This is a genomic window from Streptomyces sp. NPDC001606, from assembly GCF_053596835.1.
The window spans coordinates 165963-279814 of record NZ_JBSFHC010000004.1; the positions used below are offsets into that span (position 1 = coordinate 165963).

At 71.9% G+C, this 113852-nt stretch carries 104 protein-coding genes, 1 pseudogene and 2 riboswitches (2 of these 107 cut by a window edge); of the genes and pseudogenes, 59 read left to right on the plus strand and 46 right to left on the minus strand.

The genetic code is table 11. From position 1 onward, the window contains the following. From ACWCV9_RS10500 to ACWCV9_RS10510, 3 genes and pseudogenes are all read left to right on the plus strand, one after another. Window positions 1-421 (plus strand): annotated as a pseudogene (locus tag ACWCV9_RS10500) (peptidoglycan recognition protein family protein) (its annotated part extends 371 nt beyond the left edge of the window); the annotation flags it as partial. Window positions 422-913: 492 nt separating this feature from the next. Next, complete coding sequence (locus ACWCV9_RS10505) at window positions 914-1141, plus strand: DUF397 domain-containing protein (RefSeq protein WP_450785472.1); 228 nt, start codon at window positions 914-916, stop codon at window positions 1139-1141. A 127-nt stretch (window positions 1142-1268) separates the two neighbouring features. Then, a complete protein-coding gene (locus ACWCV9_RS10510; protein ID WP_450785474.1) occupies window positions 1269-1580 on the plus strand; it encodes a hypothetical protein in 312 nt (103 codons plus the stop codon). Here the strand turns inward: ACWCV9_RS10510 and ACWCV9_RS10515 are convergent. The 8 genes from ACWCV9_RS10515 to ACWCV9_RS10550 all read right to left on the minus strand — a co-directional run bounded on the left by ACWCV9_RS10515 (window position 1504) and on the right by ACWCV9_RS10550 (window position 12784). Then, window positions 1504-2082 carry a hypothetical protein gene (locus ACWCV9_RS10515; protein WP_450785475.1) on the minus strand — a complete coding sequence of 193 codons (579 nt, stop codon included), beginning with the start codon at window positions 2080-2082 and terminating at the stop codon, window positions 1504-1506. The two genes, ACWCV9_RS10510 and ACWCV9_RS10515, sit on opposite strands and share 77 nt — an antisense overlap. 49 nt (window positions 2083-2131) lie before the next feature. After that, window positions 2132-2986, minus strand: a complete 855-nt coding sequence (locus ACWCV9_RS10520; RefSeq protein WP_450785477.1) for a helix-turn-helix domain-containing protein — start codon at window positions 2984-2986, stop codon at window positions 2132-2134. A gap of 305 nt (window positions 2987-3291) precedes the next feature. Then, window positions 3292-3810 carry a DUF4240 domain-containing protein gene (locus ACWCV9_RS10525; protein ID WP_450785787.1) on the minus strand — a complete coding sequence of 173 codons (519 nt, stop codon included), beginning with the start codon at window positions 3808-3810 and terminating at the stop codon, window positions 3292-3294. A gap of 116 nt (window positions 3811-3926) precedes the next feature. Next, the gene (aceE, locus tag ACWCV9_RS10530) at window positions 3927-6629 is read right to left on the minus strand and encodes a pyruvate dehydrogenase (acetyl-transferring), homodimeric type (RefSeq protein ID WP_450785479.1); all 2703 of its coding nucleotides are present in this window, start codon (window positions 6627-6629) and stop codon (window positions 3927-3929) included. 250 nt (window positions 6630-6879) lie between these two features. Beyond that, entirely contained in the window at window positions 6880-7503 is a 624-nt protein-coding gene (locus ACWCV9_RS10535) for a GntR family transcriptional regulator (RefSeq protein WP_450785481.1), read from the minus strand. Between the two features lie 182 nt (window positions 7504-7685). Then, window positions 7686-9476 (minus strand): 2-oxoglutarate dehydrogenase, E2 component, dihydrolipoamide succinyltransferase, encoded by a 1791-nt coding sequence (gene sucB / locus ACWCV9_RS10540; protein WP_450785482.1) that lies wholly within the window; start codon window positions 9474-9476, stop codon window positions 7686-7688. Window positions 9477-9538: 62 nt separating this feature from the next. After that, a complete protein-coding gene (gene lpdA / locus ACWCV9_RS10545; protein ID WP_385844085.1) occupies window positions 9539-10927 on the minus strand; it encodes a dihydrolipoyl dehydrogenase in 1389 nt (462 codons plus the stop codon). Window positions 10928-11221: 294 nt separating this feature from the next. After that, window positions 11222-12784, minus strand: coding sequence for a leucyl aminopeptidase (locus tag ACWCV9_RS10550; protein ID WP_450785484.1), 1563 nt, complete (start codon window positions 12782-12784; stop codon window positions 11222-11224). Between the two features lie 351 nt (window positions 12785-13135). Here ACWCV9_RS10550 and ACWCV9_RS10555 point away from each other — a divergent pair, with 351 nt between their 5' ends. From ACWCV9_RS10555 to ACWCV9_RS10570, 4 genes are all read left to right on the plus strand, one after another. Next, window positions 13136-15181 (plus strand): hypothetical protein, encoded by a 2046-nt coding sequence (locus ACWCV9_RS10555; protein WP_450785486.1) that lies wholly within the window; start codon window positions 13136-13138, stop codon window positions 15179-15181. 80 nt (window positions 15182-15261) lie between these two features. After that, window positions 15262-16755 carry a GT4 family glycosyltransferase PelF gene (gene pelF / locus ACWCV9_RS10560; RefSeq protein ID WP_450785487.1) on the plus strand — a complete coding sequence of 498 codons (1494 nt, stop codon included), beginning with the start codon at window positions 15262-15264 and terminating at the stop codon, window positions 16753-16755. Beyond that, window positions 16752-18116 carry a hypothetical protein gene (locus tag ACWCV9_RS10565; RefSeq protein WP_450785488.1) on the plus strand — a complete coding sequence of 455 codons (1365 nt, stop codon included), beginning with the start codon at window positions 16752-16754 and terminating at the stop codon, window positions 18114-18116. The genes pelF and ACWCV9_RS10565 overlap by 4 nt, the downstream gene beginning before the upstream one ends. Continuing rightward, the gene (locus ACWCV9_RS10570) at window positions 18113-18763 is read left to right on the plus strand and encodes a spherulation-specific family 4 protein (protein ID WP_450785490.1); all 651 of its coding nucleotides are present in this window, start codon (window positions 18113-18115) and stop codon (window positions 18761-18763) included. The genes ACWCV9_RS10565 and ACWCV9_RS10570 overlap by 4 nt, the downstream gene beginning before the upstream one ends. Here the strand turns inward: ACWCV9_RS10570 and ACWCV9_RS10575 are convergent. Both ACWCV9_RS10575 and ACWCV9_RS10580 read right to left on the minus strand, forming a co-directional pair. Beyond that, window positions 18718-19326, minus strand: coding sequence for an RDD family protein (locus tag ACWCV9_RS10575; protein ID WP_450785492.1), 609 nt, complete (start codon window positions 19324-19326; stop codon window positions 18718-18720). The two genes, ACWCV9_RS10570 and ACWCV9_RS10575, sit on opposite strands and share 46 nt — an antisense overlap. Before the next feature lie 46 nt (window positions 19327-19372). After that, window positions 19373-20158, minus strand: a complete 786-nt coding sequence (locus ACWCV9_RS10580; RefSeq protein WP_450785493.1) for an adenosylcobinamide-GDP ribazoletransferase — start codon at window positions 20156-20158, stop codon at window positions 19373-19375. A gap of 60 nt (window positions 20159-20218) precedes the next feature. Between ACWCV9_RS10580 and ACWCV9_RS10585 the strand changes: the two genes are divergently transcribed. Next, a complete protein-coding gene (locus tag ACWCV9_RS10585) occupies window positions 20219-20983 on the plus strand; it encodes a hypothetical protein (protein ID WP_450785495.1) in 765 nt (254 codons plus the stop codon). On the opposite strand, the gene ACWCV9_RS10590 is transcribed toward ACWCV9_RS10585, so the two are convergent. From ACWCV9_RS10590 to cobT, 3 genes are all read right to left on the minus strand, one after another. Continuing rightward, window positions 20923-21735: a hypothetical protein gene (locus tag ACWCV9_RS10590; protein ID WP_450785497.1), complete on the minus strand. Its 813-nt coding sequence runs from the start codon at window positions 21733-21735 to the stop codon at window positions 20923-20925. The two genes, ACWCV9_RS10585 and ACWCV9_RS10590, sit on opposite strands and share 61 nt — an antisense overlap. Window positions 21736-21759: 24 nt before the next feature. Then, window positions 21760-23556: a phosphatidylglycerol lysyltransferase domain-containing protein gene (locus ACWCV9_RS10595; protein ID WP_450785499.1), complete on the minus strand. Its 1797-nt coding sequence runs from the start codon at window positions 23554-23556 to the stop codon at window positions 21760-21762. 110 nt (window positions 23557-23666) lie between these two features. Then, on the minus strand, window positions 23667-24785 hold the full coding sequence (gene cobT, locus ACWCV9_RS10600) for a nicotinate-nucleotide--dimethylbenzimidazole phosphoribosyltransferase (protein ID WP_450785501.1): 1119 nt from the start codon (window positions 24783-24785) through the stop codon (window positions 23667-23669). Between the two features lie 133 nt (window positions 24786-24918). Here cobT and ACWCV9_RS10605 point away from each other — a divergent pair, with 133 nt between their 5' ends. Then, window positions 24919-25917, plus strand: a complete 999-nt coding sequence (locus ACWCV9_RS10605) for a class I SAM-dependent methyltransferase (protein WP_450785503.1) — start codon at window positions 24919-24921, stop codon at window positions 25915-25917. 26 nt (window positions 25918-25943) lie between these two features. Here the strand turns inward: ACWCV9_RS10605 and ACWCV9_RS10610 are convergent, their stop codons facing one another. After that, on the minus strand, window positions 25944-27146 hold the full coding sequence (locus ACWCV9_RS10610) for a bifunctional adenosylcobinamide kinase/adenosylcobinamide-phosphate guanylyltransferase (protein WP_450785505.1): 1203 nt from the start codon (window positions 27144-27146) through the stop codon (window positions 25944-25946). Window positions 27147-27223: 77 nt separating this feature from the next. Here ACWCV9_RS10610 and ACWCV9_RS10615 point away from each other — a divergent pair, with 77 nt between their 5' ends. Continuing rightward, window positions 27224-27439 (plus strand): hypothetical protein, encoded by a 216-nt coding sequence (locus tag ACWCV9_RS10615; RefSeq protein ID WP_450785506.1) that lies wholly within the window; start codon window positions 27224-27226, stop codon window positions 27437-27439. Window positions 27440-27495: 56 nt separating this feature from the next. On the opposite strand, the gene ACWCV9_RS10620 is transcribed toward ACWCV9_RS10615, so the two are convergent. The 3 genes from ACWCV9_RS10620 to ACWCV9_RS10630 all read right to left on the minus strand — a co-directional run bounded on the left by ACWCV9_RS10620 (window position 27496) and on the right by ACWCV9_RS10630 (window position 30028). Then, window positions 27496-28560: a S1C family serine protease gene (locus tag ACWCV9_RS10620; RefSeq protein WP_450785508.1), complete on the minus strand. Its 1065-nt coding sequence runs from the start codon at window positions 28558-28560 to the stop codon at window positions 27496-27498. A gap of 56 nt (window positions 28561-28616) precedes the next feature. After that, window positions 28617-29321 carry a class I SAM-dependent methyltransferase gene (locus ACWCV9_RS10625; protein WP_450785788.1) on the minus strand — a complete coding sequence of 235 codons (705 nt, stop codon included), beginning with the start codon at window positions 29319-29321 and terminating at the stop codon, window positions 28617-28619. A gap of 80 nt (window positions 29322-29401) precedes the next feature. Beyond that, window positions 29402-30028: a DUF3043 domain-containing protein gene (locus tag ACWCV9_RS10630; protein WP_450785509.1), complete on the minus strand. Its 627-nt coding sequence runs from the start codon at window positions 30026-30028 to the stop codon at window positions 29402-29404. Window positions 30029-30331: 303 nt separating this feature from the next. On the opposite strand from ACWCV9_RS10630, the gene ACWCV9_RS10635 reads away from it, so the two are divergent. The 6 genes from ACWCV9_RS10635 to ACWCV9_RS10660 all read left to right on the plus strand — a co-directional run bounded on the left by ACWCV9_RS10635 (window position 30332) and on the right by ACWCV9_RS10660 (window position 38982). Next, window positions 30332-31123 (plus strand): PspA/IM30 family protein, encoded by a 792-nt coding sequence (locus ACWCV9_RS10635; protein ID WP_385844060.1) that lies wholly within the window; start codon window positions 30332-30334, stop codon window positions 31121-31123. Between the two features lie 22 nt (window positions 31124-31145). Beyond that, on the plus strand, window positions 31146-31424 hold the full coding sequence (gene pspAA, locus ACWCV9_RS10640) for a PspA-associated protein PspAA (protein WP_450785511.1): 279 nt from the start codon (window positions 31146-31148) through the stop codon (window positions 31422-31424). A gap of 63 nt (window positions 31425-31487) precedes the next feature. Beyond that, a complete protein-coding gene (locus tag ACWCV9_RS10645; RefSeq protein WP_450785512.1) occupies window positions 31488-32729 on the plus strand; it encodes a sensor histidine kinase in 1242 nt (413 codons plus the stop codon). Next, the gene (locus ACWCV9_RS10650) at window positions 32726-33406 is read left to right on the plus strand and encodes a response regulator (RefSeq protein ID WP_450785514.1); all 681 of its coding nucleotides are present in this window, start codon (window positions 32726-32728) and stop codon (window positions 33404-33406) included. Before ACWCV9_RS10645 ends, ACWCV9_RS10650 begins: the two co-directional genes overlap by 4 nt. Before the next feature lie 158 nt (window positions 33407-33564). Next, window positions 33565-36681: an efflux RND transporter permease subunit gene (locus tag ACWCV9_RS10655; protein ID WP_450785516.1), complete on the plus strand. Its 3117-nt coding sequence runs from the start codon at window positions 33565-33567 to the stop codon at window positions 36679-36681. Between the two features lie 87 nt (window positions 36682-36768). Beyond that, on the plus strand, window positions 36769-38982 hold the full coding sequence (locus tag ACWCV9_RS10660; protein ID WP_450785518.1) for a protein kinase domain-containing protein: 2214 nt from the start codon (window positions 36769-36771) through the stop codon (window positions 38980-38982). A gap of 36 nt (window positions 38983-39018) precedes the next feature. On the opposite strand, the gene nadA is transcribed toward ACWCV9_RS10660, so the two are convergent. Continuing rightward, window positions 39019-40203 carry a quinolinate synthase NadA gene (gene nadA / locus ACWCV9_RS10665; protein ID WP_450785519.1) on the minus strand — a complete coding sequence of 395 codons (1185 nt, stop codon included), beginning with the start codon at window positions 40201-40203 and terminating at the stop codon, window positions 39019-39021. Between the two features lie 264 nt (window positions 40204-40467). Between nadA and ACWCV9_RS10670 the strand changes: the two genes are divergently transcribed. Continuing rightward, window positions 40468-40824 (plus strand): iron-sulfur cluster assembly accessory protein, encoded by a 357-nt coding sequence (locus ACWCV9_RS10670; RefSeq protein ID WP_385844052.1) that lies wholly within the window; start codon window positions 40468-40470, stop codon window positions 40822-40824. A gap of 67 nt (window positions 40825-40891) precedes the next feature. Here the strand turns inward: ACWCV9_RS10670 and ACWCV9_RS10675 are convergent, their stop codons facing one another. Continuing rightward, window positions 40892-42385, minus strand: coding sequence for a hypothetical protein (locus ACWCV9_RS10675; protein WP_450785521.1), 1494 nt, complete (start codon window positions 42383-42385; stop codon window positions 40892-40894). A gap of 100 nt (window positions 42386-42485) precedes the next feature. Continuing rightward, entirely contained in the window at window positions 42486-42698 is a 213-nt protein-coding gene (locus ACWCV9_RS10680; protein WP_385844048.1) for a hypothetical protein, read from the minus strand. Window positions 42699-42827: 129 nt separating this feature from the next. On the opposite strand from ACWCV9_RS10680, the gene ACWCV9_RS10685 reads away from it, so the two are divergent. Next, window positions 42828-43802: a carbohydrate kinase family protein gene (locus ACWCV9_RS10685; RefSeq protein WP_385844047.1), complete on the plus strand. Its 975-nt coding sequence runs from the start codon at window positions 42828-42830 to the stop codon at window positions 43800-43802. Between the two features lie 19 nt (window positions 43803-43821). Here ACWCV9_RS10685 and ACWCV9_RS10690 read toward each other — a convergent pair whose 3' ends face one another. Further along, window positions 43822-45204: an aminotransferase class V-fold PLP-dependent enzyme gene (locus ACWCV9_RS10690; protein ID WP_450785523.1), complete on the minus strand. Its 1383-nt coding sequence runs from the start codon at window positions 45202-45204 to the stop codon at window positions 43822-43824. A 258-nt stretch (window positions 45205-45462) separates the two neighbouring features. Here ACWCV9_RS10690 and ctaC point away from each other — a divergent pair, with 258 nt between their 5' ends. The 4 genes from ctaC to ACWCV9_RS10710 all read left to right on the plus strand — a co-directional run bounded on the left by ctaC (window position 45463) and on the right by ACWCV9_RS10710 (window position 49959). Further along, entirely contained in the window at window positions 45463-46422 is a 960-nt protein-coding gene (gene ctaC / locus ACWCV9_RS10695; RefSeq protein ID WP_385844044.1) for an aa3-type cytochrome oxidase subunit II, read from the plus strand. Further along, entirely contained in the window at window positions 46419-48155 is a 1737-nt protein-coding gene (gene ctaD / locus ACWCV9_RS10700) for an aa3-type cytochrome oxidase subunit I (protein WP_385844043.1), read from the plus strand. The genes ctaC and ctaD overlap by 4 nt, the downstream gene beginning before the upstream one ends. Further along, a complete protein-coding gene (locus tag ACWCV9_RS10705; RefSeq protein ID WP_385844042.1) occupies window positions 48152-48550 on the plus strand; it encodes a cytochrome c oxidase subunit 4 in 399 nt (132 codons plus the stop codon). Before ctaD ends, ACWCV9_RS10705 begins: the two co-directional genes overlap by 4 nt. 146 nt (window positions 48551-48696) lie before the next feature. Then, window positions 48697-49959 (plus strand): Ig-like domain-containing protein, encoded by a 1263-nt coding sequence (locus ACWCV9_RS10710; protein ID WP_450785525.1) that lies wholly within the window; start codon window positions 48697-48699, stop codon window positions 49957-49959. An 83-nt stretch (window positions 49960-50042) separates the two neighbouring features. Here ACWCV9_RS10710 and ACWCV9_RS10715 read toward each other — a convergent pair whose 3' ends face one another. Next, entirely contained in the window at window positions 50043-50444 is a 402-nt protein-coding gene (locus tag ACWCV9_RS10715) for a response regulator (RefSeq protein WP_385844039.1), read from the minus strand. A gap of 166 nt (window positions 50445-50610) precedes the next feature. On the opposite strand from ACWCV9_RS10715, the gene ctaE reads away from it, so the two are divergent. From ctaE to idi, 6 genes are all read left to right on the plus strand, one after another. Beyond that, entirely contained in the window at window positions 50611-51231 is a 621-nt protein-coding gene (gene ctaE / locus ACWCV9_RS10720) for an aa3-type cytochrome oxidase subunit III (protein WP_450785528.1), read from the plus strand. 61 nt (window positions 51232-51292) lie between these two features. Next, window positions 51293-52108: a cytochrome bc1 complex diheme cytochrome c subunit gene (gene qcrC, locus ACWCV9_RS10725; RefSeq protein WP_450785529.1), complete on the plus strand. Its 816-nt coding sequence runs from the start codon at window positions 51293-51295 to the stop codon at window positions 52106-52108. Continuing rightward, entirely contained in the window at window positions 52105-53163 is a 1059-nt protein-coding gene (gene qcrA, locus ACWCV9_RS10730) for a cytochrome bc1 complex Rieske iron-sulfur subunit (RefSeq protein ID WP_385844035.1), read from the plus strand. The genes qcrC and qcrA overlap by 4 nt, the downstream gene beginning before the upstream one ends. Continuing rightward, on the plus strand, window positions 53160-54797 hold the full coding sequence (qcrB, locus tag ACWCV9_RS10735; protein ID WP_385844034.1) for a cytochrome bc1 complex cytochrome b subunit: 1638 nt from the start codon (window positions 53160-53162) through the stop codon (window positions 54795-54797). The genes qcrA and qcrB overlap by 4 nt, the downstream gene beginning before the upstream one ends. A gap of 324 nt (window positions 54798-55121) precedes the next feature. Then, window positions 55122-56246, plus strand: coding sequence for a cytochrome P450 (locus tag ACWCV9_RS10740; protein WP_450785531.1), 1125 nt, complete (start codon window positions 55122-55124; stop codon window positions 56244-56246). Next, the gene (gene idi / locus ACWCV9_RS10745) at window positions 56243-56812 is read left to right on the plus strand and encodes an isopentenyl-diphosphate Delta-isomerase (RefSeq protein WP_450785533.1); all 570 of its coding nucleotides are present in this window, start codon (window positions 56243-56245) and stop codon (window positions 56810-56812) included. The genes ACWCV9_RS10740 and idi overlap by 4 nt, the downstream gene beginning before the upstream one ends. A 79-nt stretch (window positions 56813-56891) precedes the next feature. On the opposite strand, the gene ACWCV9_RS10750 is transcribed toward idi, so the two are convergent. The 7 genes from ACWCV9_RS10750 to ACWCV9_RS10780 all read right to left on the minus strand — a co-directional run bounded on the left by ACWCV9_RS10750 (window position 56892) and on the right by ACWCV9_RS10780 (window position 63810). After that, on the minus strand, window positions 56892-57869 hold the full coding sequence (locus ACWCV9_RS10750; RefSeq protein WP_450785534.1) for an aminotransferase class I/II-fold pyridoxal phosphate-dependent enzyme: 978 nt from the start codon (window positions 57867-57869) through the stop codon (window positions 56892-56894). Next, a complete protein-coding gene (locus tag ACWCV9_RS10755) occupies window positions 57869-58108 on the minus strand; it encodes an acyl carrier protein (protein WP_450785536.1) in 240 nt (79 codons plus the stop codon). The genes ACWCV9_RS10750 and ACWCV9_RS10755 overlap by 1 nt, the downstream gene beginning before the upstream one ends. A gap of 26 nt (window positions 58109-58134) precedes the next feature. Beyond that, window positions 58135-59148 (minus strand): beta-ketoacyl-ACP synthase III, encoded by a 1014-nt coding sequence (locus ACWCV9_RS10760; protein WP_450785538.1) that lies wholly within the window; start codon window positions 59146-59148, stop codon window positions 58135-58137. Between the two features lie 13 nt (window positions 59149-59161). After that, entirely contained in the window at window positions 59162-60181 is a 1020-nt protein-coding gene (locus ACWCV9_RS10765) for a phytoene/squalene synthase family protein (protein ID WP_450785540.1), read from the minus strand. Between the two features lie 40 nt (window positions 60182-60221). After that, window positions 60222-62000, minus strand: coding sequence for a thiamine pyrophosphate-binding protein (locus tag ACWCV9_RS10770; protein ID WP_450785541.1), 1779 nt, complete (start codon window positions 61998-62000; stop codon window positions 60222-60224). Between the two features lie 54 nt (window positions 62001-62054). Next, window positions 62055-62735 carry a hypothetical protein gene (locus tag ACWCV9_RS10775; RefSeq protein ID WP_385844025.1) on the minus strand — a complete coding sequence of 227 codons (681 nt, stop codon included), beginning with the start codon at window positions 62733-62735 and terminating at the stop codon, window positions 62055-62057. 127 nt (window positions 62736-62862) lie between these two features. Next, the gene (locus ACWCV9_RS10780; RefSeq protein ID WP_385844024.1) at window positions 62863-63810 is read right to left on the minus strand and encodes a 3-oxoacyl-ACP synthase III family protein; all 948 of its coding nucleotides are present in this window, start codon (window positions 63808-63810) and stop codon (window positions 62863-62865) included. A 506-nt stretch (window positions 63811-64316) separates the two neighbouring features. On the opposite strand from ACWCV9_RS10780, the gene trpD reads away from it, so the two are divergent. The 3 genes from trpD to ACWCV9_RS10795 all read left to right on the plus strand — a co-directional run bounded on the left by trpD (window position 64317) and on the right by ACWCV9_RS10795 (window position 68386). Continuing rightward, a complete protein-coding gene (gene trpD / locus ACWCV9_RS10785; RefSeq protein ID WP_450785543.1) occupies window positions 64317-65381 on the plus strand; it encodes an anthranilate phosphoribosyltransferase in 1065 nt (354 codons plus the stop codon). A 572-nt stretch (window positions 65382-65953) separates the two neighbouring features. Then, window positions 65954-66628, plus strand: a complete 675-nt coding sequence (locus ACWCV9_RS10790; RefSeq protein ID WP_450785545.1) for an undecaprenyl diphosphate synthase family protein — start codon at window positions 65954-65956, stop codon at window positions 66626-66628. 102 nt (window positions 66629-66730) lie between these two features. Beyond that, window positions 66731-66847: riboswitch (SAM riboswitch) on the plus strand. Between the two features lie 177 nt (window positions 66848-67024). Then, window positions 67025-68386: an aminotransferase class V-fold PLP-dependent enzyme gene (locus ACWCV9_RS10795; RefSeq protein WP_450785547.1), complete on the plus strand. Its 1362-nt coding sequence runs from the start codon at window positions 67025-67027 to the stop codon at window positions 68384-68386. 36 nt (window positions 68387-68422) lie between these two features. Here the strand turns inward: ACWCV9_RS10795 and ACWCV9_RS10800 are convergent, their stop codons facing one another. Further along, a complete protein-coding gene (locus ACWCV9_RS10800; RefSeq protein ID WP_037931200.1) occupies window positions 68423-68704 on the minus strand; it encodes an Lrp/AsnC family transcriptional regulator in 282 nt (93 codons plus the stop codon). Then, the gene (locus ACWCV9_RS10805) at window positions 68701-69441 is read right to left on the minus strand and encodes a rhomboid family intramembrane serine protease (protein WP_450785550.1); all 741 of its coding nucleotides are present in this window, start codon (window positions 69439-69441) and stop codon (window positions 68701-68703) included. The genes ACWCV9_RS10800 and ACWCV9_RS10805 overlap by 4 nt, the downstream gene beginning before the upstream one ends. Window positions 69442-69595: 154 nt before the next feature. Between ACWCV9_RS10805 and ACWCV9_RS10810 the strand changes: the two genes are divergently transcribed. The 5 genes from ACWCV9_RS10810 to ACWCV9_RS10830 all read left to right on the plus strand — a co-directional run bounded on the left by ACWCV9_RS10810 (window position 69596) and on the right by ACWCV9_RS10830 (window position 75024). After that, on the plus strand, window positions 69596-69835 hold the full coding sequence (locus tag ACWCV9_RS10810; protein WP_009309707.1) for a hypothetical protein: 240 nt from the start codon (window positions 69596-69598) through the stop codon (window positions 69833-69835). A gap of 44 nt (window positions 69836-69879) precedes the next feature. Then, on the plus strand, window positions 69880-71223 hold the full coding sequence (locus ACWCV9_RS10815; RefSeq protein ID WP_450785551.1) for an NYN domain-containing protein: 1344 nt from the start codon (window positions 69880-69882) through the stop codon (window positions 71221-71223). A 212-nt stretch (window positions 71224-71435) separates the two neighbouring features. After that, window positions 71436-72476 (plus strand): NlpC/P60 family protein, encoded by a 1041-nt coding sequence (locus ACWCV9_RS10820; protein WP_450785553.1) that lies wholly within the window; start codon window positions 71436-71438, stop codon window positions 72474-72476. Window positions 72477-72735: 259 nt separating this feature from the next. Then, window positions 72736-73785 (plus strand): NlpC/P60 family protein, encoded by a 1050-nt coding sequence (locus tag ACWCV9_RS10825; protein ID WP_450785554.1) that lies wholly within the window; start codon window positions 72736-72738, stop codon window positions 73783-73785. A 48-nt stretch (window positions 73786-73833) separates the two neighbouring features. Beyond that, window positions 73834-75024 carry a hypothetical protein gene (locus ACWCV9_RS10830; RefSeq protein ID WP_450785555.1) on the plus strand — a complete coding sequence of 397 codons (1191 nt, stop codon included), beginning with the start codon at window positions 73834-73836 and terminating at the stop codon, window positions 75022-75024. A 42-nt stretch (window positions 75025-75066) separates the two neighbouring features. On the opposite strand, the gene ACWCV9_RS10835 is transcribed toward ACWCV9_RS10830, so the two are convergent. Further along, window positions 75067-76302 (minus strand): glycosyltransferase 87 family protein, encoded by a 1236-nt coding sequence (locus ACWCV9_RS10835; RefSeq protein WP_450785557.1) that lies wholly within the window; start codon window positions 76300-76302, stop codon window positions 75067-75069. Between the two features lie 106 nt (window positions 76303-76408). Here ACWCV9_RS10835 and ACWCV9_RS10840 point away from each other — a divergent pair, with 106 nt between their 5' ends. Together ACWCV9_RS10840 and ACWCV9_RS10845 are read left to right on the plus strand one after the other, a co-directional pair. Continuing rightward, on the plus strand, window positions 76409-77551 hold the full coding sequence (locus ACWCV9_RS10840; protein WP_450785558.1) for a glycosyltransferase family 4 protein: 1143 nt from the start codon (window positions 76409-76411) through the stop codon (window positions 77549-77551). 69 nt (window positions 77552-77620) lie between these two features. Beyond that, the gene (locus ACWCV9_RS10845) at window positions 77621-79258 is read left to right on the plus strand and encodes a GMC oxidoreductase (RefSeq protein ID WP_450785560.1); all 1638 of its coding nucleotides are present in this window, start codon (window positions 77621-77623) and stop codon (window positions 79256-79258) included. A gap of 13 nt (window positions 79259-79271) precedes the next feature. On the opposite strand, the gene ACWCV9_RS10850 is transcribed toward ACWCV9_RS10845, so the two are convergent. Next, complete coding sequence (locus ACWCV9_RS10850) at window positions 79272-81068, minus strand: AMP-dependent synthetase/ligase (RefSeq protein WP_450785562.1); 1797 nt, start codon at window positions 81066-81068, stop codon at window positions 79272-79274. Between the two features lie 297 nt (window positions 81069-81365). Here ACWCV9_RS10850 and ACWCV9_RS10855 point away from each other — a divergent pair, with 297 nt between their 5' ends. The 6 genes from ACWCV9_RS10855 to ACWCV9_RS10880 all read left to right on the plus strand — a co-directional run bounded on the left by ACWCV9_RS10855 (window position 81366) and on the right by ACWCV9_RS10880 (window position 86401). Then, window positions 81366-82163 (plus strand): metallophosphoesterase family protein, encoded by a 798-nt coding sequence (locus tag ACWCV9_RS10855; RefSeq protein WP_385844009.1) that lies wholly within the window; start codon window positions 81366-81368, stop codon window positions 82161-82163. A gap of 122 nt (window positions 82164-82285) precedes the next feature. Continuing rightward, entirely contained in the window at window positions 82286-82726 is a 441-nt protein-coding gene (locus ACWCV9_RS10860; protein WP_450785563.1) for an SRPBCC family protein, read from the plus strand. Window positions 82727-82779: 53 nt separating this feature from the next. Then, on the plus strand, window positions 82780-83952 hold the full coding sequence (locus ACWCV9_RS10865; protein ID WP_450785565.1) for an ArsA family ATPase: 1173 nt from the start codon (window positions 82780-82782) through the stop codon (window positions 83950-83952). A 57-nt stretch (window positions 83953-84009) separates the two neighbouring features. Further along, on the plus strand, window positions 84010-84498 hold the full coding sequence (locus ACWCV9_RS10870) for a DUF5304 domain-containing protein (RefSeq protein ID WP_450785566.1): 489 nt from the start codon (window positions 84010-84012) through the stop codon (window positions 84496-84498). Window positions 84499-84565: 67 nt separating this feature from the next. Continuing rightward, the gene (locus ACWCV9_RS10875; protein ID WP_385844003.1) at window positions 84566-85519 is read left to right on the plus strand and encodes an ROK family glucokinase; all 954 of its coding nucleotides are present in this window, start codon (window positions 84566-84568) and stop codon (window positions 85517-85519) included. A 135-nt stretch (window positions 85520-85654) separates the two neighbouring features. Beyond that, window positions 85655-86401 (plus strand): endonuclease/exonuclease/phosphatase family protein, encoded by a 747-nt coding sequence (locus ACWCV9_RS10880; RefSeq protein ID WP_450785567.1) that lies wholly within the window; start codon window positions 85655-85657, stop codon window positions 86399-86401. Window positions 86402-86407: 6 nt separating this feature from the next. Here ACWCV9_RS10880 and ACWCV9_RS10885 read toward each other — a convergent pair whose 3' ends face one another. Further along, window positions 86408-86986, minus strand: a complete 579-nt coding sequence (locus ACWCV9_RS10885) for a hypothetical protein (RefSeq protein WP_385844001.1) — start codon at window positions 86984-86986, stop codon at window positions 86408-86410. Further along, window positions 86979-87758 carry an alpha/beta hydrolase gene (locus tag ACWCV9_RS10890; protein ID WP_450785569.1) on the minus strand — a complete coding sequence of 260 codons (780 nt, stop codon included), beginning with the start codon at window positions 87756-87758 and terminating at the stop codon, window positions 86979-86981. The genes ACWCV9_RS10885 and ACWCV9_RS10890 overlap by 8 nt, the downstream gene beginning before the upstream one ends. 174 nt (window positions 87759-87932) lie before the next feature. Here ACWCV9_RS10890 and ACWCV9_RS10895 point away from each other — a divergent pair, with 174 nt between their 5' ends. The 4 genes from ACWCV9_RS10895 to ACWCV9_RS10910 all read left to right on the plus strand — a co-directional run bounded on the left by ACWCV9_RS10895 (window position 87933) and on the right by ACWCV9_RS10910 (window position 91740). Further along, the gene (locus tag ACWCV9_RS10895; RefSeq protein WP_385844109.1) at window positions 87933-88655 is read left to right on the plus strand and encodes a lysophospholipid acyltransferase family protein; all 723 of its coding nucleotides are present in this window, start codon (window positions 87933-87935) and stop codon (window positions 88653-88655) included. A 34-nt stretch (window positions 88656-88689) separates the two neighbouring features. After that, the gene (macS, locus tag ACWCV9_RS10900; protein WP_450785570.1) at window positions 88690-89907 is read left to right on the plus strand and encodes a MacS family sensor histidine kinase; all 1218 of its coding nucleotides are present in this window, start codon (window positions 88690-88692) and stop codon (window positions 89905-89907) included. After that, window positions 89904-90587, plus strand: coding sequence for a response regulator (locus ACWCV9_RS10905; RefSeq protein WP_385843997.1), 684 nt, complete (start codon window positions 89904-89906; stop codon window positions 90585-90587). Before macS ends, ACWCV9_RS10905 begins: the two co-directional genes overlap by 4 nt. A 124-nt stretch (window positions 90588-90711) precedes the next feature. After that, window positions 90712-91740: a 6-phosphofructokinase gene (locus ACWCV9_RS10910; RefSeq protein WP_450785572.1), complete on the plus strand. Its 1029-nt coding sequence runs from the start codon at window positions 90712-90714 to the stop codon at window positions 91738-91740. Window positions 91741-91805: 65 nt separating this feature from the next. Here the strand turns inward: ACWCV9_RS10910 and ACWCV9_RS10915 are convergent, their stop codons facing one another. Beyond that, window positions 91806-93671, minus strand: a complete 1866-nt coding sequence (locus tag ACWCV9_RS10915; RefSeq protein WP_450785573.1) for an anthranilate synthase family protein — start codon at window positions 93669-93671, stop codon at window positions 91806-91808. Window positions 93672-94009: 338 nt separating this feature from the next. Between ACWCV9_RS10915 and ACWCV9_RS10920 the strand changes: the two genes are divergently transcribed. Both ACWCV9_RS10920 and ACWCV9_RS10925 read left to right on the plus strand, forming a co-directional pair. After that, window positions 94010-95329, plus strand: coding sequence for a class II 3-deoxy-7-phosphoheptulonate synthase (locus ACWCV9_RS10920; protein WP_385844108.1), 1320 nt, complete (start codon window positions 94010-94012; stop codon window positions 95327-95329). 140 nt (window positions 95330-95469) lie between these two features. Then, window positions 95470-95694, plus strand: a complete 225-nt coding sequence (locus ACWCV9_RS10925) for a (2Fe-2S)-binding protein (protein ID WP_385843993.1) — start codon at window positions 95470-95472, stop codon at window positions 95692-95694. Between the two features lie 15 nt (window positions 95695-95709). Here ACWCV9_RS10925 and bfr read toward each other — a convergent pair whose 3' ends face one another. Then, window positions 95710-96189 (minus strand): bacterioferritin, encoded by a 480-nt coding sequence (gene bfr, locus ACWCV9_RS10930; protein WP_385843992.1) that lies wholly within the window; start codon window positions 96187-96189, stop codon window positions 95710-95712. A 176-nt stretch (window positions 96190-96365) separates the two neighbouring features. Here bfr and ACWCV9_RS10935 point away from each other — a divergent pair, with 176 nt between their 5' ends. Then, on the plus strand, window positions 96366-96998 hold the full coding sequence (locus ACWCV9_RS10935; protein ID WP_450785575.1) for a sulfite oxidase-like oxidoreductase: 633 nt from the start codon (window positions 96366-96368) through the stop codon (window positions 96996-96998). A gap of 18 nt (window positions 96999-97016) precedes the next feature. On the opposite strand, the gene ACWCV9_RS10940 is transcribed toward ACWCV9_RS10935, so the two are convergent. From ACWCV9_RS10940 to thiO, 5 genes are all read right to left on the minus strand, one after another. After that, on the minus strand, window positions 97017-97898 hold the full coding sequence (locus ACWCV9_RS10940) for a deoxyribonuclease IV (RefSeq protein WP_450785577.1): 882 nt from the start codon (window positions 97896-97898) through the stop codon (window positions 97017-97019). 57 nt (window positions 97899-97955) lie between these two features. Further along, window positions 97956-99887 carry a Stk1 family PASTA domain-containing Ser/Thr kinase gene (gene pknB / locus ACWCV9_RS10945; RefSeq protein WP_450785578.1) on the minus strand — a complete coding sequence of 644 codons (1932 nt, stop codon included), beginning with the start codon at window positions 99885-99887 and terminating at the stop codon, window positions 97956-97958. 226 nt (window positions 99888-100113) lie between these two features. Then, on the minus strand, window positions 100114-100908 hold the full coding sequence (locus tag ACWCV9_RS10950) for a thiazole synthase (protein WP_450785580.1): 795 nt from the start codon (window positions 100906-100908) through the stop codon (window positions 100114-100116). A 3-nt stretch (window positions 100909-100911) separates the two neighbouring features. Continuing rightward, window positions 100912-101112, minus strand: coding sequence for a sulfur carrier protein ThiS (gene thiS / locus ACWCV9_RS10955; RefSeq protein WP_385843984.1), 201 nt, complete (start codon window positions 101110-101112; stop codon window positions 100912-100914). Beyond that, window positions 101109-102269, minus strand: coding sequence for a glycine oxidase ThiO (thiO, locus tag ACWCV9_RS10960; RefSeq protein ID WP_450785581.1), 1161 nt, complete (start codon window positions 102267-102269; stop codon window positions 101109-101111). Before thiO ends, thiS begins: the two co-directional genes overlap by 4 nt. Beyond that, a riboswitch (TPP riboswitch) is annotated at window positions 102267-102378 on the minus strand. Its footprint overlaps the gene before it by 3 nt. 52 nt (window positions 102379-102430) lie before the next feature. Between thiO and ACWCV9_RS10965 the strand changes: the two genes are divergently transcribed. The 6 genes from ACWCV9_RS10965 (at window position 102431) to ACWCV9_RS10990 (ending at window position 107276) form a co-directional block, all read left to right on the plus strand. After that, the gene (locus tag ACWCV9_RS10965; protein WP_450785582.1) at window positions 102431-102781 is read left to right on the plus strand and encodes a hypothetical protein; all 351 of its coding nucleotides are present in this window, start codon (window positions 102431-102433) and stop codon (window positions 102779-102781) included. A 47-nt stretch (window positions 102782-102828) separates the two neighbouring features. Beyond that, the gene (locus tag ACWCV9_RS10970) at window positions 102829-104061 is read left to right on the plus strand and encodes an NAD(P)/FAD-dependent oxidoreductase (protein WP_450785584.1); all 1233 of its coding nucleotides are present in this window, start codon (window positions 102829-102831) and stop codon (window positions 104059-104061) included. 85 nt (window positions 104062-104146) lie between these two features. Continuing rightward, window positions 104147-104512 carry an Rv2175c family DNA-binding protein gene (locus tag ACWCV9_RS10975; protein WP_027758504.1) on the plus strand — a complete coding sequence of 122 codons (366 nt, stop codon included), beginning with the start codon at window positions 104147-104149 and terminating at the stop codon, window positions 104510-104512. A 91-nt stretch (window positions 104513-104603) separates the two neighbouring features. After that, window positions 104604-105251, plus strand: coding sequence for a thiamine phosphate synthase (gene thiE / locus ACWCV9_RS10980; protein ID WP_450785585.1), 648 nt, complete (start codon window positions 104604-104606; stop codon window positions 105249-105251). Window positions 105252-105393: 142 nt separating this feature from the next. Beyond that, window positions 105394-106317: a methylenetetrahydrofolate reductase [NAD(P)H] gene (gene metF, locus ACWCV9_RS10985; protein ID WP_450785587.1), complete on the plus strand. Its 924-nt coding sequence runs from the start codon at window positions 105394-105396 to the stop codon at window positions 106315-106317. Window positions 106318-106373: 56 nt separating this feature from the next. Beyond that, window positions 106374-107276: an SCO2102 family sporulation regulator gene (locus tag ACWCV9_RS10990; RefSeq protein ID WP_450785589.1), complete on the plus strand. Its 903-nt coding sequence runs from the start codon at window positions 106374-106376 to the stop codon at window positions 107274-107276. Window positions 107277-107291: 15 nt separating this feature from the next. Here the strand turns inward: ACWCV9_RS10990 and ACWCV9_RS10995 are convergent, their stop codons facing one another. The 4 genes from ACWCV9_RS10995 to ACWCV9_RS11010 form a co-directional block, all read right to left on the minus strand. Next, the gene (locus ACWCV9_RS10995; RefSeq protein ID WP_450785591.1) at window positions 107292-108803 is read right to left on the minus strand and encodes a phytoene desaturase family protein; all 1512 of its coding nucleotides are present in this window, start codon (window positions 108801-108803) and stop codon (window positions 107292-107294) included. Window positions 108804-109203: 400 nt separating this feature from the next. After that, the gene (locus tag ACWCV9_RS11000) at window positions 109204-109833 is read right to left on the minus strand and encodes a TetR/AcrR family transcriptional regulator (protein ID WP_450785593.1); all 630 of its coding nucleotides are present in this window, start codon (window positions 109831-109833) and stop codon (window positions 109204-109206) included. Between the two features lie 47 nt (window positions 109834-109880). Next, entirely contained in the window at window positions 109881-111965 is a 2085-nt protein-coding gene (locus ACWCV9_RS11005; RefSeq protein WP_450785595.1) for a YhgE/Pip family protein, read from the minus strand. Beyond that, window positions 111937-112797: an ATP-binding cassette domain-containing protein gene (locus ACWCV9_RS11010; protein WP_450785597.1), complete on the minus strand. Its 861-nt coding sequence runs from the start codon at window positions 112795-112797 to the stop codon at window positions 111937-111939. Before ACWCV9_RS11010 ends, ACWCV9_RS11005 begins: the two co-directional genes overlap by 29 nt. 168 nt (window positions 112798-112965) lie before the next feature. On the opposite strand from ACWCV9_RS11010, the gene ACWCV9_RS11015 reads away from it, so the two are divergent. Together ACWCV9_RS11015 and ACWCV9_RS11020 are read left to right on the plus strand one after the other, a co-directional pair. After that, the gene (locus ACWCV9_RS11015; RefSeq protein ID WP_450785599.1) at window positions 112966-113535 is read left to right on the plus strand and encodes an SAV_6107 family HEPN domain-containing protein; all 570 of its coding nucleotides are present in this window, start codon (window positions 112966-112968) and stop codon (window positions 113533-113535) included. A 124-nt stretch (window positions 113536-113659) separates the two neighbouring features. Next, a protein-coding gene (locus tag ACWCV9_RS11020; protein ID WP_450785601.1) for a methyltransferase crosses the window boundary here: on the plus strand, window positions 113660-113852 show its 5' end (the start). It continues 635 nt past the right edge of the window; the window shows 193 of its 828 coding nt (coding positions 1-193); the start codon lies at window positions 113660-113662; the stop codon falls past the right edge of the window.

A 113852-nucleotide genomic window follows, 5' to 3' on the forward strand; every position in this document is an offset into this window, starting at 1 on the left:
CGCCCGGCGCTGGGACGACATCGGCTACAACTTCCTCGTCGACCGCTGCGGCACCATCTACGAAGGGCGCGCCGGCGGCGTCGACCGGCCCGTCACCGGCGCCCACACCCAGGGCTTCAACCACCGCACCGCCGGTATCGCCGCCCTCGGCACCTTCACCGCCGGGGTCCCCGTGCCCCGGGCCATGACCGAGGCGATCGCCGCCCTCGCCGCCTGGAAGCTCGGCCCGGCCGGGGTCGACCCGCGTGAGCGCGTCCGGCTCGTCTCCAGCAACGGCGGCAGCCGCTATCCGGCCGGCACCGTCGCCACCCTGCCCGCCCTGGCCGGTCACGACGACGGCTATATGACCAGCTGTCCCGGCGCCGCCCTGACCGCCCGCCTGCCCGAGATCAGGGAGCGCGCCGCCCGGCTCCAGGGCCGCCCGCCCGCACCCGCGCCGACCGCCACGACGCCACCCGGCACCGCACCGACCACCGCGCCGCCACCGGCCGCAACGCCGTCCACCGGCACGCCCCAGGCCGCGCGCAGCCCGCTGAGCACTCCGCACCCCCCCCGTCGTGCCGCACAGCATCCGCCCGGCGGGCCAACGCCCGGCCCAGCATGCACACTTGGGGACGCGCCACCGCGAAGTCCCTTACGGCACAAGGAAATAGGGCCTGATTGCAACTTGGCGCAGCGGGTTCGGAGAGCCTACCCTTTCAGGGAAAAAGTGGGGCAGGAGTGTGTGACCGGCGGTCGGGTCGTGCCGCGCACCGGCCACTCCCGCCGTCCTCCTGCGGGCGTCCACGCGCGTGCGATACGGTGCGTGCGGACCGTCGCACGTGGGAAACACGGGGGGTTTCCGGCACGGGGGTGTCCAGCGCGGGGCCTCGCCCGATCGGTCTTCCGACCGCGGGGTGAGAGGTAGTCAGGGGTGAGCGAGGGTGGTCTGCTCGGGCTCGACTGGCACCGAAGCAGTGCGTGCGACCCGTATCAATGCGTGGAGGTCGCGGTGACGGACGGGGGAGTCCGAGTGCGTGAATCCCATCGTCCGCGTACCCATGTCGTCGCCTTCGGGGGGCCGGCCTGGCAGGCATTTCTGGGCGCGTTATGCGGTACAACCACTGAAGAGCCCCAATGGACCGGAATGGAACCCGTATGAGGGGTGACTTCCGGCCAGGGGACGGGGTGGACACGAGGGACGGGGGGTGGCTGTGATTCGATTGGGCCCAGCAGTGAGAGGGCATCCGCATCACCGCCAGAGTCCAATTCAGCTGTCTGGGGGCGAGATGGGGGAATCCGCTGAGACGCGGCTTGCCGTCGGTGACGCCGAACGGCAGCGCGGCAGACCCCTGTTACCGCTGATCGTCCTGCTCGTCCTCGGCTTCGTGCTCGCGGGCAGCACCGGGACACTGGCGGGCGTCCTCCTCTCCCTGCCGGTGACACCGGAGCTGCGGCCCTGGGTGTGGGGGGTGGTGGGCACGGTCACGGCGGCCGCCACCGGAGTCCTGCTGGACCGGGGGGCTACGGCTGCCGTACGTCGCTTTCCGCAGCTGGCGGGTCGGGCTGAGGAGGTACGGCGGTTCCGGGCGCCGGACTAGGCGCGGTGCCGCCGGACGGCTCCTGGGCACGGCCCGCGCGCCGGGCGCGTATTCGGCGGTAGCCGACGGCGAGCGCGCCGACGCCGCCGAGCCATAGCCAGCTCGCCCGGACCGCGTGCAGGGCCGGACCGGAGGCCGGGGCGAGCAGATGGCTCAGCGCGTGGATGTCGGCGGGCACGTCCCGCCATGCCAACACCGCGCCGATGACCACGAGCACCGCGAGAAACCTGAACAGGGCGCGGGTCGAGCCGAGGATCGAGTGCAGCAGGAACAGCGCCAGGTCGTTCAGGGTCGGCGGCCGGTCCGGGAGCACGTCCCGGGGCGAGGCCAGCTCGAAGGACGCCGGCGCCGGGGCCGGCTCCGCAGCCGGGGCCGGAGGGTCCGACGGGTCGGCGGAGCCGCCCTGGCCCTCCGGCGAAGCGGGTTCCGGCACAGCGGTGCCGGGGCGGGAGGCGCCGTCGCCTGTCCACCACCGCCGTATCCAGGTGAGCACACCCGCCACGGGCCCTCTCCGATCTCTGCCCGACTGTCTCCAGTCCGGTGGGAACCTGCTAGGACGGGTACTGGGCCAGCACCTCGTCGATGAACGCGATCGCCTCGGCGCCGCACAGAGCCTGCTCGCGGGATTCCTCGAACCTCGCCAGGTACTCCGCGACCGCCTGCTGGTCGTCCCGCGTCGTCAGCGCGCCGTTCGGGCCCTCCACGAACAGGACGTCGTCGTCGTTGCGGAAGACCAGCGCGATCGACCCCTGGCGCAGCACCGGGTGCGCCCCCCGGGTGAAGGGCACCACGCCCAGGTCCACATGGGCCGCGGCGGCGTCCGCCGTCAGCCGGGCCAGCTGCTCGCGCATGGTGTCCGCACCGCCGACCCAGCGACGCAGCGCCGCCTCGTCCACCAGGAACCGCAGCCGTGGCCCCATCGCCTCGCGCAGCAGCCGCTGCTGCCGCTCGGCCCGCAGCCGGACGATCGCGTCGATCCGCTGGGGCGGCAGGTCGCTGTGGGCCAGCAGGGCGCGCGTGTAGCCCTCGGTCTGGAGCAGGCCGGGGACGAGGGTCGGGTCGTAGGCGGAGAGTTCGTCCGCCGCGCTCTCCAGGCCGAGGTACACCTTGAACGGCGGGCTCACCACCTCCCGGAACGCGTGCCACCACGGCGGCCGCCGGCTCTCCCGGGTGGCCTGCTCCAGGTCGCGGCGGATCGTGTCGTCCGTGACGCCGTACAGATCGAGGAGCGCGCGCAGGTCCGTCACGGAGACCCCCACCGAGCCGCCCTCGATCCGGATGACCTTGGAGGGCGACCACGCGAGGCGTTCGGCCACCTCGGGCTGGCTGATGTGCGCGTCATTGCGGAAGCTGCGCAGCGCCAGACGCACCCTGCGCTTTTCCAGAGCCGGATCTTTCGATGTCATCTCCTCGCGGTCCCGATTCTTTGTCGAGGGTGACTTCGAGCCGCCATCCGGCAGCCGGACCGGTGGCAGACTGCCAGGTGGCAATCTGCTTCCGGGCCGCCTGCTACCTGGCTGCCCTGCGGATTGCGCTCAGCCTACCTCCGGCGCACGCCGAACCCGGAACACACCCGCTGCGCATACTTTCTGATGGTGTGTCCAGTGAGGCCAGAGGTGCCGAGGAAACGGTTGAAGCCCCAGCTCAGGGGGACTGTAGGGCGCTCGAGGGGCCGCCGATGGAACGTTTTCGGTCGAATTCCGCGAGGGAATCAGCCCTTGAAACGACCCCAAAGTTTGGGATAAAGGTCCGCGAGGACCGCCTCGTTCTCGAAGTCGATCGGGGTGCCCTCGGGCTCCGCAGGCGCCGGGGCGATCCCCAGCTCCGGGGCCACGGTGCCGGTGAGCTGCTCGTACGCCTCGTCCGCCGCGTACCCCAGCTCCTCGCCGTCGCCGTCGACCTCCTCGTCGAAGTCCTCCAGCAGCTCGGCCAGCTCGTCCGGTGCGTGCAGCGCCCCCTCGAACACTTCTCGCCCCTGGCCGATGAGCCAGCACCGGAAGAAGTCGAACGCGTCGTCGCTGCACCCGTCCAGCAGCACCCAGGCGGCGCCCCACAGATCCCAGCGGTAGGCGCGGTTGTACCGGGCCTCGAAGTGCCGGGCGAAGTCCAGGACCTGATCGGGATCCAGCTGGAGCAGCCGCTCCACCAGCAGGTCGGCCTGCTCCTCGGGGTCGCCCTCGGCGGCCGCACGGCTGCTGTCGACCAGCTCCCAGAACTCCGTCTCGTCCATCACGGCACCAGCATCCAGCCTCGGCCGCCCAGCCGCACGCGGAAAAAGCACAGCGGCGGGCAGCAGGACGTGTGCCCTGCTGCCCGCCGCGGCGGTACCCGGTGTGCTGCCGGGGCCTACAGACCGTACTTCTCGCGCGCTTCCTTCACGGCCGTCGCCTTGACCTCGCCGCGCCGGGCGAGCTGGGCCAGGGCCGCGGCGACGATCGACTCCGCGTCGACGCCGAAGTGGCGGCGGGCGGCCTCGCGGGTGTCGGAGAGGCCGAAGCCGTCCGCACCGAGCGAGGAGTAGTCCTGCTCCACCCACTGCGCGATCTGGTCGGGCACCTGGCGCATGTAGTCGGACACGGCCAGCACCGGACCCTCGGCGCCCTGGAGGGCCTGCCGGATGTACGGGACGCGCTCCTCGCCGCGCAGCAGCGCCGCGTCCGCCTCCAGCGCGTCCCGGCGCAGCTCGCCCCAGGAGGTCGCGGACCACACGTCGGCGGCCACGCCCCACTCCTCGGCCAGCAGCTGCTGCGCCTTGAGGGCCCAGTGGATCGCCGTACCGGAACCCAGCAGCTGGATGCGCGGCGCGTTGGCCGGCACGGTCACGCCCGCCGACTCCGCCGTGTTGAAGCGGTACAGACCCTTGACGATGCCCTCGTCGATGCCGAGGCCCTGCGGCTTCGCGGGCTGCGGCAGCGGCTCGTTGTAGACCGTCAGGTAGTAGAAGACGTTCTGGTCCTCGCCCGGCTTGGCCTCGCCGTACATCCGGCGCAGACCCTCACGGACGATCACCGCGATCTCGTAGGCGAACGCGGGGTCGTAGGAGAGCGCGGCCGGGTTGGTGGCGGCGATGACCGGGGAGTGGCCGTCGGCGTGCTGGAGGCCCTCACCGGTCAGGGTGGTACGGCCCGCCGTGGCACCGATGAGGAAGCCGCGGCCGAGCTGGTCGCCGAGCTGCCACATCTGGTCGGCGGTGCGCTGCCAGCCGAACATCGAGTAGAAGATGTAGAACGGGATCATCGCCTCGCCGTGCGTCGCGTACGACGTCGAAGCGGCGATGAAGTCGGCCATCGAACCGGCCTCGGTGATCCCCTCGTTGAGGATCTGGCCGTTCGTGGCCTCCTTGTAGTACATCAGCTGGTCCCGGTCGACCGGCTCGTACGTCTGGCCCTTCGGCGAGTAGATGCCGAGGGACGGGAAGAGCGACTCCATGCCGAAGGTGCGCGCCTCGTCGGGGACGATCGGCACCCAGCGCTTGCCCGTCTCCTTGTCGCGGACCAGGTCCTTGATCAGGCGGACGAAGGCCATGGTGGTGGCCACGTTCTGCGAGCCGGAGCCCTTGTCGAAGGAGGCGAAGGCCTTCTCCGCCGGGGCCGGCAGCGGGGCCAGCGCGTGCGTACGGCGGGCCGGGGCGGGACCGCCCAGGGCCGCGCGGCGCTCCTGGAGGTAGCGGACCTCGGCGGAGTCGGCACCCGGGTGGCCGTAGGGCACCACGCCGTCCACGAAGTCGCTGTCCTTGATCGGCAGCTCGAGCAGGTCGCGCATCGCCTTGAACTCGTCCACCGTCAGCTTCTTCATCTGGTGGTTGGCGTTCTTCGACGCGAAGCCCTCGCCCAGGGTGTGGCCCTTGACCGTCTGGGCCAGGATCACGGTCGGCGCGCCCTTGTGCTCGACAGCGGCCTTGTACGCGGCGTACACCTTGCGGGCCTCGTGACCACCGCGCGAGAGGTGGAAGCACTCGAGGATCTTGTCGTCGCTCAGCAGCTTCGCCATCTCCACCAGCGCCGGGTCGGCGCCGAAGAAGTCCTGGCGGATGTAGGCCGCGTCACGGGTCTGGTACGTCTGGATCTGCGCGTCCGGTACCTGGCGCAGCCGGCGTACCAGCGCGCCCGTGGTGTCCAGCGCGAACAGCTCGTCCCAGGCGGAGCCCCACAGCGTCTTGACGACGTTCCAGCCGGCGCCGCGGAACTGGGCCTCCAGCTCCTGCACGATCTTGAAGTTGGCGCGGACCGGGCCGTCCAGGCGCTGGAGGTTGCAGTTGATGACGAAGGTGAGGTTGTCCAGCTCCTCACGGGCGGCGAGCGCGAGGGCCGCCGTCGACTCCGGCTCGTCCATCTCGCCGTCGCCGAGGAACGCCCACACGTGCGAGGACGAGACGTCCTTGATGCCGCGGTTGGTGAGGTAGCGGTTGAAGCGCGCCTGGTAGATGGCGGAGAGCGGGCCGAGGCCCATCGACACCGTCGGGAACTCCCACAGCCAGGGCAGCCGGCGCGGGTGCGGGTAGGACGGCAGACCGTTGCCGCCGGCCTCCTGGCGGAAGTTGTCCAGGTGGGCCTCGGTCAGCCGGCCGTCCAGGAAGGCGCGGGCGTAGATGCCGGGGGAGGCGTGGCCCTGGATGTACAGCTGGTCGCCGGAGCCGTCGCCCTCCTTGCCCTTGAAGAAGTGGTTGAAGCCGGTCTCGTACAGCCAGGCGGCGGAGGCGAAGGTGGCGATGTGGCCGCCGACGCCGTACTTGCTGCCCCGGGTCACCATCGCGGCCGCGTTCCAGCGGTTCCAGGCGGTGATCCGGGCCTCCATCTCCGGGTCACCGGGCTGGGCCGGCTCCGCGGAGGTGGGGATGGTGTTGACGTAGTCCGTCTCCAGCAGCTTCGGCAGCGCGATGCCGCCCGCCTCGGCGCGCTCCAGCGTGCGGCGCATCAGGTACGCGGCGCGGTGCGGCCCGGCCTCCCTGGCGACGGCGTCGAGAGAGGCCTGCCATTCGGCGGTCTCCTCGGGGTCGCGGTCCGGGAGCTGGTCGAGCGCGCTCGGCTGGATGGCGTTGGGGTCGGTCATGTCGCCGCCTTCCTCAGTCGAAGGGGGTTCCCTCACAGGTAAGGGTTCGGGGGTGCCCTAGGTCTTTGGCAGGACAGGGCAGCGGACTTCGGTGGAAGTCCGTCGGCGACTGTAACTCCCTGATCGATGATCGATCAAAGGGTTGGGCCGGAAAACCTCTCGATTTGAAGAAAGTCGGCACCCGGTGCCTTCGGTGCTGGCACCGGGTGACGCGAAAATGCCTTGTTTTCGCAGGTGAGCGACGGTGTGCTCAGGCTCGCGGGGCGCAGCCGAGGACGTGCGCCTTCACCAGCTCGGCGATCCGCGGGTCCCGCCTGCGGAAGGCCTGCACCAGCTCCTCGTGCTCCTCCGCGTACGACTGCTGCACCGTGCCCAGCCAGCGGATGGACAGCGCCGTGAACACCTCGATGCCGAGCCCCTCCCAGGTGTGCAGCAGCACCGAGTTGTCCGCCGCGCGGACCAGCTCGCGGTGGAAGCCGACGGTGTGCCGGACCTGGGCCGTGCCGTCGGCGTCGCGGTCGGCCTCGTACAGGGCCGCGACATGCGGCTCCAGGGCCGAGCAGTCCTCGGCGAGGCGGTCGGCCGCCAACTCCGCCGCGATGGCCTCCAGGCCGGCCCGGACCGGGTAGCTCTCCTCCAGGTCGGCCGCCGTCAGGTTCCGTACCCGGACGCCCTTGTTCGGCGCGGACTCGATCAGGCGCAGCGACTCCAGCTCGCGCAGGGCCTCGCGCACCGGGGTCTGGCTGACTTCCAGCTCGGTGGCGATCCGGCGCTCCACGATCCGCTCACCCGGCTGCCAGCGCCCGCTGACGATCCCTTCCACGATGTGCTCGCGGATCTGTTCGCGCAGCGAGTGGACGACGGGCGCGGTCATGAGGGCTCCTTCGGGAGGGCTGACGATTAGACAATACGGCGCGTTCGCTCCGCGGGTAGGAGGGGTGGGGCCGCTTTCGCGCAGGTGAGACGAGCCTTACACGCACCGTGTGCCGGCAAACACGAAACGCCCCGCCCGGAGAAGCTCCGGACGGGGCGTCGTACAGGCACAGGGCCCGGGGACTACAGGCCGAGCTCGACCTCGAACTCGCCCGCCTCCAGGATGGCCTTGACCGCCGTCAGGTAGCGGGCCGCGTCGGCGCCGTCCACCAGACGGTGGTCGTAGGAGAGGGTCAGGTAGGTCATGTCGCGGACGCCGATGACCGTGCCCTCCTCGGTCTCGATGACCGCCGGGCGCTTGACCGTGGCACCGATGCCGAGGATCGCGACCTGGCCCGGCGGCACGATGATCGTGTCGAACAGCGCGCCACGCGAACCGGTGTTGGAGATGGTGAAGGTCGCGCCGGACAGCTCGTCCGGGGTGATCTTGTTGGCGCGGACCTTGCCGGCCAGCTCCGCCGTGGCCTTGGCGATGCCCGCGATGTTGAGGTCGCCGGCGTGCTTGATGACCGGGGTCATCAGGCCCTTCTCGGAGTCCACCGCGATACCGACGTGCTCGGTGTCGAAGTAGGTGATCGTGCCCTCGGCCTCGTTGATCTTGGCGTTGATGACCGGGTGGGCCTTCAGCGCCTGCGCGGCGGCCTTGACGAAGAACGGCATCGGGGAGAGCTTGACGCCCTCACGGGCCGCGAAGGAGTCCTTCGCCTTGGCGCGCAGCTTCATCAGGCGCGTGACGTCGACCTCGACGACCGAGGACAGCTGCGCCTGCTCGTGCAGCGCCTTGACCATGTTGTCGCCGATGACCTTGCGGATGCGCGGCATCTTGACGGTCTGGCCACGGAGCGGGGAGGCCTCCAGGGTGGGGGCCTTCTTGGCGGCGGCCGGGGCGGCAGCGGCGGGAGCCGGAGCAGCGGCGGCGGCCTTCGCGGCCTCGGCGGCGGCGAGGACGTCCTGCTTGCGGATACGGCCGCCGACGCCGGTGCCCTTGACGGCGCCCAGGTCGACGCCGTTCTCGGCGGCGAGCTTGCGCACCAGCGGGGTCACGTACGCGCCCTCGTCGGTCGCCTGGGCGGCCGGAGCGGGGGCGGCGGGCGCCGGGGTGACCGGAGCCGGCGCGGGCGCCGGAGCCGGGGCCGGGGCGGCGGGCTGGACCGGCGCCGGAGCGGCGGCGGCCGGAGCCGGAGCCGGGGCGGCGGGCGCGGGAGCCGGGGCGGCCGGAGCCGGAGCGGCGGCCGGGGCAGCAGCGGCCGGAGCCGGGGCGGCCGGGGCCGGAGCGGCGGCCGGGGCGGCACCCGCGGCACCGATGACGGCGAGCTTGGCGCCGACCTCGGCGGTCTCGTCCTCGCCGACCACGATCTCCAGCAGCACGCCGGAGGCGGGCGCCGGGATCTCGGTGTCGACCTTGTCCGTGGAGACCTCGAGCAGCGGCTCGTCGGCCTCGACGGAGTCGCCGACCTGCTTCAGCCAGCGGGTGACGGTGCCCTCGGTGACGGACTCACCGAGCGCGGGCAGGACCACGTCCGTGCCCTGGGCGCCACCGGCCGGGGCGGCCGGAGCGGCCGGGGCCTCGGGGGCCGGAGCGGCGGCGGGGGCCTCGGCCACGGGGGCGGCCGGAGCCTCGGCCGGAGCCGGAGCGGCCTCGGCGGCGGGGGCCGGGGCGGCGGCGGGGGCACCGGTGCCGTCGTCGATGATCGCCAGCTCGGCGCCCACCTCGACCGTCTCGTCCTCGGCGACCTTGATGGAGGCCAGGATGCCGGCGGCCGGGGCCGGGATCTCGGTGTCGACCTTGTCGGTCGAGACCTCGAGCAGCGGCTCGTCGGCCTCGACGCGCTCGCCCTCGGCCTTCAGCCAGCGGGTGACAGTGCCCTCGGTGACGCTCTCGCCGAGCGCCGGAAGGGTTACGGAAACCGCCATGGTTTCGGTTGCTCCTAACGAATTGCGGAAGTCTGTGTCGTCGCGCCCGATGTCGGAAGGCGTCAGTCGTGCATGTGCAGCGGCTTGCCGGCCAGCGCCAGGTGAGCCTCGCCGAGCGCCTCGTTCTGCGTCGGGTGGGCGTGGATGAGCTGGGCCACCTCGGCCGGCAGCGCCTCCCAGTTGTAGATCAGCTGCGCCTCGCCGACCTGCTCGCCCATGCGGTCGCCGACCATGTGGACGCCGACCACGGCACCGTCCTTGACCTGGACCAGCTTGATCTCGCCGGCCGTCTTCAGGATCCGGCTCTTGCCGTTGCCGCCGAGCGGGAACTTGATCGAGACGACCTTGTCCGCGCCGTAGACCTCCTTGGCCTTGGCCTCGGTGAGACCGACCGAGGCGACCTCCGGCTGGCAGTACGTGACCCGCGGGACACCGTCGTAGTCGATCGGGACGACCTTCAGGCCGGCCAGCCGCTCCGCCACCAGGATGCCCTCGGCGAAGCCGACGTGCGCGAGCTGGAGCGTGGGCACGAGGTCACCGACGGCCGAGATGGTCGGCACGTTGGTGCGCATGTACTCGTCGACGAGGACGTAGCCGCGGTCCATCGCGACGCCCTGCTCCTCGTAGCCGATACCGGCGGAGACCGGGCCGCGGCCGACGGCGACGAGCAGCAGCTCCGCCTCGAACTCCTTGCCGTCCGCCAGGGTGACCTTGACACCGTCCTGGGTGTACTCGGCCTTCTGGAAGAAGGTGCCCAGGTTGAACTTGATGCCGCGCTTGCGGAAGGCGCGCTCGAGAAGCTTCGAGGAGTTCTCGTCCTCGACCGGGACGAGGTGCTTCAGGCCCTCGATCACGGTGACGTCGGCACCGAAGGACTTCCACGCCGAGGCGAACTCGACGCCGATGACACCGCCGCCCAGGATGATCGCGGACTTCGGCACGCGGTCCAGGACGAGGGCGTGGTCGGAGGAGATGATGCGGTTGCCGTCGATCTCCAGGCCCGGCAGCGACTTCGGCACGGAGCCGGTCGCCAGCAGGATGTGGCGGCCCTGGATGCGCTGGCCGTTCACGTCCACGGAGGTGGGGGAGGACAGGCGGCCCTCACCTTCGATGTACGTCACCTTGCGGGAGGCGATGAGACCCTGGAGGCCCTTGTACAGGCCGGCGATCACATCGTCCTTGTACTTGTGGACGGCCGCCATGTCGATGCCCTCGAAGGTGGCCCGTACGCCGAACTGCTCGCTCTCGCGGGCCTGGTCGGCGATCTCGCCCGCGTGCAGCAGGGCCTTCGTGGGGATGCAACCGTTGTGCAGGCAGGTACCGCCGACCTTGCCCTTCTCGATCAGGGCGACGTCCAGGCCCAGCTGGGCCCCGCGCAGGGCCGCGGCGTAACCACCGCTACCACCGCCGAGGATCACTAGGTCGAAAACGGTGCTGGCGTCGTTCGCCACGTCACGTCCTCCATGCATGTGCGCCGTGCGCCGGTCTCCGATGACCGGCAGGCGGCTGGTGTCCGGCCGCTTGATGCTTCGGCCCTTCGGTGGGGGCCCTGTCCTGCCGGGCTCCATCTTTGCACTTGTCGGACGAGACCGAGACGCCGGGCCGGTGTGTGAGACGGGCCACTAGAGCGCCTCCGCGGGGGTGCTGGGGGCTGTGCGAGAGTCCCCGGCGCCCCTGCGGAGGCCGTGCGAACCGTACGAACCGCACGAACGGTACGGATCGTACGGCTCGCGGCGTACGGCGGCTCAGCCGAGCTCGCCCGCGGCGGTCAGTTCCGCCAGCCGGACCAGCGTGCGCACCGCCGTGCCCGTACCGCCCTTCGGCGTGTACCCGAACGGGCCCCCCTCGTTGAACGCCGGACCGGCGATGTCGAGGTGCGCCCACGGGATGCCCTCGCCCACGAACTCGCGCAGGAAGAGACCGGCGACCAGGCCGCCGCCCATCCGCTCGCCCATGTTCGACATGTCGGCCACCTGGGACTCCATGCCCTTGCGCAGGTGCTCCGGCAGCGGCATCGGCCAGGCCGGCTCGCCGACCTCCTCGGCGACCTCGTGCACCGTGGTGCGGAACGCCTCGTCGTTGGCCATGACACCGAACGTCCGGCTGCCCAGCGCGAGCATCATCGCGCCGGTCAGCGTCGCGACGTCCACGATCGCGTCCGGGCTCTCCTGCGAGGCCGCCCACAGCGCGTCGGCCAGCACCAGGCGCCCCTCGGCGTCGGTGTTGAGGACCTCGACCGTCTTGCCGCTGTACATGCGCAGCACGTCACCCGGGCGCAGGGCGGCACCGGACGGCATGTTCTCGGCCAGCGCCAGCCAGCCGGTGACCTTGACCTCCAGGCCGAGCCGCGCGGCGGCGACGACCGCGGCGAACACGGCGGCGGCACCGCTCATGTCGCACTTCATCGTCTCGTTGTGCCCGGCCGGCTTCAGCGAGATGCCGCCCGAGTCGTAGGTGATGCCCTTGCCGACGAAGGCCAGGTGCTTCTCCGCCCCGGCGGGCGCGTACGTCAGCTTCACCAGGCGGGGAGCCGCCGCCGAGCCGCCGCCGACCCCGAGGATGCCGCCGTAGCCGCCCTTGGCCAGCGCCTTCTCGTCGAGCACCTGCACCTTGATGCCGTGCTCCTTGGCCGCGGTCTGGGCGAGCCCGGCGAAGATCGCGGGGTTCAGCTCGTTCGGCGGCATGTTGATGAGGTCGCGGGCGCGGTTCAGCTCCTCGCAGACCGCGACGGCACGGGCGACGGCACCCTTGTGGGCGGCGTCCCGCGGCTTGCCGCCGAGCAGCGCGGCCTCGGCCAGCGGCGCCTTGCCGTTCTTGCCGTTCCTGCCGGCCTTGGCGTCCTTGCCGTTCTCCTTGTAGAGGTCGAAGGAGTACGCACCGAGCAGCACGCCCTCGCCGATCGCCTCGATGGCGTCGGGGCCGTCCACGGGCAGCGCGAAGGCGGCCTTCTTGGTGCCGGTGAGCGCCCGGGCGGCCACGCCGGCGGCCTTGCGCAGCGCCTCGGGGTCGTAGCCGGCCGCGCCGTCCTCGCCGTCCTCGGCCTCGGTGCCGGGCTCGGCGCCCAGGCCCACCGCCACCACGAGCGGTGCCTTGAAACCGGCCGGGGCGGGCAGCTTCGTCAGCTCGCCCTCGGCACCCGAGGCACCCAGGGTCTCCAGGACGCCGGCCAGCTTGCCGTCGTACGCCTTGTCCACTGCCTCGGCGCCGGGGGCGACGACGGGGCCCTGGGCGCCCTTGGCGACACCGATCACGATCGCGTCGGCCCGCAGGCCGGGCGCCGCTGCGGTGCTGAGAGTCAGAGCAGTCACGGTGGTGAATTCTCGCTTCCGATGTGAAGTTGCTGTGGCCGAAACGGGGTGGGTCGACCGGGCCCGACAGCCGACCCTAGGCCCAGGCCTGGGGACTGTCGGCACCGGGGCCTTCACCCTGTCGGCGAACACTTGGGACGAGACTACGCGCGTGGGGGCGTTCGATCATGCCTGCGGACGTTCACCCGGACGTGGCGTCGTGGCCGCTTCCGCCCCCTCCGCCCCCGTGACGTGAGCCACACTCATCGGGTTCCGACGGGTCCGTGACCCGCGGTTTCACCTGAATTCCACCGATCCCGCGCCGTACCGTCACGGCCCACGGACGGGGATCCTCCGGGGGGAGAACCAGTCATGACTCACCGTGCGCGCCGCTGGCAGGCGGCGACCGTCACCGCGACGGCCGCGGGAATGCTCGCGCTCGGCACCGCCGTGCCGGGCGCGGCGGCCGCGACCGAGCCGCGCGTCGACCTCAGGGTGCTGGTGGTCGACGACGGCGCCGGCCCGGTCGGCGCCATCACCGCACAGCTGCGGAGCGAGGGCGTGCCGTACACCCGGGTCGATCTGAACGACTCCGCGCGGCCGGCCCTCACCGGCACCTTCCTCAGCGACACCGTCGACGGCCGGCCACGCGCGAAGTTCCAGGGCGTCGTCCTGCCGAACGAGGCACCCTTCGGCGCGGGCTCGGCCGAGCAGACGGCCCTGGAGGCGTACGAGAGGACGTACGGCATCCCGCAGCTGGACGCCTCCACCTGGGCCCATCCCGAGGTCGGCCTCGACTACACGGACGCCGGCGGCTACGCCGGGCCGCTGGACGGCCGTACCGCCACCGTCACCGCGGCCGGCCGGCTGAGCCCCTTCGGCTATCTGCGGGGCTCCTTCTCCTTCGAGGACAACTCGCCCACCGTGGACGAGAGTTACGGCTTCGTCGCGCGGCCCCGCACCGGTTTCACCAGCTATGTCGACATCCCGGTGCCCGGCGGCACCGGCACCGGCAGCCTGCTCGGCGAGTACGCCCACGACGGCCGCCGCGAGCTGGTCGTGACCTTCGTCTACAACCAGTACCAGCAGCAGTTCCGGGTGCTGGTCCGCGGCATGGTCGAGTGGCTGACCCAAGGGGTGCACCTCGGGCAGGCCCGCAACTACTTCGCCGTCCACGTGGACGACGTCTTCGCACCGGACGCCCGCTGGGACACCCGGCGCAACTGCACCCCCGGCGACTTCGACTGCGGCGACGGCAGCACGGAGACCACCGCACCGATCCGGATGACGGCCGACGACGCCCGGTACGCCGCCTCCTGGGAGCAGGCGCACGGCTTCACCCTGGACCTGGCGTTCAACGCGGGCGCCGGCGAGGAGTGGAAGAGCGAGCACGGCGGCACGGACCCGCTGACCGACCAGCTCCTCGCGGACCGGGCCAGGTACCGCTGGATCAACCACACCTACACCCACCTGTTCCTCGGCTGTGTGCAGGACACCTCGACCGTGCCCTGGAGCTGCGCGAAGAACACCGACGGCTCCACCCAGTGGGTGAGCCGCTCCGCCATCTCCGCCCAGATCTCCGACAACCGCGGCTGGGCGGTGCGGCACGGTCTGTCCGTCGACCGCACCGAACTGGTCACCGGCGAGCACTCGGGCCTGCGGACCCTGCCGCAGCAGCCGCAGGACAACCCCAACCTCGCGCCCGCCCTCGCCGACAACGGCGTGCAGTGGACCGGCTCGGACGACTCCCGTGAGCCCGAGCAGCGGACCGTGACCGGCGGCACCACCCTCACCGTGCCGCGCTACCCGATGAACGTGTACTACAACGTCGGCACCCGGGCCGAGATGGCCGACGAGTACAACTGGATCTACACGTCCAAGGCGGACGGCGGCAGCGGCCTGTGCGAGAACAACCCGACCTCCACCTGCCTGCCCGCGCCGCTGGACACCGCCACCGGCTACACCGACCGCATCGTGCCCGCCGAGGCGCACACCGACCTCGGCCATGTGCTGGCCAACGACCCACGCCCGCACTACGCCCACCAGTCCAACCTCGCCGAGGACCGCATCCTCTACCCGGTCCTGGACCGCGTCCTCGCCGACTACCAGGCCCTGTTCGCCGACAACACCCCGGTCGTGAACCTCCGCGAGAGCGCGATCGGCACCGAACTGCACCACCGGGCCACCTGGCAGACCGCCCTGGACTCCGGCCGGGTCACCGCCTACCGCATCGGCACCACCGTCACCGTCACCGCCCCGTCCGGCACCCCGGTCCCGGTCACCGCACCGGAGGGCACCCAGCAGCAGAACCTGCTGACCACGACCGCCTTCGGCACGCCCTACGCGGGCGAACGCCAGGCATGGGCCACCCCGGGCGCCCTCCAGTCGGCGCTCACCCTGCAACTCCCCCAGGGGTGACCGCCCCGGGGGAGCGGCGAGCGGCGAACCGCGGGACACACCACAGGGGGGACACCATCCGTACCGGCCGTCACATAACCATGCTCACCGAAGGCACCTACCCGCATATCCACGGCGGCGTCAGCACCTGGTGCGACCAGCTGATCCGGGGCATGCCCGAGGTCCGCTTCCACGTCGTGTCGCTCACCGGCACCGGCCGCGAACCCGTCACCTGGGAGCTGCCGGCCAACGTCCGCCACCACCACACCGTGCCCACCTGGGGCCCCCGCCCCGGCCACGCCCGGCCGCCGTACGGCCGGGCCCGGCGCCGCTTCACCGACGCCTACGAACGCCTGCTGCTGTCCTTCCTCGACCCCGAGCCGCGGACCGACTTCGGCGCGGCGCTGTACGACCTCGCCGCCATCGCCCGCGAGGGACGGCTGGCGGCGGCCCTGCGCACCGAGTCCGCGCTGCGCTCGCTGCACTGGATCTGGACCATGCCGCATTTGCCCACGGCGGCCGCCCGGCCCACCGTGCACGACGCGCTCACCGCCCTCGACCTGCTGGAACACGCCCTGCGCCCGCTCGGCGTGCGGATCCCCGAGGACTCCGTCGCACACGCCGTCAGCAACGGCCTCGCCACCCTGCCGGCCCTGGCCGCGCACCGCCTGGACGGAGTGCCGTTCCTGCTCACCGAGCACGGCATCTATCTGCGCGAGCGCTACCTCGGCCAGCGGGACCAGCCCTACCGCTGGCCCGTGAAGGCCTTCCTCCTCGGCTTCTACCGTGAACTCAATTCACACGCCTACCGGGCGGCCGACCTGATCACCCCCTGCAACCAGTACAACCGCCGCTGGGAGGAGCGCGGCGGCGCCGACGCCGACCGCATCCGCACCGTCTACAACGGCGTCGACCCGCACGCCTTCCCGCACGCCGGTCCCGAACCCGACGTCCCCACCCTCACCTGGTGCGGCCGCGTCGACCCCATCAAGGACCTGGAGACGCTGCTGCGCGCCTACGCCCTGGTCCGCGCCGAACTCCCGGAGACCCGGCTGCGGCTCTTCGGCCCGGTCCCGCCCGGCGGCGAGGCCTACCGCACCCGCCTGGAGAAACTCGCCGCCGAACTCGGCGTCACCGACGGCCTCACCTTCGAGGGCCGCATCACCGAGGTGTGGCGCGCCTACGCGGCCGGCCACATCGTCATGCTCTCCTCCATCTCCGAGGGCTTCCCCTTCTCCCTCATCGAGGCCATGTCCTGCGGCCGTACGACGGTCTCCACGGACGTCGGCGGGGTCCGCGAGGCCGTCGGCGACACCGGCCTGGTCGTCCCGCCACGCGAGCCGGAGAAGATGGCGGCGGCCGCCCTGACCCTCCTGAAGGACGGTGAACGGCGCCTCGCCCTCGGCGAGTCGGCGCGCCGGCGGGTCATCGACCGGTTCACCCTGCGCCGTTCGGTCGACAACTTCCGCACCGTCTACCAGGAACTCGCCGGCCTGCCCGAGCGGTACGAGCCCACGGTCGAGACGGTCGCCGACTGGACCGCGGAACTCCGCGACCCCTGGTACACCGCGCTCACGGACGGAACCGGCCGATGACCGACACCACCGCCGGGCAGGCCCGCACCCTGGCCGCCCTGCCTGTCCTGCCCCGCCCGCGCCTTCGGCCCGGCTGGGCCCGGCCCGACCCGATCGACCGACTCGCCCGCGAACTGGACGAGTTCGCGGCCGCCGCGGTCCACCCGGACGAGATAGCCGCCCTGCTGGAGTCCGACGGCCTCTCCGACGAGCAGATACGCGAGCGCTACGGCGTACCGGACTCCTTCGCCCTCGCCGAGCGGCTCTACGACCGCACCCCCCGCCGCCACCCCGAACCGGCGGCCCCGCCCCCCGAGCCCTGGCACACCGGCCTCCTCGGCTGCCTGCTGCGCGGCCTCCTCTTCGCGCTGCCGGGCTTCGCCTACGTCCTCGGCGCCCCGTTCCCCTCCGACCCCCGCGCGCTGCTCGCGGGCGCCCTGTGCGGCTGGGCCTGGAACCAGGGCCTCGCCCACCGCGCCTACTCCTGGCTGGGCCTGGGCGACCCGGCAGCGGCCCGCCGCTGCCTCCTTACCGGCACCCCGGCGGGCATGCTCCTCGGCACCCTGACGGCCCTGGCGGTCACCGGCCCCGGCCACCCCGGGACCATCGCCTGCGCGGCCGCCCAGTCCTGCTACCTGGGCGCGTCCAGTGCCCTGCTGGTCATGGGCCGGGAGCGGGTGCTGCTGGCGGCCCTGCTCCCGCTGACGGCCGGCGGCCTGCTCGCTCCGTTCCTGCCGCTCCCGGGGCCCTGGCGGTCGGCGCTGCTGCTGACCTCCCTCGCCGCCGTGGCCGTCCTTGGGCTGCGCGAGGTGCGCCCGAAGGGGCCGCGGCAGCCCGGCGACCGGGCGGCCACGACGGGCCCCCGGCCGGTCGCCTCCCTGCCCTACGCCCTCTTCGGCCTGGCCACCGGCACCCTCGTCCTGCACACCTCGCTGTCCGACCCCCGCACCGCGGTGGCTCTGACCCTCAGCATGGGGCCCGCGGAACACCTGCTCCACCGCTTCCGCACCCGCGCCCGCTCCGCCCTGCGCACCACCGACACCCCGCAGGCCTTCCGTCGGAGCACCGCCCGCGCCCTGGCCCGCTGCCTCGCCGCCTACCTCGCGCCCCTGCTCGTCCCCGCCCTGTTCCTGCCCCGCCCGCAGGCGGCCGGTCTGCTCGCGCTCGGCGCGGTGCTGTGGACCGGCCTGCTGCTCCAGTCCTTCGGCGCGGTGCTCGGCGCCACGGCCGTGTGCGGCGCGGCCGCCCTCGCCCAGACCCTGGCGCTGCCGGCCCGCACGGGCCACCCGCACACCGTGGCGCTCGCCGTGTACGCGGCGGCGGCCCTGGCCCAGTCCGCGCTGGCGTGCGGCCTGCTCGGAAGGGTGACGGCGCACCGATGAGCATCCTGCTGGTCCCGTACTACGAACACCCCGCGGTGCGTCCCGCCGAGTGGGCGGCCGTCCTCGCCGCCGCACCCCGGCTGTACGGCGTCGTCCTCAACCCCGCGAGCGGCCCGGGCGAGCGCCCCGACGCGGACTTCGCCGACACGGCCGCGCGGCTGCGGGCGGCCGGCGTGACCGTGCTCGGCTATGTGGACACGGGCTACGGCGGGCGGCCGTACGAGGACGTCGTACGCGACCTGACCCGGCACCGGGACTGGTACGGCGTCCAGGGCGCCTTCCTCGACCAGGTGAGCACCGGGATCGGCGAGTTCGCGGCCTGTGAGCGGCTGGCCGCGGCCGCCCGCGCCCTCGGCTGCCGCACGCTCGCCCTGAACCACGGCACGTCCCCGCACCCGGCGTACGCGGCGCTGGCGGAGCTGCTCGTCACCTTCGAGGGCCCCTGGACGGCGTACCGCCGCACACCCGCCCGGCCCGCACCCGGTCCTGCGGGGGCGCGCCACTGCCATCTGGTGTACGGCGTCCCGGCCGGCGTCGACCTGGCCGGCGCCGCGCGGGAGCGGGGCGCCGCCGTGCACTGCGCGGTGCCCGGCACCGGCGCTCACCCCTGGGGCACACTGCCCCACGGGCTGGGCACCGGACGCTGAAACGCGCTGTCCACCGTGGTGCCGGCCAGCCGGTCGGCGAGGGAGCGGCGGGTGGGGGAGAGGACGGTCAGCGCGTTGACGAGGAACAGCAGCACCGCGACCGCCCACACCGCCACCGACAGCAGGAACTGGCCCTCGACCAGCAGCACACAGGCGAGCGCGAAGACGGCGATGTCGGCGGCGGTGGTCACGGCGGCCCGGCGCAGGGTGTGCCGGGACAGCCGCGGGGTGACGCACAGGCCGAGCAGGCCCTTGCCGAGGGTGCGGCCGAGCCAGCGCAGACAGGCCCACTGGTAGAGGAAGGTGACGAGGACGAGCGCCCCGAAGGCCTCCTCCACGTCCAGCACCACCTTGTCCCACAGCGACAGCCCCAGGTGCTCGGAGGCGCCGATGACGTCACCGCGCGAGGCCAGCAGGTCCAGGCCGCCCTTGGTGGCCAGCTCCGGCACGTCCGTGACGAGCGCGGTGATCCGGTGGAAGGTGAGCAAGGCGAGCAGCGAGGCCGCCGCCAGCACCAGCGCGAAGTCGATGAACCAGGCCGCAACGCGGCGCAGCGTAGGCACGGAGTTCCCCCGATCCTGCTTTCTTGTCCGTGTACGGCGGACGAGCCTAGCGGCCCAGCGCCAGCACCACGAACGCGGCCGTCGCGGCCGTCTCGGCGAGGGCGCCGAAGACATCCCCGGTCACCCCGCCGAAGCGCCGCACGCAACGGCGCAGCAGCAGCTCGGCGACGCCGACGGCGGCCAGGACCGCGAGCGCGGCGCGCAGCCCGTCGTACCCGCCGAGGCAGCCGCCCGCCGCCCCGGCCGCCACGGTCACCACGGCCGCCGTCGCCAGCGCCGCACCACCCGGCACCACCCCGGCCACCGCCGCGCCCAGCCCCTCCGGCCGGGCGGCCGGCACCCCGGCGCGGGCGGCCAGGGTCAGCGCCAGCCGGGCGGCGGTCGCCGACACCACGGCGGCCAGTGCGCCCCGCGCCCACGAGCCGCCGTACAGCTGCGCCAGCACGGCGACCTGGGCGGCCAGCACCAGCACGAGCGTGATGACCCCGAACGGCCCGATGTCCGACTGCTTCATGATCCGCAGGGCGTCCTCGGCGGGCTTGCCGCTGCCCAGCCCGTCGGCGGTGTCGGCGAGCCCGTCGAGGTGCAGACCACGGGTGAGGACGGCCGGTACGGCGACCGAGCCGACGGCCGCGAGCAGCCCGCCGGCGCCCAGGGCGAGCAGCCCCAGCCCCAGCGCGGCCGAGCAGCCGCCGACGACCAGCCCGGCCAGCGGAGCGCTCAGCATGCCCCCGCGCGCGGCGGCCCGGTCCCACCGGGTCACCGGAACGGGCAGCACGGTGAGCGTGCCGAAGGCGAACCGAACACCGTCGAACGAAGAGGACTTGAGCACCGGCGCAGGGTACTAGGCGCTTGCGGAGCCTCCGGCAGGCGCTGGGGATAAAGTGCGCACATGGGGCACTGGTGGGTGCGGAACATCGTGGAACCGGGCAAGCTTCCGCTGCTGCTCGCGCTCGCCGCCTTCGTGCTGACCTTTCTGGTCACCCGCGTCATCACCCGGCTGATCCGGGCCGGGAAGGGCCCCTTCGGCAATGTCAGCGCAGGCGGGCTGCACATCCACCACGTCGTCCCCGGGGTGCTCCTCACCGTCGTCGGCGGCTTCGGCGCCGTCGCCAGCGACCGGCACGGCGCGGGCGCGGCCGTCGCCGCCGTCGTCTTCGGCATGGGCGTCGGGCTGGTGCTGGACGAGTTCGCGCTGATCGTGCACCTGGACGACGTCTACTGGACCGAGGAGGGCCGCAAGAGCGTCGAGGTCGTCGTCCTCACCGGCGCCCTCGTCGGACTGCTGCTGGCCGGATTCTCCCCCTTCGGCGTCAACGACCTGACACAGCAGGAGCTGACCGACCGCGGCACGGTCATCCTCAACATCGCCGGGAACTTCCTCCTGTCGCTGCTGGCCCTGAGCAAGGGCAAGGCGCGGATGGCGGTGATCGGTGTGATCGTGCCGCTGGTCGCGCTCGTCGGGGCCGTACGGCTGGCCCGCCCCGGCTCCCCGTGGGCCCGCCGCTTCTACGGCCGCCGGCCCCGCGCCCGCGCCAAGGCCGCGCTGCGCGCCTACCGCCACGACCGCCGCTGGTCCGGGCCGCGCCGCGCCCTTCAGGACTGGATCGGCGGCAGACCCGACCCCCGCCCGGCCCGGCTGCCCGGCCGCCGCTGAGCCTCCCGGAGCAGGCGCCGGCCGCCCCCGCGCAGCCGGTGCCGCAGCCGCTGCCACCGCCGCTGTCCCAGCCCCGGCCGGCGGGCCGGCCGGAACCGGGGCCGCTGCCGGTGCCGCACCGCCGCCGCCAGGCAGAGCAGCCCCACGGCCATCAGCGCCGCCAGATGCTCCTTGCCGGCCAGGTTCTCCTTGACCAGCACCTCCACCACCATCGCCGCCGTCACCGCGCCCGTCGTGACATAGGCGCCGTACCGCCAGCCCACGAACACGGCGAGCCCCACCACCGCCGCCGACGGACCGGTGTCCACCACCTCCGCGTCCGTCCAGGGCAGCCCGAACGGGGCGTGCGCGCCGAGCCCGATGCCGATGCGCGCGTACAGCGTCCCGGCGAGCGTGGCGACATAGGCGATGGTCAGCGTCCGCCACCAGCCGATGCACACCTCGGCGATCCCGAACACGAAGAGGATCTGCGCCAGCGCGCCCCACACCGGCAGGTCCAGCGCGGGCACGAACAGGGACAGCGGAGTGCGCAGCAGGGCCAGCCACAGCGGGTCCTCGGCCTGCACGGCCCCGAAGTCCTGCACCGGCTGGTACCCCCACGGCTGGTTCTGCACCCACTGGAGCAAGGCGGTCAGGGCCACCGCCGCCAGGGTCATCGGCATCACCCGCAGGCGCCGCTTCACCAGGGGCTCGCGCACGGTGACGTACAGCAGCCCCCACTCGGTACGGGCCCAGCGGGCGAGCGTTCCCATCAAGCGTTCCTCATCCCCGTACGGTCATCTGCGCGACCCCAGATGCCTGCGATGCAGCCACTTGGGCAGCCCCGGCGCCTCCAGGAACCCCTCCGCGCGGGCCGCCGCGAGGCCGATGCGCAGCAGGTCCGCGCTCTTCTCGAAGAGCAGGAACCGCGGTTCCCAGATGGGCCGGTACTTGGCGTTGGCGCGGTACAGCGACTCGATCTGCCACCAGCGGGAGAAGAAGCTGAGCAGCGACCGCCACAGCCTCAGCACCGGACCGGCACCGAGGCGCGCGCCACGTTCGAAGACCGACCGGAACATCGCGAAGTTGAGTGAGACCTGAGTGATCCCGATCTCGTCGGCCCGCCGCAGCAGTTCGATGACCATGAACTCCATCAGCCCGTTGTCGGAGTCCCGGTCGCGCCGCATCAGGTCCAGGGACAGCCCGTGCGGCCCCCACGGCACGAAGGACAGCAGCGCCCGCAGCCGCCCCTCGGCGTCCGTGCACTCCAGCATCACGCACTGCCCGTCCTCGGGATCGCCGAGCCGGCCGAGCGCCATGCTGAACCCGCGCTCGGTCGCGCCGTCCCGCCAGTCGTCCGCGCGCTCCAGGAGGTACGCCAGCTCGTCCGCCGGGATGTCCTCGTGCCGCCGGATGCGCACCCGGTAGCCCACCCGCTTCACCCGGTTGTACGCCTGCCGGACGGTCCGCATCGCCCGCCCCTCCAGGGTGAAGTCGGCGACCTCCACGATCGCCTCGTCACCGAGTTCGAGCGCGTCCAGGCCGTGCCGGGCGTAGACGGTCCCGGCCTCCTCGCTCGCCCCCATCACCGCGGGGATCCAGCCGTGCGCCCGCGCCTGTGCCAGCCACGGGGCGATCGCCCCCGGCCAGGCCTCCGGATCGCCGAGCGGATCCCCCGACGCCAGACTGACCCCGCCGACGACCCGGTAGGCGACGGCCGCCTTGCCGGTCGGCGACCACACGACGCTCTTCTCCCGGCGCAGCGCGAAATAGCCCAGCGAGTCCCGCTCGCCGTGCCGGTCCAGCAGGGCCCGCAGCTGCTTCTCGTCGTCCTCGGTGAGCGGGTCGACGGCGCGCCGGGAGCGGAACGCGGCGTAGAACACCGCGAGGACGAGGACCGTACTGAGCACGTTGACGGCGACATTGGCCCAGTTGGGCGGGGCGATGCCGGGGAAGCGGCTCTCGTCGGCGGTGACCGACACCAGGCGCAGGGTGCCGTAGTGCCAGCGCTCCCAGAAGGTCGAACGGCCCGCGTCCGGCGCCCGGTTGGTGACGGTGACGATCAGCCCGGCCAGCAGGCTCGCGGCGAGCCCGCCACCGACGGCCACGGTCGCGGCGAGCCGCGGGTTGGACCGGTCGCCCTTGGCGTAGAACTCCCGCCGCCCGACGAGCAGCGCCCCGGTGAACGCGGCCGTCAGCGCCAGCGACACCCAGTTCTGCGCGTACTGCCGGATCTCCGGGAACGCCATGGCGAACGCGAACAGGGCCAGAAAGGCCCCGCTGAGCACCAGGTTGAGGATCCACGCGGCCCGCTTGCGGCGCCGCATGGTGATGGCGAGGAACGTGGTGAAGACACCGGAGGCGAAGCCGGCCGTCAGCAGGTACGGGGTGAAGAAGTCGTCCTGGTTGTGGCGGCGCACGTCCTGGTAGAGCGAGACCCACACCGCGCTGAGGAAGTTGATGAAGGCGACGGTCCGCAGATACCAGACGGCGAGGGCGGCGGCCCGCCGGGAGGCCCCGGTGGACCGCCGCCCCTCCTCACTCGAGAACCCCGGTTCGGCTCGCTGCGGAACGGCAATTCGGGCATCTCCCATGGGGCAGGATCATATGGGCGTTGCTCCGGTGAACCGCACCTTTTCGGCCCACGGCGACCACAACGGCTCACCGCGGAACCCTGTGTTGCCGAACCCGCTCCGCGACCGGGCTACCCCTCCGCCGGCTCGTCCACCTCCGGCGCCTCCGCGGCCTCGGGCTTCTCGGCCTCGGGCTTCTCGGTGTCCGGCTTCTCGGGCAGCTCCGCGGCCAGCGCCGCGGCGGCCCGCACCAGCGGCAGCGCCAGCAGTCCGCCGACCCCCTCGCCGACCTTCACGCCCTGCTCCAGCAGCGGCTCCAGGGCCATCCGGTCCAGCGCCTTGGCCTGCCCCGGCTCCCCGCTGTCGTGCCCGGCCAGCCACCAGTCCGGCGCCCGGAAGGCCACCCGCTGCGCGACCAGCGCGCACGCCGCGGCCACCACCCCGTCCAGCACCACCGGCAGCTTGCGCACCGCGCACTGCAACAGGAACCCGGTCATCGCGGCGAGGTCCGCCCCGCCCACGGTCGCCAGCAGCTGCATCTGGTCCCCGAGCACCGGCCGCGCCCGGCGCAGCGCGTCCCGGATCGCGGCGCACTTGCGCATCCACGCCAGATCGTCGATCGCGAGCCCGCCGCGCCCGGTCACCACCGACGCGTCGGTCCCGCACAGCGCGGCGATCAGCACCGCCGCGGCCGTGGTGCCGCCCACGCTGACATCGCCGAGCACCACCAGGTCCGTACCCGAGTCCGCCTCCTCGTCGGCGACGGCGACCCCCGCCCGCAGCGCCGCCTCGGCCTCGTCCAGGGTGAGCGCGTCCTCGATGTCGATACGGCCGCTGCCGCGCCGCACCCGGTGCCGTACGACCTCCTCCGGGAAGGCGTCCGGCGCGCAGTCCAGAGCCATGTCCACGACCCGCACCGGCACGTCCTGCCGCCGCGCGAGCACGGACACCGGGCTCGCGCCCTCCAGCACGGCCCGCACCAGCTGCTCGGCGCTGCCCGCCGGCCGCGCCGAGACGCCCAGCCCGGCGATCCCGTGGTCACCGGCGAAGAGCACCACCCGGGGCCGCTCGATGGGCCGTACCGGTACGGCACTCTGCGCGGCGGCCAGCCACTCGCCCAGCTCGTCGAGGCGCCCCAGCGCGCCGGGCGGCACGATCCGGCGCTCCCGCCAGGTCTCGGCGTCACGGCGCACGCCCCCGTCCGGGCGCTCGATCAGATCGGTGAAGTCGTCCAGATTAAGCCTGCTCATTCGCCGAACAGTACCGCCAGAGAACAAACGCTTCCGTGCCACATCGCCACCACACTCCGGCGACGTCGTTGCACCCACCACCGGTATCCCATACGTTCCGGTTTGCAGCGGAATGTCGCTCAGGGAGCCGCCCATGCCGACCGTGCCGTCCGTGCCGACGTCGCACACCCCACCGCAGACCCTGACCCGGTCCGCCGACCCCTGCCACGCGCCGCGCCGCGAGGACTGCCCGTGGTGCGGCTCGCGGTCCCTGCGCACCCGGGTGCGCGCGGCGGCCGAGGGGCGGTACGGCCCGGGGGCCTGCGCCGTGGACGAGTGCCGCGACTGCGGCCACGTCTTCCAGAACCCCCGGCTCACCGCGGAGGGCCTCGCCCTGCACCACCGGGACTTCCACGAGGGCCGGCTGGAGGACTTCGCCGAACGGGTCCTGTCCCCCCGGGCGGTGCGCCGCCGCCACCGGGCCGCGGCCCGCGCGGTGCTGCCGCTGGCGGATCCGGAGAGCTGGCTGGACGTGGGCACGGGGTACGGCTCCTTCCCCGAGACGGCGAAGGAGGTCTTCCCGTACACCTCCTTCGACGGCCACGACCCGACCCACCGGGTGGCCAAGGCCCTGCTGGAGGAACGCGTCGAGGAGGCGCACCAGGGCGAACTCACCGCACCGGAGCTGCTCGCCCGGCTGCGCGGTCGCTACGACGTCGTCAGCATGTTCCACCACCTGGAGCACACCCCGGACCCGCGCGCCGAACTCCGCGCGGCCCTGGGCGCCCTGCGCCCCGGCGGCCATCTGCTCATCGAGGTCCCCGACCCGCGCTGCGCGTTCGCGCCGCTGCTCGGCCGGCGGTGGCTGCCGTACGGCCAGCCCCGCCATCTGCATCTGATGCCGCTCCGCAACCTCTGCGCGGAACTGACCGAGCGGGGCTGCACGGTCCTGTCCACCCACCGCAGCGCACCCCACCTCCCCTACGACGTCGCGGCCGCCGTCTCCCTCTCCGTGGCCCACGCCCACCCCGCACTCCGCGCGACGGCCACCCCCCTCATCGGCCTGGCCTCAGCCCTCGACCACACCCTCGCCCCCCTCCTCCGCCACACCCCCTTCGCCAACTCCTACCGCATCCTCGCCCGCAAGAACTGAGACCCCCACAGTCGCGCGGCGACCCCTCAGCCCCGCAGCACCAGCGCCTGCCCCGCGACCACCAGCACAACCTCCTCGCACTCCGCCCCGAACGCCGCGTTCAGCCGCCCCAGTTCGTCCCGGTACCGCCGCCCCGACGCCGTCGCCGGTACGATCCCCGACCCCACCTCGTTCGACACCGCCACCACCGTCCGCCGCGCCCCCCGCACCGCCGACGTCAACTCCCGCACCCGCTCCCGCAGCGCCTTCTCACCCCCGCCCGCCCACTCCGCGTCGTCCCACGCGCCCACGGAGTCCATGACATCCGTCAGCCACAGCGACAGGCAGTCGATCAGCAGCGGCGGCCCCTCCTCGCCCAGCAGCGGCAACAGATCCGTCGTCTCCGCCGTACGCCACGACCCCGGCCGCCGCTCCCGGTGCGCCGCCACCCGCGCCGCCCACTCGGTGTCCCCGCCCCGCGTCCCGCCGGTCGCCACGTACAGCACATCCGGGAAGGCCTCCAGCCGCCGCTCGGCCTCCACCGACTTCCCCGACCGCGCCCCGCCCAGCACCAGCGTGCGCCGCGGCACGTCCGGCACGTCCTCGTACGCCCCGACCACCAGCGTCGTACCGTCCGGCACCGCCCGCGCCCCGGCCGCCGCCAGCCGCCGCCGCAGCTCCGGGCCGGGCGGCACGTCGTGGCCGACATGCACGGCGAGCACATCCGTCGTCGGGCCCACCGAGCCCACCGCCCGCAGCCGGGCCAGTGCGTCCGGGCGCCCCACCACGTCCGCGAGGACCATCTCGTACGACTCCGCCCGCGCCTCCTCCAGCCCGGCCGGCGCCCCGCCCGGCGGCAGATACAGCAGCCGCTGTCCGTCCGGCCCGGTCACCGCGTACCCGGTGCCGCCCGCGTCCATCGCCACGGCCCGCACCCGATGCCCCGTCAGCAGCGCCAACTCCCGGCCGTCCGGCACCCGTCCGGGCTGCGGCAGCCCGGCCGGCACCTCGACTGCGGGGCCGTCGTGCGGGTGCGACAGCAGCACCTGCCGCACCCCGCCCAGCGAGTGCCCGGCCCGCGCCGCCGCGAACGCCGCCCCCGGCGTCAGGTCCAGCAGCAGCGCCCCGTCCACCAGCACGGCGGTCGCCGCCCGCGCGTCGGGCCCCAGCGCGCGTGCGCAGGCGGCGCAGGGACAGTCGGGCCGGGGCAGTCCCGCCGGGGCACCAGTACCGAGCAGAGTGATTTCCACGGGACGATTTTCGCTTGTCCTGGCAGGTCTTGCGCTTCCGGCTAGGCTGCCAGGAGTTGGATCACGAGGAGGCCCATATGACGGCATGGACGTGGCGGTTCGAGAAGGCCGACGGGACGGAGGTCCAGCCCGCGGTGCAGCCCGAGGAGTTCACCACCCAGGGGGACGCCGAGTCCTGGATCGGCGAGCACTGGAAGGCGCTCTGCGAGGGCGGCGCGGACCAGGTGCGGCTGTACGAGGAGAACAGCGAGATCTACGGGCCGATGAGCCTGCACGCCGACGCCGACGCGTAGCGAACCCGCCCGGGCGGCCCGGTGGCGAGCGGTGGGGGAGAGCGCCGTACCCCTCCTCACTGCTCGCCCAGCGTCACCCGCACCGTCTTCTCGCCGCTGCCCCGCAGATAGGTCACCGTCGTCCGCTGCCCGGGCCGGTCCGCGGCCAGCGCCTCCGACAGGGAGGTGACGGTGGTGACGGGCTGGTCGCCCAGCCTGGTGATGATGTCCCCGGGCCGCAGCCCCGCCCGGTCGGCCGCGTCACCCCTCTTGGCGGTGACCACCGCCACCCCGGCCGGCTGGTAGCGGACGTCCACCACCGTCCGCACGGTGACGCCGAGCGCGGCCCGCCCGGAGTCGACGACCCGGCCCTTGTCGATGATCTGTCCGGCGACCGTCCGCACCATCGACGCCGGGATCGCGAACCCGATGCCGGGCGCCGCGCTGCCGCCCAGCGCCGGGTCGGCCGCGGCGAGCGTGGGAATGCCGATGACCTGACCGTCCAGGTTCACCAGGGCGCCCCCGCTGTTGCCGGGGTTGATGGCCGCCGACGTCTGCACCATGTTCGGGATCGTGGCGCCCGTACCCCCGCCGTCGCTGCCCTCGCTGACGGTCCGTCCGGTCGCCGAGACGATGCCCTGGGTCACGCTGGAGGACAGCCCCAGCGGCGAGCCCATGGCCAGCACGATCTGGCCCATCTCGACCTTGTCGGAGTCGCCGAGCACCGCCGGTCTCAGCCCCGCCGGCGCCCGGTCCAGCTTGATCACGGCCAGATCCTGCTCGGGGTAGGAGGAGACCAGGCGCGCGGTGAGCGGCTCCTCGGTGCTGGCCGTGGTCACCGTGAACGCCTTCGCGGAGCCGACCACATGGGCGTTGGTGACGATGTGTCCCCTGCCGTCGTACACCACCCCGGAGCCCAGCCGGTTGCCCGCCCGGATCTGCACGACCGACGGCAGGACCTCCCGGATGACCTTCTGGTACTGGCTCTGGAGATCGCCCACGGCCATCGGCACGGCCGCCCGGGCGGCCGCCGGCGGATCCTGGCCGGCCTCGGCCGAGGGGCGCTGGCAGCCGGTGACGAGGCCCGCGCAGCACGCCAGCACCACCACTCCACGCAGCACACCGGTACGGAAAGCATCCATGCCCCGAGTCTCACCGCCCGGTGATCACCCGGCTCCCGCTGTTGCCCCGAACGGATCTAGCCCCGTACGCCGCACAGATGCAGCAGTGCCGCCACCCGGCGGTAGGGGTCCGTGCGGCCCGCGCGTTCCTCGACGGCCAGCAGGGTCTCGAGGTCGTCCGGGATCTGTGTGCCGTCCGCGGCCGTGTCCGTGAAGACCCGCACGCCGTACCAGGCGTGCAGCGGGGCCGCGATCCCGGCGAGCGTCGCGGTGAGCGTGGACAGCCGGTCGGCCCGGGCGTCCAGGCCCAGGCGGTTGCTGTAGGCGGTGGTGTCGAAGGCGGCCAGCGCGCCCGCCCAGTCGCCGGACAGGCCCGGGCGCATCGCGAGCGCGTCGCCGTTGCGGACCAGCAGGGAGAGGAGTCCGCCGGGGGCCAGCATCCGCGCCAGCCCCGCCACCAGCGGGTCGGGCTCCTCGACGTACATCAGTACGCCGTGGCAGAGCACCACGTCGAAGCTGCCCGGCAGGAAGTGCACGCCGGTGTCCCGCCCGTCGCCCTGCACCAGCCGGACCCGCGCGCGGATGCCCTCCGGCTCGGCGGCCAGCGCCTCGCGCGCGGCGGCGATCATCGCCGGCTCCCGCTCGACCCCGGTCACCTGGTGGCCGAGCCGGGCCAGCCGCAGCGCCTGCGTGCCCTGGCCCATCCCGACGTCGAGCACCCGCAGCCGCTGCCCGACCGGGAACCGCCCGGCTATCTGCTCGTCCAGCTGGCGGGCGACCAGCTCCTGTCGTACGACATCACGCAGGCCGCCCAGCCTGTGCAGCCAGGCCTTGGCCGCGCCCCCGGTGAAAGCCTCTGCGCTCAGGGCCGCTCTCCGCGCTTGACCTGCGGCTTCGGCAGCCGGAGCCGGCGCATCTGGAGGGAGCGGAGCAGGGCGTAGGCGACCGCGCCGCGGGTGTTCTCGTCCGGGAAGCGCTCCTTGAGCCGCTTCTTCAGCCGGAAGCCGCTGAACGCCGCGTCGAGCACGATCAGCACGATCACCACCAGCCACAGCAGCAGCGCCACGGACTGGATCGCGGGCACCTTCACGATGCTCAGCACGAGGATCACCACGGCGAGCGGCAGGAAGAACTCCGCCACGTTGAACCGGGAGTCCACCCAGTTCCGGGCGAACTTGCGGACCGGGCCCTTGTCCCGGACCGGCAGATACCGCTCGTCGCCGCCGGCGAGCGCCTGGCGCTGCCGCTCCAGCGCCTGCCGGCGCTCCTCGCGGTTGCGCTGCGCTGCCTCCTTGCGGGTCGTCGGCGTTTGGGCCACGCTTCGGCGCTGGGACTGGGCCTCACTGCGCTTGGGCGTGGGCCGGCCCTTCGGGGCCTGCGGGTCACGGGGCTGCTTGGAGTCGGTCACCACGGCCTTGTCGGCGGGCGCCTTCTCTTCCTTGGCACGGCTACGGAACACAAAACCCAAGGGTACGGGCTTCCCGGGCATGGACCCCAGCCCTTCGGGGAACGATCCGGCAACACCGGACGCACACCGGCGTGCGCGCGGGCCTGTGGAAGGGACAGAACCGGGACACAACCGGGACCGAACCGGGGTCGGAAGATCCGGGGACCCGGAGGAGGATCTGAGGGGCCACCTACTCCTCAGGCCGGAGCGGTGCCGTCCGCAGTCGTTCTCGGGGATGAGCGCATCAGCCCCTGGACAGTGCGGTAATGGAGGCAGGGCCCGTACTGTGGGTTCTGTCGCTGGATCTGTGAGCTGGAGTCCGTCAGAAGGGGGCGCGCGAAGCCCATGAGCGGTGTCATGAAGCGTATGGGGATGATCTTCCGCGCGAAGGCGAACAAGGCCCTTGACCGGGCCGAGGACCCGCGCGAGACCCTCGATTACTCGTACCAGAAGCAGCTGGAGCTGCTCCAGAAGGTGCGCCGCGGCGTCGCCGACGTGGCGACCTCCCGCAAGCGCCTGGAACTCCAGCTCAACCAGTTGCAGCAGCAGTCGTCCAAGCTGGAGGACCAGGGCCGCAAGGCGCTCGCGCTGGGCCGGGAGGACCTGGCCCGCGAGGCGCTGTCCCGGCGTGCCGCCCTCCAGCAGCAGGTGACGGACCTCCAGACGCAGCACGCGACCCTCCAGGGCGAGGAGGAGAAGCTCACCCTGGCGGCCCAGCGGCTCCAGGCCAAGGTGGACGCCTTCCGTACGAAGAAGGAGACCATCAAGGCCACCTACACCGCCGCCCAGGCGCAGACCCGGATCGGCGAGGCCTTCTCCGGCATCTCCGAGGAGATGGGCGACGTCGGGCTCGCCATCCAGCGCGCCGAGGACAAGACGCAGCAGATGCAGGCCCGGGCCGGCGCCATCGACGAGCTGCTCGCCTCCGGTGCCCTGGACGACCCGACCGGCATGGCCAAGGACGACATCGCCGCCGAGCTGGACCGGATCTCCGGTGGTAGTGATGTAGAGCTGGAACTTCAGCGCATGAAGGCCGAGCTGGCCGGCGGCGCGCCGCAGCAGGCCATCGAGGGCGGCACCGGTCAGGGACAGTCCCAGCAGCAGCCGCAGGACACCCCGCGCTTCGACAAGCAGTAGGGGTCATGCCGAGGAGGCCGACGTGATCGTAAGGATCATGGGGGAGGGCCAGGTGAGCGTGGACGACGCCCACCTGGCCGAGCTGAACCAGCTGGACGACGAGCTGCTGGCCGAGATGGAGAGCGGCGACGAGACCGGCTTCCGCCGCACCCTCGACGCCCTGCTGTCCGCGGTCCACCGGCTGGGCGTCCCGCTGCCGGACGACTCGCTGGAACCGTCGGACCTGATCCTGCCGTCGGCGGACGCGAGCCTGGAGCAGGTCCGCGACCTGCTGAGCGACGACGGCCTGATCCCCGGCTGAGCTCCCGGGTGCCGGGAAGGTGACGGACACGGGGGCCTCGGCCGCCGCCGTACTGTTCACACCGTGAGCACTCTCGACCGCGCCCGCTGCCGCCTCGGCGCCCACCCCCTGGCCCTGGACGCGGCCCTCGCCGCAGGCGTCCTGGCCTGCATGATCGCGGGTTCCTTCGTGGTGCCCCAGGGAGCGCACGGGGTGACCTGGGGCGTCCGCACCCCCGATCCGCTCAGCCTCCTGCTGATGCTGCTCGGCGCCGCGGCCCTGGTCTTCCGCCGCCGCGCCCCCATGCCGGTCCTCGCCCTCACCGGCGCCCTCTCCCTCGTCGAGTTCGTCACCGGCGACCCGCGCGCCCCGGTCGGGATGTCCGCCGTCATCGCCCTGTACACCGTCGCCTCGGCCACCGACCGCACCACCACCCTGCGCATCGGCCTGCTCACCACCACCGTGCTGACGGCCGCCGCCATGCTCGGCGGCCCGCTGCCCTGGTACGCGCAGGAGAACCTGGGCGTCCTGGCCTGGACCGGCATCGGCGCCACCGCCGGGGACGCCGTCCGCAGCCGCCGCGCGGTCGTCCAGGCGATGCGGGAGCGCGCGGAACGCGCCGAGCGCACCCGCGAGGAGGAGGCCCGCCGCCGGGTCGCCGAGGAGCGGCTGCGCATCGCCCGCGATCTGCACGACGTGGTCGCCCACCACATCGCCCTGGTCAATGTGCAGGCCGGTGTCGCCGCCCATGTCATGGACAAGCGGCCCGACCAGGCCAAGGAGGCCCTCGCCCATGTCCGCGAGGCCAGCCGCAGCGCGCTGAACGAGCTGCGGGCGACCGTGGGCCTGCTGCGCCAGTCCGGTGATCCCGAGGCCCCGACCGAGCCCGCCCCCGGCCTCGACCGCCTGGAGGAGCTGGCCGGCACCTTCCGCAGCGCGGGCCTGCCGGTGGAGGTGGCCCTTCCGGACCGTACCGGGGACCTGCCGGCCGCCGTCGACCTGGCCGTCTACCGGATCGTCCAGGAAGCCCTGACGAACGCCCGCAAGCACGCCGGGCCCGGCGCCAAGGCGGAGGTCAGCGTCGTACGCGTCGGGTCGGACATCGAGGTCAGCGTGTTGGACGACGGAGCCGGGGAGGCCGCCGTATCGCAGGACGGAGGCGGGCACGGGCTGCTCGGGATGCGCGAGCGGGTCGGGGCCCTCGGCGGCAGGCTGACCACCGGACCCCGCTACGGCGGCGGCTTCCGCGTCCATGCGATCCTGCCCCTCGCAACCGACGCGCGCACGGCCGACGCGCGTACGACGGCCCAGGGGGAGCCCGCATGACGATCCGTGTCCTGCTCGCCGACGACCAGGCACTGCTGCGCAGCGCGTTCCGGGTGCTGGTCGACTCCGAGCCCGACATGGAGGTGGTGGGGGAGGCCTGCGACGGCGCAGAGGCGGTCCGGCTCGCCAAGGAGCACGCCCCCGACGTCGTCCTCATGGACATCCGGATGCCCGGCACCGACGGACTCGCCGCCACCCGGATGATCAGCGCCGACCCCGAGCTGGCCCAGGTCCACGTGGTCATCCTGACCACCTTCGAGGTGGACGACTACGTCGTCCAGGCACTGCGGGCCGGCGCCTCCGGCTTCCTCGGCAAGGGCAGCGAACCGGAGGAGCTGCTGAACGCCATCCGGGTCGCGGCGGGCGGCGAGGCGCTGCTCTCCCCGGCCGCCACCAAGGGGCTGATCGCCCGCTTCCTGGCCCAGGGCGACGGCGACGACGACCGCGATCCCGCCCGCTCCGCGCGGCTGGGCGCGCTCACCGGCCGGGAACGGGAGGTGCTGGTGCAGGTCGCCGGCGGCCACTCCAACGACGAGATCGCCGAGCGGCTCCAGGTCAGCCCGCTGACCGTGAAGACGCACGTCAACCGCGCCATGGCCAAGCTCGGCGCGCGGGACCGGGCGCAGCTCGTGGTGATCGCCTACGAGTCCGGGCTGGTGCGCCCGAGGATGGACTGATCTCCACCCGCGTGTACTGCGCGCGGAGTAGAGATGGCATAAGGAACGGGACCTGGGGCCTACGGAACGGCCCCTGGCCATGGCTCAGGGTGGTGAGGTGGGCGCTCACCCGTGCGCCCCGCCGTGCTTCTGCCGCTCACGGAAGAGGACCCTGACCCATGTCCTGGCTGTCCAGATTCAGCCTCGCCCAACGGGCCCTCATAGGGCTCATGTCGATCGTCGCGCTGGTCTTCGGGCTGATTGCGATACCCCAGATCAAGCAGCAGCTGCTGCCCACCATCAACCTGCCCATGGTGTCGGTCATCGCGCCGTACCACGGCGCCTCGCCCGACGTCGTCGAGAAGCAGGTCGTCGAGCCCATCGAGAACAACCTCCAGGGCGTCTCCGGCATCAAGGGTGTCACCTCCACCGCCAGCGAGGGCAACGCCGTGATCATGGCGTCCTTCGACTACGGCAACGACACCAAGCAGCTCGTCTCCGACGTCCAGCAGGCCGTCAACCGGGCCCGCAACCAGCTTCCCGGCGACGTCGAGCCGCAGGTCATCTCCGGCTCCACGGACGACATGCCGACCGTGGTCCTCGCCGTCACCTCGGACAAGGACCAGCAGTCCCTCGCCGACCAGCTCGACCGGACGGTCGTACCGTCCCTGAAGGACATCGACGGCGTGGGCCGGGTCCAGGTCACCGGCGTCCGTGACGTCCAGGTCACCGTCACCCCCGACGAGGCCGCGCTCGGCCGGGCCGGACTCACCCCGGCCGCCCTCGGCCAGGCGCTCCAGGCGGGCGGCGCGACCGTCCCGGCCGGTTCCTTCGAGGAGAACGGCGCCAACCGCACCGTCCAGGTCGGCGGCGGCTTCACCTCGGTGCAGCAGATCCGGGACCTGATGGTCGCCGGCGCGAACGGCGGCAAGCCCGTCCGTCTCGGTGCCGTGGCCACCGTCGAGGAGCAGCCCGCCCCGGCCGACTCCATCACCCGCACCGACGGCCGGCCCAGCCTCGCCGTCAGCGTCACCATGGACCACGACGGCAGCGCGGTGTCCATCTCCGGCGCGGTCAAGGACAAGCTGCCCGACCTGCGCCGTCAGCTCGGCTCCGGCGCCCGGCTCACCGTCGTCAGCGACCAGGGCCCGGCGGTCTCCAAGTCCATCAAGGGCCTGACCACGGAGGGCGCGCTCGGCCTGCTCTTCGCGGTCCTGATCATCCTGCTCTTCCTCGCCTCGCTCCGCTCGACGCTGGTGACGGCGGTGTCCATCCCGCTGTCCGTCGTCCTCGCGCTGATCGTGCTGTGGACCGACGGCCTGTCCCTGAACATGCTCACGCTGGGTGCGCTGACCATCGCCATCGGCCGGGTCGTGGACGACTCGATCGTGGTGCTGGAGAACATCAAGCGGCACCTCGGCTACGGCGAGGAGCGCAAGGAGGCCATCCTCACCGCCGTGCGCGAGGTGGCCGGCGCGGTCACCTCCTCCACCCTCACCACGGTCGCCGTGTTCCTGCCGATCGGCCTGGTCGGCGGCATGGTGGGCGCGCTGTTCGGCTCGTTCAGCATCACGGTGACGGCGGCCCTGCTGGCGTCCCTGCTGGTGTCGCTGACCGTCGTACCGGTCCTGTCGTACTGGTTCCTGCGCGCCCCGAAGGGCACCCCCGAGGACGCCGAGGAGGCGCGCCAGCGGGCCGAGGAGAAGGAGGCGAACAGCCGTCTCCAGCGCGCGTACGTCCCCGTGCTGCGCTTCGCCACCCGGCGCCGGCTGACCAGCGTCCTGATCGCGATCGTGGTCCTGGTCGTCACGTTCGGCATGTCCGGGCTGCTGAAGACCAACTTCTTCGACCAGGGCGAGCAGCAGGTCCTCACCGTCAAGCAGGAGCTGAAGGCCGGCACCGGCCTCGCGGCCACCGACGCCCAGGCGAAGAAGGTGGAGAAGCTCATCGCCGCCACCGACGGCGTCAAGGACTACCAGGTCACCGTCGGCTCCTCCGGTTTCATGGCGGCCTTCGGCGGCGGCACGGACACCAACCAGGCCACCTACCAGGTGATGCTGAAGGACTCGAAGTCCTACGACGAGGTCCAGCAGCGCCTGGAGGACGGGCTGAAGAAGCTCAAGGGCATCGGGACCACCACGGTGGCGGCCGGTGACGGCTTCGGCAACCAGGACCTCAGCGTCGTGGTGAAGGCCTCCGACCCGCAGGCGCTGCGCACGGCGGCCGAGCAGGTCCGCTCCACCGTCGCCGGGCTCGACCACGTCACGGACGTCACCAGCGACCTGGCGACGAGCGTGCCGCGGATCTCGGTCAAGGCCAACGCCAAGGCGGCGGCGGCCGGGTTCGACGACCAGAAGCTCGGCGCGGCGGTCGCCGAGGCGGTGCGCGGCACCACGGCGGCCAAGGCGGTCCTGGACGACACCGAGCGCGATGTCGTGGTGCGGTCGGCCAAGCCCGCGACCACGCTCGCGCAGCTGCGGAACCTCCGCCTCGGCCCGGTGAAGCTCGGCGACATCGCCACGGTGAAGCTGGTGGACGGCCCGGTGTCGCTGACCCGGATCGACGGCCAGCGCGCCGCCACCATCACCGCCAAGCCGACCGGTGACAACACGGGTGCGATCAGCACCAAGCTCCAGGCGAAGATCAAGGCCCTGAAGCTGCCCGCGGGCGCCGAGGCGGAGATCGGCGGGGTCAGCTCCGACCAGGACGACGCGTTCAAGAACCTGGGCCTGGCCATGCTGGCGGCGATCGCGATCGTCTTCATGCTGCTGGTGGCGACCTTCCGTTCGCTGGCCCAGCCGCTGATCCTGCTGGTGTCGATCCCGTTCGCGGCCACCGGCGCGATCGGTCTGCTCGTCGCCACCGGCACCCCGATGGGCGTCCCGGCGATGATCGGCATGCTGATGCTCATCGGCATCGTGGTCACCAACGCGATCGTGCTGATCGACCTGATCAACCAGTACCGCGGCCAGGGCTACGGCGTGGTCGAGGCCGTGGTCGAGGGCGGCCGGCACCGGCTCCGCCCGATCCTGATGACGGCGCTGGCGACCATCTTCGCCCTGCTCCCGATGGCCCTGGGCGTCACCGGCGAGGGCGGCTTCATCGCCCAGCCGCTCGCGGTCGTCGTCATCGGCGGTCTGATCACGTCGACCCTGCTGACCCTGCTCCTGGTCCCGACGCTCTACGCGATGCTGGAGCTGCGCAAGGAGCGGCGGGCGAAGAAGCGGGCGGCGAAGAAGGGCGCACCGGCCCCGGCGCAGCCCACCTCCGACGAGCCCGAGCCCGCGAAGGTGTAGCCGCTCGGCACCCGTGGCCCCTTTCCCCCTTGAGCTGTCCTTATCCTGTGGACTCCAACTGCTTCGCGGGGGAAGGGGAACGGGGCGGTGTCACTGCGCATGGAGGAGCCGAGGTCGGTCGGCGGCTATCGGATCGTCGACCGGCTGGGGTCCGGCGGCATGGGGGTCGTCTACCGGGCCCGGGCCCGTTCCGGGCGCGAGGTCGCCGTCAAGATCGTGCATGCCCAGTACGCCGAGGACCCCGTCTTCCGGGCCCGCTTCCGGCAGGAGATCGCCGCCGTCCGCAAGGTGAGCGGCGCCTTCACCGCGCCGGTCGTGGACGCCGACCCGGAGGCCGTACGGCCCTGGATGGCCACCCAGTACGTGCCGGCGCGCTCGCTCGCGGAGTGGATCGAGCAGGCGGGGCCGCTGCGCGCCGCCGAGCTGCGGGGCCTCGCCCTCGGGCTGGTGGAGGCGTTGCGGGACATCCACCGGGCCGGCGTCGTGCACCGTGACCTCAAGCCCGGCAACGTCCTGATGGCCGAGGACGGCCCGCGCGTCATCGACTTCGGCATCTCCCGCGCGGCCGGCGACCGGACCCTCACCGAGACCGGCCACATGATCGGCACTCCGCCGTTCATGTCTCCCGAGCAGCTCACGGACGCCCGTACGGTCGGCCCCGCCTCGGACGTCTTCTCCCTCGGCGCGCTGCTGGTCTACGCGGCGACCGGCCGCGGCCCCTTCGACACCGACAGCCCGTATCTGACGGCCTACCGGGTGGTCCACGAGGAACCGGACCTGGAACCGCTGACTCCGGCCCTGCGCGCCATCCTGACCCGCTGCCTGGCCAAGGACGCCGCCGACCGGCCCGGACTGGACGCGCTGGCGGAGGAGTTCGCGACCGGCCTGCCCGCCCCCGCGCCCGGCGACCTGCCCACCGTGACCCTGCGCCGGCCCGACCCGGAGCCGACCCGCCCCGCGGCGTCCGGGCGGCGGCCCGGGGTGCGTCGCCACCGCGCCCGGCTGCTCGCGCTGGCCGGGGCGTCCGGGGTCCTGGGGATCGCACTCACCGCCTATCTGCTGCTCGGCCCCTCGCAGGGAGGCAGCACCACAGGGGCCGGCGGCACCGTCGGCGCCACGGAGTCCCGCCGCTGGGCGCCGGTGCCGGCCGGCTGGCGCCCCTGGCGGACCACGGTGTTCGCGGACGCCGCGCACGGCGTCACCAAGGCACCCCACGGCTTCGGCGACGGCACCATCTCCTGCGCGCAGGAGTCCGGCTCCCTCTACTGCGCCGGTGACCAGGTCCTGCCGGTCCGGCTCGACGCGCTGACCGGCAAGGTGCTCTGGCGCAGCGACGACGGGCCCGGTCCCAGTGCGGCCCGGTACGAGAACTATGTCCTCGGGGTGCACGACGGCGTGCTGTTGCTGCGCCGGACCCGGTTCCTGGACATGGGCGGCCGCAGCGTGCCGTCCGTCGTGGCGCTCGACACGGGGACCGGGAAGGTGCTGTGGTCCCGGCCGATGTCGGACGAGATGGCCGACATGCCGGCCCTGGTGGCCGGCCTGGCCCTGGCACCCGACACGGGTGCCGGCCATGCGTTCGTCGCGTACTCCCTGCACGGCGGCGGCCGCCGCTGGTCGATGCCGCTGCCCGCGGACCACTCCTGCGACGTGTACGACCCGGACGGCGGCCTGTATGCCGTGTGCAGCCGGTTCACGGGTACCCGGCCGGGCGCCCGGCTGCTCTCCGTCGACCCCGCCGACGGCACCACCCGCACGCTGGCCGTGCTCCCGGCCCGCACCACCTATCTGGGCGCCCTCGGCGGCCGATTGGTCTTCGCCCAGCAGAGCGGGAGGGGGAGCCAGGGCCCGGACGGCACGGTCTACGGCCACGCGATCCTGGTCGACCGGGAGACCGGGGCGCAGCGGACGGTGGCGCTGGCGGGCGGGCCCAAGGGGGACGTGACCCTCGCGGGCGGCATGCTCTGCTTCACCGTCTCCAACGGGCTGGTCACCGCCCACTCCCCGGAGACGGGAAAGCGGCTGTGGCGGACCCGGACGACCCTGGAGCAGCCGGGCCGCCCGGTGGCCGACGGCCCGGACGGCACCGTGTTCCTGGCCAGTGTCAGCGGCCGCGCGGCCGCGCTGGACGCCCGCCGGGGGCACCGGCTGTGGGAGTCGTACCCCCTGGCCGGCGGCGCGCAGAGCGGCTACCCCGCGCTGGCCCTCCTGGACCGGGGCGCGCTGCTGGTCACCGCGCCCGACGGCACCGTCTTCTCCCTGGACCCGGCGCACCCGGAACGCACTCCGGCCTCGGCGTGACCGCACGCCGAGGCCGGGAGCGACCGGATACACCGGTTACGGCAGGGCGAGCATCCGCTCCAGCGCCAGCTTGGCGAACGCCTCCGTCTCCCGGTCGACCTCGATCCGGTTGACCAGGTTGCCCTCGGCGAGGGACTCCAGGGCCCAGACCAGGTGGGGCAGGTCGATGCGGTTCATGGTCGAGCAGAAGCAGACCGTCTTGTCGAGGAAGACGATCTCCTTGCCCTCGGGGGCGAAACGGTTCGCCAGGCGGCGTACCAGGTTCAGCTCGGTGCCGATGGCCCACTTGGAGCCGGCCGGGGCGGCCTCCAGGGCCTTGATGATGTACTCGGTGGAGCCGACGTAGTCCGCCGCGGCCACGACCTCGTGCCGGCACTCGGGGTGCACCAGGACGTTCACCCCGGGGATGCGCTCGCGCACGTCGTTGACCGAGTCCAGGCTGAACCGGCCGTGCACCGAGCAGTGCCCGCGCCACAGGATCATCTTGGCGGCGCGCAGTTCCTCCGCCGTCAGCCCGCCGTTCGGCTTGTGCGGGTTGTAGACGACGCAGTCCTCCAGGGACATCCCCATGTCCCGGACGGCGGTGTTGCGGCCCAGGTGCTGGTCCGGCAGGAACAGCACCTTCTCGCCCTGCTGGAAGGCCCACTCCAGGGCCCGCTGGGCGTTGGAGGAGGTGCAGATGGTGCCGCCGTGCTTGCCGGTGAACGCCTTGATGTCGGCCGAGGAGTTCATGTACGAGACGGGGACCACCTGCTCGGCGATCCCGGCCTCGGTCAGCACGTCCCAGCACTCGGCGACCTGCTCGGCCGTCGCCATGTCGGCCATCGAGCAGCCGGCCGCCAGGTCCGGCAGCACGACCTTCTGGTCGTCGGACGTCAGGATGTCCGCGGACTCGGCCATGAAGTGCACACCGCAGAAGACGATGTACTCGGCCTCCGGGCGCGCGGCCGCGTCCCGGGCCAGCTTGAAGGAGTCACCCGTGACGTCGGCGAACTGGATGACCTCGTCACGCTGGTAGTGGTGACCGAGCACGAAGACCCTGTCGCCGAGCTTCTCCTTGGCCGCGCGGGCGCGCATCACCAGGTCGGGGTCGGACGGCGACGGCAGGTCACCGGGGCACTCGACGCCCCGCTCGCTCTTCGGGTCGGCCTCGCGGCCGAGCAGCAACAGGGCGAGCGGAGTCGGCTGCACGTCGAGTTCCGGGGTCTGGGCGGTGGTCACGACACGCACCCTTTCTACTTTTCGTCTAACTGACGCTATCTATCATAACCGCTTCACGTCACTTTGACGATGGCCATAGCGTCGATGTGACGTGAATCCCGTGCAGGCAGCCCCCGGGATCGCTGTCCGCGTCTGCGGGCATGTGCGAGCATGAAGACAGAACCGCCAACGCGACAACGCGACTGCCCGGCCCGGAATGAATCCGCGGAAGCGCCGGTTGCACTCGTCGGCAAGCAGTCTCCGTACAACCCGGGAGAGATGTAGATGTCCGTATCGGACGAGACCAGCACCGTCACCGACGGCATCATCCTGACCGACGCCGCCGCGGCCAAGGTGAAGGCCCTGCTCGACCAGGAAGGCCGCGACGACCTCGCGCTGCGCGTCGCCGTCCAGCCCGGCGGCTGCTCCGGCCTGCGCTACCAGCTCTTCTTCGACGAGCGCTCGCTCGACGGCGACGTGGTGAAGGACTTCGGCGGGGTCAAGGTCGTCACCGACCGCATGAGCGCTCCGTACCTGGGCGGCGCCACCGTCGACTTCGTGGACACCATCGAGAAGCAGGGCTTCACGATCGACAACCCGAACGCGACCGGCTCCTGCGCCTGCGGCGACTCCTTCAGCTGAGCCGAAGGCATGACGAAGGCGGCGGTCCGTGCAGCGGGCCGCCGCCTTCGTCGTACGTCCACGCCCCTCAGGGGCGCGAGGGCGCCTGCGGCGCGCCGGGCGCGATCCGGCCGCCGTCCGCGCCGACCACCGCCCGCCCGTCCAGCGGCGCGGCCAGCCGTACCGTCTTCACGAACTCCTTGGCGATCATCACACACACCTTGCCCCGCCAGGGGTGCTCGGTCACGGTCACGGTCACCCGCTCACCGCTCTCCCGCGCCGCCGCCGTGTAGTCGGCGCACACTCCGCCGTAGAAGCGCACGGTCAGCTCCCGGCCCTTCGCCGTATAGCCGGTCACCTTCACCGTCCCCGGCGCCGCGGACCCGGTGGGCGCCGGGGGAGTGGCCGGCGTCGCCGAGGCCACGTACCGCGGATCGACCGCCGGATACGTCACCGTGGACGCGCTCCCCGGCTCCGCCCCGCGCACCTCGAACAGCCAGGACGGCACCAGCGTCTGCCGCCCCGCGACGGAGTGCGCGGCCAGCCCGAACACCGCCCTGCCCACGGTCATCGTGTCCGCGGACGCCCCCGCCGACGGCGCCGTCCGGCACGGCTTCTCCAGCCGGTCCTTCAGCGGCATCGAACGGGTGCACCCGCCGATCCCCATCCGGTGCCCGCCCTTCGGCGCCGCGTTCATCAGCTCCAGCGTCCTGCGCGCCCCCAGGACCGGATACACGGCCCCCTTCACCGGCGTCCCCAGCAGCCCGTGCCCGCCGACCAGCACGCCCTTCCTGTCGACGGTCAGGCCGGTCGTCCAGCCGTACGTCGGCAGCCCGCCGACCACCGGATCCGCGTCGACCACCCGCTGGGCGCCCAGCACCTGGTCCGCCTCGATCTTCGCGCCGCCCAGCCCGGCCGCCTCCAGCACCGGCGCCGCCGCCTTCTCGGCCGCCGCCGCACTCACCGGGGTGCCCGCGGGGGCCATCGGGTCATGCGCGCACAGGACGCCCTTCTTGCAGTCGTCCGTGCCCGGCGCGTACCGGCTGAAGGTCCAGCTGCCCGGCGCGTCCCGGTTCACCTGGAGGCGCGGCCCGGTGCCGTCCTTGCCGCCGACCCGCCAGATCCGGCCCTCGGCCACCGGCGTCCCGTCCACCCCCAGCGCCTTCGCCAGCCGGGCCACCCGGTCCCGGCCGATCTCCGCCCCCGGCCCGTACACCGGCGCCGAGCCGGGCCCGTCCGGCAGCTCGCCCTGCGCCACGTACCGGGCGCCGTACGGATCCCGCTCCCCGGCGCCGTCCAGGACGAGCGGCGGGGGAGTGGTCCCCGCGCCGGCCCCGGCCGAAGCGCTGCCCCGGCCGTCCGGGCCACCGCCCGCGGCGAGATACGCCCCGCCGCCGCCGACCAGCAGCACGGCGGCGGCGACCGAGAGGACGGCCCAGGACGACCGGCGCCGTCCGGCCCGCTCGCCGCCGCCCTCTTCGACCGCGGTCACGTCGCCCCCGGTGGTCACGTCGTCCCCGGGGGTCCCGGACGCCCCGGGGGTCTCGGGAGTCTCGGAGTTCTCGGGCCGCTCGCTGTTCACCGCATCGCTCCTCGCTGGGTCGTATCCCGCATCCCCCGCCCGGGGGACGGCGATGGGACGCGGCAGAGGAGCGCACGGTTCCCGGAAAACGCGCCCCGGCTCAGTCGCCGTAGTCGGACATCGCGTCCAGCAGCCGGGCGGAGCGCGCGGGCACGGTCACCCCGTGGATCAGGGACGGCGGCACCGGCCGGGACTTCGGGCGCTCCGGCACCGCCCAGTGCGGAACCATGCGGGCGCAGTCACCGCGCAGCGCGGCCAGACCCTCTTCCAGGTCGGCCGGGGCGGTGGTGGAGTGGACCTTGAGGTTCGTCATAGTCGAACCGTAGGCACACGAAGACTGCGAAGAAAGATCTACTATCGGGTAGTTTTGCCACCTACAGCGGCGACCTCCGACCGGGTAGCGTGAACTGTCAATCCCGCCTCCCGCAGGAGAATCTCCGTCGTGCGCATTGCAGTCACCGGCTCCATCGCCACCGACCACCTCATGACTTTTCCCGGCCGTTTCGCCGACCAGTTCGTCGCGGACCAGCTGCACACGGTCTCGCTCTCCTTCCTGGTCGACAACCTGGACGTGCGCCGCGGCGGTGTCGCCGCCAACATCGCCTTCGGCATGGGCCAGCTCGGCACCCGGCCGATCCTCGTCGGCGCCGCCGGCTTCGACTTCGACGAGTACCGGGCCTGGCTCGAGCGGCACGGCGTGGACACCGACTCGGTCCGGATCTCCGAGACCCTGCACACGGCCCGCTTCGTGTGCACCACCGACGCCGACCACAACCAGATCGGCTCCTTCTACACGGGCGCCATGAGCGAGGCCCGCCTCATCGAGCTGAAGACCGTGGCCGACCGGGTGTCCGGCCTCGACCTGGTCCTCATCGGCGCCGACGACCCCGAGGCGATGCTCCGCCACACCGAGGAGTGCCGCTCCCGGGGGATCCCCTTCGCCGCCGACTTCTCCCAGCAGATCGCCCGGATGGAGGGCGAGGAGATCCGCATCCTGCTGGACGGGGCGACGTACCTCTTCTCCAACGAGTACGAGAAGGGACTCATCGAGGCCAAGACCGGCTGGAGCGACGCCGAGATCCTCTCCCGCGTCGGCCACCGCGTCACCACGCTCGGCTCCCGGGGCGTGCGGATCGAGCGGACCGGCGAGGACCCGATCGAGGTCGGCTGCCCGGAGGAGGAGCGCAAGGCCGACCCCACGGGCGTCGGCGACGCCTTCCGCGCCGGGTTCCTGTCCGCCCTCGCCTGGGGCGTCTCGCACGAGCGCGCCGCCCAGGTCGGCTGCATGCTGGCGACGCTCGTCATCGAGACGGTGGGCACCCAGGAGTACCGCCTCCAGCGCGGCCACTTCATGGAGCGCTTCACCAAGGCGTACGGCGAGGAGGCCGCGGACGAGGTCCGCGCCCACCTGAGCTGACCGGGCCGGGGCACGCGCCTCAGGCGACCCTGCGCACCACGTAGGCCGTACCCCGCCGAGCCGGTTCCTCTCCGACGTACTCCTGGCCCCGCATCTCGCACCACGCGGGGATGTCCAGCCGCGCCGCCTCGTCGTCGGAGAGGACCCGTACGGTGCCGCCCACCGGCACCTGCCCGAACACCTTCGCCAGCTCGATCACCGGGATCGGGCAGCGCTTGCCGAGCGAGTCGACGACCAGCTCCCCGGGGCCCGGCTGCCCGGCCGGCGCCGCCGCCGGAGCCCCCAGCTGCTCGCGCACCCCCGCCACCGCCCCCGGCAGCACCTCCAGGAACCGCTCCACATCCGCCTCGGCCACGCCCATCGGCAGCGACACCCGGACGTTTCCCTCGCTGAGCACCCCCATGGCCCTCAGCACATGGCTCGGGGTCAGCGTGCTGCTGGTGCAGGAGGACCCGGAGGACACGGAGAAGCCCGCCCGGTCCAGCTCGTGCAGCAGCGTCTCGCCGGAGACATAGAGGCAGGAGAAGGTGACGATGCCCGGCAGCCGCCGCTCCGGATCGCCCACCACCTCCGCGTCCGGCACCAGCCGCGGCACCCGGTCCCGGATTCGCGCCGTCAGTTCCCGCAGCCGTACCGACTCCTGGGCCGCCTCCGCCCGCACGGCGCGCAGCGAGGCGACGGCCGCCACGATCCCCGGGATGTTCTCGAACCCCGGCGCCCGCCCCGACTCCCGCTCGTCCACCGCCTCTTGGGCGGCGAACCGCACCCCCTTGCGCACGACGAGCAGCCCGACCCCCGAGGGCCCGCCCCACTTGTGCGCACTGGCCGCGAGCAGCGACCAGCCGCCCTCGACGGGCCCCCAGCCCAGCGACTGCGCCGCGTCCACCAGCAGCGGCACCCCGGCCGCCCGGCACACCTCGGCCACCTCCGCCACCGGCTGTACGGTGCCCACCTCGTGGTTGGCCGACTGCAAGCAGGCCAGCGCGGTGTCCGGCCGGAGCGCGGCGGCGTACTCCGCGGGGTCGACGGCTCCCGTCCGGCTGACGGCCACCTGGGTGACGGTGCCACCCTCCGAGGTGTGCCGGTCGGCGGAGTGCAGGACCGAAGAGTGTTCGACGGCGGACACGATCAGGTGACGCCCCACCCGCCGCCGCCCGGCCAACGCCCCGGCCACACCCGTGTGTACGGCCCGGGTCCCGGACGAGGTGAACACCACCTCGTCGGCCCGGCACCCGATCGCCTCGGCAGCCGCCTCCCGGGAGGCATCGAGCAGCATCCGGGTCTTTCGCCCCTCCCGGTACAGCCGCGCGGGATCGGCCCACCCCTCATCCAAAGAGGCCAACAACGCCTGACGGGCCACAGGGTGGAGAGGAGCGGCGGAAGCAGCATCAAAGTAGGCCATACGGCAACGCTAAACCGCCGGTCAGGGGGACGCTCCAAAGGGGCGCGAGGAACGGCGCGACCAGCCACAACAGGCCCGCAGCCGCCAATCAAGCGAACCACCCGAGTTAGTAGGCACCCCTCCTCGCGAACCCTCGGAGAGGGTGGGCTAGGGTTTGGTCCGCATAAACATCCAAACCCCTGCCCGACGCAGGGCGGCGACCGACCAGCGAGAAGGCCGCAGCCGACCGCGCGGGCGAGACTCTCGGGAAGGCGCTACGTGAGTCCCAACGGCTCCGACCGCTCGCCGCGGCGCCCGATGCGGCGGAAGCTGCTGCAGGCACTGACCGCGGGCCTGGTCCTGGCGACCGCAACCGGTTGCACATACAAGGACTTCCCCCGCCTTGGCATGCCCACCCCGACCACGGAAGAGGCTCCGCGGATCCTCTCCCTGTGGCAGGGCTCCTGGGCTGCCGCGCTGGCCACCGGCGTGCTGGTGTGGGGCCTGATCCTGTGGAGTGCTTTCTTCCACCGGCGCAGCCGCACCAAGGTCGAGGTACCTCCGCAGACTCGGTACAACATGCCGATCGAGGCCCTGTACACGGTGGTCCCGATCATCATCATCTCGGTGCTCTTCTACTTCACGGCCCGGGACGAGTCGAAGCTCCTGGACCTCTCCAAGAAGCCCGACGTCACGGTCAACGTGGTCGGCTTCCAGTGGAGCTGGGGCTTCAACTACGTCGAGAACGTCCCGGGTGTCTCCGGTGACGCGAAGACCGACAAGAACCTGGACGCCATTCCGGACCGGTTCAAGAAGGACTTCCCGGCGAACGCCGGCGGTGTCTACGACGTCGGCACGCCCGGTACCCGGAACCCGCAGACGAACAACCCCGGTCCGACCCTCTGGCTCCCCAAGGGCAAGACGGTCCGGTTCGTCCTGACCTCCCGGGACGTCATCCACTCCTTCTGGGTGGTGCCGTTCCTGATGAAGCAGGACGTCATCCCGGGCCACACCAACGCCTTCCAGGTGACCCCCAACAAGGAGGGCACCTTCCTCGGCAAGTGTGCTGAGCTCTGCGGCGTCGACCACTCCCGGATGCTGTTCAACGTGAAGGTCGTCTCCCCGGCAGCGTACGAGCAGCACCTCAAGGACCTCGCCAAGAAGGGGCAGACCGGTTACATTCCCGCCGGCATCGCGCAGACGAGCCACGAGAAGAACCGGGAGACGAACAACCTGTGAGCATCCTCAACGAACCCCAGGGTGCCGCGGCAGCTGACGGCTCGTACTCCGACGAGCTGCCCGTCAGGCGCAAGCAGCCCGGCAATGTCGTGGTGAAGTGGCTGACGACCACCGACCACAAGACGATCGGGACGATGTACCTCGCTACGTCGTTCGCGTTCTTCCTGATCGGCGGCGTGATGGCGCTGCTCATGCGCGCCGAGCTGGCCCGTCCGGGCTTGCAGATCATGACGAACGAGCAGTTCAACCAGGCGTTCACGATGCACGGCACGATCATGCTGCTGATGTTCGCGACGCCGCTGTTCGCCGGCTTCGCGAACTGGATCATGCCGCTTCAGATCGGCGCGCCGGACGTGGCGTTCCCGCGGCTGAACATGTTCGCCTACTGGCTGTACCTGTTCGGCTCGCTCATCGCCGTGGGCGGCTTCCTCACCCCGCAGGGTGCGGCCGACTTCGGCTGGTTCGCCTACTCCCCGCTGTCGGACGCGGTCCGCAGCCCGGGTGCCGGCGCCGACATGTGGATCATGGGTCTGGCCCTCTCCGGCTTCGGCACCATCCTCGGCTCGGTCAACTTCATCACCACGATCATCTGCATGCGTGCCCCGGGCATGACCATGTTCCGCATGCCGATCTTCGTGTGGAACGTGCTGCTGACCGGTGTGCTGGTCCTGCTCGCCTTCCCGGTGCTGGCCGCCGCGCTGTTCGCCCTGGAGGCGGACCGCAAATTCGGTGCCCATGTGTTCGACGCGACCAACGGCGGAGCCCTGCTCTGGCAACACCTCTTCTGGTTCTTCGGCCATCCAGAGGTGTACATCATCGCGCTGCCGTTCTTCGGCATCATCTCCGAGGTCATCCCGGTCTTCTCCCGGAAGCCGATGTTCGGCTACATGGGCCTGGTCGCCGCCACCATCGCGATCGCCGGTCTGTCCGTGACGGTGTGGGCCCACCACATGTACGTCACCGGTGGTGTGCTGCTGCCGTTCTTCTCCTTCATGACCTTCCTGATCGCCGTCCCGACCGGTGTGAAGTTCTTCAACTGGATCGGCACGATGTGGAAGGGCTCGCTGTCCTTCGAGACGCCGATGCTCTGGGCCGCCGGCTTCCTGATCACCTTCACGTTCGGTGGTCTGACCGGTGTCATCCTGGCCTCGCCCCCGATGGACTTCCACGTGTCCGACTCGTACTTCGTGGTGGCCCACTTCCACTACGTGGTCTTCGGTACGGTCGTCTTCGCGATGTTCTCCGGCTTCCACTTCTGGTGGCCGAAGTTCACCGGCAAGATGCTCGACGAGCGCCTCGGCAAGATCACCTTCTGGACGCTGTTCATCGGCTTCCACGGCACCTTCCTGGTCCAGCACTGGCTGGGCGCCGAGGGCATGCCGCGCCGGTACGCCGACTACCTGGCGGCCGACGGCTTCACCGCGCTGAACACGGTCTCGACCATCTGCTCGTTCCTGCTCGGCCTGTCGATCCTGCCGTTCCTGTACAACGTCTGGAAGACGGCCAAGTACGGCAAGAAGATCGAGGTCGACGACCCGTGGGGCTACGGACGTTCGCTCGAGTGGGCGACCTCCTGCCCGCCGCCGCGGCACAACTTCACCACCCTGCCGCGGATCCGCAGCGAATCCCCGGCGTTCGACCTGCACCACCCCGAGATCGCCGCGCTCGAGCAGCTTGAGTACGCCGGCCACGGCGCCAGCGCCGTCGAGGGCAGCAAGGAGGCCGGCAAGTGAAGATCCAGGGCCGGATGTTCATCTGGCTGAGCTTCTTCATCCTGATCATGGCCGTCGTGTACGGCGTGTGGTCGAAGGAGCCGGCCGGTACCACGGCGCTGTTCATGGCCTTCGGCCTGAGCATCATGATCGGCTTCTACCTGGGCTTCACCGCCCGGCGGGTCGACGCGGGTGCGCAGGACGACAAGGAGGCCGACGTCGCGGACGACGCGGGCGAGCTGGGCTTCTTCAGCCCGCACAGCTGGCAGCCGCTCATGCTGGGCGTCGGCGGCGCGATCGCCTTCCTCAGCATCGCGGTCGGCTGGTGGCTGATCTACTTCTCCGCGCCGTTCATCCTGATCGGCCTGTTCGGCTGGGTGTTCGAGTACTACCACGGTGAGAACCGAACCCAGTAGCACACGCGCACACATCCGGGAGCCCGGATCCTCCGCCAGGAGGGTCCGGGCTCCCGGCTTTGCGTATCCGTCGTTCGCAGCAGTGTCGTTCGCTCGTACGGGTTACGTGCCGCGCCGGTAGGGTCTCCCTCTCATAGCGTGATCGTATGAACCACACTCCGCGGACCCGCACCGTCGTCAGCTGCACCTTGCTGGTGACCGCCCTCGGCGCGGGCGTCACCGCCTGCGGTTCGGACGGCAACCCCCTGTCGGCCAAGCCGTACGACGCAGCGGGCCTGATCGACTTCAACGGCCCCGTCGGTGAGGGGAAGCGGGCCGATCCGGACAAGCCCCTGGAGGTCACCGCCAGGAGCGGCGACGGACGGATCACCGACGTCACCGCCCAGGACTCCACAGGACGCTATGTGGCGGGCGAACTCGCCGCCGACGGCAGCCGCTGGCACAGCACCTCCCCGCTGGCCGCCAACGCCCACTACACGGTCACGGTGAGCACCGAGGACGAGGACGGCGCGCCCGGCCGCAAGGTCCTCGCCTTCGACACCAGCAAGCCCACCAGCAAGAAGCGGCTGACCGTCACCTTCGGGCCGGACGCGGGCCAGTACGGCGTCGGGCAGCCCATCACCGCCCAGCTCGACCAGGAGATCAAGGACCGGACCCAGCGGGCCGTCGTGGAGCGCGCCCTGCGGGTGGACTCGACACCGGCCGTGCAGGGCTCCTGGTACTGGGTGAGCGACAAGGAACTCCACTACCGGCCCAAGGAGTACTGGCCCACCCACACCACCATCCAGGTGCACAGCAACCTGGAGGGCATCAGGATCGGCGACCGGCTGTGGGGCGGCCGGAGCAAGCCGCTGAAGCTCACCATCGGGGAACGCATCGAGGCCGTCACCGACGCCGCCGCGCACCAGCTGACGTTCTACAAGAACGGCGAGGAGATCAACCAGATCCCGGTCACCACCGGCAAGCCCGGCTTCGAGACCCGCAACGGCGTCAAGGTGGTCCTCGCCAAGCAGTACTTCGTGCGGATGCGCGGCACCACGGTCGGCATCGCCGAGGGCAGCTCGGACTCGTACGACCTGCCGGTCTACTACGCCACCCGGGTCACCTGGTCCGGCGAGTACGTCCACGCCGCGCCCTGGTCCGTCGGCTCACAGGGCTACGCCAACGTCAGCCACGGCTGCACCGGGATGAGCACGTCCAACGCCGAGTGGTTCTTCGATCACATCCACGAGGGCGACATCGTCAGGGTCGTCAACTCCAACGGCGACCCCATGGAGCCGTTCGGCAACGGCTTCGGCGACTGGAACGTCGACTGGAGGAAATGGCGCGAGGGCAGCGCCCTGTCCAGTGGCTCGCCGGACGGCCCGGCGGCTCAGGACGCGGTACGCCTGCGGCCCACGGCGGTGTGAACACCCGCAGGGGGCGCGCGGAACCGCACGGCGGCCCGGCCCGGGCCGGCACCCGCACAGGCTCCTCGCGCCCCGTCGTCCCGCTACGCGCTCAGCAGCCGCTTCTGCCGCAGCAGGGAGGCCAGCTGGGAGGCGAACTCCACCGGGTCCACCGGCAGCGTGACCGCCGCGTCCGCCCGGCTCCACGTGGCCAGCCAGGCGTCCTGCGGCCGGCCCATCAGCAGCAGCACCGGCGGGCAGCCGAACACCTCGTCCTTGATCTGCCGGCACATCCCCATGCCCCCCATGGGCACGGCCTCGCCGTCCAGGACGCACACGTCGATGCCGCCCTTGTCCAGCTCGCGCAGCACCGCCTCCGGCGTCGCGCACTCGACGAACTCCACGACAGGGACGTCCGGAGCGGGCCGGTGGCCGGCTGCCAGCCGGACCTGTTCCCGCGTGTTGGAGTCGTCGCTGTAGACCAGCACCGTGGCGGTCGGCTGCATTGTTCCTCCGGGACGTCAGCGTCGTACGGACAGCACGGACAGGGCCGTTCGGGCGGATGTTACTCCCGTCGAAGTCCCCATGAACACCACGTCAACACCGGTCCGGCGGGTGGCAACACTCCGAACGGCACCCCCCGGAGTGAGCGCGAGATAAGCGACCGACATAATGTCGGTCGTGGCGACAGCAACGACAGTAGAAACCGGGCACGCGCACCCGTCGGTCAGCCGGCCGAACCTCACCAGCGTCGGAACCATCATCTGGTTGAGTTCCGAGCTGATGTTCTTCGCGGCCCTCTTCGCGATGTACTTCACCCTCCGGTCCGTCACCGGTCCGGATCACTGGAAGCACATGGCCGACGCGCTCAATGTGCCTTTCTCCGCGACGAACACCACGATCCTGGTGCTCTCCTCGCTCACCTGCCAGCTCGGCGTGTTCGCTGCCGAGCGGGGCGACGTGAAGAAGCTCCGTGGGTGGTTCATCCTCACCTTCATCATGGGCGCGATCTTCATCGGCGGTCAGATCTACGAGTACACCAGCCTGGTGAGGGACGAGGGCATCTCCTTGTCCTCCGACCCGTACGGCTCGGTGTTCTACCTGACCACCGGCTTCCACGGCCTGCACGTGACGGGCGGTCTCATCGCCTTCCTGCTGGTCCTCGGCCGTACCTACATGGCCAAGAGGTTCACTCACGAGCAGGCGACCGCCGCCATTGTCGTGTCCTACTACTGGCACTTCGTCGATGTGGTCTGGATCGGCCTCTTCGCCACGATCTACCTGATCAAGTAGCGGGACCGACTCCCGCACATCCAGAAGCACGACGCAGAAGATCCTGACACCGGGGTAATCCGTGAAAAAGCTCTCCGCACGACGACGCCATCCGCTGGCGGCGGTCGTCGTCCTACTCCTCGCGCTGGCGGCCACTGGGGGGCTCTACGCCGCGTTCGCGCCCGCGGGCAAGGCGCAGGCCGATGAGACCTCCCAGTCCCTGACCACCATCTCGGAGGGCAAGAAGCTCTACGAGGTCGGCTGCGCCAGCTGCCACGGCACCGGTGGCCAGGGCTCCTCCGACGGCCCCAGCCTGGTGGGCGTCGGCGCCGCCGCCGTCGACTTCCAGGTCGGCACCGGCCGGATGCCGGCCGCCACCTCGCAGGGCGCCCAGGCCGTGCGCAAGAAGCCTGTCTACAACCAGGCCCAGATCGACCAGCTCGCCGCCTACATCGCCTCGCTGGGCGCCGGCCCGAGCGTGCCGACCAAGCAGCAGTACGGTCCGGACGGCGCGGACATCGGCAAGGGTGGCGAGCTGTTCCGCACCAACTGCGCGCAGTGCCACAACTTCGCCGGCAAGGGCGGCGCCCTGTCGATGGGCAAGTTCGCGCCGAGCCTTGAGGGCGTCGCGCCCAAGCACATCTACGAGGCCATGCTGACCGGCCCGCAGAACATGCCGTCGTTCCCGAACACGACGATGTCCGAGAAGAACAAGAAGGACATCATCGCGTACCTCAACGCGGTCAACGGTGACAAGACGGTGAACCCCGGCGGCCTCGCGCTGGGCGGGCTCGGCCCGGTCACCGAGGGCCTCTTCAGCTGGATCGCCGGCCTCGGTGCCCTGATCGTCGTCGCCGTGTGGGTCGCCGCTCGGACCGCAAAGGCCAAGAAGTCATGAGTAGCCAAGACATTCCAGAAGAGAACCTGCCCGCTGCGCAGGAGGCCGGCCACGGCGCCGTAGGCGTCGCGGACGAGGAGAACCCGTTCGCCGACCCCGGCCTGCCGCCCCACGAGCACCGGATCCAGGACATCGACGAGCGTGCCGCCAAGCGGTCCGAGCGCGTCGTCGCCCTGCTGTTCACGGTCTCGATGCTGGCCACCGTCGCCTTCATCGCGTCGTACGTGACGATCCCGGTCGACAAGTCGATCTTCGTCTTCCCGATCGGGCACATCAGCGCGCTGAACTTCGCGCTCGGTCTGACCCTCGGCGTGGCGCTGTTCTGCATCGGCGCGGGCGCGGTCCACTGGGCCCGCACCCTGATGTCCGACGTGGAGGTCGCCGACGAGCGTCACCCCATCGAGGCGTCCCCCGAGACCCGCGCCAAGGTCATGGCGGACTTCCGCCAGGGCGCCGCGGAGTCCGCGCTCGGCCGTCGCAAGCTGATCCGCAACACGATGCTCGGCGCGCTCACCCTGGTGCCGCTCTCCGGCGTCGTGCTGCTGCGTGACCTGGGCCCGCTGCCCGGCACCTCGCTGCGCCACACGCTGTGGGCCAAGGGCAAGCTGCTGGTCAACGTGAACACCAACCAGCCGCTGCGTCCCGAGGACGTCGCGGTCGGTTCGCTCACCTTCGCGAAGCCCGAGGGCCTGGAAGAGACCCAGGAGGACTTCCAGAACGAGATCGCCAAGGCGGCCCTGATGATCGTCCGGCTCCAGCCGGAGAACATCAAGGACAAGCGCGAGCTCGACTGGTCGCACGAGGGCATCGTCGCCTTCTCCAAGATCTGCACCCATGTCGGTTGCCCGATCTCCCTGTACGAGCAGCAGACGCACCACGTCCTCTGCCCGTGCCACCAGTCCACCTTCGACCTCTCCGACGGTGCCCGAGTGATCTTCGGCCCGGCCGGCCACGCCCTGCCGCAGCTGCGGATCGGGGTCAACTCGGACGGTTACCTCGAGGCCCTCGGCGACTTCGAAGAGCCCGTCGGTCCTGCTTTCTGGGAGCGCGGATGAGCACTAACTCCAACGACGAGTCCCGCCCCCGCGGGAAGGCACCGGCCGGCGAGCGCGTCGCCGACTGGGCCGACGGCCGGCTCGGGATCTACTCCCTGGCCAAGGCCAACATGCGCAAGATCTTCCCCGACCACTGGTCGTTCATGTTGGGCGAAGTGTGCATGTACAGCTTCATCATCATCATCCTCACGGGTGTGTATCTGACGCTGTTCTTCCACCCGTCGATGAACGAGGTGGTGTACCACGGCAGCTACGTCCCGTTGCAGGGCATCCAGATGTCGGAGGCGTACTCCTCCACCGTGCACATCAGCTTCGACGTCCGGGGCGGTCTGCTGATCCGGCAGATCCACCACTGGGCCGCGCTGATCTTCCTGGGCGGCATGCTCGTCCACATGATGCGCGTGTTCTTCACCGGCGCGTTCCGCAAGCCGCGTGAGATCAACTGGCTCTTCGGCTTCCTGCTGTTCTTCCTGGGTCTGATCACCGGCTTCACCGGTTACTCGCTCCCGGACGACCTGCTGTCGGGTACGGGTATCCGCTTCATCGAGGGCGCGATCCTGTCCATCCCGATCGTCGGCACGTACATCTCGTTCTTCGCCTTCGGCGGCCAGTTCCCCGGCCACGACATCGTGGCCCGGTTCTACTCGGTGCACATCCTGCTGCTGCCGGGCATCATGCTCGGCCTGATGGTGGCCCACCTGATCCTGGTCTTCTACCACAAGCACACGCAGTTCGCGGGTCCCGGCAAGTCCGAGAAGAACGTCGTCGGCATGCCGCTGCTGCCGGTCTACATGGCCAAGGCCGGAGGCTTCTTCTTCCTGGTCTTCGGTGTCATCGCGGCCATCGCGGCGATCGCGCAGATCAACCCGATCTGGGCCATGGGTCCCTACCGTCCGGACCAGGTGTCCACCGGCGCCCAGCCCGACTGGTACATGGGCTTCGCCGAGGGTCTGATCCGCTTCATGCCGGGCTGGGAGATCAACGTCTGGGGCCACACGTTCGTCCTGGGCGTGTTCATCCCGCTGATGCTCTTCCCGATCCTCCTGTTCGCGATCGGTGTCTACCCGTTCATCGAGACCTGGATCACCGGCGACAAGCGCGAGCACCACATCCTGGACCGTCCGCGCAACGCGCCGACCCGTACCGCTCTCGGTGTCGCCTGGCTCACGCTCTACGGCGTGACCCTGATCGGCGGTGGCAACGACCTGTGGGCCACCCACTTCAGCCTGTCGATCAACGCGGTCACCTGGTTCGTCCGGATCAGCTTCTTCGCCGGACCGGTCATCGCCTTCATCGTGACCAAGCGGATCTGCCTCGGTCTCCAGCGCCGCGACCGCGACAAGGTGCTGCACGGCCGGGAGACCGGCATCATCAAGCGCCTGCCGCACGGTGAGTTCATCGAGGTGCACGAGCCGCTCAGCCAGGAGCAGCTGCACACGCTCACGGCTCACGAGCAGCTCAAGCCGGCCGAGATCGGCCCGACGGTCGACGAGAACGGCGTCGAGCGCAAGGTGAAGGGCTCGGAGAAGCTGCGCGCCAAGCTCAGCAACGCCTACTACGGCGAGGACTCCCAGATCCCGAAGCCGACGGTCGAGGAGTACAAGGAGATCACGGCCGGTCACGGCCACCACTGATCCCACCCGTTGCTGCAAGGCCACATGGGCGGCCCCCCGGAGAACTCCGGGGGGCCGCCCCTTTTTTTGGAACTTCTTATATGACTGGGTCGGGGTAGGAAGCTAGGATCATCGTGGTCGCGATCTTGAGCCGTGGGCATTTCTTGCTCAGACAGGCGTGCCCGCGGCATGACAGACGGGGAGACAGTAATGCCGGATCCTGCTGCCGAAGCCGGATTTTTCTTCAACCCAACCGATCCGAACTTCCGCCGAGACCCTTATCCGGCGTATCGGAAGCTCCGTGATGAATTCCCGCTCCTTCCCGGGCCGCTGAACTCCTGGGTGGTGAGCCGGTACGACGACGTCGAATTCCTGCTTCGTGACCGCAGGCTCGGCAAGGACCTCAGCAAGACCGCCTACTTCGCCCAGCTGGCGGGCGGGCCCGACGAGGAGCCGCCGCCCTTCCTGGGACTGGGCATGGACGGCTGGGACGGCAACCTCTTCAAGCTGCTCGACCCGCCGGACCACACCACGCTGCGCACCCTGGTGGCGGCGCCCTTCACGCCGGCCGCGGTCGAGGCCCTGATCAAGTCGGTCACGGACATCACCGACGAGCTGCTGGCCGACCTGCCCTCGCACTTCGACGCCATGGAGGTGCTCGGCGCGCTGCTGCCGGTCCGTGTCCTCGGCGACATGATGGGCATTCCGCGCGAGGACCAGAAGCAGTTCGTCGACTGGTCCACCGAGATCGCGCGCCTGCTGGAGCTGGGCGCGGCCCCGCCGGACGACCTGGCGGCGGCCTCGCAGCGCGCGGTGGCCGAGTGCACGGAGTACTTCGTCAAGGCCCTCGAGGCCCGCCGGGCCGAGGGCGGCACCGATCTGATGTCCACGCTGCTGAGCGTTGCGGACACCATCGAGGGGCTGACGGTGCACCACGTCGCGGCGATGTGCGTGCTGCTCATCGTCCCGGGCCTGGACACCTTCGCCAACCTCATCGGCAACGCCGTGGTGCTGCTGGCCCAGCACCCGGAGGTGCTGAACCGGCTGGCCGAGGACCCCGCTCTCGGGGACGACGTCCTCGACGAGGTGCTGCGTCTGGAGCCCCCCACGCACGCGTCCTGGCGGGTCGTCAACGAGCCGATCGAGCTGCACGGCCAGACCATGCAGACCGGCGACGTGGTGCTGCTGATGCTGGCCGCGGCCAACCGCGACGAGCGGGAGTTCGAGAACCCCGACGCGGTGTCGCTGGGCGCGCACGGCCGCAAGCACCTCTCCTTCGGCCGGGGCATCCACTACTGCCTCGGTGACAACCTCTCGCGTCTGATGGCCAAGGAAGCGCTGATCGGCCTCGCACGGCGGTGCGGCACCCTGGAGCTGGAGGGGGACGAGGTCGACCTCAAGCCCGGTCTGTGGCTGCGGGGCCCGGCCCGGCTGCCCGTCAAGGTGACCGCCCGGGAGGCCTCGGCATGACCTCTGCCGCTGAGGCCGTCTCCACCGAACCGATTCTGCTGGAGCTGGTGGACGACGACGGCCGCACGATCGGCGTCGCCGAGAAGCTGTCCGCGCACCAGGCCCCCGGCCATCTGCACCGGGCGTTCTCGGTCTTCCTCTTCGACACCGAGGGCCGGATGCTGCTCCAGCAGCGCGCCCTGACGAAGTACCACTCGCCGGGCGTGTGGTCCAACACCTGCTGCGGCCACCCCTACCCCGACGAGCCCCCGCAGGACGCCGCCGTGCGCCGCGTGCGCGAGGAACTCGGCCTGGTGGACGTCTCCCTCCGGACGGCCGGCACGGTCACCTACGAGCACCCGGACGAGATCTCCGGGCTGGTGGAGAAGGAGTACAACCACCTGTTCGTGGGCGTGGTGGAGGCCAAGCCCGAGCCGGACCCGGAGGAGGTGGGCGACTACCGCTTCGTGAACCGCGCGGAACTCGACGCGCTGCGCGCGAAGGCCCCGGTCTCCGCCTGGTTCGAAACGGTCCTGACCGCGGCCCTGCCGGGCGTACGGCAGGTCGCCCCGGGCGGCGGCTGGTAAGGCACCCGGGAACAGCGAAGAGCGGTCGTGGCGGGGGGATCCCGGCCACGACCGCTCTTCTTCGTCCGCGGTGCGGGCGTTACGACAGAGCGCGCAGCACCGCGTCGTTGGCCTCGGCGTCGCCGACGGTGAGCCGGACGCCCTCACCCTCGAAGAACCGGGCCAGGACCCCGCTCCGCTCCAGGGCCGCGCGGAGCTGCGGCACCCGCTCCGGCTCGTCGAACCAGAGGAAGTTCGTCCGGCTCGGCAGCACCGCCCAGCCGGCGGCGGTGAGCCCCCGGGCCAGCCGGTCGCGTTCCCGCACGATGCGTTCCACCCGCGCGCCCAGCTCGCCCTGCTCGCGCAGGGAGGCCTCGACCGCGGCCACCGCCAGCGAGCTGATGGCGAAGGGAAGCTGGAACTCGTTGATCCGCCGGGCCAGCTCGGGGCTGGTCAGGCCGTAGCCGACGCGCAGGTCGGCGAGGCCGTACGCCTTGGAGAAGGTGCGCAGCACCAGCAGGTTGGGGAACTCCCGTACCCACTCCGCCGAGTCCGGACGCTCCTCGGGCGCGACGAACTCGATGTACGCCTCGTCCAGCACGACCGTGGTCCCGGCCGGGACCAGGGCGAGGAACTCCCGCAGCGCCTCGGCCGTGACAAACCGTCCGGTCGGATTGTGCGGGTTGCAGACGATCACCGCATCGGCCTCCGCCGCCGCCTTCGCCAGGCCGGTGAGATCCTGGTGGCCGCCCGGCAGCAGCGGGACCTCGAGCGGACGGGCCGCCGTCATCCGCGCGAGCAGCGGGTACGCGTCGAAGTTGCGCCACCCGTACGCCAGGCCGCCGCCGGGACGCACGGTCGCCTGGAGGGCCTGGAGCGCGACACCGACCGACCCGGAGCCCACCACGACACCCTCGCGCGGGAAGCCGAGCCAGTCGGCGAGGACGCCCTTCAGCCGCTCCGGATAGAACTCCGGATACCGGTTGACCGCGGTGGCATGCCGGGCGATCTCCGCGACCACCGATTCCAACGGCGGAAGCGGATTCTCGTTCAGGGCCAGCCGGTGTTCCACGGGCATCAGCTCACACCCAGGGATCTGAGCAACTCGCGGGCGTCCTCCAGATTGTTGTCGATGCCCAGCTCGTTTCCGTTCAGCATCGGGGTGCCGAAGTGACGCTCCATCTCCACGATGAATTCGACCACCCCCATCGAGTCGATTCCCGACTCCTTGAAGGTGACCCCCGCGAAAAGGGAGTCGGTGGATTTGGGAAAACGCTCGTCAAGCAGTGACTTCAGGTTTTCGTCAAGGTTGCCCATGGTTCTCTTCTCGCTTGTACGACTGCTCAGCTCTCGGTGATGGGGACGAGCGAGCCCGGCCAGGTGAGCAGGGCCGAGCCCCAGGTCAGTCCGCCGCCGAAGCCGGTGAGGACGACGGACTGCCCCGCCTCGAACCGGCCGTCCGCGGCGCCCGCGGCGAGCGCCAGCGGGATGGACGCGGCCACGGTGTTGCCGACCCGGTCGATGTTCTTCACGACCCGCTCCGCCGGCAGGCCCAGATCGCGGGCGCAGGTGTCGAGAATGCGCACATTGGCCTGGTGCGGCACCAGATGGGCGAGATCGTCCGGTGCCAGCCCGGCCCGGTCGAGGACGGCCCGTACCGAGCCGCTCATGTGCCGGACGGCACGCGCGAAGACCTGGGGCCCGTCCATGTGGAAGTAGACGTCCGACGGCGCCGGACCGGTCCCGGCGAGCCGCTGCTCCGAACCGCCGGCCGGCACGGTGATGAGATCCACCCCCCGACCGTCGCTGCCCAGGTCGAAACCGAGCAGCGCGCCGTCCTCCGTCCGCTCGCCCGCCCGGAGCACCGCGGCCCCGGCGCCGTCGCCGAAGATGACCCGGGTGGTGCGGTCGGCCGGGTCCAGGATCGTGGAGAAGGTGTCCGCCCCGACCACCAGGGCGGTGTCGACCACCCCGGTGCCGATCAGTCCCGCCGCGGTGGCCAGGCCGTACACGAACCCGGTGCACACCGCGGCCACGTCGAACGCGCCCACCCCGGTGAGCCCGAGGGCGTCGGCCACCACCGGGGCCGTCGCGGGACAGGGCCGGTCGGGGGTGCTGGTGGCCACCACCACGAGGTCCACCCGCTCGGTGCCCGCCGACTTCAGCGCCCGCCGGGCGGCCTCCGTCGCCAGGTGGCCGGTGCTCATGCCGGGCGACGCCACATGGCGCCGCTCGATGCCGGTGCGGGTTCTGATCCACTCGTCGGTGGTGTCCAGCTCGGCCGCGAGCATGTCGTTGGTGACCACCCGGGGCGGGACCCAGGTACCCAGCCCGCCGAGGACCGCGGTGCGTGTCATGGTCGGTGCTCCCTTATGCGGCGCTGCCGCCCTCGAAGGCGGGCCGGACGCGGTAACCCCGCTGCGCCGCCTGCTGGTTGATCTTCCGGGCGCGGGCGATGGCCTGGGCGGTACGCGCGATCATCAGCCCCGAGGTGAGGCCCAGCCCCTTCCGCGAGGTCTTGAAGAAGGCGTAGTCGTCCTTGGCCAGGGTCGGGAACATCGAGTCATGGAGCTGGATGTCGGCCTCCATGAACGTCCGCGACGTCGGGTGCAGCGCCTGCGGCCAGGAGCGGCCGGCGTCCAGGTGCTTCCTGGCCACACCGATCTCGTACCGGATCAGCTCCCGCACCGGGTCGCTGATCCGCCCGCTGCCGATCTGCCGGTCCAGGTCCTCGCGTTCCACGCCGAACCGGGCGAGGTGCTCCAGCGGCAGGTAGAGCCGCCCGAGGTCCATGTCCTCGCGCAGGTCCCAGATGAAGTCCAGCAGCTGGAAGGCCGTGATGGTGTGCCGGCACAGCTCCTCGGCCTCGTCGCCGCGCGGCTCGAAGATCTGGTTGATCCAGGTGGCGGGCAGCAGGGTGACGTTCTCGAGGAAGTCGTCGAGCGCGGCGTCGTCCGCGTACTCGTACGTCGTGAGCGCCCGGCGGTTGCCGGCGACGAACTCCGGCACGCGCAGGTAGGGCAGGTCCCAGGTGCGCAGGGTGTGCACCAGGGCGCGGGCGACGGCCGCGTCGGTCTCCTCCGAGCGGGACAGCGGCCGGTCCACCGGCAGCGGGTCGCCCTTGGCGACGGCCAGGTAGGTGCGCTCCCACTCGTCGAGCCGGCGGTTGCGGACATCGACGCTCAGGTTGATGTCGTCGGTCAGGTTGTCGACGTAGGCGACGAAGGTGATGAAGGCGTCGAAGTAGGGACGCTTGGCCTCGGGGAACATGTACCGGCCCAGGAAGCGTCCGCGGCCGATCTTGCGGAACAGCTGGGAGACGGTGATGTAGTCGGCGCGAAGACCGGAGTCCTTGATGCCCGCGAGATCGAGCTCTTGAACCATCGTCATGTCTGTGCTCTTTCGTGTGGGCCGGCCCGACGGCCGGCCGCTAGAGGGTGCTTCCGCTCATCTCGTACGAGTCGACGGACCGCCGTTGCCGCGGCACCGTCACCGTGGGCTCGTCGGCCGGCAGGAAGGAGGCGAAGGGAGGCATCTCCTCGACCGGGAGCCGGAGTTCCAGCACACCGGGGCGCCGGCCGTCGAGGGCGTGGTCGTCCAGGTGCCGGACGAGTTCCGCACGGGTGCCCGCGCTCGCGACCCACAGCCGGTCCGGGGAGCCGAGCCCCCGCGCCACCGTGCACACATCGGCCGGCCGGTAGTCCACCGCCGTGATGCGGGAGTCGAAGAACTTCTGCTGCCGGGTGGCGCACATCCCGTGCATGCCGTTGTTGAAGACGACATAGAGGATGGGCAGTTGCAGTTCGACGGCGGTGTGCAGCTCCAGTCCGCTCATCAGGAAGGCGCCGTCGCCGCAGAACACCACCGTCCGGGTGGACTCGGAGCAGCCGAGCTGGGCGCCGATCGCGCCGCCGATGCTGTACCCCATGCCGCCCATGCCCAGCGCGATCGTCGAGGTCGATCCCGGCGGCACGGACCCGTAGTGCATGGAGGCGACGGCGCAGTTGCCCGCGTCGTACAGCAGATGGCCCCCGGGCGGCAGGTGCTCCTGGATCAGCTGGACGGCCTCGCTCTGGAGGAGCACGTCGTCGGCCGGGGGAGTGTCCCGGCCGGGGAGCCGGTCGGCCCGCCGGGGCAGGAACCGCGTCATCGTGTACCCGTCGACCACCGGGGCGGTGAACGGGCTCACCTCGCGCAACTGCTCCAGCAGCTGGAACACCCGGCCGGCGTCCCCGCGGACCAGCAGGTCGGCGGCGCCGGAGCGGGCCAGCTGGCCCAGGTCCACATTGACCGCGGCGGCCTTCGCCGGGTCCCAGCCGGGTATCGCCCGGCGGGTCATCATGCTCAGTCCGGTACCGACCAGCACCACGAGGTCCGAGCGCTCCGCATAGGCGGCGGCCGAGGGATGGCCGCCCTCGCCGACGACCCCCAGGTACAGGGGGTTGTCGTTCGGGAACTCGCCCCGGGCGCCCATGGTCGTCACGACCGGTATCCGGGCGCGCTCCGCGAAGAGCTGTACCGCCTCGGGGGCGGCGGACCGGCGTACCCCGTGGCCGAGCAGCAGCACCGGTGAACGGGCCTCGCCCAGCCGCTCGAACAGCTCCCGCACCGCCGGCTCGTCGACCGGTCCCGGGTCGGCGAAGGCGTTGAGGTCGCGGGGCCAGTCGGCGGGCGGCTCGCCGACCTCCAGCTCGTTGCTGTCCCGGGGGATGAGCAGGGCCACGGGACCCTTGCGCCCGCTGAGGGCCGTGCCGAGCACATCCCTCAGGGCGGGCCAGAACGCGTCCGCCCCGGTGATCCGGACGGTCTTCTTGGTGACCGCGCTCAGCAGGGGCAGCGCGTCCACCGTGCGGCCGATGCCGGAGGAGTCCTGGAAGGACCCCTTGCCGTCCAGGGCGGCCGGCGGCTGGCCGACGAGGGCCAGCACCGGCACCGATTCGGCGTAGGACTCGGCCAGCCCCGCCACCAGGTTCACCATGCCGCCGCCCGAGGTCGAGCAGCACACGCCCAGGGTCCGGTGGATCCGGGCCCGGGCGTCGGCCATGAACGCCGCGCCGTCCTCCCGTTTCGCCAGGACCGAGGTGAGCCGCCCCTGTCCGAGCCGTTCGACGGCGTCGTGGATGTGCTCGATGTTCGCGCCGCTGACACCGAAGACATACCTGGTGTCCAGGTCCCGCAGAACGGTGACCAGCGCGTCGGCCAGCCGCATCGTCCTACCCCCGTTCGTCGTGGATGTGCTGCCCCGGCTGTGCCCCGCCCCGCGTCAGCTCTGTGCCGAACCGAAACGGTGCTCGAGGATCCGCTTGAGGTTGCCCATCTCGATGCTGTGGCCGGCGTGGAACATGGGCCAGATGTCACCGACCCAGACGCGGTCGGTGCGGGCCCGGCCCTCGGCGATGTAGTCCGGGACGTTCTCCGTCTTGCGGTCGTAGTAGGGGTGCTTGCAGTTGGTCCACAGCACCACGGTGCCCGGCTTGTTGAGGACCTTCGAGGAGTCGATGATCGTCAGGTAGTAGCGCATCCACAGCTCGTGGCCCTGGTCCCAGGCACACGGGTAGATCACCAGGCCGTGCTCGGGGCCCTTCTGGGCGTCGGCGCGGATGTAGATGTCCGTGTTCGGCTGGATCATCTCGTCGGCCTTGTACAGACCGCCGCCCAGGTGCCTCATGTTGCGGATGCTGTACGTCCACTCCTCCAGGGAACGGGCGTTGGCGGCGTACTCGAAGACGATGTCGTACGGCACGTTGATGTGCTCGGCGAGGGAGCAGTAGTCGCCGAACACCTCGTTGTGGTCGTACGTCTCCTTCGTCTTGCTCTCCATCAGCTTCATCATGTCGTCCATGCCGGTGTTCTCGTTCCACACCAGGCCCAGCTCCACCAGGTCGGAGCGGTCGAGGACGTAGTTCTGCGCGAGGCCCGACTCGTCGGGGACGCGGTTGGCCATGTTTCCTCCTGAATGAAGCAATGGTGAACACACAGGTGGTGCAGGACATGCGGTGATGCTGGACATGCCGGCGGTGCCGGGCATGCGGTGATGGTCGTAGAGGGGCTGTCCGGACGGCCGGGACGGCTCAGTTCCAGCGCCAGACCATGGAGGCGACGAGTTCGCCGCCGTGGGAGAACGTGCCGAACGCCACCAGGTCTCCGGGGGAGATCAGCTTCTTCTCCAGGGCGTCGGCGAAGGTCACCGGAAGGGAGCCCTGGAACAGGTTGCCGTAGATGCCCAGGGTGTCGTGCGCACGGGAGTCGTCGAAGCCGCAGCGCTTGCGCCACTCCGCGACGTACTTCTCGTTCGGCTGGTGGGTGATGAGGCGGGCGATGTCCTCGTTCCGTACGCCGGCCTTCTCCAGGGCGGTCTCGACGGCCCGCGGGAGCTGCTCCATGGTGACGGTGTAGAGCCGCGCCAGCATCTTCTGGTCGAAGTTTACCGTCAGGGCGCCGGAACCGTGCGCCCAATAGGGAATTTCCATTCCGTCGACGGCACTCGGCTCGACCTTGAGCGCGCCCCAGTTCTCACCGAAGGACTGCTCGTGCACGGAGAGAATGGTGGGTTCCTCGCCGGCGGTCAGCAAGGTGGCGGACGCCCCGTCGCCGAGCACCCGGGATTCCGGGCTCTGCTGGAATTCCTCCAGCCGGGAGACGAAGTTGGTGACCGTGACCACGGCCACCGTACGGTACTGGCCCGAGTCGATGAAGGCCTTGGCCGTGTTGATCGAGGAGACCCAGGAGCAGCAGCCGTTGTCCACCTGGAGAACCGCTGCCGAGGTCGCGCCCACCGCGTGCTGAATCGCGGTGCCCACACCGGGCGAGAAGGCGTCGTTCAGCTGGGAGGCGCAGATGATGAGATCCACGGTCGCCGGGTCCACGCCATTGCGCTCGAGCAGCTTCTCGAGAGCGGCGGTACCCAGCCGGGCGGAGGTGTACTCGGGCCACGCGAAACGTCGTTCGTGAACGCCCGCGAAGAACGCATGGTCACTCAGGTCGCTGTCCTCGGAAAGCAGCTCACTGTTTCGAACCACTTTTTCCGGCATGAAATTGACTACATCGACAACGCGAGTCGATACCACAAAAATTCCCAATCTTCGCGGTGGGAGTGCTAGTCATGCATTGACCGGGAGAACCAGGAGAGGTGTGGCGAAAAGAAAAAAGAGAATGCGCTGCACGTTCCCCCCTCGAGTCCCCCGTTGACGCTTTGGAGTGGCGTTTATGTCGAGCGTGCTTGCAAGTGGCGCAAAAGCGATGGCAACTCTATGATCATCACGGTCACGGCCAGATCTCAGTTAGGTAACCGTAAGGTAACGGTCGCTCTGGGGGGAAGATATCCGCGATGTCCGGGTGTGCCAGGGAAAGCGGCCTGGACTTCGTTCAACATGCATTGGTTCCGGTGTTCAAACGTAAGATTCCTTACTTTTGAGTGGCCGCACTGTGAGACCGGCGCCCCGCGCCCCGCCCGGCTGGATAGGCTGGGATCCTCCCCGCGCGCGCGGTGGTGGATGGCTGAAACCGACGACTCAGGAGCGGCCGTATGAGCGCTGTGACCCCCGCTGGAGGCGACACCGCGGCGGGCCGTTCCTGGCCCGAGGTGCTGAACGCCCTGCTGTCCGGGCGCGACCTGGACGCCGGTGCGACGTACTGGGCGATGGACCGGATCATGCGCGGCGAGGCCACGGACGCGCAGATCGCCGGGTTCGTGGTGGCGCTGCGGGCCAAGGGCGAGACGGTGGAGGAGATCACCGGGCTGGTGGACGCGCTGTACCGGCACGCCACCGTCATCGAGGTGTCCGGGAACACCGTCGACATCGTCGGAACGGGCGGGGACGGCGCCAAGACCGTCAACATCTCCACGATGTCCTCGATCGTCATCGCCGGTACCGGCGCCAAGGTCGTCAAGCACGGCAACCGGGCCGCTTCCTCGGCCTCCGGCGCGTCCGATGTGCTGGAGGCGCTCGGCGTCAACCTGGACCTGGCGCCGAAGCGGGTGGCCGAGGTCGCCGAGGAGGCCGGCATCACCTACTGCGCCGCGGTGAAGTTCCATCCGGCGCTGCGTCATGTGGCCGCCGCACGCGGCCAGTTGGGGATCCGCACGGTCTTCAACGCGCTCGGCCCGCTGGCCAACCCGGCCCGGGTCAAGGCGCAGGCCGTCGGTGTCGCCGACCCCCGGATGGCCCCGATCATGGCCGGCGTCTTCGCCGCCCGTGGTCACTCGTCCCTGGTCTTCCGCGGCGACGACGGGCTCGACGAGCTGACGACCACGGCCACCTCGCGGGTGTGGGTGGTACGCGACGGCAAGGTGACCGAGGAGGCCTTCGACCCGCGGGACGTGGGGCTGGAACTGGTACCCGTCGAGGCGCTGCGCGGGGCGGACGCCACCTACAACGCGGGTGTCGCGCGGCGGCTGCTGGACGGCGAGAAGGGACCCGTGCGGGACGCCGTGCTGCTGAACTCCGCGGCCGCGCTGGTCGCCCTGGAGCCGGGCCCGGGGTCCCTGGCGGAGCAGCTGCGGGACGGGATGGAGCGCGCGGCCGAGTCGATCGACTCCGGGGCGGCGGGCCGGCTCCTGAAGCGCTGGGTCGCGGCCACCAACGCCTGACGTCCGCCCGGCGGGGCGGCCGTACAAGTCGCCCCGCACTGCGGGAAATTGGCGTCAGATCTTGATCAGCCGGCCGGGTCGGGGGATATGCTAGCGTCAAGTGCATTCCCTCGTGGTGATGTGTGTGCCTCCGCTTTGTCCGGAGCACGCATCTGAACGGGGACAACGAAGGGATGACGGGGGCATGGATGAGGGACAGCTGTACCCAGCCATGGAATAGGAATCCGACGCCGCCGGACCGTCGATTACGTCCGGTCCATACCTGAGCCGACTCGGCTCCGCACCGTTTTTATGCGACTCCGCGCGTGATGCGCGTGTCTTCACCACCGGGCGGCACCGACCGCCCCGAAAAGCGCCGGAACATTCTCACCGGCCCTTGCTCTGCCCATTCCGGCCTTCTCGACGGCCGTCACATCCGCAGACCGAACCGGTAACCGCACCCAGCACGGGTGCGGAACAGGCCTGCGCACTCTGGCGACACCCTCTCCTCCCTCGTCGGCAACCCCTCGGACGTGCCGTCGACGCACACCCGCACTTGTTCGCGCCAGCGCATTCAGCAAAAGGAGAACACGGTGACCAACTTGATGCTTCTGCCCGACGGCATGCGCCGCTGGTCCATCGAAAACGGTGTCTCCCTCGACGAGGGCTACAAGGCGATGGCGGACAAGCTCGAAGAGTTCATCGGCTGGACCCGGGAGGAGGGCATCAAGACCCTCTACATCACGACGTCCTCGGTGAAGAACTTCAACCGCCCCGAGGCCGCGGTGACGACGTTCCTCGACGCGTTCGACGACCTGGCCCAGCGCGTCCACGGCAGCTGCAACTTCGCGTACTCCGGCTCCCTGGACCTGGTGCCGGAACGCTACCTCGAATCGCTCGAGACGATGCGGAAGGCGTCGGACGCCGACTCGGACTTCACGGTCCACTACATCCTCGGAATGTCCCTCTCCCGCGAGGTCATCGGGATCTTCAACAAGCTCAACGGGAAGATCCCGGTCATGACCGAGGAGATCCTGGCCAGCAACGCGTACGTCCCGGAACAGGTCGACTTCGTCATACGCACCGGCGGCGCCGTCCGTATGTCGTCCTTCTTCCCGCTGATGTCCCCGTACGCCGAGCTGTACTTCTCCCCGCTGCTGTTCCCGGACGTCACGCGGGCCGACTTCGACGCCGCGATGAAGGACCTCCGCAACCGCGAGCGCCGCTACGGCGGCTACCCGGAGTCCGGCATGCCCGAGTCGAGCTGACGGCACGGCCGACGGCCTCGGCATGCCTCGCCGGCATGCCGAGGTCCCGATATGCGGACAGGAGTTGCGGCGCGGCGATCAGCTCCGTTACGTTCCTGTCCAGGTCATGAGCGACAGCCACAAGGCCCCGGCCGGCTGTCCGGCAACCCTCCGTCCGTGGCGGGGTGCCCCGGGTGAGGACCAGGTCGTAGGCAGCGAGGTCTACGGCAAGCGCGGACCCCTCGCACGCTGAGTCGAAGCGTGGACCAGGGGTCCTGGTCGTCGAGGAGTCTTCCGTGAGCAAGCGAATGCGTTAGGGCCGCCGAGCCCCGCCTCCGCGCACCCTTTTCCCCTTTCTCCGTGCTTGAGCGACCTCTGCTCGCGCGGTGATCCCACACGCCTCACGGGAGTTCCGCCATGTCCGTCTCCACCGCTGCCGCCGACCAGTCCGTTTGTGCCCCTCTGCCGGTTCTGGGGCGGGATGTCACCGTTCCGCTGGTCACCGGCGGCGAGGTCACCTACGCGGCCCTCGACTACGCGGCCAGCGCCCCCGCCCTCCAGCGCGTCTGGGACGACGTCGCCGCCTACGCCCCCTACTACGGCAGCGTCCACCGCGGCGCCGGCTACCTCTCCCAGCTCTCCACCGACCTCTTCGAGAACGCCCGCCGCACGGTCTCCGACTTCCTCGGCTGCCGCCCCGGCGACCAGGTGGTCTTCACCCGCTCCACCACCGACTCGCTGAACCTGCTGGCCCGCGCGCTGCCCGCCGGCTGCCAGGTCTTCGTCTTCGAGACCGAGCACCACGCCTCCCTGCTGCCCTGGCAGGACACCCGGGTCACCTACCTCGACGCCCCGCGCACCCCGCGGCAGGCGGTCGAGACCCTGGAGCGGGCGCTCGCCGGCCGCGAGCCCCACGGCCCGGCCCTGGTCTGTGTGACCGGCGCCTCCAACGTCACCGGCGAGCTGTGGCCGGTGCGCGAGCTGGCCGCCGCCGCGCACGCGCACGGCGCCCGGATCGTCGTGGACGCCGCCCAGCTCGTCCCGCACCAGCCGGTGGACGTCCGCGACCTCGACGTCGACTGGATCGCCTTCTCCGGACACAAGCTGTACGCGCCGTTCGGCTCCGGCGTCCTGGCCGGCCGCGCGGACTGGCTGCGCGCGGCCGAGCCGTACCTCGCGGGCGGCGGCGCCAGCCGCACGGTCACCCGGCGCCCGGACGGCGGGGTGGAGGTGGCGTGGCACGAGAGCGCGGCCCGGCACGAGGCCGGCTCGCCGAACGTCATCGGCGCCTACTCCATCGCGTCGGCGTGCAAGGCGCTCACCGAGGCCGGCTGGGACACCCTGGTCGCCCGTGAGCAGCATCTGATCCGCCGGGTGCGCGAGGGGCTCGCCGAGATCCCCGAGGTACGGATCCTCTCCCTGTTCGGCGACGACGCCCCGCGCGTCGGGGTGATCTCCTTCGTGGTCGACGGCTGGAACAGCTCCCACTTCGCCGCCGCCCTCTCCGCGGAGTACGGCATCGGCGTCCGCGACGGCCTGTTCTGCGCCCACCCCCTGGTCCGCACGCTGCTGGGCAGCGACCCGCAGACCCAGGGCGAGTGCGGTGCGCCGGAGGCGGCCCCGGGCGAGAAGTCCCTCAACGCCGTGCGCGTCAGCTTCGGCGCGGGCACCCCCGACGAGCACGTCGACCGGTTCGTGAGCGCGGTCCGGGAACTGGTCAGGGACGGTGCCAAGTGGACGTACCGCACGGAGGACGGCCGCTGCGTGCCGGCGGTGTGAGGGGCCGTACCTCCCGGTGAGGCGGTGTCCGGACGGTCAGGAGTCGAGGCCGATCGCGAACGCCGCCTCGAGGTCGTGCTGCGAGTAGGTACGGAACGCCACATGCGTGTCCGTGCCCTCCACGCCGGGGATCTTGCTGATCCGGCCCGGGATCACCTCGGCGAGGTCCTCGTGCTCCCGCACCCTGACCATCGCGATCAGGTCGTAGGTCCCCGTCACGGAGAACACCTCGCTCACCGAGTCCAGCGAAGCGATCTGCTCCGCGATCTCGGGGATCCGGTCCACGCTGGTCTTGATCAGGACGATCGCGGTGATCACGGCTGCTTCTCTCCCTCGGGCGCCTGGGCAGGGGCGGCTTTCACTCTATCCGTACGGCCGTAACGCACCCACGCGTAGCCGAAGCCCAGCCCGAAGCCCACCAGGTGCGCCAGATACGCCACCCCGGGGCCCTGTCCCGCCCGCCCCGCCGAGAGCCACTGGAGCGCCGCCCAGAACGGCAGCACGACCCAGGCCGGGAACCGTACCGGCAGGAAGAGAAGGAACGGCAGAAGACTGGTCACGCGCGCCCGCGGGAACAGGTAGAGGAAGGCGCCGAGGACCGCCGAGATCGCCCCGGAGGCACCCACCAGCGACTGCTCCGAGGCGGCGTTGGCGGCCGCGTAACCGAGCAGGGCCAGGTAGCCGCAGCCGACGTAGAAGAGTGTGTACTCCACCCGGCCCATCCGCTCCTCGGTCATCGCGCCGAAGACGAAGAGGAAGAGCATGTTGCCGAGCAGATGCACCCAGCTCCCGTGCACGAACAGCGCGGTGAGCGGGGTGAGCGCCGCCCTCGGCACGCCCTCGAACAGCTCGGCCGGGACCACGCCCCAGCGGTGGAAGTACACGCGCTGCGCGGCGAGCAGGGACTCCCCGGAGCCGTACGCCCCGGTGAGCCCGGAGGCCGGGCCCAGCACGAAGATCACACAGCACAGGGCGATGAGGGTGTAGGTCATCGGTGCCGATGTGTTCCGGACCGCCCTCAGGGTCCGGCCCGCCGTGCTCCAGTTGCCGATCATGGACACAGAGCATGACGTAAGGGGACGCAAGGGGATAGACCGCCTCGCCGCCGTGAACGGACGGGCGGCGAGTCCCCGGCAGGCCGTAGGGTTACGGCCACACGGGTCCGCCCCCCGGGCGCGGACCGACCCGAGAAGGAAGCGAACAGCCACGATGACGGTTCCCCTGCCGACCGCCACGACGCGTTGGCGCTGCACCCTGTGCGGCAACCTCACCCGGTTCGACGTGACCCGTTCCTCGAAGGTGGTGGAGTACGTCCACCTCGACCTGGCGGGTGAGCCGAAGGTGGAGGAGCGCGAGGTGGTCAGTGAGACCATCGAGTCGGTGCGCTGCCGTTGGTGCAACGCGGTGGACCAGGTGGAACTCGTGGACAGGCCGGGCGCCGACTCCTGAGCGGAGCGGCCCCGGGTACAGCGGACGGCTTAGGGGTGTGACGGATGGTGGAGACCGCAGGCGGGGGGCCGGAAGACGGCACCGCTGAGGTGCTTGACCGTCCGCTGCCCGACGGCGTGCGCCGCAGGGTCGTACAGATCGTCTCGGACGGCTTCGGCGGGCTGACCGTGGCGGAACTGCCCGCGCAGCTGCGGCAGTATGCCCGGTTCGCCCCCAACCGCCGGGCGAAGTTCGCCGGGAACGCCATGGCGGCGGCGCTGGAGACCGATCCGCTGTTCCGGCAGCGCATCGGGGAGAAGTTCAGAGAGGCGCATCCGGAACTCTCCGGCGCCCTGGACTCCGGCTCGCCGCCCCCGGCCGCGGACCCGCTCGATGTGGCGGCCGCGGCCTATGTACTGCGCCCCGCGGGCTGGGTGAAGCTGGTCACCGCGGCCGGCGAGGAGGCCCAGCGCGCGGACGCCGAGCGCGCCGACGAGGAGAGCCGGGCGGAGCTGGAGCGGCTGCGCGCCGAGCTGGCCCAGGCCCGCGAGCACACCCGGGCGGAGACCGAACGGCTGCGCGCGGAGCTGGAGTCGGCGAAGAAGGAAGCGGAATCGCTTCAGCGCAAGCTGCGGGCCGCGCTCAGCGACGTCAAGCGGGGCGAGGCCGCGCTGCGCAAGGTGCAGGCCGAGATGGAGGCCGTACGCGCCGAAGGGCAGACGCAGCTGTCGGCCGCCGAGAGCGAGTCCCGGCGGCTCAAGGCGCGCCTCGGCGAGGCGGAGGCCGCGCTGGAGGCGACCCGCCGGGCCGCCCGCGAGGGCCGCAGCGTGGAGGACATGCGGGTACGGCTGCTGCTGGACACCCTGCTGGACGCGACCCAGGGGCTGCGGCGCGAACTCGCCCTGCCGCCGGTCTCGGTGCGCCCGGCGGAGACGGTGGACGCGGTGGAGCCGGGCCGGATGACCCCCAAGGACATCGCGGCCCGCGCCCTGTCCGAGCACGACCCGGCCATCCTCGACCAGCTGCTCGCGCTGCCGCAGGCGCATCTGGTGGTCGACGGCTACAACGTCACCAAGACCGGCTATCCGCAGATGCCGCTGGAGAAGCAGCGGCTCCGGCTGCTCGGCCAGCTCTCGGCGCTCGCCGCGCAGACCGGCGCCGAGGTGACCTGTGTCTTCGACGGCGCCGAACTGGCCGCGCCGGTGCTGCTCGCGCCGCCGCGCGGCGTCCGTGTGCTGTTCTCGAAGCCGGGGATCACCGCCGACGAGCTGATCCGGCAGCTGGTGCGCGCGGAGCCGCCGGGCCGTCCGGTCATCGTCGCCTCCACCGACCGCGAGGTGGCCGACGGGGTCGCCAGGGCGGGTGCCCGTCCCGTCGCCTCTGCGGTGCTTCTGAAGCGACTGTCCTGAACGCCCAACGGGCCTAGCTAATGCCCGAATTGGCCGCATCGTCACGCAACGTAGCGTCAATCGCGCCTCACCCCGTGTGAGTTATGGGCAAAGAATGACTTGCGTGATGCGATTTTCTGCTGTGAGGATTTGAACTGATCACAGCTGGGTCACTAGGGTCTGGGCTCGAACCTCCGAACGGGTGATCACTCACAAGAAGGAGTTCGTCCTCAGTGGCGTCCCACCGTCGACCCAAGCAGCCGAGCCGCACCCGCGTGACCGTGCTCACCACCGCCGCAGCCGCTGCCGTCGCGCTCAGCGCGAACGCCGCCAACGCCGCGCCCAGCGAGAAGCTCAGCAAGGACGAGGTCAAGGCAAAGGTCGACAAGCTCTACGAGCAGGCCGAGCAGGCCACCGAGAAGTACAACGGCGCCCAGGAGAAGCAGCAGAAGCTGCAAAAGGAAATCTCCACCATCCAGGACAACGTCGCCCGCGGCCAGCAGGAGCTGAACAAGCTGCGCGACGGCCTGGGTTCGCTGGCCACGGCCCAGTACCGCTCCGGCGGCATCGACCCCTCGGTCCAGCTCTTCCTCTCCTCGAACCCGGACGACTACCTCGACAAGGCGTCCACCCTCGACCAGTTGAGCAGTCAGCAGGTCGACGCGCTGAAGAAGATCCAGGACAAACAGCGCGAACTCGCCCAGGAGCGGGCGGAGGCGAGCGACAAGCTCAAGGACCTCTCCGCCACCCGCACCGAACTGGGCAAGAAGAAGAAGGAAGTCCAGGGCAAGCTCGCCGAGGCGCAGAAGCTCCTCAACACCCTGACGGCCAAGGAGAAGCAGGAGCTGGCGCAGAAGCAGCAGCGCGCCGACCGCTCCTCCACCCAGCGGGTCGACATGGGGAACAAGGACACCCCGCCGGCCTCCGGCCGCGCCGGCGCCGCGTTCTCCGCCGCCCAGAGCAAGATCGGCTCGCCGTACGTCTACGGCGCCTCCGGTCCCTCCTCCTTCGACTGCTCGGGCCTGACCTCCTGGGCCTACGCGCAGGCCGGTGTCTCCATCCCGCGCACCTCGGAGGAGCAGGCGAACATCGGCACCCGCATCTACAGCATCAACGACCTCCAGGTCGGCGACCTGGTCTTCTTCTACGGCGACATCCACCACGTCGGCCTGTACGCCGGCAACGGCATGGTGCTGCACGCCCCGCACACCGGTGCCGTGGTCCGCTACGAGGCCATGTCGGACATGCCGTTCCAGTTCGGCGTTCGCGTCTGACCCGCGGTCCGACCCGCGAAACGTCCACCGCCCGAGGGCGCCCGAACGGGCGAATCCCCGGGACCGGAACTGACTCCACGCCCCGCCGGTGACCTGCGTCAGCGGCGGGGCGCGACCGTATGCGGGCCGAAGACGGCGCACGAGGTCTTTGGCCGGAGCCCTTCCGCACGGCTACTGTCTGCCGCGTTTCCCCGGCGCCGGGGCCTCCCCGTCCCCAGGCGCCGGGGAACGGTATCTGTCCGTGAACAGAAGGACTGCCGTGGGGTCCCACCGTCGTCGCCTTGCACCATCCGGATTCGACCGGGGCGCCGCCGCCCTGTGCGTACTCTCCGCCGCGGCCGCCGCGTTCGGCGCCGTACCGGCGCAGGCGGCGCCGCACGGCGACGCCCGTGCCGAGGTGGACCGGCTGTACCAGCAGGCCGAACAGGCGACCCAGGCCTTCGACAAGGCCACCGAGCGCGAGGACACGCTGCGCCGCGAGGTGAGCGACGCGCAGGACCGCATCGCCCGCCGGCAGCAGCAGGTCAACTCCCTGCGCGAACAGCTCGGTTCGCTGGCCGGCGCGCAGTACCGGGCGGGCGGCATCGACCCCGCGGTGGCGCTGCTCTTCTCCGACGACCCGCAGGACTACCTCGACAAGGCGTCCACCCTCGACCGCATCGGCAGCCAACAGGCCGGCCGGCTCAAGGAGCTGCGGTCCGCGCTGCGCGACCTCGCCCAGGAGCGCGCCGAGGCCGCCGGGAAGCTCGGTGAACTGGAGCGCAGCCGCAAGGCGGTCGCCGCGCACAAGAAGACCGTGGAGGGCAAGCTCGCCGCGGCCCGGCGGCTGCTGAACGCGCTGCCGCCGGCCGCCCGCGCCGCCTACGACCGGGCCTCGCGCTCCGACGACGCCGGCCGCGCCGATCTGTCCGGCATGCCCGGCGCGGCGGACCTGCCGGACCTGACCGGCGCCGTCGCTCCCGACGCCCGCGCCGCCGCCGCGGTGGCCGCCGCGCAGTCCGCCCTCGGCCGGCCCTATGTGTGGGGCGCGAACGGCCCCTCCGGCTTCGACTGCTCGGGTCTGATGCAGTGGTCGTACGCACACGCCGGAGTGCACCTGCCGCGCACCTCGCAGGAGCAGCGGTTCGCCGGCCGGCAGGTCCCGCTCTCCCAGGCCCGCCCGGGAGACCTGGTCGTCTACCGCGCCGACGCCAGCCATGTGGCGATGTACGTCGGCAACGGCCAGGTCATCCACGCCCCCTACCCGGGCGCGCGGGTCCGGTACGACCCGGTGAACATGATGCCGGTCTCCTCGGTGACCCGGCCGTGAGACCGGTTCCCCGGCCGTGGCCCCGGGGGTGCCCTTTACGATCGGCAAATGGCTGGTCGTAGACGGGTGCGGAGTGCCGCGGCGGTGGCGGCCTGTCTGCTGGCCGTACCCCTCGCCGGGTGCGGCGGGCGGACGGGTGCCGACTCCGCGCGGGCGGAGGTGCAGCGGGTCCTGGACCGGCGCGCGGCGGCGCTGCTCGGCCACGACGAACCGGCCTACGGCGCCACCGGCACCCGGACCGAGTACACCAGGCTGCGCGCCCTTCCGCTCGCCTCCTGGGCCTACACGGTCACCGCGGTGCACCGTACGGCCTCCGGTGCCACCGCCGACGCCGAGCTGCGCTACCGGGTCGCCGGGTACGACACCGCACCCGTGGACGCCCGCCGCACCCTGACGCTCGGCCGCACCGCCGACGGCCGGTGGTACGTCAGCGCCGACCGGCCCGCCGGCCGGGCCGGGCAGCAGCTGTGGGACCAGGGCACGGTGACCGCGGTCAAGGGCGCGCACAGCCTGGTCCTCGGCACCGGCCGCTCCGCCGCCGCCCTGCGCGCCTTCGCCCGGCTGGCCGACCGTGCGGTGCCCGCGGTGTCCCGGGCCTGGGGCACGGGCTGGACCCGGCGGGTCGTCGTGCTCGTCCCGCGGTCCCTGACGGACATGGCGGCCCTGCTCGGCTCGCCCGCCTCCGACTACCGGGGGATCGCCGCCGTCACCACCGGCGAGGTGGGAGGTGCCGGGCGGGCCCCCGCGGACCGGGTGGTGGTCAACCCGGACGCGTACGCCGCCCTGGGCGACCTCGGCCGGCAGGTCGTCCTCACCCACGAGACCACCCATGTGGCCACCCGCGCCCACACCACCGCGGCGACCCCGCTGTGGCTCTCCGAGGGCTACGCCGACTGGATCGGCTACCTCGGCACCGGCCGCACCCCGGACGAGATCGCGCCGGAACTGGCCCGCGCGGTGCAGGGCGGCCGGGTGCCCTCGGCGCTCCCGGCCGACAAGGACTTCCGCTTCACCAGCGACCCCACCGAGCTGGCCCGGGCCTACGAGGGCGGCTGGCTGGCCTGCCGGATGATCGCCGACCACTGGGGCACGGCCCGGCTCGGCACCTTCTACCGGGCCGTCGGCGCCCACCGCGAACGGGCCGGCGCGGTCGAGACGGCCCTGCGGAAGGTGCTCGGCACCACCCCGAAAGCCTTCACCACCCGCTGGCGCGCCTACATCAGAACCCAGCTCGGCTGAGCCTCCCGAGGGCTGGACGGCGCGCCTGCGCCGCGTGCCGGGTCAGGAGGGGACCGAGGTCTTCCTTGTGCGGGTGGCCTGATCGGGGACAGAGGGGAGGGGCGGGAGTGGTGGGACGGTCGAGCGCCACAGGGTGCGGGCCGCGAGGAGGGCGGCCGCGGCCAGCAGGCCGTTGCGTACGGCCAGCAGCGTCAGGCCGTATCCGTCGCTCAGCACCACGTGGAGGAAGCCGAGCGGGAACTCCAGGACGGTGACGAAGGACGCGGCCGCCACCAGCAGCGCGGGGACGCCCATCCGGCTCGCCCGGTGCGTCATACAGACCGCGGCCAGGCCGATCAGCCACACCAGGTACTGGGGGCTGATCACCCGGCTGGTCACCGTGAACAGCAGTGCCGCGGTGAGCGCGGCGTCGGCGAGGGAGTGCGCCCCGGTCCGGGTCGCGCGCAGCCGCCACCGCACCAGCCAGGCGAAGGCGATCCCGGTCAGCGCCAGCGCGCCCGCGCTCACCGTGGCCACACCGGGCCCGACGAACTCGACCGAGCCGTAGTTCAGCAGCACCTGCCCCGGCCAGCCGAAGTGCCGGGCCACATGGAAGACCAGGCCGCCCAGCGACTCCACCTCGGTGCCCCGGTCCCGCTGGAAGGTCAGGAACGCGAGCGCCCCCGGCATGGACACCGCGAACAGTGCCGCGACCACGGACCCGGTCACCGCCGCCGACCGCCACGCCCGCCGCCCGGCACCGGCCAGCAGCAGCGCAGGCCACACCTTCAGCAGCGCCCCGAACGCGGCCAGCGCACCCAGCACCCGCGGCCGCCGCGCCCCGGCCAGCAGCGCCGCCACCGCCACCGCGGTCACCATCACGTCGTAGCGGGCGTACACGGTCGGGCCCAGCAGCGGCACCGCCACCACCCACACCAGGGCGCCGTGCGCGGAGCGGCCCGGACGCCGGCCCGCGGCCAGCAGCAGGACCAGCACGGCCGCGTCCGCCAGGCACGCCAGGACGAAGAAGGCGTGCGGATACGACAGGAAGGGCAGCGCGGCGGGGGAGAGCACGGCGAGGGCCGCGGCGGGCGGGTACTGCCAGGTCACGTCGTCCAGCGGAAACGTTCCCTGGCGCAGCACCTCGTACCAGCCCTGGTAGATCACCGACACGTCCGAGGTGACGTCCGGGCCCGGGAAGACGAACACCCCGAACACGAAGAGCAGCAGGACCGCACGGGTGACGACCCAGGTCGCGAGCAGCCATGCCGGGGGCCGCCCGGTGCCGTTCGTCTCCACGTGCTCCCCTGCCGTTCGATTTCGGGTCGGGCACCATGATGTCGTGCCCTCCTGTGTACCTGCCACAGACCCGGCCGGGCCGTCCGATTCGGTAGGGTCGGCGGCGATGCGCAAGACCCTGATCGTCACCAACGACTTCCCGCCCCGGCCGGGCGGCATCCAGGCCTTCCTGCACAACATGGCGCTCCGCCTGGACCCCGGCCGGCTGGTCGTGTACGCCTCCACCTGGAAGCGCGGCCGGGAGGGCGCCCTGGCCACGGCCGCCTTCGACGCCGAGCAGCCCTTCACCGTCGTACGCGACCGTACGACCATGCTGCTGCCCACCCCGCAGGCGACCCGGCGCGCGGTCGGGCTGCTGCGGGGACACGGATGCACCTCCGTCTGGTTCGGCGCGGCGGCCCCGCTCGGCCTCATGGCCCCGGCGCTGCGCCGGGCCGGCGCCGAACGGCTCGTCGCCACCACCCACGGGCACGAGGCGGGCTGGGCCCAGCTGCCCGCGGCCCGGCAGCTGCTGCGGCGGATCGGGGAGTCGACGGACACGATCACCTATCTGGGCGAGTACACCCGGTCGAGGATCGCCACCGCGCTGACCCCCGAGGCCGCCGGGCGGATGGTGCAGCTGCCGCCCGGCGTGGACGAGAAGACCTTCCACCCGGACTCCGGCGGCGCCGAGGTGCGCGCCCGGCTCGGCCTCACCGACCGCCCGGTCGTGGTCTGCGTCTCCCGGCTGGTCCCGCGCAAGGGCCAGGACACCCTCATCCGGGCCATGCCCCGCATCCTCGCCGCCCAGCCGGACGCCGTGCTGCTCATCGTGGGCGGCGGCCCCTACGAGCGCGAGCTGCGCCGGCTGGCGGCCGAGACCCAGGTCGCCTCCGCCGTCCGCTTCACCGGCGCCGTCCCCTGGTCCGAGCTGCCCGCCCACTACGGTGCCGGCGACGTCTTCGCCATGCCCTGCCGCACCCGGCGCGGCGGCCTGGACGTGGAGGGCCTCGGCATCGTCTACCTGGAGGCGTCGGCGACCGGGCTGCCGGTGGTCGCCGGCGACTCCGGGGGCGCTCCGGACGCGGTCCTGGACGGGGAGACCGGCTGGGTCGTCCGGGGCGGTGAACCGGCCGAGGCCGCCGAGCGCATCGTGGCCCTCCTCGACGACCCCGAGCTGCGCCGCCGCATGGGCGAGCGCGGCCGCCGGTGGGTGGAGGAACGCTGGCGCTGGGACCTGCTCGCCGAGCGGCTCAAAGCCGTGCTGTAAACCGAACTTCCTTGACCTGATGGTGCGTTGACGCTTGGCGGAAGCCCGTAATCCGCCCATGCTGCGCGCATGGCACCCAAACTGATACAGCGTCAGCTGACGAGACGTCACATCCTGGGCATGGCCGCCCTCCAGACCGCGGCCGCCCTCGGCTTCACCCGCATCGGACTCCAGTCGGCCCGGGCGGCCGAGCCCGCGCCGGTCGAGTCCGCCCCCGCCGTCGTCGTGGGCTCCGGATACGGCGGCGCCGTCGCCGCCCTCCGGCTCGGCCAGGCCGGCATCCGCACCCTCGTCCTGGAGATGGGCCGGCTGTGGAACACGGCCGGCCCCGACGGCACGGTGTTCTGCTCCACCACCGCCCCCGACCGGCGCTCCATGTGGTTCCGCAGCCGCACCGAGGCCCCGCTCGCCACCTTCCTCTGGCTGGACGTGGTCAACCGGGACATCAGCGCCTACCCCGGCGTCCTGGACCGCGTGCACCACGACGCCATGTCCGTCTACGTCGGCCGCGGCGTCGGCGGCGGCTCGCTCGTCAACGGCGGGATGGCGGTGACCCCGCGACGCTCCTACTTCACCGAGCAGTTCCCCACCGTGGACGCCGACGAGATGTACGGCACGTACTTCCCGCGCGCCCGCGCCGCGCTCGGCGTCAACACCGTCGACCCGGCCTGGTTCGAGTCCACCGACTGGTACCGCTTCGCCCGCACCTCCCGCAAGGCCGCGGCCTGCACGGGCCTGAAGACCACCTTCGTCCCCAACGTCTACGACTTCGGCTACATGCAGGCCGAGGCGGCCGGCACCGCCACCCGGTCCGCGCTCGCCGGCGAGGTCATCTACGGCAACAACCACGGCAAGCGCAGCCTCGACAAGACCTACCTCGCCGCCGCCCTCGGCACCGGCAACGTCACCCTGCACACCCTGGAGAAGGTCACCTCCGTCCGCCGGGCGAGCGACGGGTCGTACCTCCTGACCGCCGACCGGATCGACGCCACCGGCGCGGTGGTGGAGCGCAAGCAGTACGGCTGCACCTACCTCTTCCTCGGCGGCGGCAGCCTCGGCACCACCGAACTCCTGGTCCGCGCCCGGGACACCGGCACCCTGCCCGACCTGAACGCCGAGGTCGGCGCGGGCTGGGGCACCAACGGCAACACCATGCTCGCCCGCGCCAACCACCTCTGGGACACCGTCGGCGCCGACCAGTCGACCATGCCGGTGCTGGGCATCGACGACTGGGACAACGCCGACAACCCGGTCTTCGCCGAGATCGCCCCGCTGCCCATGGGCTTCGAGCACTGGGTGAGCCTGTACCTGGCGATCACCCGGAACCCCGAGCGGGCGTCCTTCTCGTACGACTCCCGGACGGACGCGGTACGGCTCGGCTGGACCGCCGAGCAGAGCGCGGTGTCGGTGGCCATGGCGAAGAAGCTCTTCGACCGGATCAACCTGGCCAACGCCACCCTCTACCGCTACGACCTCTTCGGCTCGGCCGGCAAGGTCTTCGCGGACGACTTCACCTACCACCCGCTCGGCGGCTGCGTCCTCGGCCGGGCCACCGACGACTACGGCCGGGTCAAGGGATACCCGCGGCTCTACGTCACCGACGGCTCGCTGGTGCCCGGCTCGATCGGCGTGAACCCCTTCGTCACCATCACCGCGCTCGCCGAACGCACGATGGCGCGGGTCCTCGCCGAGGACACCGCGCCATGACGCGAGGAAGCGGCTACTTCTGGTAGATGGCCTCGATCTCGGACGCGTAGTCCTTCGCCACCACGTTCCGCTTGAGCTTCAGCGACGGGGTCAGATGGCCCGACTCCTCCGTGAACTGGGAGGGAAGAATGCGGAACTTCCGCACCGATTCCGCCTTCGACACCGCGGCGTTGCCGTCGTCCACGGCCGCCTGGATCGCCGCCAGCAGATCCGGGTCCTCGCGCAGCGACGCCGCGGTGGAGCCCGCCGGCTTTCCGTGCTCGGCGGCCCACCGGCCCAGGAACTCCTCGTCGAGGGTGACCAGCGCGCCCACGAACGGCCGCCCGTCGCCCACCACCATGCACTCCGCGACCAGCGCGTGCGCCCGGATCCGGTCCTCGATCACCGCGGGGGCGACGTTCTTGCCGCCGGCCGTGACGATGATCTCCTTCTTCCGGCCGGTGATCCGCAGATAGCCGTCCTCGTCGAGGGTGCCGATGTCACCGGTGTGGAACCAGCCGTCCGCCAGGGCCTCCGCGGTCGCGCCCGGGTTGTTCCAGTACTCCTTGAACAGGTGCTCGCCGTGCAGCAGCACCTCGCCGTCGTCCGCTATCCGCACCACCGAGCCCGGCAGCGGCTGGCCGACCGTGCCGATCTTCTGCCGGTCCCAGGGGTTGAAGGCCGTGGCCGCGCAGGACTCGGTCAGGCCGTAGCCCTCCAGCACCGTGAAGCCGATGCCCCGGAAGAAGTGCCCGAGCCGCTCGCCGAGCGGGGCGCCGCCGGAGATGGCGTACTCCCCGCGGCCGCCGAGCACCGCCCGCAGCTTGCTGTAGACCAGCTTGTCGAAGACCTTGTGCTTGACCTTCAGACCGAAGGACGGACCCGAGGGGCTGTCCAGCGCCTTGCTGTAGGCGATCGCGGTGTCCGCCGCCCGGTCGAAGATCGCGCCCTTGCCGTCCGCCTGGGCCTTGGCCCGCGCGGAGTTGTACACCTTCTCGAAGACCCGCGGCACGCCGAGGATCAGCGTCGGCCGGAACGCGGCCAGCTCGTCGGTGAGGTTCTTGATGTCCGGGACACAGCCGAGCTTGATCGGCGCCATCATCGGCGCGATCTGCACCAGCCGCCCGAAGACGTGCGCGAGCGGAAGGAAGAGCAGCACCGAGCACTCACCGGTGCGGAACAGCGGACGCAGCCGCTCCACCACGTTCCCGCACTCGGCGAAGAAGCTGCGGTGGGTGAGGACACAGCCCTTGGGCCGGCCGGTCGTGCCGCTCGTGTAGACGATGGTCGCCGGGTCGTCGGCCCGGGCGAGCGAGCTGCGCTCCTCCACGGTCGCGTCCGACAGGCCCTCGCCGAGCCGCCCCAGCTCCGCCACCCCGCCGGCCTCGATCTGCCAGACGTGCTTCAGGGCGGGCAGCGTCTCGCGCACCGACTCCACGGCGGCCAGGTGGTTGTCCAGCTCCACGACGCACGCGGTGGCGCCCGAGTCCGACAGGATCCACTGGACCTGTTCCGGGGAGCTGGTCTCGTACACCGGCACGGTGACCGCGCCCGCGGACCAGATCGCGAAGTCGAGGAGCGTCCACTCGTAGCGCGTGCGGGACATCAGGCCCACCCGGTCGCCGGGCTGGACACCGGAGGCGATCAGGCCCTTGGCGGCGGCCCGGACCTCGGCGAGGAAGGCGGCGGCCGTCACGTCCTGCCAGGCCCCGCCGGTCTTGCGGGCGATCACGGCGACGTCGGGATGCTGCGCGGCGTTTCTGCGGACGATGTCGGTCAGATTGCCGTCCGCAGGGACCTCGTACAAAGCCGGAAGGCTGAACTCGCGCAAGACTGCTGCTCCTCATAGGGCGCCGGCGCCACGACGTTGTGCGATGCGACGGTGCGGTCCAAGGCTCGGGCTAGTGCTCAAAATCCGGTGATTGAAATTCAGAGCACGACTGGACTGCCCGGACGTTACCCGCCGGTATGGCTTCTACGACAGGGGGTCCCTGCGAGATGTTCGCTGCGTCACACATGTGCGGCGTTCCTTCGCGCACAGTAGTCCACGGCCGAAGCAACCGGCGAGTAACCGCAGGCGGCACCGAGACTGTTCACAACTGCACCGCTCCGCCTACCCTTGATCGTCATGGCCTCCACACCCTCCGCCCAGCGCGGGACCCGCGTCCACGTGGTCAGCGACGTACACGGCAACGCCCGGGACCTGGCCAGAGCCGGTGAGGGTGCCGACGCCCTGATCTGCCTCGGCGACCTCGTCCTCTTCCTCGACTACGCCGACCACTCGCGCGGGATCTTCCCCGACCTGTTCGGCACCGAGAACGCCGACCGGCTCGTGGAGCTGCGCACCGCCCGCCGCTTCGAGGAGGCCCGCGCCTTCGGCGCCCGGCTGTGGGCGGGCATCGCCGCGGACCGCGCCACCGCCATCGAACAGGCGGTGCGCAAGCAGTACGCCGAGCTGTTCGCCGCGTTCCCCACCCCGACCTACGCCACCTACGGCAACGTCGACATGCCGCATCTGTGGCCGGAGTACGCGCGCCCCGGGACCACCGTCCTGGACGGGCAGCGGGTGGAGATCGGCGGTTGGACCTTCGGCTTCGTCGGCGGCGGACTGCGCACACCGATGCGCACCCCGTTCGAGATCAGCGACGAGGAGTACGCCGCGAAGATCGAGGCGGTCGGCGAGGTCGACGTGCTGTGCACGCACATCCCGCCGGAGGTGCCCGAGCTGGTCTACGACACGGTCGCGCGCCGCTTCGAGCGGGGCAGCCGTGCCCTGCTGGACGCCATCCGCCGCACCAGGCCCCGGTACTCCCTCTTCGGGCACGTCCACCAGCCGCTCGCCCCCCGGATGCGGATCGGCGCGACCGAGTGCGTGAACGTGGGGCACTTCGCCGGGACCGGACGGCCCTTCGCGCTCGCCTGGTGACCGGCCGGACATGCGGGTGAAGGGGGCGGGCCGACGGCGCGGTAGCCTTCACGCTGCACACACGTGCGCAGCCCGGCGCACGAAAGACTCTCTTCGGTCCGGTATCTGGAGGAGCCACGGCGATGGCGGAACACACCAGTTCGAGCATCACGATCGAGGCGGCTCCGGCCGACGTCATGGCGGTGATCGCCGACTTCGCGCGCTACCCGGACTGGACCGGTGAGGTGAAGGAGGCGCAGGTCCTCGCCACCGACGGCCAGGGCCGCGCCGAGCAGGTCCGCCTCGTCATGGACGCGGGCGCCATCAAGGACGACCAGACCCTCGCCTACACCTGGACCGGCGACCACGAGGTCTCCTGGACCCTGGTGAAGTCCCAGATGCTGCGCTCCCTGGACGGCTCCTACCTGCTGAAGCCGGCGGGCGCCGGGGCCACCGAGGTGACCTACCGCCTCACCGTCGACGTCAAGATCCCGATGCTCGGCATGATCAAGCGCAAGGCGGAGAAGGTCATCATCGACCGGGCGCTGGCGGGCCTGAAGCAGCGCGTGGAGTCCGACCGCTAGCTCCCACCGCGCCGGGCGCCGGTCCGGCACCCCGTCCGTTACGGTTCACCCTCATGCGCACCATCCTGATCACGGGCCCGGGCGGCAGCGGTCGTACCACCATCGCCGCCGCCACCGCGCTCGACGCCGCCCGCGACGGCATCCGGACGCTGCTGCTGAGCGCCGACCGCACCGACACCCCCGGCGCCGCACTGGGCCACCCGACCGGACCGGCCCCCACCGAGGCCGCCCCGCACCTCACCGTCTGGCGCCCGGACGCCACCGCCCGCTTCCGCGAGGACCTCACCGCCTTCCAGGACCGCGCGGCGAGCGTCCTCGACCTGCTCGGCGCCGCCCGCCTGGACGCCGAGGAGGTCACCCCGCTGCCCGGGGCCGAGGAACTGTCCTTCCTGCGGGCCCTCAGGGACGCGGCCCTCTCCGAGCGCCACGACCTCCTCGTCGTGGACCTCCCGCCCCTGCCCCAGGCCCTGGCCCTGCTCGGCCTGCCCGGGGAACTCCGCCGCTATCTGCGCCGGCTGCTCCCGCCCGAGCGGCAGGCGGCCCGCGCCCTGCGCCCGGTCCTCGGCCGGCTCGCCGGCGTCCCCATGCCCGCCGACTGGCTGTACGAGACGGCCGCCCGCTGGGACGTGGAGCTGGCCGCCGTGGAATCCGTGCTCGCCGACCCCGGCACCGCCGTACGGCTGGTCGCCGAACCCGGACCGGCCGGCACCGACGCCATCCGCACCGCCCGGCTCGGCCTCGCCCTGCGCGCCCTGCCCACCGAGGCCCTGATCGCCAACCGCGCCCTGCCGGACACCGCCCCGGACACCTGGTTCGCCGGACTCCTCGCCCAGCAGCGCAAGGCGCTCGCCGAGTGGCGCCCCGACCACGCCACGCACACCGTCGCCCACCTCGGCCGCGACCCCCAGGGCGCCGACGACCTCACCGCCCTCGCCGTCCCCGCCGTCAACCCCGCGACCACCCCGGTCGAGTGGCCCGTCACCGACGCGATCCGCGAGGACGGCGTGCTGGTCTGGCACGTTCCGCTGCCCGGCGCGATACGGGACGAGCTGGACCTCATCCGGCGCGGCGACGAACTCGTCCTCACCGTCGGCCCGTTCCGCCGGATCGTCCCGCTGCCCTCCGCCCTGCGCCGCTGCACCGTCGCCGGAGCCGGACTCCGCGAGGGCGAGCTGCGCATACGCTTCGCCCCCGACCCCGCCCTGTGGCCCGCCGCCGGCCGCTGAACCGGGCACGCCCGTTCGGGTAACGTCGTAAAGGCGAACCGCAGTCAGGAGTCCGCCATGAGCGAAGAGCGCCCCGCACCCGATCCGCACGAGGAGCCGGCCCGGGCGACCGACGCCGACGCCTGGGCCACGGCCTGCGCCGAGGACCTCGCCGCCGAGAAGGCCCGCCGCCGCACCGACTACGGCCCCCCGCCGGGCTCGGCCGCCGAGGAACTGAAGAAGCTCGTGGAGACGGTGGCCGACAAGCTCTCCGGCCTGCGCTCACCGCTCCTCGGAGCACTCGCCGGGCCCGCCGCCGAGCAGGTGGTGCGCCAGGTCGTCCAGCAGGCGAAGGCCGCCGTGGAACCCGTCATAGAGCGCAACCCGGACGTCTTCGACCACCTCGCCGCGGCCGGCGGCGAACTGCTGGCCGCCTACCGCTCGGCCGTCGAGGCCCAGGAGCGGCGCTGGACCGCCCGGACCGCCGACGACCTCGCCGAGGACTGGCGGGACCGGCGCGACAAGGGGGAGGACGGCGGCCCGGGGGAACGCATCGACCTGGACTGACGCCCTCGCGGGGCAGGGCCTCGGGTACGGTTGGCCGTAGCGGGGCTCGACCGAAACTGAGGGATTCATGGGACTCACCATCGGCGTCGACATCGGCGGCACCAAGATCGCGGCCGGCGTGGTCGACGAGGAAGGCAACATCCTCTCGACCTTCAAGGTGCCGACCCCCACCACGCCCGAGGGCATCGTGGACGCCATTGCCTCGGCGGTGGAGGGTGCGCGCGCCGGACACGAGATCGTCGGCGTGGGTATCGGTGCGGCCGGCTATGTGAACCGGCAGCGCTCCACGGTGTACTTCGCGCCGAACATCGACTGGCGCCAGGAGCCGCTGAAGGAGAAGGTCGAGGCCCGCGTGGGCCTCCCGGTCGTGGTCGAGAACGACGCCAACGCCGCCGCGTGGGGCGAGTACAAGTTCGGCGCCGGCAAGGGCCACCGCAACGTCATCTGCATCACCCTCGGCACCGGTCTCGGCGGCGGCATCATCATCGGCAACAAGCTGCGCCGCGGCCACTTCGGCGTGGCCGCCGAGTTCGGCCACATCCGGATGGTCCCGGACGGCCTGCTCTGCGGCTGCGGCTCGCAGGGCTGCTGGGAGCAGTACGCCTCCGGCCGCGCCCTGGTCCGCTACGCCAAGCAGCGCGCCAACGCCACCCCGGAGAACGCCGAGGTGCTGCTGTCCCTCGGCGACGGCACCCCGGACGGCATCGAGGGCAAGCACATCTCCATGGCCGCCCGCCAGGGCGACCCGGTCGCCGTGGACTCCTACCGCGAGCTGGCGCGCTGGGCCGGCGCGGGCCTCGCCGACCTGGCCTCGCTCTTCGACCCGTCCGCGTTCATCGTCGGCGGGGGCCTCTCCGACGAGGGCGAACTGGTCCTCGACCCGATCCGCAAGTCGTACAAGCGCTGGCTGGTCGGCGGCAACTGGCGCCCGGTGGCCGATGTGATCGCCGCCCAGCTGGGCAACAAGGCGGGCCTGGTGGGCGCCGCCGACCTGGCCCGGGAGCCCGACCCGATCATGTAGAGAAGCCTGTGTTGCCAAGGGGCGCGGGGGCTGTATCACCATGCGGCTCCGCCGCGTGGGCGCGACCAGCCACGACAACGCGGCAGTCGCCCGCGAAACCCCGCGCCCCGAGCTGTTCGGCGTACATTGATCTCCATGGCGCCGCTCCCCAACTCCACGACAGAGCCCGACGGTTCGGCCGTCATCCGCGTCCTCAGCTACAACATCCGCTCGATGCGCGACGACACCGCCGCCCTCGCCCGGGTGATCACCGCCTGCGCCCCCGACCTGGTCCTCGTCCAGGAAGCCCCCCGCTTCTTCCGCTGGCGCAAGAAGCTCGCCCGGCTGGCCGCGGCCTCCGGCCAGGTGATCCTCACCGGCGGCGCGACGGCCGCCGGCCCGGCGATCCTGTGCAGTCTGCGGGCCACCGTCGAACGCACCGAGGACACCCTCCTGCCGCTCACCCCCGGCCTCCACCGGCGCGGCTTCGCCACCGCGGTGGTCCGCTTCGGCGGCGCCCGCCTCGGCGTGATCAGCTGCCATCTCAGCCTGGACGGCAGCGAGCGGTACGAGCAGAGCGGCATGCTCCTCGACCGGCTCGCCGCACTCGGCACCGAGCACGCCGTCGCCGGGGGAGACCTCAACGAGGGCCCCGGCGGCCGCGCCTTCCGCCGGCTGGCCGGGCCGCTCCAGGACTGCCGGGCCGTCGCCCCCTGGGGCGGCGAGGACACCTGGACCCACAGCGAGCCGCACCGCCGTATCGACGCGGTCTTCGCCACCAAGGGCGTCGAGGTGCTCGGCTGCGGGGTACCCCTGGACCAGCCGGGCGTCAGCCGGGCAGACCTGAGGGCGGCCACGGACCACCTCCCGGTCCTGGCCGCCCTCAGAATCCCGGCCGGCTGACGCGCTCTAGACCACGGCCCCCCGGCCGGGGTCGCCGTCATCGTCGTCGTCCGTACGCATCCGGGCGACCAGCGTCGCGAAGCCCCCGAGGAAGCCGCCGATGCTCAGGGTCGCCAGCCACCAGGTCATGTCCCAGCCGAGCAGCACCGCGAGCAGCAGCAGCACCGGGCCGCCGACGACGCCCAGCCAGGCGAACTTGGCGGCGGTGTCGGCGGTCGGCAGCGGAGGCGGCTCGGGCGGTACGAAGTGACCCTCGTCGTCCTCGTCGAAGTCGTCCTCGGAGGGCTCGGCCACGGTGTAGTCGCGCGGACCGACCCCGGGCGCGAAGGACACCGAGCTGCCCAGCGGCCGTACCGGACGCTGCGCCGGCGCGGTCTCGCCCTCCTCCTCCGGCTCCTCGGGTTCCGGCAGCGCGAGATCCTCCACCCGCCGGAAGGGCCGGGAACCCGGCGGATCCGGCGGCTCCTCGCCGTACCCGGCGACGATGGCCAGCCAGGCGGCGTCCTCGTCGAACGGCACCCCCTGCTCCTCCGGCTCGGGGCCCTCCCGATCGCGGTCCCCGCGGTCGGAGTCGTGCTCAGCCAACTGCGGCCGTCCCTTCCTTGCCGACACTGGGTGCGAGCCGGCCGATGAAGGCGAGGCTCTCCTCGAAGATCCGGTCCGCGTCCTCGTCCAACGTCGCCACGTGGTAGCTGTGTTCCAGCACGACCTGCGATACGTCCGTGGACGACACCCGGCTCAGCACCCGCGCCGAGTCGGCCGCCGGTACGACATGGTCGCGGGCGCTGCGCAGCAGCAGCAACGGCTGGGTGACCTGGGGCAGCTCGCCGTCCAGCCGGCGCAGGAACTCCCGCAGCGAGTGCGCGGCGTGCAGCGGCACCCGGTCGTAGCCCAGCTCGGCCGCGCCCTCCTTCGCGATGTCGCTGGCGATCCCCCGGGTGGTCCGCACCAGGTGCCGGGCCACCGGAAGGGCGTACGCCGACAGCCCGTGCACCTTGTTCGCCGGGTTGACGACGACGACCCCCGAGACCCGCCCGCCGTGCCGCGCGGCCAGCCGGAGCGCGAGGGCACCGCCCATGGACAGGCCCGCGACGAACACCTGCGAGCAGCGCCGGGCGAGCACCCGCAGCTCGCGGTCCACCTCCGCGTACCAGTCCTGCCAGCCGGTGAGCTGCATGTCCTCCCAGCGGGTGCCGTGCCCGGGCAGCAGCGGCAGGGACACGGTGAGGCCGTGGGCCGCGTGGTGCTCCGCCCAGGGGCGCAGCGACTGCGGCGAGCCGGTGAAGCCGTGACAGAGGAGGACACCCACCTCCCCGCCCGCGTGGCGGTACGGCTCGGCTCCGGGGAGAACCGGCACCTTTCGACTCTCCTGTTCCTGGGCAAGGCCCCCGTCGGCGGCCGGCGGAGACGTGAAGAACTCGCGGATGTGGTTCACCGTACGCGACCGCACTGACACCGACCAGGGTCGTCGGCTCCTTCGCCGCTTCTCCGGGTTAAGGTCTGTTCGACGAAACCAGGAGGAGCGCGGGTGTTGTACGGCACGATGAAGGTCGCCATCGGAGGGCCGCTGAAGGTCGCCTTCCGGCCCTGGGTGGAGGGCCTGGAGAACATTCCGGCCGAAGGCCCCGCCATCCTGGCCAGCAACCACCTGTCCTTCTCGGACTCGTTCTTCCTGCCGGCCGTGCTGGACCGCAAGGTCACCTTCATCGCCAAGGCCGAGTACTTCACCACCCCCGGAGTGAAGGGCCGCCTGACCGCCGCCTTCTTCAAGGGCGTCGGCCAGCTGCCGGTGGACCGCTCCGGGGCGCGCGGCGCCGGCGAGGCCGCGATCAAGAGCGGCATAGAGGTGCTGCGCCGCGGCGAGCTGTTCGGCATCTACCCGGAGGGCACCCGGTCGCCCGACGGCCGGCTCTACCGGGGCAAGCCCGGCGGCCTCGCGCGCGTGGCCCTCGCCACCGGCGCCCCGGTCATCCCCGTCGCGATGATCGACACGGAGAAGATCCAGCCGCCCGGCAAGGTCGTACCGAAGCTGATGCGGCCCGGCATCCGGATCGGCAAGCCGCTGGACTTCAGCCGCTACCAGGGCATGGAGCACGACCGGTTCGTGCTGCGCGCGGTGACCGACGAGGTCATGTACGAGATCATGAAGCTCTCCGGCCAGGAGTACGTCGACATCTACGCGACCGCCGCCAAACGGCAGATCGCGGAGGCGGCGAAGGCGGCCAAGGAAGCGGAGAAGAAGACCGAGGCCTAGCACGGGCGACGGGGGGCGACGGGGGCACGGGGGCGTGGCGAAGCGCGAGCGGGTCATGAGGATGTCGGTCGAGCTGCCGCTGTGGCGCGCGCTCGCCGGCTACCGCGTGCTCACCATGCTCTACGCCATCGGCCTGTGCGCCACCGCGTACTCCCACTTCGTCCGCCCCTGGGTCGCCGTCGGCTACTACGCCGTCCTGGTGGTGTGGACCCTCGCCACCCTGCCCCGGGTCCGGAACGCGGCCGGCTGCACCAAGGGCTTCCTGGCCGCCGACCTGACCGTCGCCCTCACCGGCATCCTGCTCACCCCGCTCGCCGACAACCACGAGCGGATCGCGGGCGGCGGCCCCACCCTGCCGTCGATATGGACCGCCGGCTCGGTGCTGGCCTTCGCCGTCAAGGGCGGCTGGCGCTGGGCGGCCGTCGCCTCCACCGCCGTCGCCGCGGTCAACCTGGTCGAGCGCGGCAGCCCCGCCCGGGACACCGTGCACAACGTGGTCCTGGTCTGGGTCGCCTCCATCGCCATCGGCTACGTCGTCGAGGTCGCCCGCGCCTCCGAGCGCACCCTCGCCCGCGCCCTGGAGATCGAGGCGGCGACCCGGGAACGCGAGCGGCTGGCCCGCGACATCCACGACAGCGTGCTCCAGGTGCTGGCCATGGTGAAGCGCCGGGGCGCCGCCCTGGGCGGCGAGGCGGCCGAGCTGGGGCGGCTCGCCGGGGAGCAGGAGGTGGCCCTGCGCACCCTGGTCTCCGGCGGCCTGCTGCCGGTGTCCCGGGTGTCGGAGGACGCCCTGGCCGGGGCCGTCGTACGGCTCGTGGAGGAGCCCGCGGACGACGGCCACGACGGCCCGGTCGACCTGCGGACCCTGCTCGCCCCGCACGCGGGCGCCCGGGTCAGCCTGGCCGAACCCGGCGCACCGGTCGAGCTGGCCGCCGCCGCGGCCCGGGAGCTGGCCGCCGCGGTGGGGGCCGCGCTGGACAACGTGCGCCGGCACGCGGGCCCGGACGCCCGGGCCTGGATCCTGGTCGAGGACTGGCCGGACGAGATCGTCGTCACCGTCCGGGACGACGGCCCCGGCATCCCCGAGGGCCGGCTCGCCCAGGCCGAGGGCGAGGGCCGGCTCGGGGTGGCCCAGTCGATCCGCGGGCGGCTGCGCGACCTCGGCGGCAGCGCCGAGCTGATCTCCGTCCCCGGGCAGGGCACGGAGGTCGAACTGAAGGTACCGAAGAGCACGAAGGCGGGGCGTCGATGAGCGAGCAGCAGGAACAGGACCCGATCAGGGTCATGGTGGTGGACGACCACCCCATGTGGCGGGACGCGGTCGCCCGGGACCTCGGCGAGGCCGGCTTCGCGGTGGTCGCCACCGCCGGCGACGGCGAGCAGGCGGTCCGCCGCGCCAAGGCCGCCGCCCCCGACGTCCTGGTGCTGGACCTCAACCTGCCCGCCAAGCCGGGCGTCCAGGTGTGCAAGGAACTCGTCGCCCACAACCCGGCGTTGCGCGTCCTCGTGCTGTCGGCCAGCGGTGAGCACGCGGACGTGCTGGAGGCGGTGAAGTCCGGCGCGACCGGCTACCTGGTGAAGTCGGCGTCCACCGAGGAACTCCTCGACGCCGTGCGCCGTACCGCCGTGGGCGACCCGGTGTTCACTCCGGGCCTCGCGGGACTGGTCCTCGGCGAGTACCGCCGCCTGGCCGCCGAACCCGCCCCCGCCCCGGACACCGAGGAGCCCGGCGCGCCCCGGCTGACGGACCGGGAGACCGAGGTGCTGCGGCTGGTCGCCAAGGGCCTGAGCTACAAGCAGATCGCCGAACGCCTCGTCATCTCCCACCGCACCGTCCAGAACCATGTGCAGAACACCCTCGGCAAGCTCCAGCTGCACAACCGCGTCGAGCTGGTGCGGTACGCGATAGAGCGCGGACTCGACGACGCATAGGGCGTGTTCGCCCCGGCTCGGTCACCGGCACGCGCCGGAAACACCCTTCCCGCCTCTCCCGATGTGACGCAACTCACCATTAGCGTGACAGTGCGTCACACCACCGCGGCGAAGGGACATGTCCATGCGGGTCGGAGTACTCACCGGAGGCGGCGACTGCCCCGGGCTCAACGCCGTCATCCGGGCCATCGTGCGCAAGGGCGTGCAGAGTTACGGCTATGAATTCGTCGGCTTCCGGGACGGCTGGCGCGGCCCCCTGGAGAACGACGCCGTCCGCCTGGACATCCCGGCGGTCCGCGGCATCCTGCCCCGCGGCGGCACCATCCTCGGCTCCTCGCGGACCAACCCGCTCACCGCCGAGAACGGCGTCCGCCGCATCAAGGACAACCTGGCCAAGCAGGACGTCCGGGCCCTCGTCGCGATCGGCGGCGAGGACACCCTCGGCGTGGCCGCGCGACTGTCCGAGGAGTACGGGGTGCCCTGCGTCGGCGTGCCCAAGACGATAGACAACGACCTGTCGGCCACCGACTACACCTTCGGCTTCGACACCGCCGTCTCCATCGCCACCGAGGCCATCGACCGGCTGCACACCACCGCCGAGTCCCATATGCGGGTCCTCGTGGTGGAGGTGATGGGCCGGCACACCGGCTGGATCGCCCTGCACGCGGGCCTGGCCGGCGGTGCCAACGCCATCCTCATCCCCGAGCACCGCTTCGACGTCGACCAGGTCTGCGCCTGGGTCACCTCCCGCTTCCGGGCCTCCTACGCGCCGATCGTGGTCGTCGCCGAGGGCGCCATGCCCCGGGACGGCGAGATGGTCCTCAAGGACACCTCGCGGGACTCCTTCGGGCACGTCCGGCTGTCCGGGGTCGGCGAGTGGCTGGCCAAGGAGATCGAACGGCGCACCGGCAAGGAGGCCCGGACGACGGTCCTCGGGCACGTCCAGCGCGGCGGCACCCCGAGCGCCTTCGACCGCTGGCTCGCCACCCGCTTCGGGCTGCACGCCATCGACTGCGTCCACGACGGCGACTTCGGCACGATGGTCGCGCTGCGCGCCACCGACATCGTCCGCGTCCCGCTCGCCGAGGCCACCGCCCGGCTGAAGACGGTCGACCCCGCACTGTACGAGGAGGTCGGCGTCTTCTTCGGCTGACCACGAGGTGCGGTGTCCCGGCCGGGCTCCCCGACCAGGACACCGCACCGCTCACAGCCGGCCGGTCAGGACACTGACGTGCCGGCACCGCGCAGCCGGCCGATCAGCTCCCGCACCACCGCCGCCCCGTTCAGCGTGAGCACCGACTCGGGATGGAACTGGACCGACGCGAAACCGGGGCCGCGCAGGGCGTGCACCTCACCGTTCTCCGCGCGGCTCACCTCGATGCCGTGCGCCGCCAGCTCACCGGCCGCCTCCTCGTCGCAGCGGGCCACGAAACTGTTGTAGAAACCGACCGTCTCCGGCCGCCCGAACAGGTCGATCACCGTCTGCGCGCCCTGGTACGGCACCTCCTTGCGGACCAGCTCCAGCCCCAGCTCGGCCGCGATCAGCTCATGACCCAGACACACCCCCAGCACACCGTGCGGATGCTCCCGGATCACCGCGGCGGCCAGACCGCGCAGGAAGCGCATCTTCGGATCGGCCGGATCGGCGGGGTCGCCCGGGCCCGGACCGAGCACCACCGGACCCTCGTGCGCGAGCACCGCCGCCCGCAGCCCCGGCTCGTCGTAGCGCCGCACGGTCACCTCCAGACCGGTGGAACGCAGCACATGGGCGAGCATCGCGGTGAACGTGTCCTCGCCGTCCACGACCAGCGCGTGACCGGCCAGCTCCCGGCTCTGCTCCTGCATCCGCAGCCAGAACGGCGCCAGCGAGGCCCGGCGCCCGTCGAGCGCCGCCCGCACCCGCGGGTCGTCGGCCAGCCGGGGCCGCTCCCGCTCCGCGGCCGCCCGGGACGGCCGTACCCCCAGGGCCGCGAGCACACCCGCCGCCTTGGCATGGGTCTCGGCGACCTCGCCCGCCGGGTCCGAACCGCGCACCAGCGTCGCGCCCACCGCGACCCGCAGCCCGCCCGCCGCGTCGATGTCGGCGGTGCGGATCAGAATGGGGGAGTCCAGGGTCTGCGCGCCCCCGGAGTCCCGGCCGAGCAGCGCCAGCGCACCGGCGTAGTAACCACGCCCGCCGCTCTCGTGCCGCTCGATCACCCGGCACGCGTTCTGCACCGGCGACCCGGTCACGGTCGCCGCGAACATCGTCTCCCGCAGCACCTCCCGCACATCCATCGAGGACCTCCCGCGCAGCTCGTACTCGGTGTGCGCGAGGTGTGCCATCTCCTTCAGCCGCGGCCCGACGACGACCCCGCCCCGGTCGCCGACGGTGCACATCATCTTCAGCTCCTCGTCGACGACCATCGACAGCTCCTCGATCTCCTTGCCGTCGGCGAGGAAGGAGAGCAGGTGCTCCGGCGTCGGCCCCGCCGCCGGATAGCGGTAGGTCCCGCTGATCGGGTTCATCACGACCGTGCCGCCGGACATCCGCACATGCACCTCCGGGCTGGCCCCGACCAGCGTCCGCTCGCCCGTGTGCACGACGAACGTCCAGTACGCGCCCCGCTCGCCCGCCAGCAGCCGCCGGAACAGGGCGAGGGCGTCCGCGCGGGAGAAGCCGGGGATCTCGCCCCGGTACGTCCGCCGGATCACGAAGTTCGCGCCCTCGCCCCGGCCGATCTCCTCGCGCAGCACCCGGCCGACGATCCCGGCGTACTCCTCGTCGTCGACGTCGAAGCCGCCGTCGCGCACCCGGACCTCATGGCCGGGCAGCTGGTCCAGCGCCTCGGCGAGCGGCAGCGTGTGCGTCTCCTCGGGGCTGAGCACCGCCAGCGGCGTCCCGTCGTCCCGTACGTCGAAACCGCGCTCGCGGATCTGCCGGAACGGCACCAGGGCGAGGCCCTCGTCGGGCAGGTCGGCGAGCCGGCCGTAGGTGCGGACCGGGCCGATCAGCACCTCCACGGTGTGCTCGTCGTGGCCCGGGGTGCGGCGGCGCAGCAGGGCGAAGGGGCGGGGGTCGGACAGCAGGTCCTGGAGGTTCACGGGTCATCCTTCTCGGTCTTCCGGCGCGGTCTGCCGACGGAGAGGAACGACCCGGAAAACACCGAAGGCCGCCCCTCGGGCGGCCTTCGCGAAGTCGTGGGTACGCGCAGTCAGCGGGCCGCCGGAGAAGCGGTCCACCACCAGTTCCGGCCAGCGCGGTGCTGGGTCGAAAGCGCGAACATGCCGGAAACCCTAGGGCCGGGGCGCGCCCGTGTCCACTACGCCGGGGTCGGGCGCCGGGTCCCGGGACCCGGCGTCCCACAGTTTGGGCGTGGGACTGACACCGCGCACGCAGCCCGTAGTCTGGGGGCGTGAACGCAAACGCCTCCATCCTGGACATGAACACCTGGCGACACCTCCCCGCGGCCCAGCAGCCGGAGTATCCGGACCAGGGAGCTCTGCGTAAGGTCGTCAGCGAACTGGAGAGCTTTCCGCCGCTCGTCTTCGCAGGCGAGTGCGACCAGCTGCGCGCCCGGATGGCGGCCGTCGCCAAGGGAGAGGCGTTCCTTCTCCAGGGCGGCGACTGCGCCGAGGCCTTCGACGCCGTGTCGGCCGACCACATCCGCAACAAGCTCAAGACGCTGCTCCAGATGGGCGCCGTCCTGACCTACGCGGCCTCCGTGCCCGTGGTGAAGGTCGGCCGGATCGCGGGCCAGTACTCCAAGCCCCGCTCCAAGCCGACCGAGACCCGTGACGGCGTGACGCTCCCGGTGTACCGGGGCGACTCCGTCAACGGCTTCGACTTCACCGAGGCCAGCCGCATCCCGGACCCGGAGCGGCTGAAGCGCATGTACCACGCCTCGGCGTCCACGCTGAACCTGGTGCGTGCCTTCACCACCGGCGGTTACGCCGACCTGCGCCAGGTGCACGCCTGGAACCAGGACTTCGTGAAGACCTCGCCGTCGGGCCAGCGCTACGAGCAGCTCGCGCGCGAGATCGACAACGCGCTGAACTTCATGCGGGCCTGCGGCACCGACCCGGAGGAGTTCAAGACCGTCGAGTTCTTCTCCTCGCACGAGGCGCTGCTGCTCGACTACGAGTCCGCCCTGACCCGGGTCGACTCCCGCACCGGCAAGCTGTACGACGTCTCCGCGCACATGGTGTGGATCGGCGAGCGCACCCGGCAGATGGACCACGCGCACATCGAGTTCGCGTCCCGGATCAGCAACCCGATCGGCATCAAGCTCGGCCCGTCCACCACGGCCGAGGAGGCGCTCCAGTACATCGACCGCCTCGACCCCGAGCGGGAGCCGGGCCGGCTCACCTTCATCGTCCGGATGGGCGCCGACAAGATCCGCGACCGGCTCCCCGAGCTGGTCGAGAAGGTCACGGCGTCCGGTGCGACGGTGGCCTGGGTGACCGACCCGATGCACGGCAACACCTTCGAGGCGGCCTCCGGGCACAAGACCCGCCGCTTCGACGACGTGCTGGACGAGGTCAAGGGCTTCTTCGAGGTCCACAAGGCGCTCGGCACCCACCCGGGCGGCATCCATGTGGAGCTGACCGGCGACGACGTCACCGAGTGCGTGGGCGGCGGCGACGAGATCTTCGTCGACGACCTGCACCAGCGCTACGAGACGGCCTGCGACCCGCGGCTCAACCGCAGCCAGTCGCTGGACCTGGCGTTCCTGGTCGCGGAGATGTACCGGGACCAGTGAGCATCCGAAGGGGCGCGGATCACACCGGATCCGTGCCCCTTCCCCTTTCGCGGACCCAGGGACATAGGTAAGGTTAGGTTTGCCTCACCGGAAAAGCGGGATGGCAGTCCATACAGCGATCCCGTCGGGAGGTGAACCGCGTGTACGTCTGTAGCTGCTTCGGCATCACCGAAGCCCAGGTCATGCAGCACGCGGAGGACGGCGCCTGCACCCCGCGCCAGATCGCCTCGGCCTGCAAGGCGGGCACCGACTGCGGCTCGTGCGTCCGCCGGATCCAGGCCATCCTCGGCCGTGGCGCCTGCCCCCGCCGGGAGCTGGCCGACCAGGGCCGGCCGGTGCTCACCGAGCTGCCCGAGGCGGCCTAGCCGCTGCTCTCCGGCCTAGCTCTCCGGCTGCTCGATCAGCTGGGCGATGTACAGCGCCTCGCCGAGCTTGTCCACCAGCTCCAGCTGGGTGTCGAGGTAGTCGATGTGGTGCTCCTCGTCGGCGAGGATGTCCTCGAAGATGTTCGCGGACGTGATGTCGCCCTTCTCGCGCATCACCTTGATCCCGCGCCGCAGCCGGTCGATCGCCTCCACCTCGATCTGCCGGTCGGCCTCGAACATCTCCCGGACCGTCTGCCCCACCCGCACATGGAACAGCCGCTGGTAGTTGGGCAACCCCTCCAGGAACAGGATCCGGTCGGTGAGCACCTCGGCGTGCTTCATCTCGTCGAACGACTCGTGCCGCGTGTACTTGGCGAGCTTCGTCCAGCCGAAGTTCTCCTGCATCTTCGCGTGCAGGAAGTACTGGTTGATCGCGGTCAGCTCGCCGGTGAGCTGCTCGTTGAGGAACTCGATGACCTCGGGGTCGCCCTGCATCGCAGCGGCTCCTTCCACACGGGGTAACGGGGAGGGTGTGCGGCGGCATGATTGCACCGGCAAGGAAGATCGTCCAGTAAGTGCGTACTTAGTAAGTACATGCTGAGTTGATGGCAGTTGTCCGGTTCCGGTGGCGGTGGTCAAGGGCACCGCCCAAGGTCTGTCAGGATGGATACATGGGGCATCCGGTGGAGCGAGAGTCTGGAGCGACGACAGGGTCCGAGCTTCCGCCGGGTCAGCGGCTCCAGCGCGGCTGGCCGGTCACGCACTACGGACCGGTGCCGAAGTTCCGGCCCGAGCGCTGGGAGTTCCGGGTGTTCGGCGCTACCGCCGACGGCGACAAGCGCACCTGGACCCACGAGGAGTTCACGGCCCTGCCGTACACCACCGTGGTGGCCGATCTGCACTGCGTGACCAAGTTCAGCATGCTCGGCGCGGAGTGGGGCGGGATCCCCGCCCACGCCGTCGTGGACCTCGCACCGCCGGCCCCCGACGTCACCCATGTGATGGTCTGGGCCGAGTACGGCTTCAGCTCCAACCTGCGCCTGACCGACTTCCTCTCCGACCGCACGATCTTCGCCACCCACAAGGACGGCGAGCTGCTCACCGCCGAGCACGGCTTCCCGGTCCGGCTGATCGTGCCCCACCTGTACGCCTGGAAGGGCCCCAAATGGGTCCGCGGCGTGGAGTACATGACCGCCGACCGGCGCGGCTTCTGGGAGGAACGCGGCTACCACAACATCGGCGACCCCTGGAAGGAACAGCGCTACTCCTACCAGGAGGAACCGGGGGAGGGGCCGGAGCTGTGACCCCGGCCGCCCGGCGGCTCAGCCGTCCCTGAGCTTCTTCAGGCGCTCCACGTCCGCCGCGTGCCCCTCCTTGCCGCCGGGCGTCTCGATGATCAGCGGCACGCCCGCCGTCGCGGGATGGGTCATCAGCGCCCGGAACGGGTCCTCGCCGATGTGACCGGCGCCGATGTTGGCGTGCCGGTCCTTGTGCGCGCCGACCACGTCCTTGGAGTCGTTGGCGTGGATCAGCTTCAGCCGGCCCTCGCCCACCGTGTCCACCAGCAGGTCCAGCGTCCGGTGCATCCCGTCCGGCCCGGTCAGGTCGTGTCCCGCGGCGAAGACATGGCAGGTGTCCAGGCAGACGCCCAGCTTCGGATGGGCGTCCAGCGCCTCGAAGTACGGCCCGAAGTCCCAGGTGCGGGAGCACAGCGAGGACCCCTGGCCCGCGGTCGACTCCAGCAGCAGGAAGGGGTCGTCGTCGTGGGTCAGCTCGTCCAGCAGCGGCAGCAGATGCGTGCGCACCTGCTTCAGCGCGACCTCCCGCTCCCGCCCGCCGGTCGCGCTTCCCGTGTGCACCACCACACCGAGCGCACCGATCTCCCGGCCGCGCCGCAGCGAGTGCCGCAGCGACTCCACCGAGCGCTCCACGGTCGCCTCGGTGTGCGAGCCGAAGTTGATCAGATAGGGGGCGTGCACATACGCCGGGACCGACTCCTCGGCGCACGCCGCGCGGAACGCCTCGTCCTGCCGGGGGTTCCCGGCGGGCGTCGCCCAGCCGCGCGGATTGGCGACGAAGACCTGCACGGTCTCCGCCCCCAGCTCGCGGGCGTACGACAGCCCCACCGAGTGCAGGCCGCCGGCCACGGGCACATGACCGCCGACGGGGTTGCGGGGCAGGGAGGAGGACGGGTCGGGACTCACCCGTTCAGGGTGTCATGCCCGCCCCGCCGTCCGGACCGCGGCCGCCGGTGACCCCCGTCACCGGATGGTGATCGTGACGGTCGATCCCTTGGGCGCCTTGTCGCCGCCGGCCACCGACTGCTTCTGCACGGTGTCGCCGAAGATCCCGAGGAGCCCGCGGTCCTCCTCCACCTGGAAGCCGGCGTCCTGGAGCGCCTTCTTCGCGTCGTCCACGCTGTCGCCCACCACGTCCGGGACCTCGACCATCTCCGGGCCCTTGGACAGCGTCAGCGTCACCGTGTCGCCCTCGGCGGCCCGGCTGCCGTCGCCCGGGCTCTGCCGGGCCACCTTGCCCTTGTCGTACTCCGAATTGACCTGCTCGGGGGCGATCTTCACCTTCAGACCGGCGTCCGTCAGATCCTGCCGGGCGCTGTCCAGGTCCTCACCGGTGACGTCCGGCACGTCGATCGGGCTGCCCTTGCTCACGGTCAGCGCGATCGCCGAGCCCGCGTGCCGCTTGGTGCCCGGCCCGGGGGCCGTGGAGACGACCGAGCCCTTGGGGACGTCCTCGCTGAACTGCTGGGTGACCATGCCCGGTTCCAGCCCGTCCGCCTTCAGCATGGCCCGCGCCTTGGCCAGCGGCCGGCCCGTCACATCCGGCACGTTGACCGTCTCCGGACCGAGGGACACCGTCAGCGTCACCCGGTCGTGGTCCCGGACGCGGGCGCCCGGCGCCGGGTCGGTGGTGATGACCGTGCCCCGCTGGACCGTGTCGCTGTACGCCTTCCTGACCTGCCCGACGCGCAGCCCGGCCGCCTGGAGCCGCTCCCGTGCCTGCGCCTCGGTCTTCGCCAGCAGCGGCGGGACCTTGGTGAACTGGCCGGAGTTGATGTACCAGACCCCGGCGCCCACGCCGAACACCAGCAGCACCGCGGCGACGACGGTGACCATCAGCCGCCGGGAGCGCCGCGGCGGGGCGGTGGGACCGGGCGGCACGGGCGGCCCGCTGAACCGGGTCGTCCGCTCGACGGGCGCCTCGTCCGCCTCCTCGTTCACCGGCAGCGGCCGAGGCACGGTGAGCGAGCGCGGGATCACGCTCGTCCGGTCCTCGGCGTTGTCGTGCTCCGCGGACCGCGCCTGCGGCGGCACCGCGTCCAGCTGCTCGTCGCTCAGTCCCTGCCGCGCCTGACGCACCCGGGCGAGCAGCGCCACGGCGTCCGCCGGCCGGTCGTCCGGGACGCGCGCGGTCGCCACGGCGACCAGCTCGTCCAGCGCGTACGGCAGCCCCGGCACCAGCGCCGACGGCGGCGGCACGTCCTCGTGGATGTGCTGGTAGAGCACCTGCGCGGGGGAGTCCCCGGAGTGCGGCTTGGCACCCGTCAGCATCTCGTAGAACATGACCCCGCACGCGTACACGTCGACGCGGGGGTCCGCGGTGCCCTGCTCGATCTGCTCGGGCGCGAGATACGAGACGGTGCCGAGCACGGAACCCGTCGTGCTGGTCACCGTGTCCACGGACCGTACGAGTCCGAAGTCGGCAACCTTGACCCGGCCGTCGTCCCCTATCAGCACGTTCTCGGGCTTCATGTCCCGGTGCACGAAACCGGCCCGGTGGGCGGCGCCGAGCGCGGCGAGCATCGGTTCGAGGATGTCCAGCGCGGCCCGGGGGCGTACGGCGCCGCGCTCGCGCAGCACGTCGCGCAGGGTGCAGCCGGCGATGTACTCCATCGCCAGATACACATACGACCCGTCGGTGCCCTGGTCGAAGACCTGCACCACGTTCGGGTGGTCCAGCCGGGCGACGGACTTCGCCTCCCGGATGAACCGCTCCACGAAGGACCCGTCGGCCGCGAGCGTCGGGTGCATCACCTTCAGCGCGAGGACCCGGTCCAGGCGGGTGTCCAGGGCCCGGTAGACGGTGGCCATCCCGCCGGCCGCGATCCGTGCGTCGACGCGATACCGGCCGTCGAGCACCTGCCCGACGAGAGGGTCCTGAAGGGTCGTATCCACGCACGCGAGTCTACGAGGCCCCCAGACCCCCCCACCCCGCCCACCCCGGACCGAACCCGACCTGTAACACCCACCCCCAGCGAGCCCGCCCCCCAGGAAAGTCCCGCCCCCCAGAACCGGCAGACTTCCCCCACCCACCCGCACCCGCCGACGGCGAGGCCGCCCCACAGGAGAGTCCAACCCTCCAGTTGGCAGTAACGGGTGGTGCGCGGGTGGGAGAACCGGATCAGAACGCCGGCCGCTCGGGGTCGAGGTGGGCCATTCCCGCCGTAGGAGACGACGCCTCCGCGAAGTGCCTGCGCGGAATCCGCCCGGCCAGCCGAGCCAACCGCCCCGCCTCCACCCCCTGCTTCATGGCGGCAGCCATCAGCTCCGGCTCCTGCGCCCGCGTCACCGCCGACGCCAGCATCACCCCCGCACACCCCAGCTCCATGGCCAACGCCACGTCGGACGCCGTACCCGCCCCCGCGTCCAGAATCACCGGCACCCGCGCCTGCTCCACGATCAGCTGGAAGTTGTGCGGATTGCGGATGCCGAGCCCGGACCCGATCGGCGACCCCAGCGGCATGACCGCGGCACAGCCCACGTCCTCCAGCTTCCGCGCGAGCACAGGATCGTCATTGGTGTACGGCAGCACCGTGAACCCGTCGTCCACCAGCGTCTCCGCCGCCTCCAGCAGCTCCACCGGATCCGGCAGCAGCGTCCGCTCGTCGGCGATGACCTCCAGCTTGACCAGGTCCGTACCCAGCGCCTCCCGGGCCAGCCGAGCGGTCAGCACGGCCTCCCCGGCGGTGAAGCAGCCCGCCGTGTTCGGCAGCACCCGGATCCCGAGCTTCTCCAGCACCGACAGCACCGAGCCGTGCACCGAGGGGTCCACCCGGCGCATCGCGACCGTCGTCAGCTCCGTGCCGGAGGCGATCAGCGCCCGCTCCAGCGCCTCCAGGCTGGGGGCCCCGCCGGTACCCATGATCAGGCGGGAGGAGAGGGTGATGTCCCCGAGGACCAGCGGATCGTCGGCCATGGCTCAGCCTCCCTGGACGGCGGTGAGAACCTCGACCCGGTCTCCCTCGGCGAGCGCCGTGTCCGCCCACCGGCTGCGCGGGACGACGGTCTCGTTGAGGGCGGCGGCCACTCCGGAGGGCGCCGGGGTCAGCATCTTCACGACGGTGTCGAGAGCCGTACCGGGAACGATCTCCTGCGGCTCCCCGTTGACGGAGATGATCATGCGGGCTGCTCCACGAGGACGGCGCCGAAGCGCTGCGGGGTGAACGGGCGGGCCTCCTGAGGCAGTTCACCACCGGCCAGCAGCTGCCCCATCAGATCCCCGGTGACCGGGGTGAGCAGGACACCGTTGCGGTAGTGCCCGGTGGCCAGCAGCAGCCCGGCGAGACCGGACGGGCCGAGCAGCGGCGCGTTGTCGGGGGAGCCGGGGCGCAGTCCCGCGCGGGTCTCGGTGAGCGGCAGCTCGGTGATCCCGGGCACCAGCTCATGGGCGTCGCGCAGCAGCTCGTACACCCCGCCCGCGGTGACCGTGGTGTCCCAGCCCAGCTCCTCGCTGGTCGCGCCGACGACCAGTTCGCCGTTCTCCCGCGGCACCAGATACACCTGGCTGCCGCGGACCACGGCCCGCACGGTCCGGCTCAGGAACGGCGCGTACCGCTGCGGCACGGTCAGCCGCAGCACCTGCCCCTTGACCGGCCGCACCGGCGGCAGCAGCGCGTCCGGCACCCCCGCGAGCCGCCCGCTCAGGCTGCCCGCCGCGAGTACCACCTGCTCGGCACGCAGCTCGGTGCCGTCCGTCGTGGTGACCCCGGCGGCCCGGTCCCGGGCCACGTCCAGCCGCTCGGCCCAGGCGCGGTGGAAGACCACACCGGTCCGCTCGCACGCGGTCACCAGCGCCGCGGCCAGCCGCCGCGGATCGATCTGGTGGTCGCCGTCGACGCGCAGCCCGCCGCGCACCCCGGGGGCCAGCATCGGCTCCAGACGGCGGCACTCCCGGCCCGACAGCCACTGCGACTCCAGCCCCGAGCGCTGCTGGAGCAGGTGCAGTTCGCGCAGGTGGGCGCGGTCGTCGGCGTCCAGGGCGACGGCGAGCGTGCCACAGCGGCGGTAGCCGAGGTCCTGGCCGGTCAGCTCGGTCAGCTCGGCCGCGAAGCCGGGGTAGCGGCGCGCGGACTCCAGGTTGAGGGCGAGCAGCGTCTCCTCGCCGTAGTGCAGTTCCGTGACCGCGGCCAGCATCCCGGCCGCGACCTGCGCGGCCCCGCCACCGGGCTCGGGGTCCACCACGGCCGTGCCGAGCCCGCGCTGCGCCGCGCGCCAGGCCGTGACCAGGCCGATGATTCCGCCCCCGATGACGAGGACGTCGGACGTACGTGACGACATGGGCGTCCAGCCCCTCCCTTCGCCGGAATGACCCGGATCAGGTTCGTACGGTCGGAGGCCGCCAGCCTCCCTCTCAGCCCGGTACGTCCGGGCTCCCGCGAGTGCTTGTACGGTGGCCACCCTAGCCCGCCCCGCTCACCACCCGTAAGGAGCCCCTGGCCGTGCCCCGCTCGCTGGATGGACTGACCCTCGCCCCCGTGGCCGATCAAGCCGCAGGTCAGGTGGGTACCCGTACCCGCTTCTCGTACCACGAGAAGGACGGCGAGATCTGGGCCGAGTACGCGGGCGGGGACGTGGTCCGCGGCCATCTGGTCGGCACCCGCGAGGGCGACCGGCTGGACTTCCGGTACGTGCAGCTGAGGACCGACGGGACGACCGCCTCCGGGCACTGCGTCTCCACGGTCGTCGAACTGCCCGACGGGCGGCTGCGCCTGGAGGAGACCTGGGAGTGGGAGTCCGCGCCGGGCTCCGGGACCAGCGTTGTGGAAGAGATCACCGAGCCGGCCCCCTGACTGACAATCCGTCAGTTGTCTATGGTGATCGGGTGAGTGGTGATCGGGTGAGCGAGCAGACAGCGCACGAGGGCCTCGGGCAGGCCCGGCGGGTGGTCGTCGTCGGCGCGGGCATGGCCGGGGTGCAGACCGCGGTCGCCCTGCGCGAGCAGGGGTTCCGCGGCGAGGTGACCGTCATCGGCGCCGAACCCCACCAGCCGTACGACCGGCCCCCGCTGTCCAAGGCCGTGCTGCTCGGCAAGGCCGAGGACTCCGCCTTCGACGTGGACTTCGAGTCGCTCGGCGTCCGGCTGCGGCTCGGCTGCGAGGTGCTCGGCCTGCGCCCGGACGCGCACGAGCTGGACACCGAGGCCGGCCCGGTGCCGTACGACGTCCTCGTGCTGGCCACCGGTGCCGAACCGGTCACCCTGCCCGGCACCGAGGGGGTGCCCGGGGTGCATCTGCTGCGCACCCTGGACGACGCCGAACGGCTGCGGCCGGTGCTCGCCCGGCAGCACGACATCGTGGTCGTCGGCGCCGGCTGGATCGGCGCGGAGTTCGCGACGGCCGCCCGGGAGGCCGGCTGCGCGGTGACCGTCGTGGAGGCCGCCGACCGGCCGCTGGCCGGTGCGCTGCCCGCCGAGGTCGCCGCCCCCATGGCCGCCTGGTACGCCGACGCGGGCGCCGAACTGCGCACCCACGCGCGCGTGGCGCGCGTCGAGCCCGGCGCGGTGGTGCTCGACGACGGCACCCGGCTGCCCGCGGGCGCGGTCGTCGTCGGCATCGGCGCCCGCCCGGCCACCGGCTGGCTGGCCGGCTCCGGTGTCGAGCTGGGCGCGCACGGCGAGGTCCGCACCGACGACCACCTGCGCACCTCGGTGCCGGACGTGTACGCCGTCGGCGACTGCGCCTCCTTCCCCTCGGCCCGCTACGGCGTCCGGCTGCTCGTCCACCACTGGGACAACGCGCTCCAGGGCCCGCGCACGGTCGCCGCGAACATCGTCGGCGACGCACCGCAGGCCTACGACCCGGTGCCGTACTTCTGGTCCGAGCAGTTCGGCCGCTTCGTGCAGTACGCCGGGCACCACGCGACGGCCGACCGCCTGGTGTGGCGGGGCGATGCGGCCGGGCCCGCCTGGACCGCCTGCTGGCTGAGCGGGGACCGCCTGGTGGCGCTGCTGGCCGTGGGCCGGCCGCGGGACCTGGCCCAGGGCCGCCGGCTGATCGAGGCGGGCCGGCGCATGGACCCGGTCGCCCTGGCCGACCCGGCCAGGCCCCTGAAGGACGCCACGGCCGGCTGATCTGCGGCGCACGGGGCCACGGCGGCGGCGCACCCGGACGGCGACCGATCGCGGCGCCCGCCGCAAAGCGCCTACCCTTGTCCACGTGACCGAGATTGACGCAAAGATCGATGCTCTCGTCCCCGCCTGGCTCACCCTGCCCGACATCGCCGAGATGCTCGACGTCGAGGTGACCCGGGTGCGGCAGCTGGTCAAGGAGGGCCAGCTCATCGCCGTACGACGTGGAGAGAACCGCGCACTGCACGTCCCCGCCGCCTTCATCGACGGGGACAAGGTCGTCAAGGGCCTGTCCGGGACCCTGACGCTCCTGCGGGACGACGGCTTCACGGTGGAAGAGATGATCGAGTGGCTCTTCACCCCCGACCCGACCCTGCCCGGCACCCCCGCGCAGGCCCTGAGCGAGAATCGCGGCACGGAGGTGAAGCGCCGGGCCCAGGCGCTCGCCGTCTGAGCCGAGCCGCATCAGGAGGTGGCGTACGGGCCCCGGGCCCGTACGCCACCCGCCACGCCGCCAGGGACACCGACCACCGGGGGGACCCGCCATGTCCGACACCGCCCGCGCCGCACTCGCCGACGCCCGCGTGTACCTCTGCACCGACGCCCGCCGGCGCCAGGGCGACCTCGCCGAGTTCCTGGACGCGGTCCTGGCCGGCGGTGTCGACATCGTGCAGCTGCGCGACAAGGGCATGGAGGCCGCCGAGGAGCTGGCCCATCTGGAGGTCTTCGCCGAGGCCTGCGCCCGGCACGGCAAGCTGCTGGCGGTCAACGACCGCGCGGACGTCGCCCATGCGGCCCGCGCCGACGTGCTGCACCTCGGCCAGGGCGACCTGCCGGTCCCCGCGGCCCGTGCCATCCTCGGCGACGGGGTCCTGATCGGCCGCTCCACGCATGCCGAGTCCGAGGCCGCCGCGGCCGCCGTCCAGGACGGTGTGGACTACTTCTGCACCGGCCCCTGCTGGCCCACCCCGACCAAGCCCGGCCGGCACGCGCCCGGCCTGGACCTGGTCCGCTACACGTCCGGCCTCGGCACCGACCGCCCCTGGTTCGCCATCGGCGGCATCGACCTCGGCAACCTGGACCAGGTGCTGGACGCCGGCGCCCGCCGGGTGGTCGTGGTCCGCGCGATCACCGAGGCCGACGACCCGGGTGCCGCCGCGGCGGAGTTCGCCAAGCGGCTGCGCCAGCTCTGAGGGGCATCCGAGGGGTGTCCGCGGGACGGCTGTCCGGAAATGTGTCCGGAATTCTGTCCAAGGGGTGGACAGAAGGACGGCAAATCAGGCAAATTTGCGAGATCCGGTTGGGTGACCGCCCACCCCTGGCTAACCTGCCCGTATGGCCCTCGGAACCGCATCCACCAGGACTGATCGCGCCCGCACGATCCGCGACATCCTGGCCACCGGCAAGACGACGTACTCGTTCGAGTTCTCTGCGCCGAAGACCCCCAAGGGCGAGCGGAACCTGTGGAGCGCGCTCCGGCGGGTCGAGGCGGTCGCTCCCGACTTCGTCTCCGTGACCTACGGTGCCGGCGGCTCCACCCGCGCGGGCACGGTCAAGGAGACCCAGCAGATCGTCGCGGACACCACGCTCACCCCGGTCGCCCACCTCACCGCGGTCGACCACTCCATCGCCGAGCTGCGCAACATCATCGGCCAGTACGCGGACGCCGGCATCCGCAACATGCTCGCCGTGCGCGGCGACCCGCCCGGCGACCCCATGGGCGAGTGGATCGCGCATCCCCAGGGCCTGACCTACGCGGCCGAACTCGTCCGGCTCATCAAGGAGTCGGGCGACTTCTGCGTGGGCGTCGCCGCGTTCCCGGAGATGCACCCGCGCTCCGCCGACTGGGACACCGACGTCGCCCACTTCGTGGACAAGTGCCGCGCGGGTGCCGACTACGCCATCACCCAGATGTTCTTCCAGCCGGAGTCGTACCTGCGGCTGCGCGACCGGGTGGCGGACGCCGGCTGCGACACCCCGGTCATCCCGGAGATCCTGCCGGTGACCAGCGTGAAGATGCTGGAACGGTTGCCAAAACTGAGCAACGCGCACTTCCCGGATGCCCTGAAAGAGCGGATCCTCACAGCGAAGGACGATCCGGCGGCGGTACGCTCCATCGGTATCGAGTTCGCCACGGAGTTCTGCGCACGGCTGCTGGCCGAGGGAGTGCCCGGACTGCACTTCATCACGCTCAACAACTCCACGGCGACCCTGGAAATCTACGAGAACCTGGGCCTGCACCACCCTCCGCAGGCCTAGACCGGCCACACCGCCGTACGACACACTGCGGAACGGCCACTGGGAGAGGGGCGTACATGGGCTGGACGGTCCTCTACATCGCGTTCGGCGTCGTCGCACTGTGGTTGCTGGGCGAGGTGCTGCTCCAGTACAAGGCGCGGCTGCGCTGGCGGCTGCTCGCCTTCGCCGGCTTCCTCGGTGTCGTGCTGGGTGTGCTCATCCCGTCCGTCATCGTGATCGGGCTCGGCGCGATCGCCTTCGCGGTCGGCCAGACCTATGTCACGCTGTCGTTCCGCCGCGGCTTCGCGGCCGGCTGGGCGGTCAAGCGGCCCGAGGCGGAGTCCGGCGGCGGCAGCAGCAAGCGCCGCCGCGGCAGGGCGGACCGGCAGGTGGCACCCGTGGCGGGCACCGGACCGGAGCCCGCCGCCGACGAGCCGGGCCCGGACGAGGACGCCTACGGCACCCCGCAGGGGGGCTACGAGGACTACGACCGCGACGACGTCTTCACCCCCGCCCAGCCGCTCGCCGCCACCGCCGCCGAGACCACCGCCGTCTACGAGCCGCAGCCGCTGCCCGAGGACACCGGCAACTACGGCGTCTACAGCGACACCGCCTACTCGAACCCCACCCAGCCCCAGGCCGGCGAGCAGCAGGCGTACGCCTACGACTACTCGGCCTACGGCACCCAGGGGTACGGCTACGACTCCGGCGGCCAGCAGGGCTACGCCAACTACTCCGACCCGTACATCGGCAGCCAGTCCTACGGCGGCGGCGCCTACGACACCGGCTACCAGCAGCAGGGCTACGCCCAGGACCCGTACGCGGGCGGCGGCTACTCCGAGACCCCGCCCGGCGGGGTGTGGGTGCCGCAGCAGCGCACCGACGAGACCCACGGCGGCGAACTCCCGCAGGAGCAGCCGTACCCGTACCACGGCCAGCCGCAGCCGGGCGCCGAGTACGGCGAGCACTACCGCTTCTGAGGCCCCGTGGCCCGCTCACTGCGAGCCGCGGAACTCCGGGCCCTCCACGATCAGCCCCGCCACCAGCGCGCCCGACATGCCCGCGTGCGCAAGCCCCCCGCCGGGGTGGGACCAGCCGCCCACCCGGTAGAGACCGGGCAGCCGGGTGGTGTTCGCCGGGTGCAGGAAACGCCCCTGGCCGGCGGCGAGGGCGGGAGCGGGCACCGCCCCGAGGGAAGCGCCCGTCTCCTCGGCGGTGTGGGCCGGGGTGCGCACCTCCTGCCACAGCACCCGGTCCGGCAGCCCCGGGACCGCCGCCCGCGCGGCCTCCAGCACCAGGTCCGTGTACCGGCGGACGGTGTCCGGCCGGTCCCAGCCGGCGTCGGTCGGCACCACTGCGGACAGCACCACCGACTCGTGCGCGTCGTCCGGTCTGAGCGCCGGGTCGTCGGGGCGCAGCACCGTCACCGTGGGACACCGGGGCAGGTCGCCGCCCGGAGAGACCAGGAAGTCCAGCTCCGCCTCCTCGTCCGGGGCGTGGACCACCGTGCGGTGCACGGCGTCCGCCTCCCGGCCGCCGCGCAGGGCCAGCGACACGGTGAACCGCCCGGGCCGGAACGCGTCGGCGGCGGCCCGCACATCGCCCTCGGCGTCCAGCGGATGCCCGGTCAGCGCCGCCAGCCGCGCCGGATGCACGTCGGCCACGACCTGGTCCGCCTCCGCCACGGACCCGTCGCCCAGCTCCACACCGGCCGCGCGGCCGTCCTTCTCCACGATCCGGGTGACCTCGGCGCCGAAGACGAACTCCACCCGCCGCGCCAGACACCGTTCGTACACCGCGCGCGCCAACTCCCGGATCCCGCCGCGCACATACCAGGTGCCGAAAGCGTGCTCCATGTACGGCAGCACCGCCGCGCTCGCCGGGGCGCTCCGCGGATCGAGGCCGTACCCGAGCACCTGGCTGTACAGCAGGGCCCCCAGCCGCTCGTCGCGCAGCTCCCAGGCGGCGATCTCGGCCGGTGTGCTCGCCCGGCGGGTGCGCAGCAGCCGCTTGTGCGGGACGGCCGGGTACGGCTCCTTCGCGGCCAGCACCTGCCAGTCGGGCCACAGCGGCTCCTCCAGCAGCGGGCGGCGGGTGCGGTCCCAGGCCTCGCGGGCGCGGATCAGGAAGTCGCCCCAGCGCCTGCCCGCACCCGCGCCGAGCGCCTCCTCCAGCGCCGCGACGACACCCCCGCGCGAGGCGTTCGGCAACCGGACCTCGGTGCCGTCCGCGAAGAGGTGCCGCGAGGACGGGTCGACCTGGACCAGTTCGACGCAGTCCTCCAGCGGCTCCCGGCCGGTCTTGACGAACAGGTCGCGGTAGACGGCGGGCAGGGTCAGCAGCCCCGGGCCGGTGTCGAAGGCGAATCCGTCGCGCTCCAGCCGGCGCACCGCGCCGCCGTACGTCTCCGTACGCTCGTACACCGCCACCCGGTGGCCCGCGACGGCCAGCCGGGCAGCGGCCGCCATCGCGCCCATCCCGGCGCCGATCACCGCAATCCGTGCCATGCCTGCGACTTTATCGACCCGCACCGACCATCCGGTCCGCGGGCCGGGGCGTGGGCCCGGGTGCGCGCTTCTGAGTACCCGTACCTAGACCGCGAGATGAGTACCCGCGCGGATGGGCTGGGACCCACGCGGGCGACACAGTGGAGACACGGCAAGGGGCGCGGCCCGGCACCGCCGGCACGGGGCGGCGGAACGGCGCCCGCCACCTGGCCGCTCCTTCCGCCGATCCGTCGGCGGAAGCGAGACGGGGGACCCGGGGACGACCACCCACGGGGGACAACGGGGAGACCGTGCGGGGGAGCACGGTGCAGTACGGGGAGCGGGAAGGCGCCGGTCCGGTGACGGGCCGGCGCCTTCCCGCGTCCGCCCGCCCGCCGCAGCCCCTGTGCCGCTCGCCCGCTCAGGCCCGCCCGCTGACCCGGCCCTGGAGCAGCCGGGACAGCGCCGCGTGCACATCGTCCAGGGAGCGCTCCGGCTGGAAGGACTTCCAGTCCAGCGCCGCCACCAGCACCATGCCGACCAGCGCGGCCGCCGTCAGCGGGATGTCGATCTCGTCGCTGAACTCGCCGCCCGCCACGCCCTCGCGCAGCACCCCCTCGACCACGGCGACGGCCTCCTGCCGGACCACCATCAGCGTGGACTGCCAGGCGCGGTTGGTGCGCCACAGCTCGGCCACGTAGAGCTGGGTGAAGGCCGGGTAGCGGTCGATGAAGACCAGCCCCGCGCGGACCATCGCGTCCAGCGCGTCCACCTTGCTGCCGCCCTGGGCGGCCGTCCGCTCCGCCGCCTCCTTGAGGGAGGCGGTGAGCAGGCCCACTCCGTGCCGCAGCAGCTCCTCGAAGAGGACCGACTTGCTCGCGAAGTTGTAGTAGACCGTGCCCTTCGCGACCCCGGCCCGCTCGGCGATCTCGTCCACCGTGGTGGCGGAGAAGCCCTGCTCGGCGATGAGCGTGACGGCCGCCTCGTAGAGCTTCTGCCGGGTGGCCTCGCGGCGTGTACTCCCGCCCGACCTGGCGCTGCTGCTTTCCATGGGCCAGATTCTCACAGGTACGCGCGTGTGCGGTGCGCTCCCGGGGGTCACAGGCTCAGCTCCGGGTGCAGCCGGTCCAGGGTCCACACCTGGCGGCGCCGGGCCGCGAGCGCGGTGAGCGCGAGGGCGCCCAGGGTGAACGCGGTGAGCACCGCGCACGCCTGCCACACCGGGCCGAGCCCGCCGCCCGTGATCAGCCGGCGCAGCGCCGACACGACGTAGCTCATCGGCAGATACGGGTGGATCGCGGAGAAGAAGCGGGGGCTGGTCTGCACCGGGTAGGTGCCGCCCGCCGAGGTCAGCTGGAGCATCAGCAGCGCGAGGACGAGGATCCGGCCGGCCGCGCCGAAGCGGGCGTTCAGCCACTGCACGATCGCCGCGAAGCACGCGCTGACCAGGAACAGGAAGCCGACCGTGCCGCCCGCCCGCTGCATGTCCAGCCCGACCGCCCAGTGCAGTACGGCCATCAGGGCCGCCACCTGGAGCACTCCCACGGCGACCACCGGCAGCCAGCCGGCGAGCGCGATCCGCCAGGCCGGCGCACCGGCCGCGAGCGCACGCCGGTTGAGCGGCGCGATCAGCATGTAGGCCACCATCGCGCCGACCCACAGGGACAGCGGGATGAAGTACGGGGCGAACCCGGTGCCGTAGTTCGGCGCCCGGTGCAGGTCGTGGGAGGCCAGCTGGACGGGGTCGGCCATCACGCCGGTGCGCTTGTCCCGGTCCTGCTGGTCGTAGTCGGGGATCTTCTTCGCGCCGGAGTGCAGCCCGCCGGCCAGCTTCGCGGAGCCGTCGGAGAGCTTGTACAGGCCGCCGTTCAGGGTCTCGGCGCCCGACTTCGCCGTACCGATGCCCGTGTCCAGCGCGGTGGCGCCCGTCTGGGCGGTGCCGAGCCCGGTGTGCAGCTTCTTGGCGCCGGCGGCCACCTTCTGGGCACCGGCGTTCAGCTTGTCGATCTTCTTGACGGCGTCGCTGACGTCCTCGGCGAGGTGCGGCGCGCGCTCCTGGAGGGCCTCGGCCTGCTTCTGGAGCGTGGCGAGGTTGGCCCGCATGGTCGTCAGGTCGCCGTTCTGGTCGGCGATGAGGGTGTTGAGGTCGTCGGCGACGCCGGCCACGTCGGTGGCGGCGGTCCGGGCCTTCTTCAGCTCCGGGCAGGCGGGGTCGGGCACGGTCGCGGTCTCACAGCGGGCCGTGTAGACGTCGCCCAGCACCTTCGCCGAGGCGTGCGCGGCCTTGGCGGCGCCGGGTGCGGCCTTCACCAGCGTGTCGAGGTTGTCCTTGACGGTCTTGGCGGAGTCGGCGACCAGCCGGGCGGTGTCCCCGATGGTCTTGCCGTTGTCGTTCAGGAACGGGCCCGCCTTGGCGTAGACGCCGTCGACCTTGTCGGCGAGGGCCTGGGTGCCGTCGGCGACCTGCTGCGAGCCGTCCTCGAGGTCGCCGGCGCCGGTGTTGAGCTTCTTCAGGCCCTTGAGCAGCTTTCCGCTGCCGGTCTTGGCGTCCTTCAGCCCGTCGGCGAGGTCCTTGGAACCCTTCTCCGCCTTGCCGATGCCGGTGTCGAGCTTGTCGGCGCCCTCGGCCGCCGTGACCGTGCGGTCGTGGATGGTGGAGAAGGAGACGAAGATCCGGTCCAGGAAGGCCCGGGAGGACTTGGTCGACGCGGCCGTGCGGATCTCGCTGAAGACCGAGCGGGAGATCTGGCCGACGATGTAGTTGTTCGCGTCGTTGGTGCGCACCTGGAGGGCGCCGGCCACCGGGCTGTCGCCCGAGCTGGACGCGATCCGCCTGCTGAAGTCGCGGGGCATGGTCAGCGACAGGTAGTAGGTGCCGTCCTCGACGCCCTTGCGGGCCTCCGCGTCGCTCACCCGGTGCCACTCGAAGGTCCGGCTGTGGCGGAGTCCGGCGACGATGTCGTCGCCCGCGGTGATCTTCCTGCCGTCCGCGGTGGCGCCCTTGTCGTCGTTCACCAGGGCCACCGGGATGCGGTCGAGCCGGCCGTAGGGGTCCCAGAAGGAGCACAGGTACAGGGCGCCGTAGAGCAGGGGCAGCACGAGCAGCGCGATCAGGGCGGCGCGCGGCAGCCGGCCGCGGCCGAAGCGCCTCAGCTCAAGCGCGGCCAGCCTCGGTGAGCGCATCACCGGCGTCCTCCTTCCGCTCGGTGTGCGGCTCGGTGTCCTCGTGCGAGGTGCCGGTCGGCTCGGTGTCCTCGTCGGGGGTGGCGGCCGGTTCGGTGTCCTCGTCGGGGGCGCCGGTCGGCTCGGTGTCCTTGCCGTTGGAGCCGGTGGTGCCGGTCGGCACGGTGACGCAGTCCTCGGGTGCCGTCCGGCAGACGGCGGCCACCGTCGTCCCCGCGCGCGTGAGGGACCGCAGCAGGGCCCAGACCTCGGCGCGCTCGGCGTCCGAGAGCTTCGTCTCGATGTCGTCCACCCCGAGCAGCCGCGGCCGGCCGAGCAGGGCCAGTGCGATGGACAGCCGCAGCTCCTGGAGCCGCTCCAGGTCGCGTACGGCCGTCCGGGAGCCCTTGGGCAGTTCCTCCAGGTCGAGCCCGGCGGCGGCCAGGGCCGCGTCGATCCGCAGCCTCGCCTCGTGCGTGCGCTGGGGGCGGGGCCGCAGCAGCTCGCGCAGCGAGTCGCCGAACCTGCGCTGGAGCAGGGCCCGCTCGCGCAGGTGCTCCCCGACGGTCAGCGCGGGCTCCAGGTCCGTCACCCCGGCCACCCCGGCGACCGCGCTGATCCGGCGCAGCGCGGCCATCTGCCGGGGAAGTTTGGCCCCGCCGACGGTGGCCACTCCCTCGGTGGGCTTCATCCGCCCGGTGAGTGCGAGCAGCAGACACGTACGGCCGGAGCCGGACGGTCCCTCGATGGCGATCAGCGAGCCGGGCTCCGCGGTGAAGGTGATGCCGCTGAAGGCCCACCCCCGCGGCCCCTTCAGCCCGAGGCCCTCGGCCGTGACGTCGACGCCGTCCACAAGCCCCCCTGCCTGGTTCCCGTATTTTTGAACTGACTGGTCAGTTCAAAAATACGCCCGAACCTGCGATCGAGGCAAAACCCCAGGTCAGAACGGATTGTCAGTGGCATACCGCACGATGTGCACATACGGCACCCGTGCCGTCACCCAGACGACAGGAGGTTCGTCATGGCCCACTCGTCCGCCGCCGCCCGCCGGCGCGCCGCCACCGGCCCTGCCCCCTCACTGACCGGCCCGGCCGGCGATGTGCACCCCGTGCTCCGCCGCGCCCCGGCCCCGCCCGCCGCCCTCGACCTGCTCGCCCAGGCCCGCGCCGGCCTGACGGAGGCCGCGCGCCTCGACCCGCCGAACGAGCGCTACGCCACCGCCCACCTCGCCGCCCTGCGCACCGCCGCCGCCGTGCTCGCCGCCCGCGGCCGCCCCGAGACCTCCCCGCGCCGCCGCGCCCGCATCCGCAGCGCCTGGGAGGTACTGCCCGAGATCGCCCCCGAGCTGACCGAGTGGAGCGCGCTGTTCGCCTCCGGCGCCGCCCGCCGCGCCCGCGCCGAGGCCGGCATCCGGGGCGCCGCGAGCCGGCGGGACGCCGACGACCTGATACGGGACGTGGCGATGTTCCTGCGCATCGTCGAGCGGCTGCTCGGCCTCCAGCCGGTCCTGCCCCAGCCCCGCCAGGACACCGGCGAGCCGCCCGGCCCGGACACCCCGGGGACGCGGAGCGACCTTCCGGACGCGGGCTGACCACCGTCTCGTCCGCCCGGCGAGACGGACACCGCCGCCACCCCGCGCGATGAGGGGCCGGGGCGCCGAAGGCAATAGGGTGGGGTTGCCTGAAGCCGTCCAGCCCCGCGAGGAGTCAACTGCCGTGTCGGACCCGATGCGCCCGCCCGTCTCCCACCACCACGCGCAACGGGAGTCGCTGCGCTCCGGCACCCCTCGGTCCCGTGCCTCGCTCCGTACCGCCGTGGTGTGGGAGGTCCTCCAGGACGCCCTCGACGGCCGGGTCAAGGCCACCGGCCGGGAGTCGCTGGACGTCCTCGACACCGGAGGCGGCAGCG

Bases quoted from the DNA above. Each gene is read 5' to 3' on its own strand.
- ACWCV9_RS10630 (WP_450785509.1), bottom strand. From the start codon at position 30,028: ATGCCCGGGAAGCCCGTACCCTTGGGTTTTGTGTTCCGTAGCCGTGCC.
- ACWCV9_RS10795 (WP_450785547.1), top strand. From the start codon at position 67,025: ATGTCCGTCTCCACCGCTGCCGCCGACCAGTCCGTTTGTGCCCCTCTG.
- ACWCV9_RS10570 (WP_450785490.1), top strand. From the start codon at position 18,113: ATGAGCATCCTGCTGGTCCCGTACTACGAACACCCCGCGGTGCGTCCC.
- ACWCV9_RS10585 (WP_450785495.1), top strand. From the start codon at position 20,219: ATGGGGCACTGGTGGGTGCGGAACATCGTGGAACCGGGCAAGCTTCCG.
- ACWCV9_RS10995 (WP_450785591.1), bottom strand. From the start codon at position 108,803: ATGGCACGGATTGCGGTGATCGGCGCCGGGATGGGCGCGATGGCGGCC.
- qcrA (WP_385844035.1), top strand. From the start codon at position 52,105: ATGAGTAGCCAAGACATTCCAGAAGAGAACCTGCCCGCTGCGCAGGAG.
- ACWCV9_RS10765 (WP_450785540.1), bottom strand. From the start codon at position 60,181: ATGACGATGGTTCAAGAGCTCGATCTCGCGGGCATCAAGGACTCCGGT.
- idi (WP_450785533.1), top strand. From the start codon at position 56,243: ATGACCTCTGCCGCTGAGGCCGTCTCCACCGAACCGATTCTGCTGGAG.
- ACWCV9_RS10595 (WP_450785499.1), bottom strand. From the start codon at position 23,556: ATGGGAGATGCCCGAATTGCCGTTCCGCAGCGAGCCGAACCGGGGTTC.
- thiS (WP_385843984.1), bottom strand. From the start codon at position 101,112: ATGATCATCTCCGTCAACGGGGAGCCGCAGGAGATCGTTCCCGGTACG.
- ACWCV9_RS10555 (WP_450785486.1), top strand. From the start codon at position 13,136: ATGACTCACCGTGCGCGCCGCTGGCAGGCGGCGACCGTCACCGCGACG.
- ACWCV9_RS10565 (WP_450785488.1), top strand. From the start codon at position 16,752: ATGACCGACACCACCGCCGGGCAGGCCCGCACCCTGGCCGCCCTGCCT.
- ACWCV9_RS10840 (WP_450785558.1), top strand. From the start codon at position 76,409: ATGCGCAAGACCCTGATCGTCACCAACGACTTCCCGCCCCGGCCGGGC.
- ACWCV9_RS10880 (WP_450785567.1), top strand. From the start codon at position 85,655: ATGGCGCCGCTCCCCAACTCCACGACAGAGCCCGACGGTTCGGCCGTC.
- ACWCV9_RS10830 (WP_450785555.1), top strand. From the start codon at position 73,834: ATGGCTGGTCGTAGACGGGTGCGGAGTGCCGCGGCGGTGGCGGCCTGT.
- ACWCV9_RS10845 (WP_450785560.1), top strand. From the start codon at position 77,621: ATGGCACCCAAACTGATACAGCGTCAGCTGACGAGACGTCACATCCTG.
- ACWCV9_RS10525 (WP_450785787.1), bottom strand. From the start codon at position 3,810: ATGGACGAGACGGAGTTCTGGGAGCTGGTCGACAGCAGCCGTGCGGCC.
- sucB (WP_450785482.1), bottom strand. From the start codon at position 9,476: ATGGCGGTTTCCGTAACCCTTCCGGCGCTCGGCGAGAGCGTCACCGAG.
- ACWCV9_RS10855 (WP_385844009.1), top strand. From the start codon at position 81,366: ATGGCCTCCACACCCTCCGCCCAGCGCGGGACCCGCGTCCACGTGGTC.
- ACWCV9_RS10655 (WP_450785516.1), top strand. From the start codon at position 33,565: ATGTCCTGGCTGTCCAGATTCAGCCTCGCCCAACGGGCCCTCATAGGG.
- ACWCV9_RS10950 (WP_450785580.1), bottom strand. From the start codon at position 100,908: ATGGCCGACGATCCGCTGGTCCTCGGGGACATCACCCTCTCCTCCCGC.
- pelF (WP_450785487.1), top strand. From the start codon at position 15,262: ATGCTCACCGAAGGCACCTACCCGCATATCCACGGCGGCGTCAGCACC.
- ACWCV9_RS10910 (WP_450785572.1), top strand. From the start codon at position 90,712: ATGCGGGTCGGAGTACTCACCGGAGGCGGCGACTGCCCCGGGCTCAAC.
- ACWCV9_RS10920 (WP_385844108.1), top strand. From the start codon at position 94,010: ATGAACACCTGGCGACACCTCCCCGCGGCCCAGCAGCCGGAGTATCCG.
- ACWCV9_RS10875 (WP_385844003.1), top strand. From the start codon at position 84,566: ATGGGACTCACCATCGGCGTCGACATCGGCGGCACCAAGATCGCGGCC.
- ACWCV9_RS10755 (WP_450785536.1), bottom strand. From the start codon at position 58,108: ATGGGCAACCTTGACGAAAACCTGAAGTCACTGCTTGACGAGCGTTTT.
- ACWCV9_RS10750 (WP_450785534.1), bottom strand. From the start codon at position 57,869: ATGCCCGTGGAACACCGGCTGGCCCTGAACGAGAATCCGCTTCCGCCG.
- ACWCV9_RS10860 (WP_450785563.1), top strand. From the start codon at position 82,286: ATGGCGGAACACACCAGTTCGAGCATCACGATCGAGGCGGCTCCGGCC.
- ACWCV9_RS10615 (WP_450785506.1), top strand. From the start codon at position 27,224: ATGACGGCATGGACGTGGCGGTTCGAGAAGGCCGACGGGACGGAGGTC.
- ACWCV9_RS10715 (WP_385844039.1), bottom strand. From the start codon at position 50,444: ATGCAGCCGACCGCCACGGTGCTGGTCTACAGCGACGACTCCAACACG.
- cobT (WP_450785501.1), bottom strand. From the start codon at position 24,785: ATGAGCAGGCTTAATCTGGACGACTTCACCGATCTGATCGAGCGCCCG.
- aceE (WP_450785479.1), bottom strand. From the start codon at position 6,629: ATGACCGACCCCAACGCCATCCAGCCGAGCGCGCTCGACCAGCTCCCG.
- ACWCV9_RS10905 (WP_385843997.1), top strand. From the start codon at position 89,904: ATGAGCGAGCAGCAGGAACAGGACCCGATCAGGGTCATGGTGGTGGAC.
- ACWCV9_RS10805 (WP_450785550.1), bottom strand. From the start codon at position 69,441: ATGATCGGCAACTGGAGCACGGCGGGCCGGACCCTGAGGGCGGTCCGG.
- ACWCV9_RS10650 (WP_450785514.1), top strand. From the start codon at position 32,726: ATGACGATCCGTGTCCTGCTCGCCGACGACCAGGCACTGCTGCGCAGC.
- ACWCV9_RS10635 (WP_385844060.1), top strand. From the start codon at position 30,332: ATGAGCGGTGTCATGAAGCGTATGGGGATGATCTTCCGCGCGAAGGCG.
- bfr (WP_385843992.1), bottom strand. From the start codon at position 96,189: ATGCAGGGCGACCCCGAGGTCATCGAGTTCCTCAACGAGCAGCTCACC.
- ACWCV9_RS10775 (WP_385844025.1), bottom strand. From the start codon at position 62,735: ATGGCCAACCGCGTCCCCGACGAGTCGGGCCTCGCGCAGAACTACGTC.
- ACWCV9_RS10710 (WP_450785525.1), top strand. From the start codon at position 48,697: ATGAACCACACTCCGCGGACCCGCACCGTCGTCAGCTGCACCTTGCTG.
- metF (WP_450785587.1), top strand. From the start codon at position 105,394: ATGGCCCTCGGAACCGCATCCACCAGGACTGATCGCGCCCGCACGATC.
- ACWCV9_RS10620 (WP_450785508.1), bottom strand. From the start codon at position 28,560: ATGGATGCTTTCCGTACCGGTGTGCTGCGTGGAGTGGTGGTGCTGGCG.
- thiE (WP_450785585.1), top strand. From the start codon at position 104,604: ATGTCCGACACCGCCCGCGCCGCACTCGCCGACGCCCGCGTGTACCTC.
- ACWCV9_RS11000 (WP_450785593.1), bottom strand. From the start codon at position 109,833: ATGGAAAGCAGCAGCGCCAGGTCGGGCGGGAGTACACGCCGCGAGGCC.
- ACWCV9_RS10760 (WP_450785538.1), bottom strand. From the start codon at position 59,148: ATGACACGCACCGCGGTCCTCGGCGGGCTGGGTACCTGGGTCCCGCCC.
- qcrB (WP_385844034.1), top strand. From the start codon at position 53,160: ATGAGCACTAACTCCAACGACGAGTCCCGCCCCCGCGGGAAGGCACCG.
- ACWCV9_RS10865 (WP_450785565.1), top strand. From the start codon at position 82,780: ATGCGCACCATCCTGATCACGGGCCCGGGCGGCAGCGGTCGTACCACC.
- ACWCV9_RS10690 (WP_450785523.1), bottom strand. From the start codon at position 45,204: ATGGCCTACTTTGATGCTGCTTCCGCCGCTCCTCTCCACCCTGTGGCC.
- ACWCV9_RS11005 (WP_450785595.1), bottom strand. From the start codon at position 111,965: ATGCGCTCACCGAGGCTGGCCGCGCTTGAGCTGAGGCGCTTCGGCCGC.
- ACWCV9_RS10990 (WP_450785589.1), top strand. From the start codon at position 106,374: ATGGGCTGGACGGTCCTCTACATCGCGTTCGGCGTCGTCGCACTGTGG.
- ACWCV9_RS10815 (WP_450785551.1), top strand. From the start codon at position 69,880: ATGGTGGAGACCGCAGGCGGGGGGCCGGAAGACGGCACCGCTGAGGTG.
- thiO (WP_450785581.1), bottom strand. From the start codon at position 102,269: ATGTCGTCACGTACGTCCGACGTCCTCGTCATCGGGGGCGGAATCATC.
- ctaE (WP_450785528.1), top strand. From the start codon at position 50,611: ATGTCGGTCGTGGCGACAGCAACGACAGTAGAAACCGGGCACGCGCAC.
- ACWCV9_RS10670 (WP_385844052.1), top strand. From the start codon at position 40,468: ATGTCCGTATCGGACGAGACCAGCACCGTCACCGACGGCATCATCCTG.
- trpD (WP_450785543.1), top strand. From the start codon at position 64,317: ATGAGCGCTGTGACCCCCGCTGGAGGCGACACCGCGGCGGGCCGTTCC.
- ACWCV9_RS10590 (WP_450785497.1), bottom strand. From the start codon at position 21,735: ATGGGAACGCTCGCCCGCTGGGCCCGTACCGAGTGGGGGCTGCTGTAC.
- ACWCV9_RS10870 (WP_450785566.1), top strand. From the start codon at position 84,010: ATGAGCGAAGAGCGCCCCGCACCCGATCCGCACGAGGAGCCGGCCCGG.
- ACWCV9_RS10605 (WP_450785503.1), top strand. From the start codon at position 24,919: ATGCCGACCGTGCCGTCCGTGCCGACGTCGCACACCCCACCGCAGACC.
- ACWCV9_RS10810 (WP_009309707.1), top strand. From the start codon at position 69,596: ATGACGGTTCCCCTGCCGACCGCCACGACGCGTTGGCGCTGCACCCTG.
- ACWCV9_RS10535 (WP_450785481.1), bottom strand. From the start codon at position 7,503: ATGACCGCGCCCGTCGTCCACTCGCTGCGCGAACAGATCCGCGAGCAC.
- ACWCV9_RS11015 (WP_450785599.1), top strand. From the start codon at position 112,966: ATGGCCCACTCGTCCGCCGCCGCCCGCCGGCGCGCCGCCACCGGCCCT.
- ACWCV9_RS10680 (WP_385844048.1), bottom strand. From the start codon at position 42,698: ATGACGAACCTCAAGGTCCACTCCACCACCGCCCCGGCCGACCTGGAA.
- ACWCV9_RS10935 (WP_450785575.1), top strand. From the start codon at position 96,366: ATGGGGCATCCGGTGGAGCGAGAGTCTGGAGCGACGACAGGGTCCGAG.
- ACWCV9_RS10510 (WP_450785474.1), top strand. From the start codon at position 1,269: ATGGGGGAATCCGCTGAGACGCGGCTTGCCGTCGGTGACGCCGAACGG.
- ACWCV9_RS10770 (WP_450785541.1), bottom strand. From the start codon at position 62,000: ATGCGGCTGGCCGACGCGCTGGTCACCGTTCTGCGGGACCTGGACACC.
- ACWCV9_RS10520 (WP_450785477.1), bottom strand. From the start codon at position 2,986: ATGACATCGAAAGATCCGGCTCTGGAAAAGCGCAGGGTGCGTCTGGCG.